The 113,587-nt window shown below is 64.7% G+C and carries 103 protein-coding genes, 4 tRNA genes and 3 pseudogenes (2 of these 110 only partly in view); 54 read left to right on the forward strand and 56 right to left on the reverse strand.

Annotation, left to right across the window (positions count from 1 at the left end):
* Positions 1-1,254, forward strand: partial view of a glutamate synthase large subunit gene (gene gltB / locus HUK72_RS10785; RefSeq protein ID WP_176596771.1) — the end only. Its footprint begins 3,285 nt before the window's first position; 1,254 of the gene's 4,539 nt are visible here — the last part of the coding sequence; its start codon lies beyond the left edge, outside the window; the stop codon is at positions 1,252-1,254.
* A 9-nt stretch (positions 1,255-1,263) separates the two neighbouring features.
* Here the strand turns inward: gltB and HUK72_RS10790 are convergent, their stop codons facing one another.
* Complete coding sequence (locus HUK72_RS10790) at positions 1,264-1,734, reverse strand: hypothetical protein (protein ID WP_176596772.1); 471 nt, start codon at positions 1,732-1,734, stop codon at positions 1,264-1,266.
* Between the two features lie 148 nt (positions 1,735-1,882).
* Here HUK72_RS10790 and HUK72_RS10795 point away from each other — a divergent pair.
* From HUK72_RS10795 to HUK72_RS10820, 6 genes are all read left to right on the forward strand, one after another.
* Positions 1,883-1,969: transfer RNA gene (locus HUK72_RS10795), tRNA-Leu, on the forward strand.
* Positions 1,970-2,198: 229 nt separating this feature from the next.
* A complete protein-coding gene (gene lptB, locus HUK72_RS10800; RefSeq protein ID WP_176596773.1) occupies positions 2,199-2,984 on the forward strand; it encodes an LPS export ABC transporter ATP-binding protein in 786 nt (261 codons plus the stop codon).
* Between the two features lie 48 nt (positions 2,985-3,032).
* Complete coding sequence (gene rpoN, locus HUK72_RS10805; protein ID WP_176596774.1) at positions 3,033-4,547, forward strand: RNA polymerase factor sigma-54; 1,515 nt, start codon at positions 3,033-3,035, stop codon at positions 4,545-4,547.
* A 109-nt stretch (positions 4,548-4,656) separates the two neighbouring features.
* Positions 4,657-5,508, forward strand: a complete 852-nt coding sequence (locus HUK72_RS10810; protein WP_176596775.1) for a D-amino-acid transaminase — start codon at positions 4,657-4,659, stop codon at positions 5,506-5,508.
* A 257-nt stretch (positions 5,509-5,765) separates the two neighbouring features.
* Positions 5,766-6,770, forward strand: a complete 1,005-nt coding sequence (locus HUK72_RS10815) for a MarR family transcriptional regulator (RefSeq protein WP_176596776.1) — start codon at positions 5,766-5,768, stop codon at positions 6,768-6,770.
* An 85-nt stretch (positions 6,771-6,855) separates the two neighbouring features.
* Positions 6,856-6,931, forward strand: a tRNA-Val gene (locus tag HUK72_RS10820).
* Between the two features lie 469 nt (positions 6,932-7,400).
* Here HUK72_RS10820 and istB read toward each other — a convergent pair.
* The 3 genes from istB to HUK72_RS10835 form a co-directional block, all read right to left on the reverse strand.
* Entirely contained in the window at positions 7,401-8,129 is a 729-nt protein-coding gene (istB, locus tag HUK72_RS10825; protein WP_176595381.1) for an IS21-like element helper ATPase IstB, read from the reverse strand.
* Positions 8,116-9,630, reverse strand: coding sequence for an IS21 family transposase (istA, locus tag HUK72_RS10830; RefSeq protein ID WP_176597709.1), 1,515 nt, complete (start codon positions 9,628-9,630; stop codon positions 8,116-8,118). The genes istB and istA overlap by 14 nt, the downstream gene beginning before the upstream one ends.
* 118 nt (positions 9,631-9,748) lie before the next feature.
* Positions 9,749-11,332 (reverse strand): fatty acyl-CoA synthetase, encoded by a 1,584-nt coding sequence (locus tag HUK72_RS10835; protein WP_176596777.1) that lies wholly within the window; start codon positions 11,330-11,332, stop codon positions 9,749-9,751.
* 212 nt (positions 11,333-11,544) lie between these two features.
* Between HUK72_RS10835 and HUK72_RS10840 the strand changes: the two genes are divergently transcribed.
* The 9 genes and pseudogenes from HUK72_RS10840 to HUK72_RS27230 all read left to right on the forward strand — a co-directional run bounded on the left by HUK72_RS10840 (position 11,545) and on the right by HUK72_RS27230 (position 17,833).
* The gene (locus HUK72_RS10840; RefSeq protein ID WP_176596778.1) at positions 11,545-12,162 is read left to right on the forward strand and encodes an RraA family protein; all 618 of its coding nucleotides are present in this window, start codon (positions 11,545-11,547) and stop codon (positions 12,160-12,162) included.
* Positions 12,163-12,181: 19 nt separating this feature from the next.
* Positions 12,182-13,204, forward strand: a complete 1,023-nt coding sequence (locus tag HUK72_RS10845; protein WP_176596779.1) for an amidohydrolase family protein — start codon at positions 12,182-12,184, stop codon at positions 13,202-13,204.
* 3 nt (positions 13,205-13,207) lie between these two features.
* Positions 13,208-14,215 (forward strand): hypothetical protein, encoded by a 1,008-nt coding sequence (locus HUK72_RS10850; protein ID WP_176596780.1) that lies wholly within the window; start codon positions 13,208-13,210, stop codon positions 14,213-14,215.
* Positions 14,215-14,613: a RidA family protein gene (locus HUK72_RS10855; protein ID WP_255325669.1), complete on the forward strand. Its 399-nt coding sequence runs from the start codon at positions 14,215-14,217 to the stop codon at positions 14,611-14,613. The genes HUK72_RS10850 and HUK72_RS10855 overlap by 1 nt, the downstream gene beginning before the upstream one ends.
* Complete coding sequence (locus tag HUK72_RS10860) at positions 14,606-15,274, forward strand: RraA family protein (protein WP_176596782.1); 669 nt, start codon at positions 14,606-14,608, stop codon at positions 15,272-15,274. Before HUK72_RS10855 ends, HUK72_RS10860 begins: the two co-directional genes overlap by 8 nt.
* Complete coding sequence (locus tag HUK72_RS10865) at positions 15,271-15,927, forward strand: RraA family protein (protein ID WP_176596783.1); 657 nt, start codon at positions 15,271-15,273, stop codon at positions 15,925-15,927. Before HUK72_RS10860 ends, HUK72_RS10865 begins: the two co-directional genes overlap by 4 nt.
* A 56-nt stretch (positions 15,928-15,983) precedes the next feature.
* Entirely contained in the window at positions 15,984-16,694 is a 711-nt protein-coding gene (locus HUK72_RS10870) for a TetR/AcrR family transcriptional regulator (RefSeq protein WP_176596784.1), read from the forward strand.
* Positions 16,695-16,848: 154 nt separating this feature from the next.
* Positions 16,849-17,538: pseudogene (locus tag HUK72_RS27620) on the forward strand (NAD-dependent epimerase/dehydratase family protein); the annotation flags it as partial.
* Positions 17,539-17,578: 40 nt separating this feature from the next.
* Positions 17,579-17,833: a hypothetical protein gene (locus HUK72_RS27230; protein ID WP_255325670.1), complete on the forward strand. Its 255-nt coding sequence runs from the start codon at positions 17,579-17,581 to the stop codon at positions 17,831-17,833.
* 9 nt (positions 17,834-17,842) lie between these two features.
* On the opposite strand, the gene HUK72_RS10880 is transcribed toward HUK72_RS27230, so the two are convergent.
* From HUK72_RS10880 to HUK72_RS10925, 10 genes and pseudogenes are all read right to left on the reverse strand, one after another.
* Entirely contained in the window at positions 17,843-19,009 is a 1,167-nt protein-coding gene (locus tag HUK72_RS10880; protein ID WP_176596786.1) for an acetyl-CoA C-acetyltransferase, read from the reverse strand.
* Between the two features lie 3 nt (positions 19,010-19,012).
* Positions 19,013-19,560 (reverse strand): annotated as a pseudogene (locus tag HUK72_RS10885) (enoyl-CoA hydratase-related protein).
* The gene (locus HUK72_RS10890; RefSeq protein ID WP_176597823.1) at positions 19,532-20,293 is read right to left on the reverse strand and encodes an SDR family NAD(P)-dependent oxidoreductase; all 762 of its coding nucleotides are present in this window, start codon (positions 20,291-20,293) and stop codon (positions 19,532-19,534) included. Before HUK72_RS10890 ends, HUK72_RS10885 begins: the two are co-directional and overlap by 29 nt.
* Before the next feature lie 52 nt (positions 20,294-20,345).
* Positions 20,346-21,470, reverse strand: coding sequence for an NAD(P)-dependent alcohol dehydrogenase (locus HUK72_RS10895; protein WP_176596787.1), 1,125 nt, complete (start codon positions 21,468-21,470; stop codon positions 20,346-20,348).
* A gap of 51 nt (positions 21,471-21,521) precedes the next feature.
* Positions 21,522-23,009: an aldehyde dehydrogenase family protein gene (locus HUK72_RS10900; RefSeq protein ID WP_255325671.1), complete on the reverse strand. Its 1,488-nt coding sequence runs from the start codon at positions 23,007-23,009 to the stop codon at positions 21,522-21,524.
* Entirely contained in the window at positions 23,006-24,433 is a 1,428-nt protein-coding gene (locus HUK72_RS10905; protein ID WP_176596788.1) for an FAD-dependent oxidoreductase, read from the reverse strand. The genes HUK72_RS10900 and HUK72_RS10905 overlap by 4 nt, the downstream gene beginning before the upstream one ends.
* 2 nt (positions 24,434-24,435) lie before the next feature.
* Positions 24,436-25,824, reverse strand: coding sequence for an MFS transporter (locus tag HUK72_RS10910; RefSeq protein WP_176596789.1), 1,389 nt, complete (start codon positions 25,822-25,824; stop codon positions 24,436-24,438).
* Entirely contained in the window at positions 25,821-27,014 is a 1,194-nt protein-coding gene (locus HUK72_RS10915; protein ID WP_176596790.1) for a mandelate racemase/muconate lactonizing enzyme family protein, read from the reverse strand. The genes HUK72_RS10910 and HUK72_RS10915 overlap by 4 nt, the downstream gene beginning before the upstream one ends.
* Positions 27,015-27,017: 3 nt before the next feature.
* Positions 27,018-27,983, reverse strand: a complete 966-nt coding sequence (locus HUK72_RS10920; RefSeq protein ID WP_176596791.1) for an NAD(P)-dependent oxidoreductase — start codon at positions 27,981-27,983, stop codon at positions 27,018-27,020.
* 80 nt (positions 27,984-28,063) lie between these two features.
* On the reverse strand, positions 28,064-30,226 hold the full coding sequence (locus HUK72_RS10925; protein ID WP_255325804.1) for a TonB-dependent receptor: 2,163 nt from the start codon (positions 30,224-30,226) through the stop codon (positions 28,064-28,066).
* Positions 30,227-31,238: 1,012 nt separating this feature from the next.
* On the opposite strand from HUK72_RS10925, the gene HUK72_RS27235 reads away from it, so the two are divergent.
* From HUK72_RS27235 to HUK72_RS10955, 6 genes are all read left to right on the forward strand, one after another.
* Positions 31,239-31,373, forward strand: a complete 135-nt coding sequence (locus HUK72_RS27235; protein ID WP_255325672.1) for a hypothetical protein — start codon at positions 31,239-31,241, stop codon at positions 31,371-31,373.
* A 56-nt stretch (positions 31,374-31,429) separates the two neighbouring features.
* Positions 31,430-31,657, forward strand: a complete 228-nt coding sequence (locus tag HUK72_RS10935) for a zinc-finger domain-containing protein (RefSeq protein WP_176596794.1) — start codon at positions 31,430-31,432, stop codon at positions 31,655-31,657.
* 99 nt (positions 31,658-31,756) lie between these two features.
* Positions 31,757-33,199, forward strand: a complete 1,443-nt coding sequence (gene tldD, locus HUK72_RS10940; protein WP_176597825.1) for a metalloprotease TldD — start codon at positions 31,757-31,759, stop codon at positions 33,197-33,199.
* A 54-nt stretch (positions 33,200-33,253) separates the two neighbouring features.
* Positions 33,254-33,829, forward strand: a complete 576-nt coding sequence (locus tag HUK72_RS10945) for a DUF924 family protein (protein WP_176596795.1) — start codon at positions 33,254-33,256, stop codon at positions 33,827-33,829.
* 349 nt (positions 33,830-34,178) lie between these two features.
* Positions 34,179-34,517, forward strand: coding sequence for a P-II family nitrogen regulator (locus tag HUK72_RS10950; RefSeq protein ID WP_013847864.1), 339 nt, complete (start codon positions 34,179-34,181; stop codon positions 34,515-34,517).
* 13 nt (positions 34,518-34,530) lie between these two features.
* Positions 34,531-35,955 (forward strand): ammonium transporter, encoded by a 1,425-nt coding sequence (locus HUK72_RS10955; RefSeq protein WP_176596796.1) that lies wholly within the window; start codon positions 34,531-34,533, stop codon positions 35,953-35,955.
* 102 nt (positions 35,956-36,057) lie between these two features.
* On the opposite strand, the gene HUK72_RS10960 is transcribed toward HUK72_RS10955, so the two are convergent.
* The 4 genes from HUK72_RS10960 to crtY all read right to left on the reverse strand — a co-directional run bounded on the left by HUK72_RS10960 (position 36,058) and on the right by crtY (position 40,316).
* Entirely contained in the window at positions 36,058-36,984 is a 927-nt protein-coding gene (locus HUK72_RS10960; RefSeq protein WP_176596797.1) for a phytoene/squalene synthase family protein, read from the reverse strand.
* A gap of 88 nt (positions 36,985-37,072) precedes the next feature.
* A complete protein-coding gene (locus HUK72_RS10965) occupies positions 37,073-37,654 on the reverse strand; it encodes a TIGR00730 family Rossman fold protein (protein WP_176596798.1) in 582 nt (193 codons plus the stop codon).
* A 6-nt stretch (positions 37,655-37,660) separates the two neighbouring features.
* A complete protein-coding gene (locus HUK72_RS10970; RefSeq protein ID WP_176596799.1) occupies positions 37,661-39,142 on the reverse strand; it encodes a phytoene desaturase in 1,482 nt (493 codons plus the stop codon).
* 13 nt (positions 39,143-39,155) lie between these two features.
* Positions 39,156-40,316 carry a lycopene beta-cyclase CrtY gene (crtY, locus tag HUK72_RS10975; RefSeq protein ID WP_176596800.1) on the reverse strand — a complete coding sequence of 387 codons (1,161 nt, stop codon included), beginning with the start codon at positions 40,314-40,316 and terminating at the stop codon, positions 39,156-39,158.
* A gap of 75 nt (positions 40,317-40,391) precedes the next feature.
* On the opposite strand from crtY, the gene HUK72_RS10980 reads away from it, so the two are divergent.
* The 3 genes from HUK72_RS10980 to HUK72_RS10990 all read left to right on the forward strand — a co-directional run bounded on the left by HUK72_RS10980 (position 40,392) and on the right by HUK72_RS10990 (position 42,078).
* Positions 40,392-40,664 (forward strand): metal/formaldehyde-sensitive transcriptional repressor, encoded by a 273-nt coding sequence (locus HUK72_RS10980; RefSeq protein WP_176596801.1) that lies wholly within the window; start codon positions 40,392-40,394, stop codon positions 40,662-40,664.
* Complete coding sequence (gene dmeF / locus HUK72_RS10985; RefSeq protein ID WP_176596802.1) at positions 40,661-41,650, forward strand: CDF family Co(II)/Ni(II) efflux transporter DmeF; 990 nt, start codon at positions 40,661-40,663, stop codon at positions 41,648-41,650. The genes HUK72_RS10980 and dmeF overlap by 4 nt, the downstream gene beginning before the upstream one ends.
* Positions 41,651-41,823: 173 nt before the next feature.
* Positions 41,824-42,078 carry a hypothetical protein gene (locus HUK72_RS10990; protein ID WP_176596803.1) on the forward strand — a complete coding sequence of 85 codons (255 nt, stop codon included), beginning with the start codon at positions 41,824-41,826 and terminating at the stop codon, positions 42,076-42,078.
* A gap of 436 nt (positions 42,079-42,514) precedes the next feature.
* Here HUK72_RS10990 and HUK72_RS10995 read toward each other — a convergent pair whose 3' ends face one another.
* From HUK72_RS10995 to HUK72_RS11010, 4 genes are all read right to left on the reverse strand, one after another.
* Positions 42,515-43,699, reverse strand: coding sequence for an NAD(P)/FAD-dependent oxidoreductase (locus tag HUK72_RS10995; protein ID WP_176596804.1), 1,185 nt, complete (start codon positions 43,697-43,699; stop codon positions 42,515-42,517).
* Positions 43,699-44,127, reverse strand: coding sequence for a TIGR01244 family sulfur transferase (locus HUK72_RS11000; protein ID WP_176596805.1), 429 nt, complete (start codon positions 44,125-44,127; stop codon positions 43,699-43,701). Before HUK72_RS11000 ends, HUK72_RS10995 begins: the two co-directional genes overlap by 1 nt.
* Positions 44,128-44,291: 164 nt before the next feature.
* The gene (recQ, locus tag HUK72_RS11005; protein ID WP_176596806.1) at positions 44,292-46,064 is read right to left on the reverse strand and encodes a DNA helicase RecQ; all 1,773 of its coding nucleotides are present in this window, start codon (positions 46,062-46,064) and stop codon (positions 44,292-44,294) included.
* A 223-nt stretch (positions 46,065-46,287) separates the two neighbouring features.
* On the reverse strand, positions 46,288-46,602 hold the full coding sequence (locus HUK72_RS11010) for a hypothetical protein (RefSeq protein ID WP_176596807.1): 315 nt from the start codon (positions 46,600-46,602) through the stop codon (positions 46,288-46,290).
* Positions 46,603-46,640: 38 nt separating this feature from the next.
* Here HUK72_RS11010 and HUK72_RS11015 point away from each other — a divergent pair, with 38 nt between their 5' ends.
* The gene (locus HUK72_RS11015) at positions 46,641-47,762 is read left to right on the forward strand and encodes a serine hydrolase (RefSeq protein ID WP_176596808.1); all 1,122 of its coding nucleotides are present in this window, start codon (positions 46,641-46,643) and stop codon (positions 47,760-47,762) included.
* Positions 47,763-47,936: 174 nt separating this feature from the next.
* Here HUK72_RS11015 and HUK72_RS11020 read toward each other — a convergent pair whose 3' ends face one another.
* From HUK72_RS11020 to HUK72_RS11040, 5 genes are all read right to left on the reverse strand, one after another.
* Entirely contained in the window at positions 47,937-48,725 is a 789-nt protein-coding gene (locus HUK72_RS11020; RefSeq protein ID WP_176596809.1) for a PhzF family phenazine biosynthesis protein, read from the reverse strand.
* Between the two features lie 478 nt (positions 48,726-49,203).
* Positions 49,204-50,274 (reverse strand): chorismate synthase, encoded by a 1,071-nt coding sequence (gene aroC / locus HUK72_RS11025; RefSeq protein WP_176596810.1) that lies wholly within the window; start codon positions 50,272-50,274, stop codon positions 49,204-49,206.
* A gap of 89 nt (positions 50,275-50,363) precedes the next feature.
* Positions 50,364-51,170, reverse strand: coding sequence for an enoyl-ACP reductase FabI (gene fabI, locus HUK72_RS11030; protein WP_176596811.1), 807 nt, complete (start codon positions 51,168-51,170; stop codon positions 50,364-50,366).
* Positions 51,167-52,138, reverse strand: a complete 972-nt coding sequence (locus tag HUK72_RS11035; protein WP_176596812.1) for a YihY/virulence factor BrkB family protein — start codon at positions 52,136-52,138, stop codon at positions 51,167-51,169. Before HUK72_RS11035 ends, fabI begins: the two co-directional genes overlap by 4 nt.
* A 27-nt stretch (positions 52,139-52,165) precedes the next feature.
* On the reverse strand, positions 52,166-53,095 hold the full coding sequence (locus HUK72_RS11040) for a DnaJ C-terminal domain-containing protein (protein ID WP_176596813.1): 930 nt from the start codon (positions 53,093-53,095) through the stop codon (positions 52,166-52,168).
* 125 nt (positions 53,096-53,220) lie between these two features.
* Between HUK72_RS11040 and pdxH the strand changes: the two genes are divergently transcribed.
* The 3 genes and pseudogenes from pdxH (at position 53,221) to HUK72_RS11055 (ending at position 56,734) form a co-directional block, all read left to right on the forward strand.
* Entirely contained in the window at positions 53,221-53,796 is a 576-nt protein-coding gene (pdxH, locus tag HUK72_RS11045) for a pyridoxamine 5'-phosphate oxidase (RefSeq protein WP_176596814.1), read from the forward strand.
* A 171-nt stretch (positions 53,797-53,967) separates the two neighbouring features.
* A complete protein-coding gene (locus HUK72_RS11050; RefSeq protein ID WP_176596815.1) occupies positions 53,968-55,299 on the forward strand; it encodes a dicarboxylate/amino acid:cation symporter in 1,332 nt (443 codons plus the stop codon).
* 133 nt (positions 55,300-55,432) lie between these two features.
* Positions 55,433-56,734: pseudogene (locus HUK72_RS11055) on the forward strand (dicarboxylate/amino acid:cation symporter).
* Between the two features lie 29 nt (positions 56,735-56,763).
* On the opposite strand, the gene HUK72_RS11060 reads toward HUK72_RS11055, so the two are convergent.
* The 7 genes from HUK72_RS11060 to HUK72_RS11090 form a co-directional block, all read right to left on the reverse strand.
* Entirely contained in the window at positions 56,764-57,330 is a 567-nt protein-coding gene (locus HUK72_RS11060) for an NADPH-dependent FMN reductase (RefSeq protein WP_176596816.1), read from the reverse strand.
* A 177-nt stretch (positions 57,331-57,507) separates the two neighbouring features.
* A complete protein-coding gene (locus HUK72_RS11065) occupies positions 57,508-57,690 on the reverse strand; it encodes a hypothetical protein (RefSeq protein ID WP_007685461.1) in 183 nt (60 codons plus the stop codon).
* 133 nt (positions 57,691-57,823) lie between these two features.
* Positions 57,824-59,113: an adenylosuccinate synthase gene (locus HUK72_RS11070; protein WP_176596817.1), complete on the reverse strand. Its 1,290-nt coding sequence runs from the start codon at positions 59,111-59,113 to the stop codon at positions 57,824-57,826.
* Positions 59,114-59,243: 130 nt separating this feature from the next.
* A complete protein-coding gene (locus HUK72_RS11075; RefSeq protein ID WP_176596818.1) occupies positions 59,244-60,371 on the reverse strand; it encodes an ATP phosphoribosyltransferase regulatory subunit in 1,128 nt (375 codons plus the stop codon).
* Positions 60,368-60,775 carry an endonuclease domain-containing protein gene (locus tag HUK72_RS11080; protein WP_336951762.1) on the reverse strand — a complete coding sequence of 136 codons (408 nt, stop codon included), beginning with the start codon at positions 60,773-60,775 and terminating at the stop codon, positions 60,368-60,370. The genes HUK72_RS11075 and HUK72_RS11080 overlap by 4 nt, the downstream gene beginning before the upstream one ends.
* A 34-nt stretch (positions 60,776-60,809) precedes the next feature.
* Positions 60,810-62,390, reverse strand: coding sequence for a phosphoglycerate dehydrogenase (serA, locus tag HUK72_RS11085; protein WP_176596819.1), 1,581 nt, complete (start codon positions 62,388-62,390; stop codon positions 60,810-60,812).
* 121 nt (positions 62,391-62,511) lie between these two features.
* Positions 62,512-63,672: a phosphoserine transaminase gene (locus tag HUK72_RS11090; protein WP_176596820.1), complete on the reverse strand. Its 1,161-nt coding sequence runs from the start codon at positions 63,670-63,672 to the stop codon at positions 62,512-62,514.
* A gap of 161 nt (positions 63,673-63,833) precedes the next feature.
* On the opposite strand from HUK72_RS11090, the gene HUK72_RS11095 reads away from it, so the two are divergent.
* From HUK72_RS11095 to HUK72_RS11120, 6 genes are all read left to right on the forward strand, one after another.
* Positions 63,834-64,529, forward strand: coding sequence for an extensin family protein (locus HUK72_RS11095; RefSeq protein ID WP_176596821.1), 696 nt, complete (start codon positions 63,834-63,836; stop codon positions 64,527-64,529).
* 41 nt (positions 64,530-64,570) lie between these two features.
* Positions 64,571-65,449, forward strand: a complete 879-nt coding sequence (locus tag HUK72_RS11100) for an LOG family protein (RefSeq protein WP_176596822.1) — start codon at positions 64,571-64,573, stop codon at positions 65,447-65,449.
* 209 nt (positions 65,450-65,658) lie between these two features.
* On the forward strand, positions 65,659-66,330 hold the full coding sequence (locus tag HUK72_RS11105; RefSeq protein WP_176596823.1) for a pyrimidine 5'-nucleotidase: 672 nt from the start codon (positions 65,659-65,661) through the stop codon (positions 66,328-66,330).
* On the forward strand, positions 66,327-67,178 hold the full coding sequence (gene dapD / locus HUK72_RS11110; protein WP_176596824.1) for a 2,3,4,5-tetrahydropyridine-2,6-dicarboxylate N-succinyltransferase: 852 nt from the start codon (positions 66,327-66,329) through the stop codon (positions 67,176-67,178). The genes HUK72_RS11105 and dapD overlap by 4 nt, the downstream gene beginning before the upstream one ends.
* Before the next feature lie 192 nt (positions 67,179-67,370).
* Positions 67,371-69,242: an ABC transporter ATP-binding protein/permease gene (locus HUK72_RS11115; RefSeq protein ID WP_176596825.1), complete on the forward strand. Its 1,872-nt coding sequence runs from the start codon at positions 67,371-67,373 to the stop codon at positions 69,240-69,242.
* Between the two features lie 392 nt (positions 69,243-69,634).
* Entirely contained in the window at positions 69,635-70,618 is a 984-nt protein-coding gene (locus HUK72_RS11120) for a TerC family protein (RefSeq protein WP_176596826.1), read from the forward strand.
* Between the two features lie 85 nt (positions 70,619-70,703).
* Here the strand turns inward: HUK72_RS11120 and HUK72_RS11125 are convergent, their stop codons facing one another.
* Together HUK72_RS11125 and HUK72_RS11130 are read right to left on the reverse strand one after the other, a co-directional pair.
* Positions 70,704-71,102: a thioesterase family protein gene (locus HUK72_RS11125; RefSeq protein ID WP_176596827.1), complete on the reverse strand. Its 399-nt coding sequence runs from the start codon at positions 71,100-71,102 to the stop codon at positions 70,704-70,706.
* A gap of 65 nt (positions 71,103-71,167) precedes the next feature.
* Positions 71,168-73,240, reverse strand: coding sequence for a S9 family peptidase (locus tag HUK72_RS11130; RefSeq protein WP_176596828.1), 2,073 nt, complete (start codon positions 73,238-73,240; stop codon positions 71,168-71,170).
* A 93-nt stretch (positions 73,241-73,333) separates the two neighbouring features.
* Here HUK72_RS11130 and HUK72_RS11135 point away from each other — a divergent pair, with 93 nt between their 5' ends.
* Positions 73,334-75,115: an aminopeptidase P family protein gene (locus HUK72_RS11135; protein WP_176596829.1), complete on the forward strand. Its 1,782-nt coding sequence runs from the start codon at positions 73,334-73,336 to the stop codon at positions 75,113-75,115.
* 307 nt (positions 75,116-75,422) lie between these two features.
* Positions 75,423-75,497: transfer RNA gene (locus tag HUK72_RS11140), tRNA-Thr, on the forward strand.
* A 209-nt stretch (positions 75,498-75,706) separates the two neighbouring features.
* Here the strand turns inward: HUK72_RS11140 and HUK72_RS11145 are convergent.
* From HUK72_RS11145 to mnmA, 18 genes are all read right to left on the reverse strand, one after another.
* Positions 75,707-75,782: transfer RNA gene (locus HUK72_RS11145), tRNA-Phe, on the reverse strand.
* 51 nt (positions 75,783-75,833) lie between these two features.
* Positions 75,834-76,028: a DNA gyrase inhibitor YacG gene (locus HUK72_RS11150; RefSeq protein ID WP_176596830.1), complete on the reverse strand. Its 195-nt coding sequence runs from the start codon at positions 76,026-76,028 to the stop codon at positions 75,834-75,836.
* Positions 76,018-77,007 (reverse strand): ribonuclease, encoded by a 990-nt coding sequence (locus tag HUK72_RS11155; RefSeq protein WP_176596831.1) that lies wholly within the window; start codon positions 77,005-77,007, stop codon positions 76,018-76,020. Before HUK72_RS11155 ends, HUK72_RS11150 begins: the two co-directional genes overlap by 11 nt.
* 64 nt (positions 77,008-77,071) lie before the next feature.
* Positions 77,072-77,644, reverse strand: a complete 573-nt coding sequence (locus tag HUK72_RS11160) for a nucleoside triphosphate pyrophosphatase (RefSeq protein WP_176596832.1) — start codon at positions 77,642-77,644, stop codon at positions 77,072-77,074.
* Positions 77,645-77,656: 12 nt separating this feature from the next.
* Positions 77,657-77,875, reverse strand: coding sequence for a translation initiation factor IF-1 (gene infA, locus HUK72_RS11165; protein ID WP_003049127.1), 219 nt, complete (start codon positions 77,873-77,875; stop codon positions 77,657-77,659).
* Positions 77,876-77,934: 59 nt separating this feature from the next.
* Positions 77,935-79,224, reverse strand: coding sequence for an adenosylmethionine--8-amino-7-oxononanoate transaminase (locus HUK72_RS11170; protein WP_176596833.1), 1,290 nt, complete (start codon positions 79,222-79,224; stop codon positions 77,935-77,937).
* A 281-nt stretch (positions 79,225-79,505) separates the two neighbouring features.
* On the reverse strand, positions 79,506-79,937 hold the full coding sequence (locus tag HUK72_RS11175) for a DUF4168 domain-containing protein (RefSeq protein ID WP_176596834.1): 432 nt from the start codon (positions 79,935-79,937) through the stop codon (positions 79,506-79,508).
* Between the two features lie 218 nt (positions 79,938-80,155).
* On the reverse strand, positions 80,156-82,216 hold the full coding sequence (locus HUK72_RS11180) for a M13 family metallopeptidase (protein ID WP_176596835.1): 2,061 nt from the start codon (positions 82,214-82,216) through the stop codon (positions 80,156-80,158).
* A gap of 236 nt (positions 82,217-82,452) precedes the next feature.
* A complete protein-coding gene (bioD, locus tag HUK72_RS11185) occupies positions 82,453-83,067 on the reverse strand; it encodes a dethiobiotin synthase (RefSeq protein ID WP_176596836.1) in 615 nt (204 codons plus the stop codon).
* Positions 83,064-84,188: an 8-amino-7-oxononanoate synthase gene (locus HUK72_RS11190; RefSeq protein WP_176596837.1), complete on the reverse strand. Its 1,125-nt coding sequence runs from the start codon at positions 84,186-84,188 to the stop codon at positions 83,064-83,066. The genes bioD and HUK72_RS11190 overlap by 4 nt, the downstream gene beginning before the upstream one ends.
* Positions 84,189-84,444: 256 nt before the next feature.
* The gene (locus HUK72_RS11195; RefSeq protein ID WP_100237835.1) at positions 84,445-85,125 is read right to left on the reverse strand and encodes a DUF2490 domain-containing protein; all 681 of its coding nucleotides are present in this window, start codon (positions 85,123-85,125) and stop codon (positions 84,445-84,447) included.
* Between the two features lie 123 nt (positions 85,126-85,248).
* Positions 85,249-87,171: a S9 family peptidase gene (locus tag HUK72_RS11200; RefSeq protein ID WP_176597826.1), complete on the reverse strand. Its 1,923-nt coding sequence runs from the start codon at positions 87,169-87,171 to the stop codon at positions 85,249-85,251.
* A gap of 106 nt (positions 87,172-87,277) precedes the next feature.
* Positions 87,278-89,401 (reverse strand): sodium-translocating pyrophosphatase, encoded by a 2,124-nt coding sequence (locus HUK72_RS11205; RefSeq protein ID WP_176596838.1) that lies wholly within the window; start codon positions 89,399-89,401, stop codon positions 87,278-87,280.
* A gap of 238 nt (positions 89,402-89,639) precedes the next feature.
* Entirely contained in the window at positions 89,640-90,554 is a 915-nt protein-coding gene (gene thiL / locus HUK72_RS11210) for a thiamine-phosphate kinase (protein WP_176596839.1), read from the reverse strand.
* Positions 90,555-90,701: 147 nt separating this feature from the next.
* Positions 90,702-91,148 (reverse strand): transcription antitermination factor NusB, encoded by a 447-nt coding sequence (gene nusB, locus HUK72_RS11215; RefSeq protein ID WP_025548292.1) that lies wholly within the window; start codon positions 91,146-91,148, stop codon positions 90,702-90,704.
* A gap of 65 nt (positions 91,149-91,213) precedes the next feature.
* Entirely contained in the window at positions 91,214-92,503 is a 1,290-nt protein-coding gene (gene hisD, locus HUK72_RS11220; RefSeq protein WP_176596840.1) for a histidinol dehydrogenase, read from the reverse strand.
* A 117-nt stretch (positions 92,504-92,620) separates the two neighbouring features.
* A complete protein-coding gene (gene hisG, locus HUK72_RS11225; protein ID WP_176596841.1) occupies positions 92,621-93,283 on the reverse strand; it encodes an ATP phosphoribosyltransferase in 663 nt (220 codons plus the stop codon).
* Positions 93,284-93,477: 194 nt separating this feature from the next.
* Entirely contained in the window at positions 93,478-94,599 is a 1,122-nt protein-coding gene (gene mnmA / locus HUK72_RS11230) for a tRNA 2-thiouridine(34) synthase MnmA (RefSeq protein ID WP_176596842.1), read from the reverse strand.
* A gap of 124 nt (positions 94,600-94,723) precedes the next feature.
* Between mnmA and HUK72_RS11235 the strand changes: the two genes are divergently transcribed.
* The 3 genes from HUK72_RS11235 to HUK72_RS11245 all read left to right on the forward strand — a co-directional run bounded on the left by HUK72_RS11235 (position 94,724) and on the right by HUK72_RS11245 (position 95,842).
* Positions 94,724-95,020 carry a hypothetical protein gene (locus HUK72_RS11235; RefSeq protein ID WP_176596843.1) on the forward strand — a complete coding sequence of 99 codons (297 nt, stop codon included), beginning with the start codon at positions 94,724-94,726 and terminating at the stop codon, positions 95,018-95,020.
* Positions 95,021-95,127: 107 nt separating this feature from the next.
* Positions 95,128-95,427, forward strand: a complete 300-nt coding sequence (locus HUK72_RS11240; RefSeq protein WP_007687284.1) for a DUF1153 domain-containing protein — start codon at positions 95,128-95,130, stop codon at positions 95,425-95,427.
* 160 nt (positions 95,428-95,587) lie between these two features.
* Positions 95,588-95,842, forward strand: coding sequence for a GlsB/YeaQ/YmgE family stress response membrane protein (locus HUK72_RS11245; protein ID WP_176596844.1), 255 nt, complete (start codon positions 95,588-95,590; stop codon positions 95,840-95,842).
* A gap of 57 nt (positions 95,843-95,899) precedes the next feature.
* Here HUK72_RS11245 and HUK72_RS11250 read toward each other — a convergent pair whose 3' ends face one another.
* Complete coding sequence (locus HUK72_RS11250; protein WP_176597827.1) at positions 95,900-96,148, reverse strand: GlsB/YeaQ/YmgE family stress response membrane protein; 249 nt, start codon at positions 96,146-96,148, stop codon at positions 95,900-95,902.
* Between the two features lie 176 nt (positions 96,149-96,324).
* Between HUK72_RS11250 and HUK72_RS11255 the strand changes: the two genes are divergently transcribed.
* From HUK72_RS11255 to ribH, 10 genes are all read left to right on the forward strand, one after another.
* Positions 96,325-97,497, forward strand: coding sequence for an efflux RND transporter periplasmic adaptor subunit (locus tag HUK72_RS11255; RefSeq protein WP_176596845.1), 1,173 nt, complete (start codon positions 96,325-96,327; stop codon positions 97,495-97,497).
* A gap of 109 nt (positions 97,498-97,606) precedes the next feature.
* Positions 97,607-100,765 (forward strand): efflux RND transporter permease subunit, encoded by a 3,159-nt coding sequence (locus HUK72_RS11260; RefSeq protein WP_176596846.1) that lies wholly within the window; start codon positions 97,607-97,609, stop codon positions 100,763-100,765.
* Positions 100,766-100,844: 79 nt separating this feature from the next.
* The gene (locus tag HUK72_RS11265) at positions 100,845-102,059 is read left to right on the forward strand and encodes an IS701 family transposase (protein WP_176597711.1); all 1,215 of its coding nucleotides are present in this window, start codon (positions 100,845-100,847) and stop codon (positions 102,057-102,059) included.
* 346 nt (positions 102,060-102,405) lie between these two features.
* Positions 102,406-103,671 (forward strand): DUF445 domain-containing protein, encoded by a 1,266-nt coding sequence (locus HUK72_RS11270; RefSeq protein ID WP_176596847.1) that lies wholly within the window; start codon positions 102,406-102,408, stop codon positions 103,669-103,671.
* Between the two features lie 356 nt (positions 103,672-104,027).
* Positions 104,028-104,717, forward strand: coding sequence for an energy transducer TonB (locus tag HUK72_RS11275; RefSeq protein ID WP_176596848.1), 690 nt, complete (start codon positions 104,028-104,030; stop codon positions 104,715-104,717).
* A gap of 25 nt (positions 104,718-104,742) precedes the next feature.
* Entirely contained in the window at positions 104,743-105,249 is a 507-nt protein-coding gene (locus tag HUK72_RS11280; protein WP_176596849.1) for a hypothetical protein, read from the forward strand.
* A 20-nt stretch (positions 105,250-105,269) separates the two neighbouring features.
* Positions 105,270-106,259, forward strand: coding sequence for a bifunctional diaminohydroxyphosphoribosylaminopyrimidine deaminase/5-amino-6-(5-phosphoribosylamino)uracil reductase RibD (gene ribD, locus HUK72_RS11285; RefSeq protein ID WP_255325673.1), 990 nt, complete (start codon positions 105,270-105,272; stop codon positions 106,257-106,259).
* A 30-nt stretch (positions 106,260-106,289) separates the two neighbouring features.
* Entirely contained in the window at positions 106,290-106,904 is a 615-nt protein-coding gene (locus tag HUK72_RS11290) for a riboflavin synthase (protein ID WP_176596851.1), read from the forward strand.
* Between the two features lie 83 nt (positions 106,905-106,987).
* On the forward strand, positions 106,988-108,271 hold the full coding sequence (gene ribB / locus HUK72_RS11295; RefSeq protein WP_176596852.1) for a 3,4-dihydroxy-2-butanone-4-phosphate synthase: 1,284 nt from the start codon (positions 106,988-106,990) through the stop codon (positions 108,269-108,271).
* Between the two features lie 11 nt (positions 108,272-108,282).
* Positions 108,283-108,705 (forward strand): 6,7-dimethyl-8-ribityllumazine synthase, encoded by a 423-nt coding sequence (gene ribH, locus HUK72_RS11300; protein ID WP_176596853.1) that lies wholly within the window; start codon positions 108,283-108,285, stop codon positions 108,703-108,705.
* Positions 108,706-108,962: 257 nt separating this feature from the next.
* Here the strand turns inward: ribH and HUK72_RS11305 are convergent, their stop codons facing one another.
* Positions 108,963-110,045, reverse strand: coding sequence for an alkene reductase (locus tag HUK72_RS11305; RefSeq protein WP_176596854.1), 1,083 nt, complete (start codon positions 110,043-110,045; stop codon positions 108,963-108,965).
* A gap of 70 nt (positions 110,046-110,115) precedes the next feature.
* On the opposite strand from HUK72_RS11305, the gene HUK72_RS11310 reads away from it, so the two are divergent.
* The 4 genes from HUK72_RS11310 to HUK72_RS11325 form a co-directional block, all read left to right on the forward strand.
* Positions 110,116-110,997 (forward strand): DMT family transporter, encoded by an 882-nt coding sequence (locus HUK72_RS11310; protein ID WP_176596855.1) that lies wholly within the window; start codon positions 110,116-110,118, stop codon positions 110,995-110,997.
* Positions 110,998-111,006: 9 nt separating this feature from the next.
* Positions 111,007-111,672: a COQ9 family protein gene (locus HUK72_RS11315; RefSeq protein ID WP_176596856.1), complete on the forward strand. Its 666-nt coding sequence runs from the start codon at positions 111,007-111,009 to the stop codon at positions 111,670-111,672.
* 88 nt (positions 111,673-111,760) lie between these two features.
* On the forward strand, positions 111,761-112,018 hold the full coding sequence (locus HUK72_RS11320; protein ID WP_176597828.1) for a FeoA family protein: 258 nt from the start codon (positions 111,761-111,763) through the stop codon (positions 112,016-112,018).
* Positions 112,015-113,587 carry the 5' portion of a ferrous iron transporter B gene (locus HUK72_RS11325; protein ID WP_176596857.1) on the forward strand. The gene runs 290 nt beyond the window's last position, so the window shows 1,573 of its 1,863 coding nt (coding positions 1-1,573); it begins with the start codon at positions 112,015-112,017; its stop codon lies off the right edge, out of view. Before HUK72_RS11320 ends, HUK72_RS11325 begins: the two co-directional genes overlap by 4 nt.

Here is a 113,587-nt window from a genome sequence, read left to right on the forward strand (position 1 = left end):
AAGCTGCGCACCGACGGCGGGCTCAAGACCGGCCGCGACATCGTGATCGCGGCGATCCTGGGCGCGGAAGAGTTCGGCATCGGCACGCTGTCGCTGGTCGCCATGGGCTGCATCATGGTGCGCCAGTGCCACAGCAACACCTGCCCGGTCGGCGTCTGCGTGCAGGATGAACGCCTGCGCGAGAAGTTCACCGGCACGCCGGAGAAGGTCATCAACCTCATGACCTTCATCGCGGAAGAGGTTCGCGAGATTCTGGCGCGTCTGGGCTATCGCAGCCTGGACGAAGTGATCGGCCGCACCGAACTGCTGAAGCAGGTCAATCGCGGCGCCGAGCATCTGGACGATCTCGACCTCAACCCGATCTTGGCGAAGGTGGATGCGCCCGACGATCAGCGCCGCTTCAGCCTGACCGAATGGCGCAACGCCGTCCCGGACAGCTTGGACGCGCAGATGATGCGCGACGCCAAGGCGGTGTTCGAACGCGGCGAGAAGATGCAGCTCACCTATACGGTGCGCAACACGCATCGCGCCGTGGGCACGCGCCTGTCCGCTGCCGTCACCGAGCGGTTCGGCATGTCGAGCCTTGCGGACGGCCATCTGACCGTGCGTCTGCGTGGGAGCGCGGGGCAATCGCTGGGCGCCTTCCTCTGCAAGGGCATCAAGCTGGAAGTCTTTGGCGACGCCAACGACTATGTCGGCAAGGGCCTGTCGGGCGGCATCATCACGGTGCGCACGACCGTCTCCTCGCCGCTGTCGAGCAAGGACAACACCATCATCGGCAACACCGTCCTCTACGGCGCGACCAGCGGCAAGCTATTCGCGGCGGGTCAGGCCGGGGAACGCTTCGCCGTCCGCAATTCGGGCGCGCAGGTGGTGGTCGAGGGCTGCGGCGCCAATGGCTGCGAATATATGACCGGCGGCACGGCGGTGATCCTGGGCAAGACCGGCGCCAACTTCGGCGCGGGCATGACCGGCGGCATGGCCTTCATCCTCGACGAGGATGGCAGCTTCCCGACGCGCGCCAATCCGGAAAGCATCGTCTGGCAGCGTCTGGAAAGCGCCCATTGGGAGGCGGAACTGAAGTCGCTGATCGCCCAGCATGCGGTGGCGACCGACAGCAAATGGTCGAACACCATCCTGGACGATTGGGACCGCTGGCGCCGTTATTTCTGGCAGGTCTGCCCGAAGGAGATGGTCAACCGCCTCGCCCATCCGCTGAGCGACGCTCCGGCGGAAGTGGTCGCCGCCGAATAAGCGGCCGGCTCAGTAGGAAAAAGCAGCGTCCGCCGGGCTATCCTCGGCGGGCGTTTTGCTATTGGGAGCCTGGGCGATCTTCACGGGTTGCAGACTGGCTTCGCTTCCCCCAGCAGCGAATCTTTCGATCGATGCAGGCAAGGTTCGCGCTGCCGGAGGCGGCTCGACATCATCGACCTCGCTCACGACATCCTGCGCGGCGTAATCGCGCACCACGGGATCGTTCATCCCGTCCCAGCCCGCCATGTCCGCAGCCATTTGCCGGTCGGCCAAGGTCGGGCCGCAGCCCTTGCAGTCAATGATCGCAGGGCCGGTCAGCTTTGCCGGATCATAAGCGGCATCCTCCGGCAGGACCGCCTCCGGCAACGGCGTTTCGGTTGCGGCCTTGGGCGGTGTCGTGGCGTAAACGCCAAGCCCATATCCTCCGGTCAGGGCAACCCCTGCACTCACACATGAAAACAACCAGAAGCGCGCGGACATGATCGTCTCCTCCTCCATTCTTCGCCCGCTCCCGACTTTCTCTCTCCAAAATAACGCAGATGCAGATAGGTTGTTGCATGGCCCGAAAGCCTTTGCTAAGGGCCGCCTCCTACCAAGGCACCGGCACCGCCGGTTTCCCTTCAGATGTGCGGTCGTGGCGGAATTGGTAGACGCGCAACGTTGAGGTCGTTGTGGCCGAAAGGCCGTGGAAGTTCGAGTCTTCTCGACCGCACCATTTCTTTTGATCTGGGATGATCCCCGCCTTTGGACGCCCCAGCGCTTTTGCGCAAACCTGCATTGAAAGCGCCACCGCCAGTCCCAATCTTGCGGCCTTTCATGGCCCTAAAGGCCCATGAAACCATTTTCCCCTTGCCCCGGCGGCGATCCCATGCACAAAGCTTGCCAATTGCCGCGCGGGTCATGGATTCAACCCGCAAGAAGCATGCGGCAGCAAGGATGACGTGATGGACGACGTGATGATGCAGGACCGGTCAGCCCCGGCATCGCCCCTTCCCCCGCAGGAAGTGGGAGAGGGCCTGTCCGTCATCTCTATCGCCAAAAGCTATGACAAGCGCGTCGTACTGGCCGATGTGTCGCTGACCGTCGGCAAGGGCGAGGTGGTCGGCCTGCTCGGCCCCAATGGCGCGGGCAAGACGACCTGCTTCTATTCGGTGATGGGGCTGGTGCGGCCGGACCATGGCCGCATCGTGCTGGACGGGCAGGACATCACCGGCCTGCCCATGTATCGGCGGTCGATATTGGGGCTGGGCTATCTGCCGCAGGAAACCTCGATCTTCCGGGGCCTGACCGTCGCGCAGAATATCGGCGCGGTGCTGGAACTGGCGGAACCGGACAAGGCGGCGCGGCAGGCGCGGCTGGAACAGTTGCTGGAGGAATTCGGCCTCGTCCGGCTGCGCGATTCCTCCGCCATGGCGTTGTCGGGCGGCGAGCGGCGGCGTTGCGAGATCGCCCGCGCTTTGGCGGCCAATCCGTCGATCGTGCTGCTGGACGAGCCGTTTGCGGGCATCGATCCGCTGTCCATCGCGGATATTCGCGATCTGGTGAAGCAGTTGAAGACCCGCGGCATCGGCGTGCTGATCACCGACCATAATGTCCGCGAGACGCTGGAGATCGTGGACCGCGCCTGCATCATCTATGACGGCAAGATGCTGTTCGCGGGCAGCCCGACGGAGCTGGTCGCCAATGCCGATGTGCGGCGGCTCTATCTGGGCGAGAATTTCTCGCTCTGACATGAGCGGCGGGCCGGCCCTTCCTGACAGCGGCGAGGGGAAGGGCTGATGGCGCTCGCGCCCCGTCTCGATCTGCGGCAGAGCCAGTCGCTGGTGATGACGCCGCAGCTCCAGCAGGCGATCAAGCTGCTGGCGCTGTCCAATCTGGAGATCGAGGCGTTCGTCGCGGGCGAGCTGGAAAAGAACCCGTTATTGGAGTCCGGCGGACCGAATGATTTTGCGCCGCCCGCCGACGGCGTGGACCGGGCGGCGGAACAGCATGACCTGCGCGCCGAGACCGGCGATGCCGACCAGTTGATCGGCCAGGGCCTGGGCGGCGCGGATTCGCCGCTGGACGTCGATTATGGCGCGGAGACCTTCATCGACGATGGGCCAGGCGACCGGATGGCGACGGCGGCCATTGGCTCCGGCGGCATGGACCTGCTGTCCGGCGGCAGCGGCGAAGCGCCCGATTTCGACAGTTTCGCCAATCCGGAGCAGGGCCTTCAGGAACATCTGATGGATCAGGCCCGCAGCGCGCTGTCGGGCATGGACCTGATGATCGCCGCGCAATTGATCGGGCAGATCGACGAGGCCGGCTATCTGGAGGCCAATCTGCTGGAGACCGCCCATGGCATGGGCGTGCCGCTCTTTCAGGTCGAACAGGTGCTGGCGGTGATCCAGGGCTTCGATCCGACCGGCGTCGGGGCGCGGTCGCTGTCGGAATGTCTGGCGTTGCAGGCCAAAGAGGTCGATCGCTACGATCCCTGCATGGCGAAGCTGCTCGCCAATCTGGACCTGCTCGCCAGGGGCGCGCTGCCCCAGTTGCGCCGGATCTGCGGCGTGGATGAGGAGGATATGGCGGACATGATCCGCGAGCTGCGCGGCTATGACCCCAAGCCCGGGCTGCGCTTTTCCACCGAGAGCGCCGCGCCCGTGACGCCCGACCTGTTCGTGCGGCCGACGCGGGAGGGCTGGGCGATCGAGGTCAACAGCGCCACCCTGCCCCGCGTGCTGATCAACCGGACCTATTATGTCGAGCTGGCGTCCGGTCCGCAGGACAAGACGTCCAAGGCCTGGCTGGCCGACTGCCTCGCCAGCGCCAACTGGCTGGTCAAGGCGCTCGACCAGCGGCAGAAGACCATCATCAAGGTCGCGAGCGAGATCGTCCGCCAGCAGGAGGATTTCTTCCGCAAGGGCGTGGAGCATCTGAAGCCGCTGACGCTGAAAGCCGTGGCGGATGCGATCCAGATGCATGAATCGACCGTCAGCCGGGTGACGTCGAACAAATATCTGTCCTGCCCGCGTGGGCTTTATGAGCTCAAATATTTCTTCACCAGCGGCGTTTCTGCGGCGGGCGGCGACGGCGCGGTGTCGGCCGAAGCGGTCAAGAGCCACATCAAGGCGCTGATCGCGGCGGAGACGGCAGACGCCATATTGTCCGACGACACGCTGGTCGACCTGCTGCGCGCCAAGGGCATGGACATCGCCCGCCGCACCGTCGCCAAATATCGCGAGGCGATGGGGATCGGGTCATCGGTGCAGCGACGGCGGCAGAAGGCGTTGCGGGGGCAGGCGGCTTAAGGCGGGTTGGCTTGGGGAGAGGGCAGAAATCCGCTCATAAGCTTGACGCCGCCGGGACGAGCGGCGACATCGGGTGTCTCTTCTCCCTCAAGGATTTCATCGTCATCCCATGTCCATCGCCTATCTGAACGGCCGCTTCCTGCCGCTGGAACAAGCCCAGGTGTCCGTGCTGGATCGCGGTTTCCTGTTCGCGGACGGCATCTATGAGGTCGCGGCGGTGATCGATGGCAAGCTGGTCGACAGCGCGTCCCATCTTGCCCGGCTGGAGCGGTCTACCCAAGCGATCGGCATCGCCCTGCCCCTTTCCCTCGCGGAGATCGAGGCGGCGCAGAAGGAATTGGTGGCGCGCAATGCGCTGACCGAGGGACTGGTTTATCTCCAGATCACGCGCGGCGCCGACGCGACCCGCGATTTCCTGCCATCGCCCGGCATCCGGCCCACGCTGGTCATGTTCGTCCAGGCCAAGCCTTTCCTCGACGTGCCCGCCGCGCGCAACGGCATCGCGGTGGCGACCATGCCCGACCTGCGCTGGGCGCGGCGCGACATCAAGAGCGTCGGCCTGCTCGCCCAGGCCATGGCCAAGCGCGCCGCCGTCGAAGCCGGCGCGCAGGAGGCGTGGATGGTCGAGGACGGCTTCGTCACCGAAGGCGCGTCGTCCACCGCCTTCATCGTGACGGACGAGGGCATCGTTACCCGGCCCTACAGCCAGGCGGTGCTGGCGGGCTGCACCGGCGCAGCGCTGACCGCTCTGGCGGAGGAAAGCGGCATCGCCATCATCCGCCGCCCCTTCACCGTTGCCGAGGCATTGGCGGCGAAGGAAGCCTTCATCACCAGCGCCTCGACGCTCTGCCAGTCGGTGGTGCGGATCGACGGCCAGACCATCGGGGACGGCAAGCCCGGCCCGGTCGCGATGCGGCTGCGCGCCCTCTATATCGACTTTGCCCGGCGCACCGCTGTTTGAGCGAAGGGCCGTTTCAGCAAAAGAACGCGCAAAACTTGATCCATTCCGGATGAAGCAAGAGGACGCCGCGATTCCCGCCATTTCGGCGGGGATCAAGGCTCCATTTTGGTGGTCCGTTACGGGGAGACCGGAAAAGACCCGTTTACAGCGCCCGCGATGGGCGCAATGGGCGGCATTATCTCCATAGTGGAGAATGGTTTGGCTGCGTAACGACGGCGTTGCGATTAGCTGGAACAAACAGGATGGAGATTGGCGGCGTGGGTTTGGATCATGATGAGATCGGTTTCGGCACATCCCTTAACCATCCGTTCGGCGCGCGCGATGACCGGCCAGGCCTGCTGATCCTGGCGGACGACATCTATCTGGACGACGCCGCCCTGCTGAGCCAGGCGGCGGGCCTTCGCCTGCTGGGTACGGTGCCGCTGGACCAGGCGTCGACGCGGCTGGACGTGCAGATCGGCTGCGACATCATCCTGTGCTTCTGCCCGACGCCCGATCCGATGATCGAGCGGCTGCTGGTGCAGATCGAGACATTGGCGCTGCAGAACGACATGCCGGTCATATTGGTGGCCGATCTGGCAACGGTCGACCTGGCCTATGCCTGCCTGCGCAGCGACCGGACGCAATTGCTGTGCAGGCCAGGACATACGGACCTGGCCGCCGCCCTTCTGGCCGCCGCCCGTCAGACGCCCTCCGGCTCGCTGCATGAAGCGAACCGGGACAATGAGGGCCTGAGGCTCCAGCAATTGAGCGACGAGGTGAGCCGCCTCGCCCGCACGCTGGAGGCGCTGACGCTGCGCCCCCGCCATGCGACGCCATCCTTCGACCTGGGCCCGCGCATATCGGACGAGCCCAGCGACTATATCGGCATGCCATCGCTGGAGCCGATCGGCAGCGCCGACAAATCCGCCGACGCCGCCAGCGTCGATGCGGCGCAGGTGCGCGACCTGCTGCGGGCGCGGCGGCTGCGCGACGATTTCCTGCCCGCCGATCTGTTCGCTGACCCCGCCTGGGACATGCTGCTGGACTTGCTGGCGGCGCGGCTGGAGCATGAGCGCGTGTCCGTCTCCAGCCTGTGCATCGCATCGGCGGTGCCGCCGACCACCGCGCTGCGCTGGATCAGGACACTGACGGAAAAGGGCTTTGTCGACCGTCAGGCCGATCCGCATGACGGACGCCGCGTCTTCATCGCCCTGGCCGATCACACGGCGGAGGCGCTCATCCGCTGGTTCACCGCCAGCCGCCGTTTCCTGTGCGCATGACGAATATCCCGTCATCCCCGCTTGACCGGCGTCCGTATTGCCGTAGATAGGCGCGCACCGGACGCCCGCGGTCAATGCTGGCATCGGGCGATTAGCTCAGTTGGTAGAGCGTCTCGTTTACACCGAGAATGTCGGCGGTTCGAGCCCGTCATCGCCCACCATTTTCACCCCGGAAAAGCGGGGTTTTTGGCCATATCGTAGTGCAGGGCAGGTAGAGGCCGCAGAGCTGTGTATCCGCCGTGTATCCAGATATACCATGCAGCCTACCGCCCGCAGACTAAATCTGCTGCTCACACGAACTCGGCTCGTTGCGCTTCCGAATCGCACCGCCTAAGCTCTTGGGCGAGGTGAATAAATGCCAAAACGAAACAGCCACAAGACCGGCAGTGAGCTTTTTATCGTCGATAACAGCGATGTCAACCGGCGCGCAAAGTTGACCCCCTATCGGCGCCCAACATTGACCCCCTTTTTGTGAGTGCCGGCGGTTATCCCGGTAGTCCATAGGAGGGACCCGCGGACGCCGCCGCGCGCCGTCAGGAGCGCTGGCGGCGGCGTCCGCGGGAGGTGCCTGTGGACCCACCGGGGTAACCGCCGGGGATGGGGGTCCGGGGGAAGGGGTTTTTCCTCGTCTCAGCTTCGGTTTTTGAACCGCCAGCTATCGTTGCCGGTCTCGATAATGTCGCAGTGGTGGGTGACGCGGTCCAGCAGCGCCGTTGTCATTTTGGCATCCTGGAAGACGCTCGGCCATTCGCCGAAGGCGAGATTGGTGGTGATGATCACCGAGGTCTTTTCATAGAGTTTGCTGATCAGATGGAACAGCATCTGCCCTCCTGAACGGGCGAACGGCAGATACCCGAGTTCGTCCAGCACCACGACGTCCAGGCGGGCCATCTGGGCGGCCAGGTTGCCAGCCTTGGCCTGCCGGGTTTCCTCCTCCAGACGATTGACCAGGTCGACAGTATTGAAGAACCGTCCTCTCGACCCGGCACGAACCACGGCAGCGGCGATGGCAAGCGCGAGATGTGTCTTGCCGGTGCCGGTGCCACCAACCAGTACGATATTGCGCCTTTCCGGCAGGAATGAACCGGCATGGAGTGAACGCACCAGGCTTTCGTTGATCGGTGTATCGGCGAACACAAAGCCGTCGAGATCCTTGATGGCCGGCAGCCTGGCCGCAGTCATGCGGTATCGGATCGAAGCGGCTTCTCGATGCGCGCCTTCAGCGCGGAGCAGGTCGCCGAGCATCTCCATGGCGGTCCGGTCACGACGGACGCCGTTGGTAACGGCATCGTCGAACGCGGCGATCATGCCCTTTAGGCCCAGCCCCTTCAGGGCTGCCAACATCTCATGCCGCTGCATCGAGGCCTCGCACCATGTCATAACGCGCGCAGTCGGCGATGGGCGGATGCTTGAGCTTCAGATCGACCAGGACGCTGATGGCCTGGGTGGGCTGGGGTTCGCGTCGGCGCGACAGGATGTTGAGGATCACTTCGTCATTGGCCGTACCCGCCATCATAGCTTCGCGGACGGCAGCTTCGACCGCCTCCAGCCCATCTTCGGGCACTGCTGCCAGCACCCGGACGAAGCGCCGATCTGCGTCATCGCTTTTGCCCAGCTTGCGGCGCAGTTGGGCCAGGGCCGGCGGAAGATCCCAGTCCTGGAAGGGAGCGCCGTTGCGCAATGCTCCCGGCTTGCGGATCAGGACCGGCAGATAATGCCAAGGGTTGAACGCCGTCTGGTTGCGGCCGAACACGCGAGCATGCTCGGCAACCGCTTGGCCTGCACAACGGATGACGATCCTGTCGGCATAGGCGCGCAGTTGCACCGCCTCCCGGGCCGCACTCGCCATGACCGAGTATCGGTTGCGATCGAAGCTCACCAGGCAGGTTGCGCTCGCCACATGTTCGCTCTCGAAGAAGCCGTCAAAGGGCGTGGCCAATGACTGCAGCGAGGATCGTTCCATCTCCAGCGCCTGCGCAATGGTCATGTCTTCCAGATCTGGATGGGCATAACGCTCGGCCCACCGTCGGCACTCGGCCTCCAGCCAGGCGTTCAGCTCTTCGAGGCTGGCAAAGCGCAACCGGGGCTTGAACAGCCGCTCCCGGCTGGTCTGGACCTGGTTCTCGACCTGTCCCTTCTCCCAGCCTGCCGCCGGGCTGCAAGCCACAGGCTCGACGCCATAATGATCCGTCATGATCAGGAAGCGCCGGTTGAACACCCGCTCCTTGCCGGTGAACACGCTCGTCACCGCGGTCTTCATGTTGTCGTAAATGCCGCGCGTCGGCACCCCGCCAAAAAAGGCAAAGCCCCGGGCATGCGCGTCAAAGAGCATCTCCTGGGTCTCGCGCGGATAGGCCCGCACATACGGCGCCCGCGACCAGCACAACCGCATATGAGCTACCTTCACCCGCATCGGCTTGCCGGCGATCTCCACGTCCTCGTGGCTCCAGTCGAACTGATAGGCCTCACCCGGCCGGAACATGAGCGGGATGAACACCTTGCTCATATCGCCGCCGTCGGTCCGGCGTTCGCGCTTCCAGCGTGCCGCATAGCGCCGAACCGCATCGTAGGAGCCGGTGAAACCCTCACGCTCCAGAAGATCGTGTATCCGTGTCAGCCGTAGCCGATCACGCCGGGGCCGTTCCTCGTTCTGCACCAACAACTCGTCCAGCCGTTCGCGAAATGGCCCGGTCTGCGGTCGAGGCTGCTCCTTGCGTTCGTAGCTGAAATCCGCCTCCGGCGCACGGATCGCCTTGCGCACCGTGTTGCGCGACAACCGTAAATCACGCGCGATCTCTTTGATCGGCTTACCTTCCCTGTGCTCCCTGCGAATCTTGGCAATAGTCTCCACAATCAACATCCCCATCCTCGCCGCCTGGAAGTCCAAGCCGCGACGCCTCACACTCTGGAATGATGGGGGTCAATTTTAGACGCCGATCACCCCGCTAAGGGGGTCAATTTTGCACGCCGCTCCACACCTAGCTATTCATCAGCTGCAGCCGCAGTTCGCGCTTCAATATCTTGCCGCTGGCATTTCGCGGCAGGCTATCAAGGAAGACGACCCGCTTTGGCACTTTGAAACCCGCAAGCTTGGTCCGGCAGCCCATTATCACCTCTGCTTCGCCGAGGATGTGCCCTGATCGGGGCACGATAACGGCAGTCACCGCCTCGATCCATCGGGGATCGGGCAATCCTATCACCGCCGCTTCCGAAACGGCGGGCATGGCGTACAGCGCCTCCTCGACCTCACGCGACGATACATTCTCGCCGCCCGTCTTGATCATGTCCTTTTTGCGATCGACGATCGTGATATAGCCCTCATCGTCCTGCGTCGCGAGGTCGCCGCTGTGGAACCATCCGCCGGCGAACGCCTCGGCGGTTCGTTCCGGATCATTCCAATAGTGGCTCATCAATTGCGGGGAGCGATGAACGACCTCGCCAATTTCTCCAGGCGGCACATCCTGCATCAAGTCATCGACGATTCGCGTTTCGACATGTAGCGCCGGCCGCCCGGCCGAGCCGATCTTCCGCACCTGGTCCTCGGGCTGCAAAAGTGTCGCTATGCATGCCGTCTCGGTCTGACCATAGCAATTCCACAAGCGCAGTCCTGGCATCCGCTCGCCCAGTTCCCGCAGGACTTCGACGGGCATGATCGATGCGCCGTAATAACCATGCGTAAGCGTGGCCATGGCGTCCTCATCCCCCTCCCCTCGGCGCAAAAGATCGATCCATATGGTGGGGGGGCAAAATAATGAAGTCGCGCGATGCTGGCACACCGCCGCGATTATTTTGTCAGGCGCGGGACTATCGAGTATGACACTCGTCGCCCCGACGCTCAAGCCGGGCGCCATGAAACCGTCCAGTTGCGCGCAGTGAAATAGCGGCAAGGCATTGATGACGACGGCTTGCGAGTTCCAGTCGCAACCGTAGACAGCGCCCTGAACCTGCCAGAGAATGGCCTCGTGCGTCAGCACCGCGCCTTTCGGGCGAGACTCGGTTCCACTCGTATAAAGTATCTGGGCCGGATCGCGCCCGTTGATTGAGGGCAACGCGGCCAGGGATTTTTCGCCCGCCGCGATCAGTTGCGTCAGCCCATCCTCACCCGGCGGGCACGATCCAACGTCAGGCAGAGGCATGATCCGCGACGCCGTTGCGAGATCAACGGCATCTGTGGCGACGCCAATGCAGGCTTGGTCCGCAAAGAGCAGGACTGCGCCGCTATTTGTGAGGATGAAGGCCACTTCCTCGGCGGTCAGCATGAAATTGATCGGCACTAGGATCGCTCCGGCGCGGGCGACGCCAAAGCGCAGCCCGACGAACCAATGACTATTACGCGCGATAACCGCGACCCGGTCGCCTCGCGCTACGCCGGCCGCCAGCAAGCCGCGCGCAATGCGATCGGCCATCTCGTCCAGCGTCCTGTAAGTCCAGCATTCCTCATCGAATATGAGGGCGATCTTGTCCGGCATTCGTCCCGCCGTGCGCCGGAGCATGGCACCAAGCGATTGCTGGCGCGCAATCCCACTCGCTTCGGTCTGCATCGCAGCCTTCTCCTCTGCCATTATTTCCTCTCCTCGCTCCACCACTCGTCGCCCGCGCAAAAAAACGGAGTTGACGGACTATTTAATAGTCCATATTTGTCCACCTGGACAATATCAAATTTTGGGAGGGTTTTGGTGTCTTACATGCCCGTGACGATAAGTCTTTCACCCGCGTGCAGCGGTCGTCGGCTCAGCGGCGAGCCGGGGGGCAAGCTCCTCCCGGATGTCCGGACATGAAGAGCCGCGCCATCGCCCTGGATGATGTCCGCGCTCTATCGAGCGCTTCGCTTCACGAGGCGGCAGGACGGATCGGCGCGCTGCCGAGTAACATCAAGCCCATCGATCGCAGGATGGTGCTGCATGGCCATGCGCTGCCTGTGCGCTGTCCTGCCGGCGACAATCTCTGGATCCACCGCGCGATGGCGCAGGCGGCCGAAGGCGATGTCCTGGTTGTCGATTGCGGATTGGGGAGCGAGTTCGGATATTGGGGCGAGATCATGGGCACCTCCGCGAAAGCGCTCGGCATTGCAGGATTGGTCATCACCGGCGGCGTGCGCGATGTCTTGGCGTTGCGGGCTCTCGGTCTGCCGACCTTCAGCGCCAGCGTTTGTATCCAGGGAACCGCGAAGGATCCGGACGACGCGGGAGCGGTCGGCGAGGACATTTGCATCGGCGCGGTGACGATAAGGCGCGGCGATCTCGTCGTCGGCGACGCCGACGGTGTTTTGGTCCTCTCGCCCGATGCTGCGGCCCGCGCTGTTCCAATCGCGCACGAGCGCGATGCAGGCGAAGCCATCATCCTCGATCAGGTGCGCGCCGGCGCGCTGACGCTCGACGTCTACAATCTCTAGCTCCAACGGAGCCGTTCGCATGATCATCGACGTTCATTCGCATCTTTGGGCACCGCCCGAACTCAACGCCAACGGCATGAACCTACTCGGCAGTGATGGCAGCTATGCCGGAATGGAGCCGAAGATTCCCGATGACCGTTTCCTCGATCATCTACAGGTGTTGTTCAAGGCGCTCGATCTGGTCGGCACGGACTTCCAGATGGTGTCGCCTCGCCCCTTCACGATGCTCCATTCGCGCGGTGCGCGGCTGGTCGACGTATGGACTCGCTGGACAAACAACGCGATCGCGCAACAGGTCCGCCTCGCGCCCGATCGATTCCTCGGCATGGCAGGATTGCCGCAGGTTCCCGGCGAGCCGATCGCACGCGTCTTCCCGGAGATGGACCGCTGTATCGCCGAGCTCGGTTTCAACTCGATCCTGATCAACCCTGACCCATCCGAAGGCGCTGGCGGAGTGCCGCCGATGGGCGATCCTTATTGGTATCCGCTGTACGAGCGCATGTGCGAGCATGACGTGCCTGCTTTGATCCATGCGGCATCATGCTGCAACGGGCGCGAAACCTACGCCAATCACTTCATCACCGAACATTCGATCGCCTTGCTCTCGATGATCAAGGCAGGCGTCATGCAGCGTTTTCCCAAGCTCAAAATCATCGTCGCACATGGCGGAGGATCAGTGCCCTACCAGGTCGGCCGCTGGCGCGCCGAGCGCGGCGCATTCCCCAATTTCGGCAAGGGCAGCGTCGAAGGGAAGATGAACGAGCAGGAAGGCACGTTCGACGATGCTCTGCGCTGCTTCCATTTCGATACCTGCCTGCACTCGCCCCTTTCGGTCGAATTGCTGCTCAAGGTCGTCGGAACCGATGCCGTCTGCTTCGGGACCGAGCGGATCGGCAGCGGATCGCAGATCAACCCCGCGACCGGCCGCTCCTTCGACGATATGAAGCCGGACATCGAAGCCATGGGATTTCTCACCGCGGAGGACCGCCACAAGATTTTCGAGGGCAACGCGCGGCGGCTATTCGCGCGCCTGCCGGATTGAACGATGGCAGAGATCGTCCTTGGAATAGGCGCGGCGCATAGCCCGCTTCTCGCCATCGATTGGGAGGAGTGGCAGCGGCGCGCCGAGGCGGATTTCCATAATCCCGAACTCAATCTGTCGGACGGACGGTTCCTGAGCTATGAGGAACTGGCGAGCGAAAACGGCGCGCCTTACGCATCGCTCGCGACGGCACAGCAGTTCGAGCAATCGGCGGGCCGTTCGCAGGCCGGCCTCGACCGCTTGGCAGACGCTCTTGAAGCCAGTGCGCCCGACGTCGTTGTGGTAGTAGGTGACGACCAGGGCGAATTATTCTCGCTGGCGAACACGCCGGCCATGTCGATCTATTATGGGGATGATATCCTCACCAACGATCATTGGGGACGCGACGACAAGCCTGTGTGGATGCGTGAAATGGCGAAAGGCTATGCGATGGACCGGATTCATCGCTTCCCGGCGGCGCCAGACCTCGCGCGCCAGGTCATCGATGGGCTGATGGACCGCCATGTCGACGTCGGCGCGGCGGCGCATGTCGATGATCCAGCGAAGGCCGGCTTTGGTCACGCCTTTGGCTTCATCGCCGAGCGGCTGTTTCGCGGGCGGCAAATCCCGATCCTTCCGATCCTGCTCAATACCTATTTTCCGCCTAACGTCATGCGTGCGGATCGCGCATTCCGGATCGGCCGGAAATTGCGCGGCGCGATCGAAGGAGCGGCCGATGGAGTGCGCGTCGCTGTCGTGGCATCGGGCGGACTGAGCCATTTCGTGGTGGATGAGGCGCTGGACCGCAAGGTGCTCGCCGGACTTGAACCCGGCCAGGATCATTTGCTGCGCGATGTCCCGCCCGAGGCGCTGCATTCGGGTTCGTCGGAAATTCTAAACTGGATCATGACCGCCGGCGCGGTCGAGCATTTGCCGCTGTCCTGGACCGAATATGAGCCCGTCCGCCGAACCCCCGCAGGAACCGGGGTCGGGCTCGCCTTTGCCTGCTGGGGCGCCGTTTCGAAGGAGTGATGATGTCGCGCAAGAGCATAAGGGTGGATGGATTCGACCATGGCACCCAACCCATTCCGGTCGCCAGCCGCAAAGGCCCGTTGCTTGTGACAGGGGGCATATACGGCCTCGACCCCGCAACCGGCAAGTTGCCGGACGATCCCGCTGCGCAGACCAAATTGATGTTCTGGCAGCTCACGCGTGTCCTCGGGGCGGCTGGCGCCAGCCTCGACGATGTCCTGCGCATGACGATCTATGCGAAAGTCCCGGAGGTGCGCGAACATGTGAACGAACACTGGCTCACAGCCTTTCCTGATGCGGACTCGCGTCCGGCTCGCCACACCCTGGCCTATGACGGCTTGCCGGCCAACATGCTCGTTCAGTGCGACGCGATCGCGATGGTCGAAAGCGATGACTAAGCCCGACATCGCCGAGCGGCTGGTCACGTTCGACAGCTGCACCATTTCCGACACCCTCGATCAATTGGGCCTTCCCGGCGCAGTCGCAGGTCTACAGCCGATGACCCTTCCTGGACGACGGATCGCCGGCCGGGTGATGACGGTCAAGCTTGGTCCGCCGCTGGAAGGACTACCCAAACGGCATCTCGGCGCCGGCGCGGTCATGGCCGCCGCTGCCGGTGACGTCATCGTCGTGGAGCATGCCCGTACCGACGTATCCGGCTGGGGCGGCCTGCTCAGCCGCGGCGCGGTCCGCAAAGGCATCGCGGCGGTGATCGTCGATGGCGGTTGTCGTGATGTGGATGAAAGCCGGGAACTGGGATTGCCGGTATTTGCGCGATCCGCAGTACCCATCACCGCGCGGGGCCGGGTCGCCGAACATGATTTTGATTGTCCCATCACAATCAGCGGCGTCGCAGTGAACCCCGGGGACTTCGTCGTCGCTGACGGAAGCGGCGCGGTCTTTGTCGCAGCGACCGAAGTTGAACGGGTGTTGGCGGCGGCAAGCCGGATCGCTTCCCGCGAGGCCCTGATGGCCCGCGACATCGAGGCCGGCAGGCCGATCGGCGACGTGATGGGCGCCGATTATGAAGACATGCTTAAGACGGAGAAATCAGAATGACCTCGACCGGCCTTTCCGGGCAGCTGTTGACGTTGGGCGTCACTGCCCTTTCCGATGCGCTCGATCGCCTCGGCATCGAAGGCCAGGCGTGCGGCATCATGCCGGTCGCACGGACCATGCGCTTTGCCGGGCCCGCTTTCACCGTTCGCATGGTTCCGGTTGGTCTGACCGGCGGCGTGGTGGGCGACTATATCGACGATGTGCCGCCCGGCGCGGTGGTCGTGATCGATAATAACGGCATCATGGACCAGACTGTCTGGGGCGACATCCTGACCTTTGTCGCCCATGCGAAGGGCATCGCCGGCACGGTGATCGACGGCGTCTGCCGCGATAGCGACCGCTGCGTCGAACTCGAATATCCGGTGTTCGCGCGCGGCAACACAATGCGCACCGGTAAGGACCGCGCCACTGCCGACGCCTATAACGTGCCGGTCCAGATCGCCGGAGTCCGGATCGATGCCGGTGACTGGCTGATCGGCGACGCCGACGGCGTGGTCGCTATACCCGCCCATCGCTTGCAGGAGGTGCTGGCGATCGCTGGAGAAATCGAAGCAGCCGAGGATCGCATCCGACAGGCCGTCGGCAAAGGGAAGCGTCTGGACGAAGCGCGGCGCCAAACGGGCTATCATGCGCTTCAAACCCGTCAGGAATGAGCGCGGACAATTCTAATCTGCTAGTTGCGATCCAAAACGGCTGCTAGGGATTGGCGATGTCGACCGAAGAGCAGAGCCACGATGCAGCCGGGAAAAAGCGTCGCAAACCCCAGCAGCGTGCGGAGGACACCCGGGAAAGGATTTTAGTCGCGGCCATTCGCGAATTCGCATTAGGCGGGTTCGACGGTGTCAGCACGCGCACTGTCGCAGAAGCGGCCGGCGTCAGACATGCGCTGGTAACCTATCATTTCCAGGGTAAGGAAGGCCTGTGGCGGGCGGCGCTCGATCGAACGGTGCGGACCTTCGTCGAGCGCCAGCGCGCGCGGCGGGGCGGCTTGCGCGGGGTCGATGACGTCCAGAAATTGCGGCTATTGCTGGAAGATTTCATCCGCTATTCGGCGGAAAATACCGATCTTCACCGGTTGATGACGCACGCGGCCAGCGGCTCCAGTCCTCAACTGGAGGAGATGATCTCGGAATATCTGAGCGGCTATTTCGCGATGATCGCCGACCTGATTGTCAAGGCGCAGAAAGCCGGCGCTTTCGTGCAAGGGGATCCCAACCACCTCCATTATCTTTTCATCGGCGCGACCACGCGCGTGTTCATGCAATCTCCGGAGGTCGAAAAGATCATCGGCTGCTCGCCTCTGTCCGACGCTTTCGTGCGCAAACATATACGCGAATGTTTGGGTCTGTTTTTCCGAGATACTTCTCCGGGGGCGGAACGGAGCGAGGATGGGCAGTCGAGCCGGAAATCTTCCGTCTAAGCCTGCCGCTATTCGTCGGCCGATCCGGACGTGCGTCGCCAATGGCGGCAACACCATCCAAATTATCTCATTAAATTGTCCATTTGGACTAGTAATTTCGAACCATTTTTGGCAGTCGCTATAAAGACGTTCTTCGTCGGTTCGATGCAGAAAAATGGAGAGGCGAGATGCTGCTCATTCTCAGTGGCAAGGGTTTGTCGGCCAGCATGTCGCGGCGACTCTGGCGGCGGCGGGGGAGCGCGTCGTGGTGACCGGGCGATCGGAAGCCCCGCCCTCTCCGCTGCTTCAGCCCTTCATCGAATCTGGCGCCGTCAGATCGGAGACTGTCGATGTGACAGACCCATTCGGTGTCATGGCGCTTTTTTCGCACTACAAGCCGTCCGCCGTGCTCGATGTCACAGGGCATTCGCCCAAGGCACTGGCACCGGCGGCCGACGTCCGCTTTCGCACCACTGCTCAGTTGAACACCCTGGAGGCGGCCAAGCTGGCCGGGACCCGGCGCGTCGTCCTCATGAGTTCGATGGATGTCTATTGGGGCCTGCCCACAAGCCATGCGCCCTATGACGAGGACATGCCGGTGCCCATCTTCGAACATGACGATCATTTCATCGTCCAATCCTGGGTGAAGAAGACGCTGGAGGTGATTGCCAATCTGTACCGCCGGCAGGCGGGCATGGACATCGTGCTGGCAAGGGGCGCTGGCATTTACGGGCCGCTCTATCGCACACGCATGAATGTTCCCAGCCGCCTCGCCCATGCTGCCGCGGGACGTCTCGATCTTGCAGCGAGCGCGCTTCCGCCGGCCGATGATGGATATGACCAGCTCTATGTGAAAGACATGGCTCGCGGCCTGTCACTCCTGCTGCTGGCCGATCGGTTGCAGCATGCCGCCTACAATCTGGGCAGCGGGCAAGCCGGCCTATGGAAGGTTCGCGAAGGCCGCGATGGCGGCGAGGCCTGGACTGACGCTGGCGCTCCCGTCCCGCGATGCACAGGCGATGGACTTTCCGCCCGACCCGATGGCTGGCCGCTGGATGGACATAAGCCGCGCCCGGGACGAGCTGGGTTTTGCACCGCGCTTCACGCCCGAAGCGGCAATGGCCGACTATATCGAATGGCTGGTCGACCATCCGCTCTAGACAAACGGGTCAGATGCGTTCGACTATCGTCACATTCGCGACTCCGCCGCCTTCGCACATCGTCTGCAAACCATAGCGACCGCCGCGCGCCTTGAGCGCATGCACTAGCGTCGCCATCAATTTGGTGCCCGACGCCCCGAGCGGATGGCCGAGCGCGATCGCGCCGCCGTTGACGTTGAGCCTCGCAGGGTCCGCCCCAATTGCCCTGAGCCACGCCATCGGGATTGCGGCGAACGCCTCATTCACCTCAAACAGGTCGATATCCTCAAGCTTGATGCCGGATCGCGCGAGCGCCTTCCTCGTCGCAGGGATCGGCTCTTCCAGCATGATCACCGGATCGCCGGCGGTAACCGTGAGATTGGCGATCCGCGCCAGCGGCGTCAGATTGAAATGCTTGAGCGCAGCTTCGCTGACGATCAATGCGCCCGAAGCGCCATCTGTCATCTGGCTGGCATTGGCAGCGGTGATCGTGCCGCCCTCCGCCAGGCATTTCACGGCTGCCATTTGCTCCATCGTGCCGCCGCGGCGGACGCCATCATCGGTGTCGAATATCCGGCCGTCCGGAGCCACCACGGGTATGATTTCGTCCCGGAATGCGCCACAGTCGATCGCCGCCGCCGCCTTCGCGTGGGACTCGAGCGCAAAGGCATCCATTTCTTCGCGCGTGAAACCATATTTGTCGGCTATGGCCTGCGCGCCGTGAAACTGGCTGAATTCCGCTACACCGTACCGATCCAGGATCGCCCGCGACCAGGGCCCGGCGCCGATACCGGCGGCGCGGTGCAATTGCCAGCTCGAATTCATCGGTACGCGCGTCATACTCTCGCTGCCAGCAGCAATGACGACATCTTGCGTGCCTGACATCACGGCCTGCGCCGCGAAATGCAGCGCCTGCTGCGACGATCCGCACTGCCGATCGATGGTCACGGCCGGGACGCTGTCCGGCAAATTGGAGGCAAGGACCAGATTGCGGCCGAATGCGAAGGCTTGCTCGCCCCCTTGGGTTACGCAACCGACGATCACATCCTCGACAGCGGCGGGATCGATTCCGGTACGCTTCACCAATGCGTTGAGCACGGTCGCCCCGAGATCCGCTGGATGGACGCCGATCAGGCCGCCCTTGCGCGCACGCCCGCCGGGCGTCCGCAGCGCTTCGATGATAAAAGCCTCGGACATCGGTCAAACTCCTTGGAAATCAGGGGCGCGCTTGCCGAGCAAGGCGGCGATGCCTTCACGGCTCTCGGCGTCCGCGCCGGCGGCGGATATGGCGTGCGTCTCGGCTTCGAGCTGTGCTTTGTATGTGGCGGCCGCACCGTCCAGCAGCAAGGCGCGCGTAACACCCAGCGCCCGCGTTGCGCCCTCGGCGAGCTTCCGCGTGATCGCCTCGCCCTGCTGCGCCAGCTCTGCGTCATCGACGACACGCGTGACCATGCCTATCGACTCGGCTTCATCGGCCTTGACGCGGCGATTGTCAGGATGATTTCCTGCGCGCGCTTCGTGCCAATCAGGCGGGGCAACAGCCAGGTAAGACCGCCATCGGGCACCAGGCCGATCATGCCATAAGCGGGCGTGAAGTGCGCCGAGCGGCTCGCAAGTACGATATCGCCTGAAAGCGCAAGCCCAAGCCCTGCCCCCGCCGCTGGCCCGTTGACCAATGTCACGAATGGCTTGGGCAAAAGGACATCGTCGCGCATGCCGTCAGCGCGGCGCCATGCGGATCGCACCATCGAGGCGGATGACTTCGCCGTTCAGCATGGGGTTGCGAATGATGGCTTCGACCAGCTGCGCATATTCCGCCGGCTTGCCCAACCGGCTCGGATGCGGAACCTGCGTACCCAGTGCGTCCTGAATATTTTGCGGGAAAGATTGCAGCATCGGCGTCAGAAAAATGCCCGGCGCGATGGTCATCACGCGGATCTTGTGGTGGGCGAGGTCGCGCGCCAACGGCAGGGTCATGCCGACGACGCCGCCTTTGGACGCACTGTAGGCCGCTTGGCCGATTTGACCGTCATAGGCGGCGACGGAAGCCGTATTGACGATCACGCCACCTTCTCCGTCAATCTGTTCAGCCGTCGCGAGCCGCGCCGAGAATTTGCATATGGCGTTAAATGTCCCTGTCAGGTTGACCGCGATCGTCTTTCCAAAAATGTCGAGCGGGTGCGGCATATTATCCTTGCCGACGGTCTTCACAGCTGGCGCGATGCCCGCGCAATTGACCAGGATGCGGGCCACACCATGTGCCGTTTCGGCCGCGTCCAAGCCGTCGGCAACGCTGGCATCATCGGCAACGTTCACTCTTGCAAAAATGCCGCCAAGCTCGTCGGCCGCCCGCCGCCCCGCCCCTTCATCGAGATCGAAGATCGCGACTTTTGCTCCTGCGTCGGCGAGCATCTTGGCGGTGGCATAGCCGAGGCCCGACGCACCGCCGGTCACGATCGCGGCGGTCCTGTCAATCTTCATCAGCGTCTCCAATTTCGTCGATCGATCGGTCAAAACTCGTCGCCGCTGGGCATCAACTCCATCGAATCACTGGCTTGATCACCGCCCCCGACACGCTATCCGCGATCGCCTGCTCGAATTCGGCATAGGGATAAAATTTGATCAGCCGATCGAAGGGAAATTCGCCTTTCGCAAAATGCCCAAGTATGCGCTCGATATTCATCTGCGCCGACCGCCCGCCTTCGGCAACGCCGCGGATGCTCCGCGAACCCAGAATGAGATCGCGTATGTCGAGCTTTACGCCCTCCTCGGCATGGGCGGCGACGGCGAGCACCCCGCGCTGCGCAAGAGCGGTCACTGCGCTTTGCACTACGTCCGCCCGCCCGGTTGTTTCGAGGATCCGGTCGATCCCTGCCGGCGCGATGGTCCGCAAACCCTCGGTCACGTCCTCACGGCTGGCATCGATCACATGTGTCGCGCCCAGCGACCTCGCCAACTCGAGCCGTGACGCGACGCGGTCGATCGCGACGATCCTCGTCGCGCCCGCAATCCGTGCGGCGATCAGGGAGCTCAGGCCGACCGCGCCTGATCCGAACACGGCAAAGCTCATGCCCGTTTCGACCTCAAGGACGTTCCACGCCGCACCGGCGCCCGTCATGATCCCACATCCGAGCGGTCCCAATGTTTCGAGAGGCAGGTCTTTCGACACCTTCACCACATTGTTGCGGTTGGCGATGGAATATTGCGCGAATGACGACTGACCGAAGAAGCGGTCATTGAGCGCACTGCCATCGACGCTGGTCAGGGCATGCGAGCCGTCGGGGCGCGCGCCTGAGAAGCACAGACGCCCGGCCTGGCCGCAGCTCGATTGGTGGCCGGAAGCGCACTCGCCGCAATCACCGCAGGCAAGGTAGGACATGATGACATGATCGCCCGGCGCCAGCCCTTCGACTTCATCGCCGACGGCTTCGACGATAGCGCTGCCTTCGTGGCCAAGCACGATCGGCTGGGGGCTCGGCCTCGCCTGCATGGCGGCAATATCCGTGTGACAGATACCGGTCGCCACATTGCGGACCAGTAGCTCGTCGGGGCGTGGCGGCGCGATCAGTACCTCTTCCAAAGTCCCGGCGGCGCCGGGTGCGCGCGACACGATGGCGGTGATGGGGAAGGGCTTTCGGCTGCGCGAAGGGTCGTTCATTTCATATCTCGCATGATCTGACGGCGATGGGTGCCGCAGGCGTTCGGGCCGTCAATCGCGCACGTCCACGACCTGCGGCTCCATATATGTCCTGGCGCCGATCGCCGACATCACGCGACCGATGCCGGATTCCTTGGCGCCGCCAAAGGGTGCATCGACATTGAGTTCCTGATGTGTATTGACCCAGGCCGTCCCGACCTCGAGGCGGCGCGCAAGGGCAAGGCCACGCGCCGCGTCTCCGGTCCAGACCGAACCGCCGAGGCCGAACCGCGTATCGTTCGCGCGCGCGAGCGCATCTTCCACGTCGGTAAAGCGGATGATGGGAAGCACCGGGCCAAATTGCTCCTCATCCACGATGCGCATGCCGTCCGAGACGTTGCTGACGATGGTGGGCGGAATGAAATAACCGTCACAGGCCAGCGGCACGCCCCCCGTCTCAATCACGGCCCCATGCGTCCTGGCATCGTCGATCAGTTCGAGCACCCGGCGAAACTGCATCTCATTCTGAAGCGGCCCCATAGTGACGTCAGGTTCCGCCCCCCGGCCGAGCTTCGCACGCACTGCCAGATCGACGAGCGCATCGCGCATCTCCTCGAACTTGTCCGCATGCACATAGAGCCGCTTGATTCCCATGCAGATCTGGCCGGAATTATTGAAGGCGGCGCGAAAAATCCTCGGCGCTGCGCGGGCGACATCGACATCATCGAGGACGATGGCGGCATCGTTTCCGCCCAGCTCCAGCACGATCCGCTTCAATCCGCTGACGGACGCCGCGGCCCCGATATGCTTGCCGGTTGCCGTCGATCCGGTGAAAGTGATCATATCCACGTCGGGATGCTCGACGATCCATGCGCCCAGATCATTGCCGCCCGACAGGATGTTCAACACGCCCGGGGGCAATGACCGCGCGGCCACCTCGCCGAGCATCAGCGTGGCAAGCGGCGTGTAGGGCGAGGGCTTGAGCAGCATCGTGTTGCCGGCTTGCAAGGCTTCGGCGATCTTGCCGGCCGCCATCATGATCGGCACGTTCCAGGGGGTGATCGCACCCACGATGCCCAAGGGTCGGTAGTGGAGCTCGCGGCGAATCCCTGGCGCCTCGAACAACAGCTCGGGATGAACCTCTATGTGCGAAACCGCCTCGATCAGCCGCGCCGCGCCCAATATCTCCCTAGTGGCATGCGCCAGCGACTGCCCCTGCTCGCGCGTGAATATTTGGGCGATCCCAGCAGCGCGGTCGCGCATTCCCTGAGCAAACGCCGCCAGCCGCGCGCGCCGCTCGACATCGGACAGCCCTGCCCATCCCGGCTGCGCCCGCCGTGCCGCAGCAACCGCCGCATCCAACTGCGGCCGCGAGGCGTCGGGCGCGCGCGCAAAGACCCTTCCGCTGCCGGGATCGATGACGGCGAAGTCGCTGGCACCATCCAGCAGTTCGCCGTCGATCAGAAGCCGGAATTCATATCCCGCTACACCGTCGGCCGACGGCTCGGGGTGGTAATTTGCGGCTTTCGTCTCGCGCTGCATTCCGCTTGCCTCGCTCATGCCGCAGTCTCGCTCTTCACGGGCCGCGCTGCTTTATCGCGCAGGATCGCGCCCTGCCCGCGCAGAGCCTGCTGCACATCCGCGATTGAAAGCTCTCCCACCGGTACGCCCTGGTCGACCGCTTTCGCCGCCGCGACCCCGGCGGCATGCCCGGTGAGCCAGCATTGAGGGATTTCGCGCATGAACGATTGGGACGAGGCGTCGGCCGAGAGATGGCGGCCAGCGACGATCAACCGATCGGTCTTCTGCGGCAACAGGCTGCGGAACGGGACGGACACGCTGTCGAATTTGGGCGCGAGGCTGGGACTGATTCCCACTTCATCGTCGTGCACGACACCAATGCGCCAGTCGTCGCGCGTCATCCGCGCCCGTCCGACCAGCCGCCGCGTCTGCCGGATGCCGATCTGCGGCGCGCTGAGGGCAATCCATGCATTTTCGAATCCCGGCGCATGCTTGCGATACCAGGCAAGAAGCTCGACCATCTTGTCGCGCGAGCGAAGCTCGACCTCGGTCAGGTCACGGACATCAAGGCCGTCATAACCGGCCCAGCGCGGGCCCATGAAGACCGCAACGTCATTGCGCCAGGCCGGGCCGGGCGGCTCCAATTGGCCCACTGCCGCCCGGCCGGCCGCGACGAAATCATCATAGCCGTCCGAAGCTTTAAAGGCGAGCCAGCGCTCATTGTCCGTTCCGGCGAACAGCCAGGCGGTGTTAATGCATTGCTGGATGCTCGACTCCTCGATGTCCGACGCGCTCTGCTCTCCGGCGGCGGCGAAAATGTCGCCGTCTCCCGTTGTGTCAATGACGACCTTGGCTTTCGCGGCGAAGCGGCCCTGCTTGCTCTCGAAGATGATCCCCTCAAGCCCCGTCGCGCCGACGATCGGGGTCGAAGCCCAGGAGTGGAAGAGTATCTCTGCGCCGGCCTCGCGCACCATGTCGAGCGAGAGTTGCTTCAGCGCCTCGGGATCGATCATCGGCGCCCAAGTGACGATGTCATGGAAAGCGGAATGGCGTGGCCGCCATTTTCCGACTGCCGCCGCCTCCCGGCTTCCCCATTCGGTCGGCGACGGACCAAGGATGGCATCGGACGGCAATCGGTCCATCATCTCGCCGCCAATACCGCCAATCACGCGGTTTCCGGCCCAGTCGGTCATCCGGTCGATCCATATCACCAGTCCGCCGGTCGAAAGACCCCCGAGATGATTATAACGCTCGACCAGCAGCACCCGCGCCCCCGACCGTCCTGCGGCGACCGCAGCAGCCGTGCCGGCCGGCCCTCCGCCCACCACCAAGACATCGACATCGAACAGGACTGGCACCTCCCGTGCCGGCTCGACGACGAACGTGTCGGGCGCGCGCTTGCGACTTGCGCGATCCGCCGTGATCTCGCTCATGAAAAACTGCTCGCCATTCTGGCTTCCCATGATCAATCCTTCGATGCTGATAAGGTTGGAGCCGGGTAGCTCGGCAAAGTTTCCTGACCGACATTCATCATCGGTCCGCGCAACAACGCACGCAGGAGGAGAGCCGCGATCGCCACGACAAGCATCGGCAGCCCCGCCACGGCGTAAATCTCGATCGGGGCGAGGTGGGGCATGAGGCTGCCGCCAATGACCGGCGCTGCTATCGCGCCTGTCTTCGAGATGCCGCTTGCCCAACCCACTCCGGCGGCGCGTATTTCCGCAGGATAAACAGATCCAACGATGCCGTGGAGGCTCGATTGCGATCCCAGCATGGCGCCGCCGGTAAAGAGGCTGATGATGACAAGATCGTGGGGCGCGTGGGCCAAGCCCAGCGCAGTGATGGCCGCTGCGGCCAGGATAGCGAGAATGGTGATTGCGAGAAAGCCGAAGCGATCCGTCACAACCCCCCCGATGACGCTACCAACAGCACCGCCGGCGAACATGGCCGCGGTGGCGTAGGCTGCGACCCCGCCGTCGAAGCCCTGTCGCACCACCATGGTCGGCAGCCAGTTGCCGATGAAGAAAACCGATAGCGCACAGGCGAAATAGAGTGCCCAGACCCAGATCGTCGCCCCCCGCTGGGGGTGCGCAAAGAGTGCTTTAACGCCAAGCTTCTCGGCCTTCCGATGGCCAAGAACCAAGGTGGCGTCGTCAGGCAGTTTCACGTCCGGTCGCAAAGCCGAAGCAGCTTTGAGCACCGCAGACCGAGGCGCTGGCTTGCCAACGAGAAATGTCAGCGATTCGGGAAGGAGGAGGCTGACCGCCACCGCGCATAGCAAGGACAGGCTGCCCCCGATCCAGAAAATGGCCTGCCAGCCATATTCGGGAACGATTTCTGCTGCGACCAGCCCGGCAGCGATGCCACCGAGAAGGAAACCCGAAAATATGATGCCGATGGACGTGGCGCGGAGCCGCGACGGGATCATCTCGCTAGCCAAGGCAATGACGTTCGGAGTCACGCCGCCCAAGCCCAGCGCGGCGCCAAAACGGACCAGCGCCAATTGCAATGGAGAGCTGGTAAAGCCGGCAAGGATCGTAAAAGCAGCAAAGCAGAACGCCGCGCAGATGATGATCCGCCGCCTTCCGAACCGATCGCCCGCCTCACCAAGAATGAGCGATCCGGCAAGCATCCCTAGCATGGCCGCAGCAATGACGAAGCCCATCGTTATCGGAGCGATGCCCCATAGCTTCATGAGCGAAGGCGCGACATAAGCGAGTGCGCTGAGGTCATAGGCGTCACATGCCATCAACAAGCCGCAAATGCCGATCAGCCGGAAAAGCGGTGCGCCGACGCGCTGTTCATCGACCAACGTCTCGACGGCGATAGCAGGCGAGCCAGCAAGCGCGTTCATGGATATTCCTTCCGGTATCGTGCGAGAGCGGCTTCGTTCACAGTCACGCCCCAACCCGGGCGGTCGGGAAGAACCAGTGCGCCATTTTCGACCACGACCTCCTCGAGAAGAAGCTCGCTCTTCCAGGGAACATCGTCCTGCTCAAACTCCATGATCCGGAAATTGGGTACAGCCGCCGAAAAATGTGCACTGATCATGTTGCCGAGCGGACCATAGAAATTATGCGGCGCGACATTCACCTGAAATGTTTCCGCCAGCGCGGCGATCCGCACAGCTTCGGCAATCCCGTTCCACAAAATGTCGATGATCGCGACATCGACCGAGAATCGCTCGAAGAAGGGGCGGAATTGCCGCTGGCTATAGACGGCTTCGAGCGAGGCCACCGGCGTTGCAATGCGCCGGCGTGTCTCAGCCAGGACGTCAGGCTCATGCATGTCGATTTCGAGCCAGCCAAGCCGGCTCGCCTCGCACGCTTCGCTCAGGCGAACGATCGCTTCGGGCACCATGCCGAAGCTCAGGTCCAGCATGATCTCGCCGTCCGGTCCGATACCGGCACGAAGCGCTTCCATCTGCCGCGCGATCAGACCCACCGTCCTTTCGTCGCAATGACCGCCCCAGACCAGCGATTTGGCCGACAGGCCGGTGGACCACCAGCGGGGATCGCTGTCCCGATCGAACAGCAGCGCATTGGTTTTCAAGGCGCTCCATCCCGCGCCCGCCGCATCGGCAGCAAGCTGGCTCAGATCGTCAAGCGACTTCAGCGTGCGAGGATCGCCGAACTTTTCGAAATAACCAGGCGCTGCAACCCGGACGGTCCCGAAATGCGACCAATAAAGCGGGATACGGTGGCGGAACGCACCACCCAAAAGCGCATAGACAGGAATGCCCAGCGATTTCGCGCAAATGTCAATGCAGGCATTCTCGATCGCCCCCAGCGCCTGCTGCATCGTGCCGCCCGCGACCATGCGCGTGGTCGCCCAGAGCTTTGTGACCAAAACACGGTAGGATCGCGGATCGGCACCGAGGCATAGTTCGCCGACTTTACGGATCACCTCTGTCAGTCCGGGCGCCCAACCCATCTGGCTGAATTCCGACCATCCCTCATATCCATCGTCGGTCGTGATCTTCAAAAAGCTGAACGTGCGCCAACCGCCGTCGACATGAAAATCTTCGACTCTTACGACACGCATGGCTCAGCCTATCGCCTCGCGCTCGAGCAGCGCGTCCAGATTGCGCCGCGCCGCCTCCGCCAGGCGCCCCGCCCCGGCACGGCTTCCCGCCGCGGCAATGTGCGGGGTGAAGATCAGATTTGGCGCCGTCCACAAGGAATGGCCTGCAGGAAAGGGCTCGGGCGACACGACGTCCAAGGCCGCGCCGGCTAGCCGGCCGGACCTTAGCAGCGCTTCCAGCGCACCCAGGTCAACAATTTCGCCCCGCGCCACGTTCACAAAATAGCTTCCGGGCTGGAGCGCAGCCAAGAGATCGGCGTCGAACAGCCCTGCCGTCTCCGGAGCCAGGGCGATGGTCAGGATGAGGACGTCGCATTGCGACACCGCCTCCTCGAGCGCCGAGAGCGGCTTCACCAGTACGTCCCCATCCGAACCGCCAGCCGGCGGCGTGCGGGTTACTGCCGTGACGGCAGCGCCAAACGCCTTAAACAGCCGGGTGACGGCCTGTCCGATCGCACCATAGCCGACTACCAGGACCTTTCGATCCTCCAGCGAAGCTATATGGGGCACCATCTCATGCCGGCTCCACAGCTGACTTTCCGTCAGCTTGAGTGAGCGAGGCAGCGCGCGCAAGGAAGCGAGCGTCAAGGCCAGCGCATGTTCGGCGACGATCGTGGCGGTTGCCGCCCCCGGCCCCGTGACCTTGACGCGATCCGGCAGACCAGCAGCCTCGAAGCCGTCCCGGCCTGCGCTCACGAAATGGAGTATCTCGACACTATTGCCAGGAAGGTTGAGCTTCGCAACGACCTGGCGGGCGATCTCCTCTGGCTGATCATAGAGGACCAGTCCCTTGGCCCCGTCCATTGCCCGCAGCACTTCCTCGAGGCTGGAGCATATCTCGAAGTCGATTTCGGGCCGTCTCGCGAAGGCGCCGATAATCTGATCTTTGGCAAGCCCGTAGGCCGCCCAGTATACGATCTTGGTAGGCATCGGATCTCCTGCAATGGATCGCAGCCGTATGTCATCGCCTGGTGCGCGGCGCGCCGGTTGGGATGCGCCGCTCGCTGGCATCACATCTTGTAGCCCAAAGTGACTCCATAAGTGCGCGGCGCACCCGGGACGATGGAGTCGCCCAACGATTGGGACGTCCAAGACACATAATATTTAGTCTTCGTCAGATTCTTCCCCCAAAGACGCACCGACCATTTCTCGCCCGGTTCCGTATAGCTGATCTGGCCGGACAGGAGATCATAACCGCGCTGGACCGAATGGCCATCCGGATCGAAATTGAAGCGCGAGCTGTGAAAATATGTCGCACTGAGAGCAAATTCGCCGATCTGCGAAGGGATTTTGTAGTCAGCCGTCACGTTCGCCGAAAATTTCGGTGATCGGATCGTATCGAAACCAGATGCATCACCTCGCGTGACGATCAAGCCGCCGGCCGGATTGGGCGTGTAGAAGGGGGCATTCTGGAAACTGGTATAATGGCCGTCGAGAAAGCTGCCGGCCGCCCTGAGCGTGAACCGGTTATTGACGAAACGCGGAACCCAGGTCGACTCGAAATCCAGCCCCTTGATCTTGGCTCCCGCAGCATTGATGATGACCGGCGTACCCACCTGAACGATGATGAGTTGAATATCCCGATAATTATAGTGGAATGCGGACACGTTGAGTTGAAGCTGCCGGTCGAACAGGCTGGATTTCACGCCGACCTCGAAAGCATCCATTTTCTCGGGACGCACGGGAGGCGCCGTGAAGCTTTGCGACGCATATTGGGCTGACTTATATCCGCGGCTGTAGCTGCCATAGACCATGATGCCCTCCGTCAGATCTTGATCGAGGGCAAGCCTCCAGGTTGGGACTTTATAGGTGTCATCCTGAGTGGCGAAGCGGATGTTGGAGCCGGCAGGCACCGATGTGTTCCCGGCAGCCGCCACGTCCCGTCCGGCGACCGAAATCTTGTCGATCGTATAGCGGGCGCCGACGGTCAGCCGCGTCGAAGGCGTGAGCTTGGCCGTTCCCTGAGCGAAGACCGCATAGGAGGAAAGCCCTTGGTTGACGAAGCGATCCAGCCGTTGCGCGCCCAGGGTGGCACTGCGGATTTGGATAGGAAGGCTCTTGGCCGCCGAGTTCATATAGAAGACGCCGGCGGTGTAATCGAGCCAGTCCGAATGCCCTCCAACGGTAATTTCCTGCTGAAACGTATCGGTGGCTTCTGCGAAAACCGCGTCGATGACCGGCGCGGGCGTCACGTCCTGGTCGAAATTGGCGCGGCTCTTCACATAACGGAAGGCGCTGAGGCTGGTCAGGGTCAACGTCCCCAGATCCTGCTCGATCTTCAGCCCTACACCCCATTGCGGGGCGCGGACTTTCGTGGGCAAATTGATCTGCGTATCGTAAATCGAGCCACGCTGCGGCACGCCGCCAATCGCCAGGGTGCCCGGCGCAATTGTCTTCACCTGCCCAGCGTCATTATGGTTGTTACTATAGTCGCCGGTCAGCGTCACCTTCGTATCGTCGCCCGGGCGCCACATGAGCTTGCTGCGCAAGGCGACTTCGCGGCGAAAATAGGCGTCGGCGCCGGTCACGAGATTAGTCCCGAAGCCATCACCCTGATGCGTGCCATACAGGCTGAAATCCAGCGCCAGATTGTCCGTGAGGCCGGTGGAAGCATAAGCCGAGCCGGTGAATGTCTTATAATTCCCATAGCCAATATTGGCTTCCATCGTTGGTGTGAACGAAGGATCGCGCGTGATGATGTGGATGAGGCCGCCCGTCGCATTCCGGCCGAACAATGTTCCCTGCGGCCCCTTGATGACTTCGATCCGCTCGACATTGTTTAGAGCGAACAAGCCTGCGGCTGGCGCGGCATAGTTGACCCCATCGACATAGATGGCGACGGCGCCGGAGCCGCCGATGTCGCCGCTCTGGGTGCCGACCCCGCGCAGATAAGGCGTGACCGACGCACGTGACATGGTCATGATGAGCCCCGGCGCAACCGCAGGCAGTGATCCTACGTCCGCCACCCCGCTGCGCGCGAGGCTGGCCCCGCTTATTGCTGCAACGGCAATGGGCACCTTCTGAAGCGATTCGCCGCGACGCTGGGCCGTCACCACGATATCCTCTACACCCGCAGCCTGCTTCGCCGATGCGGCGCCGGATGGCGTCTGTGCGAGCGTATGGGCCGGCAACGCCGTCACAAGTGCAGTGGTGAAGACCAGCCGTTTCAGCATCACGTTCACATTCCCCTCCTTCTGTCCTTATCCTTTTTTTATCCCAATGGACGGCGTTTGCAAGCTTCTTTTGTCCTATTGGACAATATATTGTTCAATTGGCGGAAATGTGGGAATTGTGCATATGCATACGCTCGCTCCGCCTTCGCATATCGGCGCTTTTGGACAGTCAGCGCCGGAACGCTGCTGCTTAAAGAAGGTAAGGAAGGCGATCGTCGCCGGCATCTGGAGCCAACATGCTCCCGGACCGACCGACCGCTTGCTTAATAAATCAAGGGGTAGCCAGCCAAGGCCCGCAATTTCCGGCGGGTGCTACGGGAGCTGTTCGCCAGTCGCTGTTCATTAGAAGAAAACGAAGCCGAGCGGGCAATGTCGCGTCGCCCCCGGCGTCTCCCGGGGCTGGACGACCGGGCAGAGCGGCCACGACCGCTGGATCCGCTAAATGGGGCAATATCGGGCATATTTTCGCGAAACGATTGCGCTTAAGCAGCGCTGGGGGACCGGGAGGCGAAGAACGCCAGTTCCTTCCTGAAGCATCACCTGCTCCCGGAGGGGTACAGCGATCTTGCGGTATTGCTGATGACAGGTAGGCTTGCCTGAAAGAATGGCTCTCGGGGTGATGGAGATCCAATTTGTGCGGCCAAGAGGGCGCGAAGCTGCCGTTGAACTGAGACCTCTGCTTTCCGTGTATCCAGCCGTGTACACACAGAGCGCATATCGTGATGAAACGCCCTGTGTACACGTGAATAGTTCATTATCTCGCACACCGCAGCTAACCGCGATAGACCCTCTGCTCATGAAATTTTATGATATGTTTTGATAATTATATTACGCCGATTTACACCGAGAATGTCGGCGGTTCGAGCCCGTCATCGCCCACCACGCCCCCTCCCCTTTGAGAAATCTGTTCCCGCCAGGGTTGGAATGACGTAAGGTCCGGCGCAACGGAATGCTTTGGTGAGGCACTTGCATCATGTCTCTCACGCTTCTCTTCACTGCTGCGATAGCGCCTTTGCTGCTGATCCTGTCGCCGGTTTCGCTGGCGACCGCCCGCGATTGCTTGGATTGGGACGCGCCGGCCAAGGCCGTGGACATTGCGGTGGAAAAGCCCTGCCCGAAAAAGAAGCCGCCGCTTCTGTTGATGTAAGCGCCCTTCGCCACGGATATTGCGGCGCAACGCCAGCGCTGCTAATCGGTGGCGCCATGATCCAGCCGCCTGAAATCATCCGAGTCACCAAGTCCCGCGTCTCCTGCGACGGTTCGGGCGACATTCCCGCCGCGCTTGGCCATCCGCGCGTCTTCCTTGAGATTGACGAGCATGGCTATGTCGACTGCGGCTATTGCGACCGCCGCTTCGTGCTGGCCGGCAGCGTGGCCGACACGCCGGAAATCGCCGGGCTGCCGGATATTTCCTCGGGCGCCAGTCTTTAAGCACGACAATCCCATTTAAATCGTCATTCCCGCGAAGGCGGGCATGACGGAAATGCTTTTTTGATTGGGCTTAGTCTCTGCCGCTCCTATATCGGCGGCATGACCGAAGCTGCTCCCCAGTTCACCGACGCCCGCGGCCTGCTTTACCGGCCCGGCCTGCTCGATCCCGACGGCGCGCGCCGCCTGACCGCCGAGGCGCTGAAAAGCTGCGACGATGGCGAACTGTACCTGCAATATCGGGCGAGCGAGAGCTTCGGCTTCGATGACGGGCGGCTGAAGACTGCCGACTATTCGACCGATGCGGGCTTTGGCCTGCGCGGCGTGTCGGGCGAGATGACCGGTTTCGCCCATGCCAACGACATCAGCGAAGCCGCGATCCGCCGCGCCGCCGAGACGCTGACGCTGCTCGATCCGGCCAAAGGCCAGCCCGCGCCGCCGCCGCAGCACACCAACCGCCATCTCTATACCGACGTCAATCCGCTGGAGATCGTGCCCTTTGCCGAGAAGGTGACGCTCTGCGCCGCCATCGACGCCGCTGCCCGCGCCCGCGATCCGCGCGTCGCGCAGGTGTCGGTAAGCCTGGCGGGTAGCTGGTCGGTGGTCGAGATCGTGCGAGCGGATGGCTTCACCGCGACCGACATTCGGCCGCTCGTGCGGCTCAACGTCTCCGTCATCCTGGAGGAGAATGGCCGCCGCGAGACAGGCGTGTTCGGCATTGGCGGGCGCTACCTCTATGACGAGGTGATGGACCCCGCCATCTGGAACCGCGCCATTGACGAGGCGCTCGCGCAGGCGCGGGTCAATTTGCGCTCCGTGGCGGCGCCCGCCGGGGAGATGACCGTGCTGCTCGGACCGGGCTGGCCGGGCGTGCTGGTGCATGAAGCCATTGGGCACGGTCTGGAGGGCGACTTCAACCGCAAGGGCACCAGCGCCTTTTCCGGCCGCGTGGGCCAGCGGGTCGCGGCGCCCGGCGTCACCGTGGTCGACGACGGATCGATCATGAGCCGGCGCGGCTCCCTCTCCATCGATGACGAGGGCACGCCGACCCGCGAGAATGTGCTGATCGAGGACGGCATCCTCAAGGGCTATATGCAGGACCGGCTGAACGCCCGGCTGATGGGCGTGGAGCCGACCGGCAACGGCCGCCGCGAAAGCTATGCCCATGCGCCGATGCCGCGCATGACCAACACCTTCATCAAGGGCGGACAGGACGATCCGGAAGAACTGCTCAGCCGGATGAAGTCGGGCATTTTCGCGAAAAGCTTCGGCGGCGGGCAGGTCGACATCGTGTCGGGCAAGTTCGTCTTCTCCTGCACCGAGGCGTACAAGGTCGAGAATGGCAAGCTGGGCGAGCCGATCAAGGGCGCGACGCTGATCGGGGACGGGCCGACGGCGCTGACCAAGGTGATCGGCATCGGCAATGACTGGGCGCTGGACGAAGGCATCGGCATGTGCGGCAAGGCCGGGCAGAGCGTGCCTGCGGGCGTGGGCCAGCCGACGCTGCTGATGGAGGGCCTTACCGTCGGCGGCACGGCGACCTGAGCCGATAGCGCCGCGGGCGGAGGAACCAGCGTCAAGGTGCGTCTTTATCCTCTCATGAACATGTTGACCGACAGCCATGATGCGGTGACCGCCGATTGGGCGGCCGCCCTGTTGGATTTCTGGTTCAACCAGACCGGAGAGCGGGGCTGGTGGAGCCATGAACCCGCGTTCGACCGGACATGCCAGGCGCGGTTCCGCGATTTGTGGGAGGAGAAGCGCCAATTGCCCGCCGAGGAATTTCTGGAACGGGCCGACGACGCGCTGGCGGCGGTGCTGCTGTTCGACCAGTTGCCGCGCAACATGTTCCGCGGTTCGTGGGCCGCCTTTTCCACCGATCCCCTTGCGCGGGACGTGGCGCGCGGGGCCATCGCCCATGGGTACGACATCCAGATCGGCGGGGCCGGGCGGCTGTTCTTCTACATGCCGTTCCAGCATAGCGAAGCGCTGGAGGATCAGAAATTGTCGGTCAGCCTGTTCGAAGGAGCGGGCGACGAAAAATCGCTCCGGTTCGCGCGGGAGCATCTGGCCGTCATAGAGCGCTTCGGTCGCTTTCCCCATCGTAATGCGACGCTGGGTCGCGCGAACAGACCGGGCGAGGAAGAGGCGGCGAAGGAAGGTGGGGGTTGGTGAAGGCTTGGTAAGGCTTTACCCCACACCTCTGTCATGCTGAACTTGTTTCAGCATCCATTGCGCCCCATAAACCAAGGCTGAATCCGGAGAAATGGATGCTGAAACAAGTTCAGCATGACGGCTGGGGGATGACTTCGTTACGACTGGCGGATGGCTTCATCCCAATTGAGGGAGGGCCTGATCATATAGGCAACGGCCGTGCCTAAATTTTAAGCATCGCCCTGACGCTGCCCATTTTTTCAGCGCCCTATTTTGACGCACCGCATCAAAAGCCCGCATTAACGCGCCCTTTACGAATTGGCACGCCTCTTGCTGAGCATGTCCCCGCACACCAGTAACAGGGGGCGACATGAAACTTGTCATGGCTATCATCAAGCCGTTCAAGCTTGACGATGTCCGCGAGGCACTTTCCTCGCTTGGCATCGCCGGCATGACGGTGAGCGAAGTGAAGGGCTTCGGCCGCCAGAAGGGGCAGACCGAAATCTATCGCGGCGCCGAATATTCGACCAACATGGTTCCGAAGATCAAGATCGAGGTGGTCTGCGACGACGACCTCGCGCCGCGCGTCGTGGAAGCCACGCAGGCGGCCGCCAATTCGGGCGCCATCGGTGATGGCAAGATCTTCGTCCTCGATGTCGAGCAGGCGGTGCGCATCCGTACCGGCGAGACCGGCGAAACCGCACTGTAAGAAGGGGGAATTGATGACCTTTTCCAAGAAGCTTTGCGGCGTGATGGGGGCGGTTGGCCTGTCCCTGCTCGCAGCCGCACCGGCGCTGGCCGCGCCGATCAAGGCGCCAGACGCCGCCGCCATGGCCGCCATGGTCAACAAGGGCGACGTTGCCTGGATGCTCGTCTCGGCCGCTCTGGTCCTGATGATGTCGGTTCCCGGCCTCGCCCTGTTCTACGGCGGCCTGGTCCGCACCAAGAACATGCTGAGCATCCTGATGCAGGTGTTCATGATCGTCTCCGTCGCCGGCCTGGTCTGGTGCTGCTGGGGCTATTCGATCGCCTTCACCTCGGGCGGCGACAACCACTTCTTCGGCGGGCTGTCCAAGGCGTTCCTGATGGGCGTCGACGGCACGACCTATGGCGCGACGTTCAGCAACAACGTCTACCTGCCCGAATTCGTGTTCGTGGTCTTCCAGATGACCTTCGCCATGATCACCCCGGCGCTGATCGTCGGCGCCTTTGCGGAGCGCGTGAAATTCTCGTCGCTGATCGTGTTCGTCGTGCTGTGGCTGACCTTCATCTACTTCCCGATGGCGCACATGGTCTGGTACTGGGCCGGTCCGGACTTCCTGGCTGATGCACCGACCGACTATGGCATGCTGTGGGGCTGGGGCGCGCTCGACTTTGCGGGCGGCACCGTGGTCCACATCAATGCGGGTATCGCTGGCCTCGTCGGCGCCCTGATGATCGGCAAGCGCGTCGGCTTCCCCAAGGAACCCATGCCGCCGCACTCGCTGACCATGACCATGATCGGCGCCAGTCTGCTGTGGGTCGGCTGGTTCGGCTTCAACGCCGGCTCCAACCTGGAAGCCAATGCCGTCACCGGCGTCGCCTTCATCAACACCATGGTCGCCACCTGCGCCGCGGCGGTGAGCTGGTCGCTGGTCGAACAGGTCCACCATGGCAAGGCTTCGCTGCTCGGCGCCGTCACGGGTGCTGTCGCCGGCCTCGTCGCCATCACCCCGGCGGCTGGCTTCGCGGCTCCGATGACCTCGATCGCGCTCGGCTTCATCGTCTCCCCGATCTGCTACATCTTCGTGGCGTTCGTGAAGGGCAAGGTCGGCTATGACGACAGCCTGGACGTGTTCGGCGTGCACTGCATCGGCGGTATCGTCGGCGCCATCGGCACCGGCATCGTCGCGGCTCCCTCGCTGGGCGGTCAGGGCGTGTTCGACTACACCGTCTTCCCGGCGGCCTTCCATCCGGAAGCCTACAGCATCGCCGGTCAGGTCTGGATCCAGATCAAGGCGGTCGTGTTCACCCTGCTCTTCTCGGGCATCGGCAGCGCGATCCTCTACTTCATCATCGACAAGACGATGGGTCTGCGTCCGAACAAGGAAGCCGAAATGGAAGGTCTCGACCTCTCCAGCCACGGCGAGCGGGCCTACAACTACTGAGATTGGCAGGGCGGGCCGGAAAGAACGGCCCGCCCGCCTCACCTTGTTCCTCCTGCGAACATGCCTCGGGACCGGTACGCAAGTATCGGTCCCTTTTTTTGGTCAGGTCCGGGGGCGGGTCCAGAGTGTGGCCGGGCGCGGCGCTCCGGCATGCCAGCGGCGGGCACGACCCGGAACTTGGAGACCCGCCCGCAACACCCAGCCCAGCTTGCCGCTCTTTGCGGTGGCGACGCGATGGTCCCAGGCATGTTCGCCCCGGCGGGCGACTTGGCGGGCGATGTCGCCATAGATGCCGGCGGCGGCCAGGACCGCCCAGGCGCAGCGTGGCGGCAGCGCACCGGTGCCGTGGCGGGCGCTTTCCTCATAGTCGGCGGCCATGTCGGCCAGGCGGCGGGCGAGGATGGCGAGGCGCGGGCGGACCCAGGGCTTCATATGCTCGCCGGGCGGGATGTCCATCTCGACCAGCCATTCTTCCGGCAGGTAGCAGCGGTCGGCGGCTTCATCCTCGCTAATGTCGCGGGCGATATTGGCGAGCTGAAAGGCTAGGCCCAGGTCGCAGGCGCGGTCGAGAGTCGCTTCGTCGCCGGGATCGACGCCCATCAGGATCGCCATCATGCAGCCGACCGTGCCTGCGACATGGTAGCAATAGCGCAGCATGTCCGCCTCGCTGCGGGGGCGCCATCCGCGGGCGTCGAGGGCGAAGCCTTCGATCAGGTCATGGGCATAGCGTTCGGGGATCGCGCATTCCCGCATGACGATGCCGAAGCCGTCGAAGGCCGGGTCGCCGGTGGGTTCGCCGCGAAGCGCGGCGCTGGTGAGGACACGGATGGTGGAGAGACGCGCCTGCCCGTCCGCAACGCCGCGCATCGTGCCGCCATGGTCCTGGCCGTCCGCCATGTCATCGCATTTGCGGCACCAGGCGTAGAGCAGCCAGGCGCGCTCGCGGGTCGGGCGGTCGAAGAGTTTGGAGGCGAGCGCAAAGGATTTGGAGCCTCGGGCGATGCTGTCGCGGGCCTGGGCGATGAGCATGGGGCGGTCGGGAAAAGGAGAGGAAGAGGGCACATTCCTGACATGCCCTCCCCCGACCCCTCCCGCAAGCGGGAGGGGAGCGAAAAAGTCAGAGGCGATCCGCCTTCATCGCGAAGATGGTTTCATGGGGTTGATAGGCCGCCATCCTGTCGAGCAATGCCTCGATGGCGTTGGCATGGATCAGGATATTGGCGTGCTGGGCGCGGATAAAGCCAGCTTCGACCATATGCTGATTGAAGGCGATGAGCTGGTTGTAGAAGCCCGCGACGTTCAGCAACCCCACCGGCTTATGGTGATAGCCGAGTTGCGCCCAACTGATCGCTTCCCACAATTCGTCCATCGTGCCGACGCCGCCCGGCAGGGTGACGAAGCCGTCGGACAGGTCGGTGAACAGTTGCTTGCGCTGGTGCATGGTCTGGACGACGCGCAGTTCGGTGCAGCCGCGATGGGCGACTTCGGCGCCGACCAGCGCTTCGGGGATGACGCCGATCACCTCGCCGCCCGCTTCCAGCGCCGCGTCCGCGACCGCGCCCATCAGGCCAAGGCGCCCGCCGCCATAGACGACGCCGATGCCGCGCTCAGCCAGCACGCGCCCGACATGGCGGGCGGCCTCGACATAGGCGGGGTCGGCCGGGGTGGCCGAGCCGCAATAGACTGCCAGCCTCTTCATCTTTCCCTACACCAAATCTTCCAGCATCAGCGCGGCGGTCGCCTTGGCGCTGCCGACCACGCCGGGGATGCCCGCGCCGGGATGGGTGCCCGCCCCTACCAGATAGAGGTTGGGGATGACATCGTCGCGATTATGGGCGCGGAACCAGGCACTCTGGGTGAGCAGGGGTTCCAGGCTGAAAGCGCTGCCCAGATGCGCCGACAGGTCGTGGCGGAAATCGGGCGGCGCATAATGGAATTGCGTGACGATGCGCGAGCGTATGTCGGGGATCAGCCGATGCTGGATCTCGTCGAGGATGCGCTTGGCATAGACGGGCGCGAACTGCTCCCAGTCTATCGGCAGCTTGCCCAGATGCGGCACCGGGGCGAGCGCGTAGAAGGTCGAATGGCCGTCCGGCGCCATCGACGGATCGGTGACGGTCGGATGGTGCAGATAGAGCGAGAAATCCTGCGGCAGCACGCCATAGTCGTAAATGTCGGTCAGCAGCCCTTCATAACGCGGGCCGAACAGGATCATATGGTGCGGAATGCCCGGCCAGCTTCCCTTGATGCCGAAATGCAGCAGGAACAGGCTGGGCGACCAGCGTTTGCGGGCGAGCTTCTCCGCCTGTTTCTCGCCCCTGGGATGATGGCCGATCAGGTCGCGATAGCTGTGCATCAGGTCGGCGTTGGAGGCGACGGCGTCCGCCTCCCCCCGCCAGCCCGAGGCGGTGCGCACGGCGACGGCGCGGTCGCCATAGGTTTCGATCTGCACCACCGGATCGGCCAGCCGCAGCGTGCCGCCCAACCGCTCGAAATGGGTCGCCATCGCCTGGACGAGACGGTTGGTGCCGCCCTTCGCGAACCAGACGCCGCCATCCTTTTCCAGCTTGTGGATCAGGGCGTAGATGGCGCTGGTCTGCATCGGATTGCCGCCGACCAGCAGCGTGTGGAAGGAGAGCGCCTGGCGCAGCTTCTCATTCTTCACATGGGAGGAGACGACCGAATAGACCGAACGCCAGGCCTGATGCTTCATCAGCGCGGGGGCGGCGCGCACCATGGAGGCGAAGTCGAGGAAGGCGACCGAGCCGAGCTTGCGATACCCCTCCTGATAAACGCCGTCGGCATAGTCGAGGAAGCTTTCATAGCCCGCGACATCCTCCGGATTGAGCTTGGCGATCTGGGCGCGAAGGGCGGTTTCGTCGTTGGAATAGTCGAAATTGGTGCCGTCGCGCCAGTTGAGGCGGTAGAAGGGGGTGACGGGGATCAGGCTGACATCCTCCGCCATGTCATGGCCGGAGAGGCGCCACAGCTCGCCCAGGCAATCGGGGTCGGTGATGACGGTCGGCCCGGCGTCGAAGACGAAGCCGTCCTTCTCCCACATATAGGCGCGCCCGCCCGGCCGGTCCCGCGCCTCCACCAGCGTGGTTTCGATTCCGGCGGATTGCAGGCGGATGGCAAGCGCAAGGCCGCCAAAGCCCGCACCGATGACGATCGCTTTCCGGTTCATCGGGGTCGCTTCATCAGGCGGGAGGGCTCATCAATGCGCGCATGGCGTCCCTTATGGGCACCGGGGGCCGCCCGCACAAGATGCGGATGCGATCCCGCAGCGTCGAGCGGCCCGCATAGAAGCGGCCGATCAGGGCGGGGCTAAGACGATAGAAACGTTCAAAGATGCGCCAGCGCTGTTCGGGCCGGGCCGCGCCGAACAGCATGCGGCCCAGCAGCCGGTAATAGCGCCCTTGCCGCCAATGGACGGCGGCCCATTCGCGCGTCACATGCGCCAACAGATGCCCCTCCAGCGGCCAGTCATCTGTCAGGCAATGCGCGAAACGCACCGCATCGGGCAGGGAATAGCCGGTCATCGGCTGGAACAGGGCCGCCCCTGCCCCCAGCCGGGCGACCAGATCGTCCTGCGGCCAGAAGCGATCGAAATCGCCGCCATGGACGACTGGCAGGACGCCGCTCTCGCTATGGACGACCGCCTCGACCTGCCAGCCCTGCGCCTGTACATAGGCGGCGATCCTGGCGTTGAGCGTGGGCGCGTCCAGGTCCGGCGTGTCGCTGTAATAAGTATCCTCGACGAAGACGGTCCGCTCGTCCCAGGGCAGCAGATAGACGAAGCGATAGCCGTCCATCTGCTCGACGGTGGCGTCCATGATGACCGGGCGGGAAAGGCCGTGCGGGACATGCAGGCGCAGGGTCTGGCCGACGAATTTCTGCCAGCCGCAGCGCAGGGCGGAAAGATCGCCGCCCCCTCGGGCGTCGAGCACGGCCTTGGCGCGGATGACGCGGCCGTCGGACAGGGTGACGCTGGTGGGCGTCAGCCCGGTGGCCTGCGCGCCGGTCAGCACGGCATCGCCAAGCCGCTCCCGGACATGGGCGTCGAGCCGTTCCGAGGTGATGCTGTTATAAGGCACGGCAAGTTGGCGGCGGTGGCCGGGGAAGCGGACCTCATAACCCTCCGGCCAGCGATGGGCGATCAGCGGTTCGACCAGCCAGCGATCCCCGGCATCCACGTCGCTATCGAAAAAGGACCAGATATGATTGCCGCCCAGCCTGTCGCCGCTTTCCAGCAGGCACAGGGACACATCCGGACGGCGCGCCGCGAAGGCGAGCGCGGTCAGGCTGCCGGCAAGGCCGCCGCCCACTATCGCCAGGTCGCAATCGGTCATGGTCGCCATCGTCCCCTTGTTAGGCGGTGCGCGGGGAAATGCACGGATTGATTTCCGGTCGCCTATAGTATAGGGGGGTACCCTATGCATATCGTGGCGGATCGGGACAAGCTGTTGGCGCGGGTGCGGCGGATCGCCGGGCAGATCGGCGCCGTCGAGCGGCAATTGTCAGGCGATGCGGGCTGTTCGGAGACGCTGCAACTCGTCGCCTCCGTCCGGGGGGCGGTGGGCAGCCTGATGGAAGAATTGATCGAGCAGCATATGCGCGAACATGTCGCCCGGCCGGGCATCAGCGACGCAGCGCGACAGGCTGCGGCGGAGGAAATGCTGGCGCTGATCCGGCGCTACGGGAAATGAGCATGCACGACGATCACCACCATGGCGGCCACCACCATCCTGAGGGCCATGATCATGTGCATGGCATTCCGGTGGCCAATGCGGATGACGGCGAGGAAAGCCATTATTTCGACCATATCTACCTGACCCATGGGCATGACGAAAATGCCCGCAAGACGATCTGGGTGGTGTGGCTGACGGCGGCGACCATGGTGGTCGAGATCGTCTTCGGCTGGCTGACCGGATCGATGGCGCTGCTGGCCGACGGCTTTCACATGGCGACCCATGCGGGCGCGCTGGCGGTGGCGGCAGCGGCCTATGGCTATGCCCGGCGGCATGCGCGCAACCCGCGCTATACGTTCGGGACCGGCAAGGTGGGCGATCTGTCCGGCTTCGCCTCCGCGTTGATCCTGGCCTTCACCGCCCTGTTCATCGCCGTCGAGTCCGTGATGCGCTTATTCGAACCGGTGAAGGTGGCCTTTGGCGAGGCGACGCTGGTGGCGGTGATCGGCCTGGTCATCAACCTGATCAGCGCCCTGCTGCTGGGGCATGACCATAGCCATGATCACGGCCATAGCCACGATCATGACCACAAGCATGGCCATGCCGACAATAATCTGCGCGCCGCCTATGTGCATGTGCTGACTGACGCGCTGACGTCGGTGTTGGCGATCGTGGCGTTGTTGGCGGGGCGCTATATGGGCTGGTGGTGGCTGGACCCCGCCGTCGGCCTGCTGGGCGCGGTGGTGATCGCCCGCTGGGCCTGGGGGCTGATGAAGGATACCGCCGCGATCCTGCTCGACACCGCCGAACCGGCGCTGATGGCGCGGATCAAGGGACTGGCCGAGGCGGAAGGGGCGACCATCCGCGACCTGCATGTCTGGCGCATCGGGCCGCATGCCCATGCCGCGATCGTCAGCCTGGCCCCCGGCGCCGACGTCGCCGCCGTGCGCCGCCAGGTCCGCGCCCTGCCGCGCATGGAGCATGTGACGGTGGAGTGCGGATAGCCTGTCGCAGCCCGCTCTACCGAAGAGGTAATCCTTAAGAGTTAGAGCAGCGAAACCGCCGGGTTAAGGCGGAAATTTACCACGATAGCTGATCTGGATTACTTGACTCGACTCGGGCAACCATCCACTTTCCCTTACGGAAATCTATAAAATACCGTCGGAGAGGAGGCCTTATGCCTATTGCAAAGCCCTTTGCGGGAAGGATTTTTCACGCCCTCTTGATGGAATGCTTCGCTGAACAGCGAAGGCCCACCGACGATGAGGTGGACTCGGTCGCCTCCAAGATCTGGCAGGACAGCCATGGATCGATGACCGGGCAGGACTGGCGGGATGTCGCCAAGGGAAGCGACGCCCACCGGCAGATGATCAACGCGGCACTGATGGCGTTCGGGTCGGCTCCGGCGGAAATGCATATGGAGGTGTCCTGAGGCTCTGTCGATATTTCAGGCCGGCGCGGGGATGACTGGCGCTGGCTCCATCCTCATGCGTCATGCTGAACTTGTTTCAGCATCCATTTATCCCCGCGCGCCATAGTCTGCGGAGGCGCAATGGATGCTGAGCCAGAGTTAAACAAGTTCAGCATGACGGGGTTTGACGTGAACCGTGCGGCCTAAGCGGCGAGGCATGTTCGAGAAAATTCTCCGTAGCATCTTGAAACTGAAATAGACCTTCCTATTTCCCTCTTGTCCCGGCTTCCTCCCCCCTCCCGCCCGGACATCCCTCTTTGTAGCCCCGGCGTTCCCTTGCGCCGGGGCTGCTTTTTAAGAGCATCGTGCGCAAAAGTGGGAACCGGTTTTGCGCTTAAACGATGCGACAACAAAAGCTTAGAGCGCGCGGCCTGCGTCTGATTTAACGCAGCGCGCTCTAGAGATATTGGGCCGCCACCCAGCCGCTCGCCCAAGCCCATTGGAAATTATAGCCGCCCAGCCAACCGGTGACGTCGACCGCTTCGCCTATGGCGTAGAGGCCAGGGAGGTGGCGCGCCTCCATCGTCTGCGAGGAGAGTCCGGCGGTCGAGATGCCGCCGATCGCGACCTCCGCCTTGGCGAAGCCTTCGGTGCCGTTGGGGGTGAAGGACCAGGCCGAAAGGCGGCGTTCGGCGTCCTGCAGCTTGCGGTCCGGAATATTGCCGAGATCACCGGGCAAAGCGAGCCGCTCCGCCAGGGCATCGGCCAGACGGTCGGGCAGTTGGCCGCGCAGACATTGCGTCAGCGTGGCGCGGGGCTTGGCGCGCTTCGCCTCCGTCAGCCAGCCTTGCGGCTGGTCGGGCAGGAAGTCGAGGGTGATGGCATCGCCATGCCGCCAATAGGAGGAAATCTGGAGGATCGCCGGGCCGGACAGGCCCCGATGGGTGAGCAGCGCGGCTTCGCGGAAGGTCGTCTTGCCGTGGCGGGCGATGACCTCGGTCGAGACGCCGGAGAGCGAGCGGAAGAGCAGGTCTTCGCCGCCGAGGGTCAGGGGCACCAGCGCCGGGCGGGGCTCGACCACCTTCAGCCCGAACTGGCGGGCAAGGTCGTAGGCGATGCCGGTCGCGCCGATCTTCGGGATGGAGGGGCCGCCGGTGGCGATAACCAGCGCGGAGGCGGAGGCGGTCCTGTCGCCATGGGTGACGCTGTACCGGCCATCGGCATGGGTGACGGCGGTGATGGCGTGGTCGAGCCGGATCGCGACGCCGCCCGCCTCGCACTCGGCCAGCAGCATGGCCACGATCTGGCGGGCGCTCTGATCGCAGAAGAGCTGGCCCAGCGTCTTTTCGTGCCAGGCGATGCCGTGGCGTTGGACAAGCGCGAGGAAATCCTGCGCCGTGTAGCGGCCCAGCGCGGATTTGGCGAAATGGGGGTTGGCCGACAGATAACGATCGGGCGCAGTGTGGATATTGGTGAAATTGCAGCGGCCGCCGCCGGAGATCAGGATTTTCTTCCCCGGCTGGTCGGCATGGTCGATGACGAGGACGCGCCTGCCCCGCTGGCCCGCCATGGCTGCGCACATGAGCCCGGCGCCGCCAGCGCCCAGGACGATGGCGTCATAGGTTTCCGGTGTTGCGGGCATCAACCGGCGGCGAGCGCGTCCATGATCTGGCGGACGGGCGTGACGTCATAGCCGGCGGAAGCAGCCTGCTCGGTCAGTGCCGCCGGGTGGTCGCCCGCGCGGGCGCGGGTCAGCGCCCAGAGCAATGTGCTGCGCGTGCCGGAGCGGCAATAGGCGAGAATCTTGCCCTCGCCCGCCTGCTCCAGCGCAGCGGCCATGCCGTCGAGCTGCCAGGGCGCGAAGCCGCCATGGGCGACCGGGACGGCGGCATAGGCGATGCCGGCGACCTTGGCGGCGGCCTCGATCTCCGCGCCGTTGGTCTGGCCCGGTTCCTCGTCGTCGGGGCGGTTATTGATGATGACGGTGACGCCCAGCGCCTTGGCTTCCGCTACCTGATCAACGCTGATCTGCGGAGAGACGTAGAGGCTTTTGGTGAGCTGGCGGAACATGGGCGGAGACTCCTTTGCGGGTCTCCTTGCGCTTGTGGGACGTGGGATTCAAGAGGGCGACGGCAAATCCACCGTGCTCCTGCGAAGGCAGGAGCCCAGTCCTGCCGTCTGAACTGGGCTCCTGCCTTCGCAGGAGCACGTCAACGCTGATCTCTATTTTTCTGTCAAAGATAAGGCCGGATCGCCGCCAGAAACGCATCACCATAAGCGTCGAGCTTACGCTGGCCCACCCCACTGATATGGCCGAGTTCGGCAAGGCTCGTCGGGCGCTGCTCCGCCATTTCGCGCAGGGTCGAATCGTGGAAGATGACATAGGGCGGCACGCCCGCTTCCTGCGCCAGTTCGCGGCGGCAGGCGCGCAGCGCGTCGAACAGCGGATCGCCCACGGGATTTTCGGCGCTGCCGTTGCGGGCGCTCTTGCGGCGGCGTTCCTTGCGGGGCGGGAGGACCAGGCTGACCTCCTCCTCCCCGCGCAGGATCGGGCGGGCATTGGGGCCGAATTCCAGGCCGCCATGCTCGTTGGTCTGGAGCGCGTCGCGCACCAGCAAGGCGCGGGAAACGGGGCGCAGCAGCGCCGTCTCCTCGCCGTCGACAATGCCGTAGACCGAAATCTTGTCATGGCCGCGCTCACGGATCTTGTCGCTGACGGCGCCGGTCAGCACCTGCTCGATATGGCCGACGCCGAAGCTCTGGCCGGTGCGATAGACGGCGGACAGGAATTTGCGGGCGGTCTGGGTCGCGTCGATGCTGGGCGGGGGATTGAGGCAATTGTCGCAATTGCCGCAGCCCGGCGGGGGATTTTCCCCGAAATGGCGGAGCAATATGGCGCGGCGGCAGGTGCCGGTTTCGACCAGCCCACCCAGCGCCGTGATGCGGGCGCGCTCGCCCTGCTGGCGGAGGGGGTCGAGTTCCCCGATGCGTTGGCGCGCCCGGGCGAAATCGTCGGCGCCCCAGAAGAGATGCGCCTGCGCCGGTTCGCCGTCGCGGCCTGCGCGGCCGGATTCCTGATAATAGCCCTCGATCGACTTGGGCAGCGCCGCATGGGCGACGAAACGGACGTCGGGCTTGTCGATGCCCATCCCGAAGGCGATGGTGGCGACCATCACCATATCCTCACTGGCGATGAAGGCGGCCTGGTTGGCGGCGCGGAGCTGGGGCTCCAGCCCGGCATGATAGGCGCGGGTCGGGCGGCCGGTCTTGGCGAGGGTTTCGGCCAGTTTCTCGGTCGCGGCGCGGGTCGGGGCATAGACGATGCCGGGGCCGGTCTGGCTGGCGATCAGGTCGGAAAGCTGTCGCGGCAGGCCATCGCGAGGATGGACCACGTAGCGGATGTTCGGACGGTCGAATCCCGCGATGATCAAGCCGTCCCGCGGGATGCCGAGCTGGACGAGGATGTCGTCGCGGGTGTGATGATCGGCGGTGGCGGTCAGCGCAAGGCGCGGGACATCCGGAAATTCATCCAGCAGCGGCCGCAGCAGGCGATAGTCCGGGCGGAAATCATGTCCCCATTCGGAGACGCAATGGGCCTCGTCTATCGCGAAGAGGGCGATTTTCGTGGCGCGCAGGAGGTTGCGGAACCCCTCCCCGCTGGCGCGCTCGGGCGCGACATAGAGCAGATCGAGATCGCCATTGCGCAGCCGGTCCTGCGTCTCGCGCCAGTCGGCGTCGACGCTGGTGAGGCTGGCGGCGCGGATGCCGACCGCCTGCGCGGCGCGAAGCTGGTCATGCATCAGCGCGATCAAGGGGGAGACGACGACGCAGCAGCCGTCGAGCGCGACGGCGGGAAGCTGGTAGCAGAGCGACTTGCCCGCGCCGGTCGGCATGATCGCCAGCGTCGGCTGGCCCGCCATGATGCGGCTGACCACATGCTCCTGCACGCCCCTGAAGCCGGGAAAACCGAAAATATCGTGGAGGAGGGTCGGGATGTCGGGACGCATGCGGGATGGCTCTAGCGGCTCAATCGGCGGAGGACCAGCCTAAGGGTCGGAGCCTAGTCACCTGAATCCGAAGTTCGCCACATTGATTTTGTAACCCCGGGGGATTTCGTCACCCCGGGCTTGACCCGGGGTCCCGCCTCCTCTCGCGTATCGACGGAAGAAAAGCGAAATCCCGGGTCAAGCCCGGGATGACAGCAATGAAACGAACTTCGATTCCGCCATATTAGGGTTCCAGCAAACAACCCCAGCCCTTGCGATAGCGCGCCGTGCGCGAAGCAAGCAACGGAACCGCTGCGTTGACCGATTGCGATTCGGGCATGTCCTTCAGCGACACCGCCCACATGCCGGGCTCCTTGTCGCCCTTGCAGCTTGCCATCGAGCGGCCCTCGACATAGCGGCAGGAGCAGGTGACGCGCGCGCCGAAGCCCGCGCCGACCTGGGCATGGGCGCGCAGCGCGCTCCAGTTCCACGCCAGCAGCGCCAGCGGCAGCAGGGCCACCGCCAAAACCCCATAAATCCATTTCCGGCGACCGGACATGCTCCCCTTTCCCGCGCTCCATGCTAAGGCCGCGGCTTATGAGGCTTGAGCGGAACAGCGTAAAGCGCCTTGGCGCGATCGGCGGGATTTTGGCGATCCTGGCGGTGGCCGGCCTGTGGACCGTGCGCGCCGCCGGGCCGGAGCCGGTCGTCCACATCGCCGGCGATTCGGATGTGGATGCGGCGGCGCTGAGCGCGGCGATCGATCCACTGTTCGACGACGAGGCGGGCGAGACGCGGGCGCTGGTCGTCATGCATGACGGGAAGGTCGTGGCGGAGCGCTATGCGCCGGGCTATGGGCCGCAGACCCGGCTACCCTCCTGGTCCACCGCCAAGAGCGTGACGGCGGTGCTGATCGGGCTGATGGTGTCCGACGGGCGGCTGGCGCTCGGTTCGCCGGTGCCGGTGGCGGCCTGGGGCCAGCCGGGCGATCCAAGGGGACGGATCACCCTGCGGCAGTTGCTGGCCATGACCTCCGGCCTTGATCATGTCGAGGATGCGGAGCCGCTGGCCGAAGCCGACACGGTGCGCATGCTGTTCACCGACGGGGCGCAGGATATGGGCGCCTTTGCGGAGGCCAAGCCGCTCGCCCATGCGCCGGGGTCGGTCTTTTCCTATTCGACCGGCAGCACGATCATCCTCACCGACCTGATGGCGCGGATGCTGACCAACAGCGCCGACCCCGATGTTCGGCGGCGGGCGATGCAGATGTTCATCGACGGGCGGCTGAAGATTCCGGCGCGGCTCGACAGCCTGACCGTGGAATATGATGCGGCGGGCACGATGATCGGGGGCAGCTTCATGCATATGACGGCGCGGGATTATGCGCGCTTCGGGGAACTGCTGCGCAATCAGGGGCGCGGCGTGGTGGGGCACCAGATCGTGCCGGAAAAGTGGATCGACTATATGCGCGCGCCTTCGCCGCGCAATGCGGCCTATGGCGCGCATCTGTGGCTCAACCGGGACAGCGAGGAAAGCGCGCTGATGCCGGGGCGGGCGCCGCGGAGCCTGTTCGGCTGCGTCGGGCATGATGGGCAATATATATTGGTGTCGCCCTCGCAGCGGCTGACCGTGGTGCGGCTCGGCATGTCGCCGGACAAGGCGCAGCGCGAGGTCGTGAAGGAAGGACTGGCGAAGCTGGTGGGGCTTTATGCGCGTTGAGGGTGGTTGGCGGACGTTCTGCTTCGCGCTTCTTTCCTTGAAGCGTACCGTGCTCCTGCGCAGGCAGGAGCCCAGTTCGGACGGTCCGATAGCCCACAGAGGACAGGACTGGGTTCCTGCCTTCGCAGGAACACGGGGCGCTTAAGGGCGGGAACTGGCCAGAAGCAGTCCCGTCTAAAGCAGGAAATTACCCTCGATCACCGTCCGGCAAGCACCCGTCAGGATCACCCGGTTACCGGACAGGCGGCACAATAAGCGTCCTCCTCGCGAGGACGCCTGATAGGCTGTCAGCTTGGTCTTATCGAGCCGCTTGGCCCAATAGGGGGTGAGCAGGCAGTGCGCCGATCCGGTGACGGGGTCTTCGTCTATGCCCGCGCCGGGCACGAAGACGCGGCTGATCATGTCGCTGTCTTCGCCGGGCGCGGTCGCCATGAGGAGGATGCTTCCGGCCTTTTTGAGCGTCGCAAAATCGGGTTGCAGCGCACGGATTGCCGCAGCGTCGCGATAGACGAAGATCGCATAGCCGCCCTCCCGCCAATGGGTTTCGAGGACGTCGCCGCCCATGGCGGCGGCCAGATCGGGCAATGGCCGGGGCTCGGTCGTCCAGGCGGGGAGCGAGAGCGCATAGCCGTCCCGATCGCGCGAGACGGTGAGCACGCCCGCATGCGTCGTGCGGAAACGGACGGCGGTGCGACCGCCCATCAGCACATGACCGCTCGCCAGCGTGGCGTGGCCGCACAGCTTGACCTCCACGGCGGGGGTGAACCAGCGCAGCGCATAGTCCGCATCGGGATCGTCGGGCGTGGGCACGGTGAAGGCGGTTTCGGAGAGGTTGTTTTCCGCCGCGATCGCCTGAAGCGTGGCATCGTCCAGCCATTGGCCAAGCGGCATGACCGCGGCCGGATTGCCGGTGAAGGGGGCGTCAGCGAAAGCGTCGACCTGGATGAAGGGCAGGCTGGTCACGGGCGATCCTTTGGCATTTCCCGTCATGATGACGCGGCGACCGGCATCGGAACAGGGCCGCTCGGGCGGAATTGGTCATGGCGGGGAATCCCCGGCGGAGGGGAAACGAAATGGGCCAGCCATGATGACATGGCTGGCCCGTGTTCGCGGCTGAAGGGGACGCTTTGACCGTCAATCCATGGAGACCATGGTGACGCTCCCCAGGCTTACGCACTGCCGCTCGCCCTCCCGCGGGCGATCCGTGACGGCGATGTTACCGCAGATTGGCTGAGTCGTCTCGCGGGAATCATGTCTTTGCCGAAATTATGGCTCGATTCGACGCGTTGTGTTGCGGTGGTGGGCGCGATTCTCTTCCGTGCTCCTGCGACCCGAAGGGCGGCGAAGCTAACGCAGGAGCACGGTCCCGTACTTAGTGGATCATCGCACCGCCCGATCTGGGCTCCTGCCTTCGCAGGAGCACGGAGCGCCAAGGATTAAGTCACCCGCACTGGGCGCGGTGAAGCAGTTTCTGATCCGCCAGCACCAGCGCCATCATCGCTTCGACCACCGGCACGCCGCGAATGCCGACGCAGGGGTCATGGCGGCCCTTGGTGATGATGTCCGACGCCTCGCCTTCGCGGGTGACGGTTTCGACCGGGATCAGGATCGAGCTGGTCGGCTTGAAGGCGATGCGCACCTTGACCGGCTGCCCGGTCGAGATGCCGCCCGCGATCCCGCCTGCATGATTGGCGAGGAAAACGGGGTTGCCGTCATTGCCGGGCCGCATCGGATCGGCATTCTGCTCGCCGCGCAGGCGGGCGGCGGCGAAGCCGTCACCGATCTCCACGCCCTTGACCGCATTGATGCTCATCATCGCGGCGGCCAGTTCGCTGTCGAGCTTGGCATAGAGCGGCGCGCCCCAGCCTGCGGGCACGCCCGACGCCACGCATTCGACCACCGCGCCGAGCGACGAGCCATCCTTGCGGGCGTCATCGACCAGTTTCTCCCAGCGCTTGGCCGCTTCCGGATCGGGGCAGAAAAAGGGGTTGTTGTCGATCTCGCCCGCGTCGAAGCGGGCAAGGTCTATCGCGTCGCCGCCGATTTCGCTGACATAGGCGAAGATGTCGACATCGGGGATGACGAGCCGGGCGACCGCGCCCGCCGCCACGCGGCTGGCGGTTTCGCGCGCCGAGGAACGCCCGCCGCCGCGATAGTCGCGAAAGCCATATTTGGCGTCATAGGCATAGTCGGCATGGCCGGGGCGATAGGCCTTGGCGACTTCGCTATAATCCTTGGAGCGCTGGTCGGTATTTTCGATCATCAGGCTGATTGGGGTGCCGGTGGTCCGCCCCTCGAACACGCCGGAGAGGATGCGGACCTCATCCGGTTCGCGGCGCTGGGTGGTGAATTTCGACGTGCCGGGCTTGCGCTTGTCGAGGAAGGGCTGGATGTCGGCTTCGGACAGAGGCAAGCCCGGAGGGCAGCCGTCGACCACCGCGCCGATGGCGGGACCGTGGGACTCGCCCCAGGTCGAGAAGCGGAAGACGCGGCCGAAGGTGTTGAAGCTCATATCTGCCTTTCGTGGGGAGAGGTGGTTCCCCCTCTCCCTCCCACCGCTTTGCGGCGGGCCCCTCCCTCTCCCCGAAGGGAGAGGGGTTCTTACTTGTCGAGCGCGATGTCCGGCGCATCTTCGGCCTTCATGCCGATGACATTGTAGCCCGCATCGACATGGTGGACTTCGCCGGTCACGCCCGATGCCAGATCGGACAACAAATAGAGGCCAGCGCCGCCCACATCCTCGATCGTCACGTTGCGGCGGAGCGGGCTGTTCAGCTCGTTCCACTTCATGATGTAGCGGAAATCGCCAATGCCGCTCGCCGCCAGCGTCTTGATCGGACCGGCGGAAATGGCGTTGACGCGGATATTTTCCGGACCCAGGTCCATCGCCAGATATTTGACGCTGGTTTCCAGCGCCGCCTTGGCCACGCCCATGACGTTGTAATGCGGGATGACCTTTTCCGCACCATAATAGCTGAGCGTCAGCAGGCTGCCGCCCTCCGCCATCAGCGCCCGCGCCCGCTTGGCGACGGCGACGAAGCTGTAGGCGGAGATGTTCATCGTCAGCAGGAAATTTTCCAGGCTGGTGTCGACATATTTGCCGCGCAGCTCATTCTTGTCGGAAAAGCCGATGGCGTGAACCACGAAGTCGAGCTTGCCCCACTTCGCCTTGATCTCGTCAAAGGCGGCGTCGAGCTTTTCCATGTCCGACACGTCGCAATCGATCAGGAAATCGGAGCCGAGTTCCTCCGCCAGCGGCCTCACCCGCTTGGCCAGCGCCTCGCCCTGATAGGAGAAAGCCAGTTCCGCGCCCTGCGCGTGCAGCGCCTTCGATATGCCCCAGGCCAGCGACTTGTCGTTCGCCAACCCCATGATCAGACCGCGTTTTCCCGCCATCAAGCCTGTCATTTCGTCGTCCCATTCCCTTTGTCGACCTGCGCGGCAGCCGCGGCTTCCTCTTCCGGGAACTCCGCCAGCGCCGCATTCAATTCCGCGCCAATTACCACGCCAAGCCCGACAAGGAAGAAGAAAATGAGGGTGATCATCACGCCGGCCAGGCTACCATAGGTCATGTCATAGCCGCCCAGCAGCGAAAGCGTGGCCGGCAGCAGCAGGGTGACGCCATACCACCACAGCGCCGTGGCGAGGGCGCCGGGCCATTTGGGAAAGCGCGGGTCCTTGTAGAGACTGGGGGTCAGCGAGACGTAGAGATAATAGAGGGCGACGCACAATATCGCCATCGGCACCAGCTTGGTCAGGGCGACGATCTGGATCGCCTGGTCGGCAAAGGGCAATATCTGGTGCAGGAACTGGTCGATGCCGGTGATGATCACCTGCATCGAAAAGGCGAACATCACCGCGAAGACGCTAATCAGGGTGATGCCGATGGCGGTGAGCCGATAATGCCAGAAGGGGCGCGTGCTTTTTGTGCCATAGGCGCGGCGGAGGATGTCGCGGATCGTCTCGATCAGGCTGCCGACGGTCCACAGGCCGACCAGCCCGCCCAACCAGAGCAGCGGCCCGGTGCGGGCGTTCAGCACGTCGATGATCGGCTGGCGCACCACATCGGCCACCCCGGGCGGCACGGTTCCCAGAAAGGCGCCGACCGCCGCCAGCCCGTCCTGCGAATGGCCGAAGATGCTCGCCACCGCCGCCGCCACGATGAAGAAGGGAAACAGCGTCATCAGCGACAGATAGGCCAGGTTCCCGGCATGGATGAAACCGTCGCTATAGGTGCCGACGGCCACGCGCTTGGCGATTTCAAAGGCGTGGCTGCCCGGCCGTACCCGGTCGATATGGCGGTTGATACGGGCGCGGGCCTCTTCCGCGATATGTGCGCGCCGGGATTCGGGAGACAGGGGAGACGGTTGCGGCATGAAAGCTCCTTGGCCCCCCTTAACCCCCTAAACGCCCAGATGGGTCCGCACGGCGCGGCTGTCCTGCCAGCTTTCGACCAGCGCCTGGATCGCCGGATCGTCGGCGGGAACGTCGATCTGCAGGGTGACGAGCTGGTCCCCGCGCTGGCCGGTCTTGCCGGTGAAGCCCTTGCCGCGCAGGCGCAACGTCTTGCCGGAGGATGCGCCCGCGGGCACGCCCAGCATGACCGGACCGTCGACCGTGGGAACCTTGACCTTCGCGCCCTTCACCGCCTCGTCGAGCGTGATCGGCAGGTCCAGCAGCACATTGTCGCCGTCGCGGGTGAAGAAGGCGTGCGGCTTGACCTCGATCGTGACGATGGCGTCGCCCGCGCCGCCGGGGCCTTGCTGACCCTTGCCGGAAAGCCGCATCTGCGTGCCCGTCTCGACCCCGGCGGGCAGTTTCAGGTCGATGGTCTTGCCGTCCTGCAGCGTGATCCGCTGCGGGCTGAGCGTCGCGGCGTCGACGAACTGGACGGCCAGGCGATAGGTGACGTTCGCGCCCTTTTGCGGCGGCGCGCCCCGGCCGAAGCCGCCAAAGCCCCCGCCCCCTCCCGGCCGGCGACCCGCGCCGCCGCCGAACAGGCCTTCGAAAATATCCCCGAAATCCTGCCCGCCGCTATTGGATTCGAAGCCGCCCGGATGGCCGCGAAAACCGCCGCCTCCTCCACCAAAGCCGAAGGGAGAGGTCGGATTCCCCTCCCCGTCAATCTCTCCCCGGTCGAAGCGGGCGCGCTTGTCCTTGTCGGACAGCAGGTCATAGGCGCCGGTGATGGCGGAAAATTTCTCCGCCGCCTTCGGATTGTCCTTGTTCCGGTCGGGATGCAGTTCCTTGGCGAGCTTCCGATAGGCGGACTTGACCTCTGCCTCGCTCGCGCCGCGCGCGACGCCCAAAATAGAGTAGGGATCAGCAGCCATCGCCGTTCATGCATCCTTGTTCGAAGAAAAACCCGTTCGCATTCTATGTGGCGAAAGGCGCGGGATCGTTCAAGCGTGCTAAAGCCTTATCGACACGGCTTTATGAGGGGGGTACATCACCGCGCATGACCGATCCCTTCGACCTGTTCGATGCCTGGTATGTCGAGGCGCGCGAAACCGAGATCAACGACAGCAACGCCATGGCGCTCGCCACCGCCGACGCGCGCGGGCGGCCCTCGCTGCGGATGGTGCTGCTGAAGGGGCATGGACCCGACGGCTTCATCTTCTACACCAATTTCGAGGGGCGCAAGGCGGAGGAGCTGCACGCCAATCCCCATGCCGCGCTGCTGTTCCACTGGAAGTCGCTGCGGCGGCAGGTCCGTATCGAGGGACCGGTGGGCCCGGTGGACGACGCCACCGCCGACGCCTATTTCGCCACGCGCAGCCGCGACAGCCAATTGGGCGCCTGGGCGTCCGACCAGTCGCGCCCGCTGGAATCGCGCGATGTGTTCATGGCGCGGTATGAGGAAGTCAGCCTGCGGTTCGAAGGCGGGCCGGTGCCGCGTCCGCCGCATTGGTCGGGCTTCCGCGTTGCCCCTGAACGCATCGAATTCTGGCAGGATCGCGAACATCGCCTGCATGAGCGCCGCCTGTTCGAGCGGACCGCCGACGGGTGGTGCGAAGGGCTGCTCTACCCCTGAAGCCATGCGTTTCGGCGCAGGATGGGCGCGGAATATGATCCTTCATTCGTTTAATGCGATGACGGCTTGGGGCGCCTCCGATTGCGGGCGCTGCGGGCGCCTGTTAGGTGTGGCCGCCTTGCAGGGCAGACCATGAATGCGGCGCGCCCACGCGCCGGTTAAAGGAACGAGATGCGAAATCGACTGACGGCGTTCATCCTGACGGGTATGGTTCTGGGGGTGATCGTGGGCTTCGCCACCAATATCTGGGCGGGCGGCGACAAAAGCTTGGCCAAGGATGTGGCGGGCTATTATCATCTGCTGGCCGACATCTTCCTGCACCTCATCAAGATGATCATCGCGCCGCTGGTCTTTTCCACGCTGGTCGCGGGCATCGCCCATATGGGCGACAGCGCGGCGCTGGGCCGGATCGGTGGACGCGCCCTCGCCTGGTTCATCATCGCCAGCCTGATCTCGTTGACGCTGGGCCTTATCTTCGTCAATTTCTTCGCGCCGGGCGAAGGGCTGAACCTCGTCCGGTCGGGCGCGGAATCAGGCGTGAATACCGAAGCGCTCAACTTCCGCGATTTCATCCTGCATGTGTTCCCCACGTCCATGGTCGGGGCGATGGCGGAAAATTCGATCCTGCAGATCGTCGTCTTCTCCCTGTTCGTGGGCGTCGCGCTGACCGCCATCGGGGAAAAGGGCAAGCCGATCGTCACCGTGATCGAGGCGATGGTCGAGCTGATGCTGCAAGTGACCGGCTATGTCATGCGCGTCGCCCCCTTCGCCGTGTTCGGAGCGCTGGCGTCGGTGGTGACGACCGAGGGGCTGGGCGTGCTGAAGACCTTTGGCGAGCTGGTGGGTGAATTCTACCTGTCGCTGATCGCACTCTGGCTGCTGCTGTTCGCGGCGGGATCGATCTTCCTCGGCAAGCGGATGGTGAAGCTGATCCGCTATGTCCGCGAACCGATATTGATCGCCTTCTCAACCGCTTCGTCGGAGGCGGCTTATCCCAAGATGCTGGAGCAGCTCGACCGCTTTGGGGTGCCGCGCCGCATCTACAGCTTCGTGCTGCCATTGGGCTACAGCTTCAATCTGGACGGGTCGATGATGTATTCGACCTTCGCGACCATCTTCATCGCGCAGGCCTATGGCATCGACCTGCCGATCGCGACGCAGATCACGATCCTGCTGGTGCTGATGGTCACCAGCAAGGGCATCGCCGCCGTGCCCCGCGCTTCGCTGGTGGTGGTGGCGGCGACGCTGGGGCAGTTCGACCTGCCGGTAGAGGGCGTCGCCTTCATCCTGGCCGTCGATCATTTCATGGACATGGGCCGCACCGCGACCAACGTGCTGGGCAATGCCATCGCCACCTCCGTCATCACCAAATGGGAAGGCATGCTGGAGGTCGAGGAGCCCGAATATGTGCCCCATCCCAAGGCCCCGGCGCACACGCCTGCGCATGGCCGCGCCGGGCTGGAGCTCGCGTCCGACATGGTGGAGGAAGAAAGGCGGAGCTAAGCGCGCGCGCCAGCTCTGCTCGGGATTGCCCTGTCCCGCCGCCATTTGCGTCGGATAGATTGCATCGCGAGGGAAACTTTCCGAAACTCCCGGCAGTTGGCCCCAGGGGCAAGCAGGAAGCGGGAGCAGGGCGATGACCAGCGACGCGAAAAAGAGGGCCGGCAATCCGCTGTCCCTGCAATGGCGGATGCTGCTGGGTTTCGTCCTGGGGCTGCTGTCCGGGCTGGCCGTCTATGTCGCCGCGCCGGACGCGGGCTGGGTGGACATGCTGACCGCCTATGTGACCGGGCCGATCGGGCAGATTTTTCTGCGGCTGCTGTTCATGCTGGTCATCCCGCTGCTGGTTTCGGCGCTGATCGTCGGCATTGCCGAGATGGGCGAGATGCGGTCGCTGCGGCGCGTGGGCGCAAAGACCCTGGGCTATACGCTGATCGTGTCGGGCATCGCGGTCGTGATCAGCCTGGCGGCGGTCAATCTGTTGCGGCCCGGCGCCGGGGTCGATCCTGCGCAGGCGCGGGCAATGCTGGACAATGCGGGACAAGGCGCACAGGCGATATTGGCGCGCGGCGGCGAAGCGCCCAAGGGACTGGACGCGCTGATCGCCATCGTGCCCGACAATATCGTCCGCGCCATGGCCCAAAACGACATATTGGCCGTGATGGTCTTCGCCCTGTTCTTCGGCATCGGGCTGGTGCTGGTGCGGACCGAACAGACGAAATTGCTGCTCTCCGCCATGGAGGGGCTGTTCGAGGTGACGATGCGGCTGATGGGCCTGGTCATTCGCCTGGCCCCCATTGCGATCGCCTGTTTCATGTTCAATCTGGCGGCGCAGTTCGGCTAGGAATTGCTGGTGCGGCTGTCCGCCTATGTCGGCGTCGTGCTGCTGACGCTGTGCCTGCAGATGTTCGGCGTCTATTCGCTGCTGATCGCCCTGGTGGCGCGGCGATCGCCCTGGCGCTTCTTCCATGCCGTGCAGGAGGCCGCGCTGATGGCCTTCGCCACCGCCTCGTCCAATGCGACGCTGCCCACCGCGATCCGGGTCGCGGAGGAAAAATTGCGCCTTCCCCGGCGGATCGCCCGCTTCGTGCTGACCATCGGCGCGACCGCCAACCAGAACGGCACCGCCATGTTCGAGGGGATCACCGTCATCTTCCTCGCGCAATTTTTCGGGATCGAACTGGGGTGGACGCAGCAGGTCATGGTCATGCTGGTGTGTATATTGGGCGGCGTGGGCACGGCGGGGGTGCCCGCCGGGTCGCTGCCGGTGGTGGCGATGATATTGGGCATGGTGGGCGTGCCGCCGGACGGGATCGGGCTGGTGCTGGGGGTCGACCGCTTCCTCGACATGTGCCGCACGACGCTGAACGTGACCGGCGATCTGGTGGCGGCGACGGTCATCTCCGCCGGCGAGACGGACGAACGGCAGACAGCCTGACAGCAGGATGGGGCGGATAGACTCTGGCGCTACGGCTTCTTCACCGCTTCGCCCCAATAGGCCAGGCTCCGCGCAAAGCTGGCGAAGCCGCGTTCCAGCGCCGCGCCGCTTTCGCCGTGGGGGCGGGCTTCGGCGTCCAGCGTGTCCCCGATCTGGCCGACGCTGAGGCGCTCGGGGATCACCGTCATGCCCATGGCGTTCAGCGTCACCGTCCAGGCGGCATGGCTGTTGACCCCGGCAAAGCGGCCCATGGAATAGCTGGCGATGCCGGCCGGGCGACGGTCGAATTCCTTGAGGAAATGATCGGTCAGGTTCTTGAGGCCCGGCTGGACGCCGCGATTATATTCGCCCGCGACGAAGACGAAGGCGTCGGCCGCGGAAAGGCGTTCGGACAGGGCCGCCATGGCAGCAGGCGCCTCGCCGGGGGCATAGTCGCTGTAGCGCAGGTCCAGCATGGGAAGACCGACAGCCTTGGCGTCGATCAATTCCGCCGTGTGGCCAAGGGTGTGGAAACCCTGGATCAGATAATCGGCCAGACGGATGCCGAGACGGCCCCGGCGGTAGGAACCATAAAGAACGAGGATGTCGAGCGCCATGGGAGACTCCCTTGATGGGTTGCGGGAGTGTCGCACTGGCGGGGCAAGCCGTCCAGTGCCTCAAGCTACTCCGTGCTCCTGCGCAGGCAGGAACCCAGCTCCCCCGATCCCATGATTCACTGACATTGGAGCTGGGCTCCTGCCTGCGCAGGAGCACATTGGTTTATAGGGCTGAAGTCAGCGCAGCTTCGCGATGTTCAGCCCGTCCTGCTTGGCGCGGGCTTTCACTGATTCCTCGCTGCGGGTCAGGGCCTTGGCGATCGCTTTCAGCGCCATGCCCTTCTTCGCCAGCGTGTGGAGCTTTTGCAGCTCGTCCGCCGTCCAGGGTTGTTTGTGACGCTCGAAGCGGTCGCCGGCCATCGGGTTTCCTTCTAGGTGACCGCTCCGGCCCGCTCCCCCACCCGGCCACCCATATGATACTGCCGTTGGGTGGCCGGGTGAGGGAGCGGGCCGGAGCCGAACGGTTTCAGCCTCGCTGAAACCGCAAAGGACGTCAATCCGCGAAAGGATCGCGCACGAGGATGGTGTCCTCGCGCTCGGGGCTGGTGGAGACGAGCGTGACCGGACAGCCGATCAGTTCCTCGATCCGGCGGATATATTTGATCGCCTGCGCGGGCAGTTCGGCCCAGCTCCGGGCGCCTGCCGTCGTGTCCTGCCAGCCTTCGATGGTCTCACAGACCGGCTCCGCCTTGGCCTGGTCCTGCGCGTGGGCGGGGAGATAGTCGAAGCTCTGCTCCCCGATCTTGTAGCCGACGCAGATTTTCAGTTCCTCGAAACCGTCCAGCACGTCGAGCTTGGTGAGCGCGATGCCGGTGACGCCCGACACGGCAACTGACTGGCGTACCAGCACGGCGTCGAACCAGCCGCAGCGGCGCTTGCGGCCCGTGACGGTGCCGAATTCATGCCCACGTTCGCCCAGCCGCTGGCCGACGTCATTCTCCTGCTCGGTCGGGAAGGGACCGGAGCCGACGCGCGTGGTGTAGGCCTTGACGATGCCCAGCACGAAACCCGCGCCCGAGGGGCCAAGGCCGGTGCCGCTCGCCGCCGTGCCCGCGACCGTGTTGGACGAGGTGACAAAAGGATAGGTGCCGTGGTCGATGTCGAGCAGAGTCCCCTGCGCGCCTTCGAACAGGATGCGCTTGCCTTCCGCCTTCGCCTTGTTGAGCGTCAGCCAGACGGGCTTGACGAAGGGCAGGATGAAGCTGGCAATGTCGCGCAGTTCCGCCATCAGCGCATCGCGGTCGATCGGCGCTTCGTTGAACCCGGCGCGCAGCGCGTCATGGTGCGCGGTCAGGCGGTCAAGCTGCGGGCCGAGGTCGTCCAGATGGGCGAGATCGCAGACGCGGATGGCGCGGCGGCCGACCTTGTCCTCATAGGCCGGGCCGATGCCGCGGCGGGTGGTGCCAATCTTGCCCGCGCCCGAAGCGTCCTCGCGCAAGCCGTCAAGGTCGCGGTGGAAAGGCAGAATCAGCGGGCAGGTTTCCGCGATCTGGAGGTTTTCGGGGGTGATGGCGACGCCTTGCCCTTTGAGCTTGGCGACCTCATCGCGGAAGTGCCAGGGGTCCAGCACCACGCCATTGCCGATCACCGACAGCGTGCCGCGCACGATGCCCGACGGGAGCAGCGAGAGCTTGTAGACATTCTCGCCCACCACCAGCGTGTGGCCGGCATTGTGGCCGCCCTGGAAACGGGCGACGACGTCGGCGCGCTCCGACAGCCAGTCGACGATCTTGCCCTTGCCTTCGTCGCCCCATTGGGCGCCGATCACCGTAACATTTGCCATGGATACAGTCCTCCGCCCGCCGCGCGGACCGGCCATGCCCTTCGACGGGACTCGGCATGCCGGTGGGATCAAATGGGCATGTCGCCCTGTTGCGGGGGCGCGTTAGCGGCGCTGCCCCCTCTTCGTCAAGTCAGTAGGCGCGCGGCTCGTCGCCATCGAGCCAATGGGTGCAACGCAGCGTCTCGCCATTTTCCTGCCCCGTCAGCGCGGCAATGGTCTGCCAGCCTTCCGCCCGCAGCTCAGCCGCACGCGCTGCGTCATGGTGCAGCGGCAGGAACAGGCGCTTGGGGGATTCGCCGCCAAAGCCCGCGTCGATCAGCGGATCGGGATATAGCGAGAAGCCCATGGCGGGTTCTTCCGAGCCATCGGCGCGGATGATAGCATAGCTGCCGCCCCGGCCGATCTCGCCGGTAAAGCCCTCGGCAAAAATCGAGAAGCCGAACCAGTTCTGATATTCGAAGCCATGGCGTTCGGTCGGGTCGAGCGTCAGCGTGATGTCCCAGCCGATGGGCTTGGCGATGGCGCGCAGGCCCGCGATGCGGCTGTCGATGGCGCCACCGAGGTCGGCATTGAGCGCTTCCAGACGTTCCATCGCCGCATGAAAGGGGCCCGTGCCCTCGATCAGCGGCAGATAGGCGGCGGCGGCCGGGCTGATCGCCGCGAGCGCGCCCGCATCCTTGGCGTCGAGTTCGATGCGGACGGCTTCGATCTCCTCCAGTGCCAGCGGCAACGGACCGGCGGCGAGCGTATCGATCAGGTCCGGCAGGGTGAAGTCGATGGTGATGCCGGTGACTCCAGCGGCCTGCAGCGCTTCGATGGCGACGTTCACGATCTCCACCGCGGCGGCGACGCTGTCGCTGCCAATGAGTTCGGCGCCGACCTGGAAGCGCTCCCGCTCCGGGCGAAGCTGATTGGCGCGCAGGCGGATGACGGGGCCGGCATAGGACAGGCGCAGCGGGCGCGGTGCGGAGGCCAGGCGGGTGGCGGCGATGCGGCCGACCTGCGCGGTCATGTCGGGGCGCAGGGCCAGGCTGCGCTGGGAAACCGGGTCGATGGCGCGGACGAGGTCCTGCGCTTTCATCGATTTCAGGCGGCCGACCAGCGTGTCCTCAAACTCCGCGATGGGCGGCATGACGCGCTCATAGCCATGGGCAGCGACGGTATCGAGCACGCGGCGCGCAAGGCGCGCGGACGCCTCTGCCTGCGGCGGCAGGCGGTCGGAAAGTCCTTCGGGAAGGAGGCCGGGCGGGATGCTCATTGCTCCCTCCCCCCTGGGGGGGAGAGTTGGGGAGACGGGGAATGGCGCAACGCCTGCGCAATCACGCTCAATACGCCCTCAATATTCCCCACCACATCCGGGTTGCCAAAACGGATCACACGATACCCCAGCGATTCCAGAAACTCTGTCCGTCGCGCGTCATAGCGATCTTTGGCGGAATGTGTATCCCCATCGATCTCGATGATCAGTTTGGCCGCCTTGGAGGCGAAGTCGACGATATAGGGCGCGATGATCGTCTGACGGGTGAATTGTTGGTTTTCGAAGCGGTTGGCTCTTAGGCGAGCCAGAGCTTTTGTTCGGCCGGAGTGGGGTTCGCACGCATTGATCTGGCGCGTTCCTTTAAGGTTGCGTCCACACGCAAGGTCGCTTCCCCCCTCTCCCAACCCTCCCCCCGAGGGGGGAGGGCTTTTTTAGGGCTTATGCGAAGCGGAGGAGCTTCACCGTCTTGACGCCTGCCAGCTTGGTGATGTCGGCCAGTACGGTTTCGGTCACCGCGCCGTCGAGCGACAGCAGCAGCACGGCTTCGCCACCCTGATTGCGGCGGCCGAGATGGAAGGTGCCGATGTTGACATTCGCCTCGCCCAGCGTCGAACCCAGGCGGCCGATGAAGCCCGGCGCGTCCTGATTGACGATGTAGAGCATGTCCCCTTCAAGGTCGGCTTCGACCTTGATGCCGAACAGTTCGACCAGACGCGGCTGCGAATGACCGAACAGCGTGCCCGCGACCGACTTGTCGCCATTTTCGGTCTTCACCGTGACGCGAACAAGGGTCTGGTAATCGCCTTCGCGGTCATGACGGACCTCGCGGACATCCAGGCCGCGTTCCTTCGCGAGGAAGGGCGCGTTGACCATGTTCACCGTGTCCGAATAGACGCGCATCAGACCAGCCAGCACAGCCGCGGTGATCGGCTTCTGGTTGAGTTCGGCGGCGTGGCCCTCGACCTCGACCGAGACGCTCTGGATGCGGTCGCCTTCGAGCTGGCCGACGAGGCTGCCCAATTCTTCCGCCAGCGCCATATAGGGCTTGAGCTTCGGGGCTTCCTCAGCCGACAGCGACGGCACGTTCAGCGCATTGGTGATACCGCCGTCGAGCAGATAGTCGGAAAGCTGTTCCGCAACCTGAAGCGCGACATTGACCTGCGCTTCGTCGGTCGATGCGCCGAGGTGCGGGGTGCAGATGAAGTTGGGCGTGCCGAACAGCGGCGATTCCTTCGCCGGTTCCTGCACGAACACGTCAAGCGCGGCGCCAGCGACATGGCCCGCATCCATCGCTTCCTTGAGCGCGGCTTCGTCGATCAGACCGCCACGGGCGCAGTTGATGATGCGCACGCCCTTCTTGGTCTTGGCGAGATTTTCCTTGCTCAGAATGTTGCGGGTCTGGTCGGTCAGCGGCGTGTGCAGCGTGATGAAGTCCGCCTTCGCCAGCAGCGTGTCGAGATCGGCCTTTTCCACGCCCATTTCCACGGCGCGTTCCGGGGTCAGGAAGGGGTCGAAGGCGACGACCTTCATCTTCAGACCCAGCGCGCGGCTGGCGACGATGGAACCGATATTGCCCGCGCCGATCAAGCCCAGCGTCTTGCCGGTGACTTCCACGCCCATGAAGCCGTTCTTCGGCCACAGGCCCTGCTGCGTCTGGGCATTGGCTTCGGGCAACTGGCGGGCCAGCGCGAACATCAACGCGATGGCGTGCTCGGCGGTGGTGATCGAGTTGCCGAACGGGGTGTTCATCACGATCACGCCCTTGGACGAGGCGGCTGGGATGTCGACATTGTCGACGCCGATGCCGGCGCGGCCGATGACCTTCAGGTTGGTGGCATGGTCGAGAATATCCTTCGTGACCTTGGTCGAGCTGCGGATGGCGAGGCCGTCATAGTCGCCAATGATCGCCTTCAGCTCGTCCGGGGTCTTGCCGGTGATTTCGTCGACTTCGACGCCCCGCTCACGGAAGATCGCGGCGGCGCGGGGGTCCATTTTGTCGGAAATAAGGACTTTGGGCATATTTCGATTCCTAAGTTTCACCGTCACCCCGGACTTGATCCGGGGTCCCGCTTTTACGCGGGCGGACGGAGGAAGAAGCGGGACCCCGGGTCAAGCCCGGGGTGACGTAATGGAGAAGAAGTCAGGCAGCCTTGACGGTGGCGTAGGCCCAGTCGAGCCACGGACCCAGCGCTTCGATGTCGGCGGTCTCGACCGTAGCGCCGCACCAGATGCGCAGGCCCGCCGGGGCGTCGCGATAGCCCGCGACGTCATAGGCGGCGCCTTCCTTCTCCAACAGAGCCGCGAAGCTCTTGATGAAGGCTTCGTCCGCGCCCTCGACGGTCAGGCAGACGCTGGTGGTCGAGCGCGACGCTTCGTCGGCGGCGAGATGACCGAGCCAATCGCGTTCCGCGACGATCTTGCCGAGCGCCGCCGCATTGGCGTTGCTGCGCGCGATCAGGCCTGCGGAACCGCCGATCGACTTGCCCCATTCCAGCGCGAAGATCGCGTCCTCGACCGCCAGCATGGAAGGGGTGTTGATCGTCTCGCCCTTGAACACGCCCTCGGCCAGCTTGCCCTTCGAGACAAGGCGGAAGACCTTGGGCAGCGGCCAGGCGGGGGTGTAGGTTTCGAGGCGCTCGACCGCGCGAGGGCCGAGGATCAGCACGCCATGGCCGCCCTCGCCGCCCAGCACCTTCTGCCAGGAGAAGGTGGCGACGTCGATCTTGGTCCAGTCGATGTCATAGGCGAAAACCGCGCTGGTGGCGTCAGCGAAGGTCAGCCCCTCGCGGTCGGCCGGAATCCAGTCGGCGTTCGGCACGCGCACGCCGGAGGTGGTGCCGTTCCAGGTGAACAGCACGTCATGGGCGAAGTTCACACCGTTCAAGTCGGGCAATTGACCATAATCGGCGCGGATGATCGTCGGATCGAGCTTGAGCTGCTTGGCGGCGTCCGTCACCCAGCCCTCACCGAAGCTTTCCCAGGCCAGCGTCGTTACCGGGCGGGCGCCCAGCATGGTCCACATCGCCATTTCGAAGGCGCCGGTATCGGAGCCCGGCACGATGCCGATGCGGTGGGTTTCGGGCAGGTTGAGCAGCTCGCGCATCAGGTCGATGCAATAAGCGAGGCGGGTCTTGCCGATCTTGGCGCGGTGCGAGCGGCCCAGCGATTCGGCGCTCAGCTTGTCGGCGCTCCAACCCGGAGGCTTGGCGCAGGGACCGGAAGAGAAATAGGGGCGGGCCGGACGGTTGGCGGGCTTTTCAGCAGGCGCAAGGGTGGCGTCAACGGCAGTCAGATCAGTCATGTAATGCTTCTCCTTACAGAGAGCACGCGCGGCGTTGGGACCGCGTGGCCCGCTGGCCGCCCTAAAGATTCAGGAAGAAGAGTCAAGCTGAATGTCTGGATGCGATGAACCGAGTCGGCCGTTAACCCTTGAGCCAGCCGGACGTGGTAAATGACGACGTCATGATCGAGCGGGTTAGGGGGAAAGCAGTCCTTCGCGGCATGGGTCTTGCGGCCGTGGCGACGGCTGTGCTGACGCTGGCGGGCTGCGGCGGCGACCTGGTGCCTCGCGGGCGCGTGGAACGACCTTCGAAGCCGGTGAAGACCGCCCGCCCTGCCGCGCCGCCGCCGATGGAGCTGCGCCAGTGCATGGCGAAGCTGAGTTCCCAGTCGGTCCTCTTCACCCCCGTGCCCGACCAGAATTTCGGCGGCGGATGCAGCGCGACGGGCAGCGTCAAGCTGATCGACATCGGCGTGCCCGCGACCAATCTGGGCGCGATGACCTGCGGCCTTGCCGCCAATTTCGCGGCCTGGGCACGCTATGGCGTGCAGCCCGCCGCGCGGTTGATCCTGGGGGCGGAGATCGAGCGGATCGAGACGTTCGGCACCTATAATTGCCGGCCGATCGCGGGCAGCGGCAAGCTGTCCGAACATGCGCACAGCAATGCGGTCGACGTGTCCGCCTTCGTCCTGAGCGACGGGCGGCGCATTTCGATCGAAAAGGACTGGAACGGCGACAAGCGGACGCGCCAGTTTCTGGAGATCGTCCATGCCAGCGCCTGCAAGCGCTTCCGCACCGTGCTCAGCCCCGACTATAACGCCGCGCATCACGACCATTTTCATTTCGACATGGGTGGAAAAGGCGGGTTTTGCCGATAAGCGGCTTGGCTTTGCCGCCGCGGCATCTTACCTTTCCGGCAATGACCAGAAAAGAAATCGAAGAACGCAAATTCCGCCCCGCCCGACAGGAAGCAGCCGACGCCCGGCTGAGGACGGAAACCCCGCAGACCAACAGCACCGCCTATCGCCTGGCCTTTCAGGACACCGAATTCCTGTTGCGGGAGGATTTGCGGCCGGTACGGTTCCAGTTGGAACTGCTGAAACCCCAATTGCTGATGGACGAGGCGAAGATCGAATCGACCTTCGTCTTCTACGGATCGGCCCGCATTCCCGAGCCGGAACAGGCGCAGGCGCGGATCGACGCCGCGACGACGCCGGAGCAGCGGCGGATCGCGGAAAATCTGGGCAAGAAGGCGCGCTATTATGACGAGGCGCGCAAGCTGGCGCGGATCGCGGCGCAATATCCGGTGAATGCCGCCGGATGCCGCCATTTCGTCGTCTGTTCGGGCGGCGGCCCCGCGATCATGGAGGCGGCTAATCGCGGCGCGGCGGATGTCGGCCAGACCACCATCGGCATGAACATCGTCCTGCCGCACGAACAATCGCCCAACCGCTTCGTCACGCCGGAGCTGAGCTTCCAGTTCCACTATTTCGCGCTGCGCAAGATGCACTTCCTTCTGCGGGCGCGGGCGCTGGCGGTGTTTCCGGGCGGCTTCGGCACGTTCGACGAGATGTTCGAGCTGCTTACGCTGATCCAGACCGGCAAGATGAAGCCGATCCCCGTACTGCTGTTCGGGCGAGAGTTCTGGACGCGGGTGGTGGATTTCGAGGCGCTGGCCGACGAAGGGGTGATCTCGCCGTCGGACCTCAACCTGCTGACCTGGGTGGAGACGGCGGAAGAGGCGTGGGAAGCGGTGCAGACCTTTTATGAGGATTCGGAAACGCCGGACTGCGGTTGATCTATGCTCGCCCCATCGGGGAGAGGATGCGGAGACTTGGCAGCTTGCTGCCTAGTCGGAGCTGGAGAGGGGGGCGAGGGTCGCGCCAAGCCCCTCCCCCTCTTCCAACTCCGCCTAGGCCCTTGCGGGCCAAGGCTGCGTATCCTTCTCCCTCAGGGGAGAAGGCTTAGTAGCTTGCCCTTGGGGGCGCACGGGACTAGGGCCCGGCCATGCGCGCCGATCTCGCCCATGTCGACACCTGGATCTTTGATCTGGACAACACGCTCTACCCGGCGAAGGCGGACCTGTTTGCCCTGATCGACGTGAAGATGGGCGAGTTCATCCAGGGTCTGCTCGGCTGCGATCCGGTCGTCGCCAGGGAAACGCAGAAGCGCTATTTCCTGGAGCATGGCACCACCCTCTCCGGCCTGATGCACCATCATGGGATCGAGCCGCAGGCTTTCCTCGACTATGTTCACGACATTTCGATGGATCGGCTGGAGGTGGATGAGGCGCTCAACGCGCATATCGCCGCGCTGCCGGGGCGGCGGCTGATCTTCACCAATGGCGACGGGGCCTATGCGACGCGGGTGCTCGACAAGCTGGGCCTGACCGGCGCGTTCGAGCTGATCCACGACATCCACGCCTGCCAATATGTGCCCAAGCCCGATCCGTCCGGCTATGCGGAACTGTGCCGCGTCCACCATGTCGATGCCAGCCGCGCCGCCTTTTTCGAGGATATGGCGCGCAACCTGCGCCCCGCCAAGGCGATCGGCATGACCACCATCTGGGTCAATAACGGGTCCGAGGCGGGCAATCACGAGCATCATCCCGATTTCATCGACTTCGAAACCGACCATCTGACGCCGTTTCTGGCGGATATTTTTGGGGAACAGCCATGAGCAACGAACTGATCGCGACCATCGACGCCGCCTGGGAGGACCGGGCCAATGTGAACCTGTCGACGCAGGGGCCGGTGCGCCAAGCGGTCGACAAGGCGCTGTCGATGCTGGACAGCGGCGAATTGCGCGTGGCCGAACCGACCGGCGCCGAGGGTTCGGGGGGCTGGCAGGTCAATCAATGGGCGAAGAAGGCGGTGCTGCTGTCCTTCCGCCTCAACGACAATGCGATGATCGACAATGGTCCGGGCGCGGGCCACTGGTGGGACAAGGTGCCGAGCAAGTTCGCGGGTTGGGATGAAGCCGCCTTCCGCGCCGCCGGTTTCCGCGCGGTGCCGGGGTCGTTCGCTCGCGCAGGTTCGCATATCGCCAAGAATGTGATCCTGATGCCGAGCTTCGTGAACATCGGCGCCTTCGTCGATGAGGGCACGATGGTCGATACCTGGGTGACGGTGGGAAGCTGCGCGCAGATCGGCAAGAATGTCCATCTGTCGGGCGGCGTCGGCATTGGCGGCGTGCTGGAACCGCTCCAGGCCGATCCGGTGATCATCGAGGATGACTGCTTCATCGGCGCGCGGTCGGAAGTCGTGGAGGGCGTGCGCATCGGCAAGGGATCGGTGCTGTCGATGGGCGTGTTCATCGGCATGTCGACCAAGATCGTCGATCGCACCACCGGTGAAGTGTTCATCGGTGAAGTGCCGCCTTATTCGGTGGTGGTGCCCGGCAACCTGCCCGGCAAGCCGCTGCCCGACGGCACGCCGGGGCCGAGCCTCTATTGCGCGGTGATCGTGAAGCGCGTCGACGCGCAGACGCGGTCGAAGACCGGGATCAACGAGCTGCTGCGGGATTAACTCGCTCCCAAATCACTCCCCTCGCTCCAGGGAGTGTTGGCCAGAGTCACGCGCCTCTGGCCAAGTGGAGGGGCGAGCATAGCGAGCGCTGTGCAGCCCGAGAGGTTGAACGCGGCCGCCCCCTCCCCTTCCCCCTCCCGCAAGCGGGAGGGGCTTATTGTGAGGCGAGGGCTTCCCCACTACATAGCTCCCATGCCGCCATCCACGCCCGACAATAGCCCGCTTCCGCCCATCTGGGCGACGATGCGGCGTTTCTTTCCCTATCTCTGGCCCGCCGACGCCCCGGCGCTGCGGCGGCGCGTCGCCATCGCCATGGCTCTTGTGCTGGTGGCGAAGGTCGTCAGCCTCGCCATGCCCTTCGCCTATAAGGGCGCCATTGACCGCATGGCGCCGGGCATGGAAACCGGCGCGGGCCTCGCCATCGCTTTGGTCGTCGCCTATGCGGGCGCGCGCTTCGGCAGCGTGCTGTTCGACAATCTGCGCAACGCCATTTTCGAACGCGTCGGCCAGGAAGCCGGGCGGCGGCTGGCCGACGATGTGTTCGTGCACCTGCACCGGCTGTCGCTGCGCTTCCATCTCGACCGGCGCACCGGCGCCGTCACCAAGATCGTGGAGCGCGGCACCAAGAGCATCGATACGATGCTCTACTTCCTGCTGTTCAACATCGCGCCGACGGTGCTGGAACTGGCGGCGGTCTGCGTCATTTTCTTCGTGAAGTTCGGCGCTGGTCTGGTCGCGGCGACGCTGGCGATGGTGGCGCTCTATATCTGGTTCACCCGGACCATCACCGAATGGCGCAACCAGCTCCGCCGCGACATGGTGGACATGGACACCAATGCGGTCGCCCATGCCGTTGACAGCCTGCTCAATTTCGAGACGGTCAAATATTTCGGCGCCGAGCAACGCGAAGCCAATCGCTATGGCAAGGCGATGCGACGCTATGCCGATGCGGCGGTGAAGTCGGAAAATTCGCTGGCCTGGCTCAATATCGGCCAGTCGCTGATCACCAATCTGATGATGGCGGGGGCGATGGGCTATACCGTCTGGGGGTGGAGCCACGGGCAATTCTCGACCGGCGACGTGGTGCTGGTGAACACGCTGCTGAGCCAGCTTTTCCGGCCGCTCGACCTGCTGGGCATGGTGTATCGCACCATCCGGCAGGGGCTGATCGACATGGAGGCGATGTACAAGCTGATCGACACGCAGGCGGAGATCAGCGACGCGCCCGGCGCGCCGATGCTGCATGTCGAGGCGGGCGAAGTGCGCTTCGACCATGTGCATTTCGGCTATGATCCGGAGCGGGAGATATTGCATGGCGTCAGCTTCACGGTTCCGGCGGGCAGGACGCTGGCGATCGTGGGGCCTTCGGGCGCGGGCAAGTCGACCATCGCGCGGCTGCTGTTCCGCTTTTACGACATTCAGGGCGGGCGGATCAGCATCGACGGGCAGGATATTGCCGGGGTGACGCAGCAATCCCTGCGCGCCGCCATCGGCATCGTGCCGCAGGACATGGTGCTGTTCAACGATACGGTCGGCTATAATATCGGCTATGGCCGCGAGGGCGCGACCCAGGACGAGATCGAGGCGGCGGCCAGGGCGGCGTCGATCCATGATTTCATCATGGGGCTGCCGCAAGGCTACAGCACGCGGGTCGGGGAGCGGGGATTGAAGCTCTCCGGCGGCGAGAAGCAGCGGGTGGCGATTGCGCGGACGTTGCTGAAAGACCCGCCGGTGCTGGTGCTGGACGAGGCGACCAGCGCGCTCGACAGCCGGACCGAGACGGAAATCCAGGACGTGCTGCGCAGCATCGCGCGCAAGCGGACGACGCTGATCGTCGCGCATCGGCTGTCCACCGTGGTCGATGCCGATGAGATCATCGTCATGGAGAACGGCCGCGTGGTCGAGCGCGGGCGGCATGGCGATCTGGTGCGGGCGGACGGGCTTTATGCGGCGATGTGGGCGCGGCAGGCGACCGAGCGGGACGATATGCCGGGCGAATCGGGGATCGAGCCGAAGATCGAGGATGTGTTCGAGGTGGTGGAAGCGCCCCGGGGAAGAGCGTGACGGCTGAGTTGGGTGGATGGCGGACAGTCCGCTTTCCTTGAAGTACACCGTCCTTGAGCGCGCCGTGCTCCTGCGAAGGCAGGAGCCCAGTCCTGCCCTTATTGGATCATCGCACCGTCTGAACTGGGTTCCTGCCTTCGCAGGAACACGATGCGCTTAACGTCCGCTATTGGCCAAAACCCGCCGGAACACCCCAGCCCGGTTGATTTTTGCCGCCTCATCCCCTATCCTCCCCCTCGCGGACCGGGCCCCTCTGGCGCGCTTTTCCCAGCGCGTGATGTCGGACCGCATCGGATCATCCGATGCGACTGACGGCTTGGCTCATACCCTCCCCATCCATCGCAGCGGATTCTCCGATCGACCTTTGTCGTTGAACGAGAGGAGCATATCCCATGGAATTTCTCGTCACGGACTGGCTGGGGACGCCCGCCTGGTTCTGGCTCGCCTTTTTCGCCATCGTCGTCGCGCTGACCGCCTTCGACCTCGGTTTCCTGCACAAAGAGAATAAGGAAATCGGCATCAGGGAAAGCCTGAAGCTTTCCGTCTTCTACATCAGCATCGCCTGCGCTTTCGGCGGCTGGGTCTGGTTCGTGCGCGGGCCGGAGCCGGGGATGCAATATTTCACCGGCTTCTTCATCGAGAAGGCGCTGTCGATCGACAACGTCTTCGTCATCAGCCTGATCTTCTCCTATTTCGCGATTCCGGCGAAATATCAGTATCGCGCGCTGCTCTGGGGCATCATCGGTGTGATCGTGCTGCGCGGGCTGATGATCGCGGGCGGGGCGATGCTGCTGCATCAGGCCTATTGGGTGTTGTACCTGTTTGCCGCCTTCCTGATCTTCACCGGCATCAGGATGATGTTCGCGGGCGACGAGCCGATGGACGTGGGCAGGAATCCGCTGATCCGCTTCATTTCGAAGCATATGCGCGTGACGCCGGAACTGCATAGCGAGCATTTCCTGGCGCGCATGGCCGATCCGAAGACGGGCAAGGTCGTCGTCGCCGCGACGCCGCTGCTGCTGGCGCTGGTGGTGATCAACTTTGCCGACCTGATATTCGCGGTGGACAGCGTGCCCGCGATCTTCGCGATCACGACGGACACATTCATCGTCTACACGTCGAACGTGATGGCGATATTGGGCCTGCGGGCGCTCTATTTCGCGCTGGCGGCGATGGTGCATCGCTTCCACTATCTGAAATATGCGCTGGCCGCGATCCTGGTGTTCATCGGGGCAAAGATCTTCGTGGCGGACTTCCTGCTGGATGAAGGGAAGTTCCCTCCGGCGCTGAGCCTGGGCGTGACCTTTGCGCTGATCGGCGCGGGGGTGGGCTGGTCGCTGTGGAAGACGCGGGCGGAGGAAAAGCGGATGGCCTAAGCGACATCTCGGCCTTGCGTCCGGACCTTATGCCGGGAGATGGATCCCCGCCTGCGCGGGGATAACGGACATGGGTTGGGGGCGGTCAGGAGGTTAGGAAACGGGCCGCGACTTCGGAGGGAACCCGGAGGATGCGGCCCGTTTCCTTGTCGATGATCGCCCAGGTGGACTTGGCCGCGACCTTCACCTTGCCGTCCGGGCCGGTGAATTCCATGTGCCGGTCGAAACGGGCGCCGCGCGGGCCTTCGGGAATCCAGGTGCGGGCGGTGACGGTTTCGCCTTCCCGGACATTGCCGCGATAGTCGATCTCATGCCGGGTCACGACCCAGACATAGGCGTCGAGATGCTCCGGCGCGGCGTCGCGGGTCCAATGTTCGGTGGCGACCTGCTCCATCCACTGGACCCAGATGGCGTTGTTCACATGGCCGAGTATGTCGATATGCTCGGGACCGGCGGTGAATTGGGTGGTGTAGGTGGAGGGCATTGTTGTTGGCTTCCTTTTCGCTCGCCCCTCCCCCGCCCCCTCCCGCAAGCGGGAGGGGAGCTATTTTATTGAGCGATGTTTAGCTGCCAGAGGATGAAGGCGAATTCCTCCGTCGTTTCATGGAGGCTCTCGAAGCGGCCGGATTTGCCGCCATGACCCGCGCCCATATTGGTCTTGAGCAGCAGGATATTGCCGTCCGTCTTAGTGGCGCGCAGTTTCGCCACCCATTTGGCGGGTTCCCAATAGGTCACGCGGGGGTCGTTGAGGCCCGCCGTCACCATCAGCGGCGGATAGGCCTGGGCGCTGACATTGCTGTAGGGGTCGTAGGATCGGATCGTTTCGAACGCCGTCTTGTCCTCGATCGGATTGCCCCATTCGGGCCATTCGCCCGGCGTCAGCGGCAGCGTCTCATCCAGCATGGTGTTGAGCACGTCCACGAAGGGCACATGCGCGACCACCGCGCCCCAAAGATCGGGGTCGCTGTTGATGACCGCGCCCATCAGCTCACCGCCCGCCGATCCGCCGGAGATGCTGATCCTGCCCTTTGACGTGTAACCGCGCTCGATCAGCCCCTTCGCCACGTCCACAAAGTCGGTGAACGTATTGGTGCGCTTGTCGAGCTTGCCGTCGAGATACCATTGCTGGCCCAGATCGTCGCCGCCGCGAATATGGGCGAGGGCGAAGGCGAAACCGCGATCCAGCAGCGATAAGCGGCTGGTGGAGAAACCCGGCTCCATCGCAATGCCATAAGCGCCATAGCCGTAAAGATGCAGCGGCGCGCTGCCGTCGCGGGGAAAGTCCTTGGGATAGACGATCGAGACCGGAATCGGCGTACCGTCGCGGGCCGGGATCATCAGCCGCTCGGTGGCATAGCGGGTCGCGTCATAGCCGGACGGGATTTCCTGCACCTTCAGCACTTCCAGCTCGCCCGTGGCGAGATGATAATCGTAGATGGTGTCGGGCGTGACCATCGATTCATAGCCGATGCGCAGCTTCGTCACGTCATATTCGGGATTGTCGTCGAGCGACGCCGAATAGCTGGCTTCCGGGAAGGGGATATGTTTGGGGCTGTGGGTGGCGTAGTCGCGCAGCGCAATCTGGTCGAGGCCGTCCAGCCGCCCTTCGGTGACGTAGAAGGTCTTGAACAGCGTGAAATCGGTCAGGTAGAAATGCGGGTCTGAGGCGATCACCTCTTCCCACTGGTCCGGCGTTTCCAGCGATGCCTTCACCAGCCGGAAATTGGGGTGGGTATCGTTGGTGCGGATGTAGAGCGTGCCCTCATGCTCATCCACCTCATATTCGCGGCCGGGCTGGCGCGGGGCGACAAGCAGCGGCGGTGCGGCGGGATTGTCGGCGGGAAGCAGCCAGACCTCGCTGGTCACATGGTCGCCGGTCGCGATCACGATCCACTTTTCCGAGGAGGTGAGGCCGACCGAGACGCGGAAGCCCTCATCATCCTCATGGAACAGTTCGGTGTCGCTTTCCACAGGCTGGCCTAGCCAGTGGAGGCGGGCATTGTCGGTGCGCCATTGCTCATTGGCGATGCCGTAGAGCAGCCCCTTGCTGTCGCTCGTCCACACCAGCGAGGACAGGGTGTCGGGGATCACTTCCGGCAGGATTTCGCCGGTGAACAAGTCCTTGATCCGCGCCTCGAACCGTTCGGAGCCATCATTGTCGATGGCATAAGCGAGATAGCGGCCGTCCGGGCTAACCGACAGGGCGCCCAGGCGGAAATAATCATGCCCCTCCGCCAGCGCGGGTTCGTCCAGGATCAACTGGTCCTCGCCGCCGTCGTCTTTGGCCGCGACGGGCTTGCGATACCATTTGCGATATTGGGCGCCGATCTCGAACGCGCGCCAGTAGATATAGTCGCCGTCCTTCTGCGGGACCGAGCTGTCATCTTCCTTGATGCGGCCCTTCATCTCCTCGAACAGCCGGTCGGTCAGCGCCTTGTGCGGCTGCATCGCGGCTTCGAAGAAGGCGTTCTCCTCCTCCAGATAGGACAGCACGTCCTTGTCCTTCACCTCCGGATAGCCGGGGTCGCGCAGCCAGGCATAGGGATCCTCCACCGTGATGCCGTGACGGGTGAAGCTGTGCGGGCGGCGGTCGGCTGTGGGGACTTGGGAGGAAGCGGTCATTCAATGTCCTGATCTGGCGAAACGGTGCTGGTCTGCTTATGTTGGCGGCCATAGGCCCTGCGCAAGAGGGGCGACAAGTCCAAGGGAAATTTGATGTCTACGCATGAAGATCGCCTCAAGGCCCTCCGCGCCCAACTGGTGCGCTTGCATCTGGATGGCTTTGTCGTGCCGCTGACCGATGAGCATATGAGCGAATATGTCGGCGCCTATGCGCAACGGCTGGCCTGGCTGACGGGATTTCAGGGCTCGGCGGGCAGCGCGGCGGTGCTGCCGGAGGAAGCGGCGATCTTCGTCGATGGCCGCTATACGCTCCAAGTGCGCGAGCAGGTGGACGGGGCGCACTGGCAATATGAGAGCGTGCCGCAGACGTCCGTCGCGGCGTGGCTGGGCGAGCATGCGCCGGCTGGCGGGCGGATCGGTTACGATCCCTGGCTGCATACCCGTGCCTGGGTGAAGGCGGCGAGCGAGGCGCTGGCCGAGCGCGGCGCGGAGCTGGTGGCGGTCGACATCAATCCCGTCGACGCCGTGTGGCCGGACCGCCCTGCCCCCAGCGACGCCAAGCTGGTGGTGCATGAGGAGCGCTATGCCGGTCAGTCGGCGGCGGAAAAGCGGGCGGCGATGGCGGACTGGCTGGTATCGAAACATGCCGATGCGGTGGTGCTGTCGGCGCTCGATTCGCTGGCCTGGACCTTCAACATCCGGGGCAAGGATGTGGAGCGGACGCCGGTCGCGCTCGCCTATGCCATCGTCCATGCCGATGCGACGGCCGACCTGTACGTCGCGCCGGAGAAGATCGACGAGGCGGTGGTGAAGCATCTGGGCAATGCGGTGCGGGTGCATGATCGCAGCCAGTTCGCCCATGCGCTGACGGAATTGGCGGGCAAGACCGTGGCGGCCGATCCTGAACGGGCGGTGGCGGCGATCTTCGAGGCGCTGGAGGCGGGCGGCGCGACCGTGCTGCCGCTGCGCGATCCGGCGGTGCTGCCCAAGGCGGTGAAGAACCCGGTCGAGATCGCCGGGCACAAGGCGGCGCAGGCGCGCGACGGCGCGGCTCTGTCGAAGTTCCTGCACTGGATCGCGACCGAGGCGCCCAAGGGTGGCGTCGACGAACTGGGCGCGGCGGCGAAGCTGGAGGCTTTCCGCAAGGAGACCGGGTTGCTGGAGGATCTGTCCTTCGACACCATCTCCGGCGCTGGGCCGAACGGCGCGGTGGTGCATTACCGGGTCGAGGAAAAGACGAACCGGCCGATCGAGACGGGCAGCCTCTATCTGGTCGATTCCGGCGGCCAATATCGCGACGGCACCACCGACGTGACCCGCACCATCGCCATCGGCACGCCGACCGAAGAAATGAAGCGCCGCTTTACCCTGGTGCTGAAGGGCCATATCGCGCTCGGCCGGGCACAGTTCCCGAAGGGCACGCGGGGCGGGCAGCTCGACGTGCTGGCGCGACAGTTCCTCTGGGCCGAAGGGCTGGATTATGCCCATGGCACCGGCCATGGCGTCGGCAGCTTCCTGTCGGTGCATGAGGGGCCTCAGCGGATCGCGACCTTCGGCGGCGGCGACGAGGCGCTTCAGGCGGGGATGATCCTTTCCAACGAGCCGGGTTATTACAAGACCGGCGAATATGGCATCCGCATCGAGAATCTGGTCCTGGTCGAACGCCGCGACGTGCCGGGCGCCGAGCGGGAGATGCTGGGGTTCGAGACGCTGACCTTCGCGCCGATCGACCGCCATGCGATTGCGGCGGACTTGCTGACCGGCGAGGAACGGGCGTGGCTGAACGCCTATCACGCCAAGGTGGTGGAGATTGTCGGGCCGCAACTGGAGGGCGATGCGCTCGATTGGCTGAAGACGGCCTGCGCACCCTTGTAAGCGGTTCGGCTTGTCACGCTCCCGCCCTGGCGGGAGGGAGCGCGGCGACCTGAGGCGGCTATTCCTTGACGTCTCCGGCGTTTCGGGGGCTGTCCCCATCGCGCGATTCCCGCGATTGCGCCTTGCGGCGACGCAGATTGTCCCGCAACGCCTGCGCCAAGCGCTCTTTTCGTTCGTCCTGACCGTTTGCCATGGCCTGCCCTTAATCAAATTGCATCTTCTGCCGCAAGCCGCCTTGACATGGACCGATGAGGCGGCCATAGGCCCGGCTCCGCTGGCGCGACACGCCGGATGGACCGAAAATAGTGCTGCCGTAGCTCAGTGGTAGAGCGCATCCTTGGTAAGGCTGAGGTCGTGAGTTCAATCCTCACCGGCAGCACCATTTTTCTTCCGCCGCGATTGGTGACTTGGCTTTCGACATGCCGCCACTCTCCTTCCGCGCTCTATCGACTACATACCGGGACGAGAGACGGCGAAATCGCTTGTTCGCGTTTTTCGTTGGAAATCTTGGCTTTTCGATCAAGCCCCGACAGTGCAGGGGCAGAAGACCGTGTTTGCGACGGTTTTCAATGCTTCCAGGATTCTAGAAAATGGTGCCCGGGGACGGAGTCGAACCGCCGACACTGCGATTTTCAGTCGCATGCTCTACCAACTGAGCTACCCGGGCACGGGCGACGGTGAGGACCACCTGTCGTTTGGTGAGGCGTGCCTATAGGCATCAGTCCGGGGTGCTGTCTACCCCATCATCGTCACTTTTTTTCATCTCGTCCGAAGCGGGTGTTCCGGGGACGCGATAGCCCTCGCCCAGCCATTGCAACAGGTCGCGGTCGCGGCAGGCCTTTCCGCAGAAAGGGCGGGTTTCGGGATGCGCGGGCTGGCCGCAGACCGGGCAGGAGGAAGCTTTAGGCGACATGGCCCGCCGATATGGCAAGGGTCGCGTCCGCCTTCAAGCCGATCGCGCCGCCGCGGCGTTTGGCGAGTTGTTCGATCCAATCATGCGCTTTGTGCAAGCGGTCGATGATCGCGGGGGCTGCCGTGATTGTCGCCGGGCCGCCATTGCCGTGGCGTTCGGCGCGGCGCAGCAGCGCCAGGGCCGCCGTCTCGACCGGGTCGGCGCGGAGCAGTTCCATGAGGTTCATGCGCTCGCGGCGGCGGATGATCTGGACGAAACCGAAGCCGTTGACCGCCGTGCGCTCGAAGGGGAGCGGCAGATATTTGTCGATCTGGGCCGACGCGACGGCGCGTTCGTCCTTGTTGTTCATCGTCGGCAGGTCGATGCCGATCGAGCCGGTGAGGCCCATGCGGCGGATCGCCTGCGCCGCCAGTTTCGCGCCCTTGGGGCCGAGCTTGGCGGGCGGGAGCGAGCCGTCGACGTCGATCAGAATCATCGCCGGGGTGGGGAAAATGCGCAGCGCCGCTTCCTCCGTGCCGATGTCGCCTGAGGTCGCCTCTTCCATCAATTCGCTCCAGCCATGGGCTTCGAAGCGGTCCTCTTCATGCGCGGGGCAGGGGACGATGGGCAGGCCGGTGGCGCGCAGGCGCTGGAGCAGGCTGGGGGCGGGATGCGCCTTGGAACCGGGCTGGGCGATGCGGGCCTTGGCGAGCTTGGCGCGGCCTTCCTCCGGGATGGCTTCGCGCAGGATTTCGAGGAGGACGGTGGCGCCCTCCGCGATCTTCGGCGGGATGGGTTCGACCAGCACTTCCTCGCCGGAGATGAGGCGGGCGATGCCGCGCTTCTTCGGGATGACGGTGCGGACGAGCTTGCCTTGCATCACCGATCCGGCGCGGGCGGCTTCGCCTTCCCGCTCGATCTGCGCTTCGACCAGGCGGCCCTTTTCGATCAGCGCGGCGCGGGCTTCGCCAATGCCTTCTTCATAGAGCCATTCGGCCATGGAATATTCCTGTTGGTCGTGATTGCCGAGCCGGGAAATGTACCATTTCCCTCGAAATCACTCGTCAGTCCAGTGGATAGCCCGCTGCCTTCAGCAGCGCGCGGGTTTCGTAGAGGGGCAGGCCCATGATCGCGCTGTGGCTGCCCTGGATGGCGCGGATGAGGCCGGCGGCGCGGCCCTGTATCGCGTAGCCGCCTGCCTTGCCGTGCCATTCCTCCGACGCGAGATAGGCGTCGATTTCGCCGCGGTCGAGCCGTTTGAAGATCACGATATTGGTCGAGAGGCGGTGGCGCGCCCTACCCTCCCCGTCGATCAGGGTGATTGCGCTCAGGACGCGGTGGCGGCGGCCGGAGAGGAGCTTAAGGCACTCGCGCGCTTCGGCTTCCGTTTCCGTCTTGGGCAGGATGCGGCGGCCTGCGGCGACCACCGTATCGCCGGAGAGGACCAGCGCGCCGGGATGGCGCTGCGCCACCAGCGCCCCCTTTTCGGCGGCGACGCGGGCGGCGTAGGCGGCGGGGAGTTCGCCCTTCCGGGGCGTTTCGTCGAGGTCAGCCGGGTCCACCGCGTCCGGAGACGCGCCGATCTGACCCAGAAGTTCACACCGTCTAGGGGAAGCAGAAGCGAGGATGAGCCGCATGCGTGAGGCGGCTTATTTGAAGCGGTAGGTGATCCGACCCTTGGTAAGGTCGTAAGGGGTGAGTTCGACCAGCACTTCGTCGCCCACCAGCACGCGGATGCGGTTCTTGCGCATCTTGCCGGCAGTGTGGCCGAGGATCTCGTGATCATTTTCAAGCCGCACGCGGAACATGGCGTTGGGGAGAAGCTCCACAACCTGTCCGCGCATTTCAAGCAGTTCTTCTTTTGCCATAATATCCTGGGAAACCGAAAAATCGCGCCGCCATAGCGCCAAAATGCTGAAAAAGAAAGTCAGGCTGAAACGCCGAATGCATCACCGGCTTTTTGGAGCACCGCGAAGACGTGATCGAGCTGATCTGCATCAAGGCAATAAGGCGGCATCAGATAGATGGTGTTGCCGAGCGGCCGCAGCAAGAGGCCCTTTTCCTGGGCAAAGGCGCGCAAGCGCGGGGCGAGGTCGGAAAGATAGCCGGCATCGGGCGTGATCAGGTCTATCGCCGCTATCACGCCCAACTGGCGCGGGTTGGCGAAGGCGGGATGCTGGGCGAGCTTTGCGAGTCGCTGCGCCATGCCGTCGCTGAGAGCGGCGATGCGGCCCAGCACATCCTCCTCGCGCCAGATGGCGAGATTGGCGGCGGCGGCAGCGCAGGCGATGGCGTTCGCGGTGTAGCTGCTCGAATGGTAGAAGAGGCGGGCGCGATCGGTGGATTTATGCGCCTCGAAGATGCGCTGCGTCGCGAGGGTCGCGGCGAGCGGGATCGCGCCGCCGGTGATGCCCTTCGCCACGGCCATGATGTCCGGCACCACGCCCGCCTGTTCGCAGGCGAAAAGCGTGCCGGTGCGGCCCCAGCCGGTCATCACCTCGTCCGCGATAAATAGGACGTCGTGGCGGGCGCAGATCGCCGCCATCTCGCGCAGGACGGAAGCGGGGTAGATCAGCATCCCCCCTGCCCCCAGGATCAGCGGCTCGACGATGAAGGCGGCGGGCTTTTGCGCGCAGGCCGCCTCCAGCGCGTCGAGCGTGGCCTGTTCCTGGCCCGCATGCGGGAAGGGAATCGTGTCCACGTCGAACAGCAAGGGCGACCAGGCGGCGTTGTAGACGCCGCGCTCGCCCACCGACATGGTGCCGATGGTGTCGCCATGATAGCTGTGCTGGAGGACGAGGATGCGATGGCGTGGTTCGGAGAGGCCGTCGAGCGCCAGATTATGCCAATAGCCGAGCGCCATTTTGAGCGCCACCTCGACCGCCGTGGAGCCGCTGTCGGAGAAGAAGACATGGGCGAGCGGGTCGCGATCCGCCGCGCGGGGGGCAAGGTCGACCAACCCTTGCGCCACCTCTTCCGCCGGGCCGTGGGTGTAGCCGGCGAAGATGAGCTGATCGAGCTTGCTTGCCTGTGCGGCGATAGCGGCAGCGATCCGGGGGTGGCAATGACCGTGGGTCGTGACCCACCAACTGGCGATGCAGTCTATGAGCGTGCCGCCATCGGCCAGATGCAGCAAAGCCCCCTCCGCCCGCTCGACGTGGGGAATCGGCTCGTTCAGGCCGTGCTGGAAAAAAGGGTGCCAGACAGGGGAGGTCATGGCCGCTGCCTAGAGCGATTTCCCGTCAGATGGAATATTGGCGACCTGGAAATCGCGGAAACCGGTCGGGACGTGGGTTTTGGCTTGGGGATGCAAATTGGATGAAGGTGGACATGCTGAGCCGAAACATACTCCGTGCTCCTGCGCAGGCAGGAGCCCAGATCCACCGTCTGAACTGGGCTCCTGCCTGCGCAGGAGCACGGAGCGCTTAATGGCTAGGAATGGCCATATTCAGCCATCCCCAAGCGCACTAGCCCGATGACCTCTCTACAATGCCGCCCTTATTGCGCGGGCGGGGTCGCCGGAGCGGCAGGCGCAGCGCCCGCGTCGGGAGCCGCGGGGGCTGCCGAAGAGGTCGGAGCGGCAGCCTGGATCTTCTGCTGGAGCGCCGGATCAGCGGCGGCGGCCTGACCGATCTGGTTGAACTTTTCCGGCGGAATGCCCGACGCCTGGAGCGCCGCCAGCATCTTGGGCTGCTTGTCGGCGGCGGCGATCGAGCTGTCCTGCTGAATCTTCGTCACCTCGACGGCGGCGGCGGCGAACTGCTTGATGTCAGCATCCGAGAAATTGCTGGCGCCAGCAGCCGGAGCGGCAGGCGCAGCCTGGGCCGGCGCGGCGGGGGCGGCAGCGCCCTGGGCCAGTGCCGGAGCGGCGGCGGCCAGCGCGATGGATGCGATACCGGCCTTCAGAAAGATGGTGTTCAGACCCGACAAATTGCTTCTCCTCAACTTTACGCGTGGTTTGAACGCCAAGCTGTGGAAGAGGTTGTCCGGTTGAAAGAGCGATCCGACAAAATGTTGCATTTAAGAGACGGTCAACCAAGAAAATGCAGTTGATCCCATGACTCAAACGGTTCGCCGTTGCGGAAACTCATTGCCTTTTCGAAATGAAGAAGGGGCCGGATTCGCATCGATCCGGCCCCTTTCGATTCTTACCAGATCTTGACCCGATCCTGCGGCGGGAGCGCGATCTTGCCGCCGGCCTCGGGCTTGAAGGCCGCATACCATTGATCGAAATTGCGCACCGTGTCGGTGCGATATTGCGACGGCGAATGCGGATCGGTGACGAGCCGCTGGCGCAGATTGGGTTCGCGATAATTGCGCCGCCATACCTGCGCCCAGCCCAGGAAAAAGCGCTGGTCGCCGGTCGTGCCGTCGATCACCGGCGCGGGCTTGCCGCCTAGGGATGCGTGATAGGCGTCCAGCGCCACCGCGACTCCGGCCAGATCCCCGATATTCTCGCCCAGGGTGAAGGCGCCCTTCACATGCGCGCCGGGGAAGGGTTCATAGGCGTCATATTGCTTGACCAGCTTGTCGGTCAGCGCCTTGAAATTGGCGACGTCCTGATCGCTCCACCATTGGTTGAGCTTGCCGGTCTCGTCATATTTCGCGCCCTGATCGTCGAAATGATGGCTGAGTTCATGCCCGATCACCGCGCCGATGCCGCCATAATTGACCGCCGGATCGGCATGGGGATCGAAGAAGGGCGGTTGCAGGATCGCGGCGGGGAAGACGATCTCTACCATGCCGAAATTGGCGTAGGCGTTGATCTCCATCGGGGTCATGCCCCATTCCCAGCGATAAATGGGCTTGCCGAGCTTGCCCATCTGATAGTCGAACTCATACTGGTTCGACCGCAGCGCATTGCCGAACAGGTCGGCGCGCTGCATCGTCAGGCCGCTATAGTCGCGCCATTTGTCGGGATAGCCGATCTTGGGCGTGAAGGCGGCCAGCTTCTTGTGGGCGCGGGCCTTGGCGGCGTCGCTCATCCAGGTGAGGCCGTCGATGCGGCGGCCCATGGCGGCGATCACATTCTTGACGAGCTGGTCCATCGCCGCCTTGGTTTCGGGCGGGAAATATTGGGCGACATAGGCTTTGCCCACTTCCTCGCCCATGGAGGATTTGAGGAAGTCCACGGCGCGTTTCCAGCGGGCCTCGCGCTCCGGCGTGCCGGACAGGGTGGTGCCGTAGAAGGCGAAATTCTCATTGGCGATGCTGTCGGGCAGGTCGTCGGCAAAGCCATGCAGCGTGCGCAGCAACAGCGCGTCCTTGAGGACGCCGACCGGGGCCTTGGCGATCAGCGCGGCTTCTCCGGCGACGGCGCTGGGCTGCGACACCAGCAGGTCCTTGGGGCTGAGCTTGTTGGCGGCGAAATAGGATGCGAAGTCGAAGCCCGGCGCGGCCTTCTGCAATTCCGCCAGGGTCATCTTGTTATAGGCCTTGTCGGCGTCGCGGCTGTCGACCTGGGTCCAGTGGACCTTGGCGACTTCCGTCTCGAAGGCCATGAGCGCGGCGGCGCGGGCCTTGGCGTCGGCTTCACCGGCCAGCGTCAGCATCTTTTCCAGATGCGCGACATAGGCGGTGCGGATCGCCGTCATCTTGGCATCGGGTTCCAGGTAGAAATCGCGGTCGGGCAGGCCGAGGCCCGACTGGTGCAGGACGAGGATGTAGGTTTCCGGGTCTTTGTCGTCCTGATTGACGTAGAAGCCGAAGGGGCCGTCGATGCCGGCGCGGGCGGCTTCGGCGGTGAGCTTGGCGTAGGATGCCTTGTCCTTCACCGCCTTGATCTTCGCGAGCCAGGGTTTGGCGGGGGCGAGGCCCTTTTTCTCCACCGTGGCGGCGTCGAGATAGCTGGCATAGGCATTGCCGATCTTGCTGTTCGGGTCGACCTGCGCGGCGTCGAGAATGGCCTTGGTCCGCTCCCGCGACAGGTCGTCCAGCGTGTTGAAGGCGCCATAATTGGACTTGTCGGCGGGGATCGGCGTGTTCTTCGCCCATGTGCCATTGGCGTAATCGTAGAAATCGTCGCCGGGTTTGACCGACTTGTCCATGCCGGCGCTGTCGAAGCCGTAGCTGCCGTAGGTGGGTTTCGCCGCCGGATCGGACTTTGCCGGATCGGCCGGTGTCTGATCAGTCTGTGCCTGATCTGCTTGGGCGACGGACGCGCCGGCAGCCAGCGCAACTGCCGCCGCGCCGAGGAGGAGATATTTCATCGAAGCATTTCCCTTGCTTTCTGGTCAGGGCGCTGGGGACGCCCATGATGGCCGGGAGTTGAGCGTCCGGAGAGCGGGATGTCCATGTCGTTTGTCGAAAAATGTGGGATGCTTGCGGCTTTGGTCTGGGGCACAATGTACTCCTGCGAAGGCAGGAGCCCAGTTCAGGCGGCAGGGCTGGGCTGAACGCGAGCCGCTTGTCTCGCTTCAGTGCCTTCGCAGGAGCACGATGCGGTTTAGGGCAGGCGAATCGATGCCTTGAAAGCGGCCTTCAGCGCTCCCGCATCCAACGGATCGAGAAACGGCAACCGCCCCAGGCTCCGCACTTTCCCCATCAGCGGAATGATCCGCTCATTCTCCGCATGCGGCTCACCGATGAAGGCGATCCCTGCGATTTCGATCCCCCGCGCCCGCAGCGCCTCTATGCTGAGCAGGCTGTGGTTGATCGTGCCCAGCCCCGTCCGCGCGCAGAGGATGACCGGCGCGCGCCAATGCGCGAACAGGTCGATCATCAGCAGCCTCTCGCTGACCGGCACCATCAGCCCGCCCGCGCCCTCGACCACCAGCGGGCCGTCGACCTTCGGCAAGGCGAGCCGGTCGAGCCCGATCTCCACCCCGTCGATCCGCGCCGCCAGATGGGGCGAGGCGGGCGTGGTCAGGCGATAGGCTTCGGGCAGGATATGCGACGCGGGAAGGCCCGAGAGCGTGGCCACCCGCTCCTTGTCGCCTTCGGGGTCGATGCCCGCCTGGACCGGCTTCCAATAATATGCCCCCAGCGCCCCGGCCAGGCCCGCCGCGAACACGGTCTTGCCGATGTCGGTGTCCGTGCCGGTGACGACGAAGACGCTCATGCCACCACCCGGCGCAATGCTTCGCCCAGCGCGGCGATGTCGGCCCGGCCGACATTCAGGGTCAGCGAGATGCGCAGGCGGCTGGTGCCCGGCGGCACGGTCGGCGGGCGGATGCCGCGCACGTCGAACCCCGCCTCCTGCAAGGCGGCGGCGGCGGCCATGGCGCGGCGGTCCTCGCCCAGGATCACGGGGATGATCTGGCTGCGCGGCGCGGGCAGGCCGAGCGGGGCGCAGATCGCTTCGGCGGCATCGACCTGCAGGGTCTTCAAGCGGGCGCGCAGGTCACTGGCCTGCTCGATCCGGTCGAGCGCGGCGGATGCCGCGACCGCCATCAACGGCGAGGGCGCGGTGGAGAAGATGAAGGCCCTTGCCCGGTTGACGAGATAGTCGATCAGCAGGCGCGGCCCGCAGATCAGCGCGCCTTCCACCCCCATCGCCTTGCCGCAGGTGTGCAGCGTCACGACATTGTGCAGCCCGTCGAGACCCGCCGACAGGCCGCGCCCGGACGGTCCGAAAACGCCCGTGCCATGCGCTTCGTCCAGGATCAGCATCGCTTCGTGCCGCGCCGCCAATGTCGCAAGCTCGCTGAGCGGCGCCATGTCGCCGTCCATCGAATAGAGCGTCTCGACGGCGATCCACACTCGCCCTTTGCCGCCCTCCTGCCGCCAGGCGGCGATCAGGTCGGCAAAGCTTTGCACATCATTGTGGCGGGCGAAGACGGCCGCCGCCTTCGACATGCGGATGCCGTCATGGACGCTGGCGTGGATCAGCTCGTCCGCGACGATCAGATCGCCCCGTTGCGGCAAGGTGGAAAACAGCGCGAGATTGGCGGCGAAGCCGTTCGCCAGGAACAGCGCGCCTTGCGTCTTGAAGAAATCGGCGGCCTTGACCTCCAGCCCCTCATGTTCGGGCGCATTGCCGCGCAGCAGCCGCGATCCGCCCGATCCGACCGGCACGCCCCGCGCCACTGCGTCGGCCACCGCCTGCGCGATGATCGGGTCGGAGGCGAGGCCGAGATAGTCGTTGGAAGCGAAGTCCCGTCCAGCCCGCGGGATCAGGTAACGCAGGCGGCCGCGCTTCTCAAGCGCCGCCAGTTGCGAGCGGAAGGGTTCGCTGGTCATGGCGCGGCCTATAGGCCCGCTGGGGCGGCGCGGGCAAGCCCGACCGCTGGGGCGGCGTCCGGATCGGGTTCGGGCGGAGGGGGTGGGAAAGGGGTTGGCTGCCCCCCCGCTTTCCCCGGAGTACACCGTGCTCCTGCGCAGGCAGGAGCCCAGTCCCGCCCTTAGTGGATCACCGCACCGTCTGAACTGGGCTCCTGCCTGCGCAGGAGCACGGTGCGCTTAACGGCAGCAACTGGCCACATCCCGATGCGGCCGGTCAGAAGGAAAAGCTCAGCGAGAAGGAAGCGACATTGTCGTTGGGATCATCGGCATGCGGACGGAAGCCGTGCTGGTGGAGATAGCCGATCTCCGCGTTCACATTCTTCGCGATCGGGGTGGTGATGGCGATCAGGTTGCGCATCCGCTCCTCGCCCTCGACCCGCTGGAAATTGGTGGTGTTGAGATCGATGAAGCTCTCATGGCTCAGCAGCAGCGCGGTCTTGCCGCCTTCCCGGAACGGCAGCACATATTTGACATAGGGACGCAGCCGCCAGGCGGTGCCGTCCACGCCCTCGCGCCAGCGTTCCTCCAGCCGCAGGCGGGCGCTGAGCTGGCCGGGGCCGATCTTGACGATATTGTCGAACGTCACCTGCTGGCGGCCGCGATGCTCCATCACCGCGAAGTCGCCGCCATTATAATTGGGGTCATGGGTGTAGCCGGCCCAGACCGTGACCTTCTTGCTGACCTTGTAGCCGATCAGCGAATTCATCTCGACCTCGTACAGCCCGTCGCGATCGTCGCTGAACCGGGCGACGACCTCTTGCGAAAAGCGCCAATGATCGCTCAGCTTCACCGTCGCGCTGGCGGTGGTCCAGAGCTGTTCGTCCTCGCTGGCATGCGCCACGGCCGGAGCGGCCAGCAGGGCGAGCGCGGGCAGCAGCTTGCAGGTCAGTCGCATGATCAATTCTCCCCTCCGCCGTAGTGGCGAACGGGGGGCCATTATGACCGTTACGTTACAATCTTGTGACTGGATCATTTCTAATTTGTGACATTGATGACCCATGCGGAACCGCCTGCCCGGTCAGGCCGGATTATGCTCCTTCAGAAAAGCGTCCATGCGCTGGAGAAAATCCAGCCGGTCCGCCTGGCGGGAAAAGAAATGATCGGCCAGCGGCTGTTCGACATAGATATAGTCGCGCCCGGCGACCTTGCCCGCGGCCTTCAGCTTTTCCGCCATCTCGCGCGACTGGTTCACCTGCACACGCCGGTCCTTCCGGCCGTGCATCAGCAGAATGGGCGTGGAAAATTGCGCGGCGAAGTTGACGGGAGAGACGGAGGCGAAATCTGGCGCCTGCTCCTTCATCCAGTCCTTGCGCGTGCCGTGATTCAGGAAGCGGCTGTCGTAGCGCATCATGGCCGAAAGGTCCGACACCCCGGCATAGGAGATGGCGCAGCGATAACGGCCGCCGTCGCGCTGGGCGCCGCGCATCGCCGCATAGCCGCCATAGGAAGCGCCGACGATGCAGACCCGCTTCGCATCGGCCATCCCCTCCTTCACCGCCCAGTCGACCGCGTCGTTGAGGTCATCCTGCATCGCAAGGCCCCATTGCCCCTCGCCCTTCGCCGCAAAGGCGATACCATAGCCGGAGGAACCGCGATAATTGGGTTGCAGCACTGCATAGCCGCGATAGGCCAGGAACTGCACCCACCAGTCCCATTCCTCGCTGTCGCGGGCGAAGGGGCCGCCATGCGGCATCAGGATCAGCGGCAGATTCTTCGGCTCCCTGTCCGCGGGCAGGGTCAGCACGGCGGCGATCTCCAGCCCGTCGCGCGCCTTGTAGCGGATCGTCCTGACCGGCGAGAGATGGACGCCGGGGCCGAAATTCTGGCTGATCTTCGACAGGATGCTCATCGCGCCGGCCGACGTGTCGTAATAATAATAGGTGCCCGGCTGGTCGGCGCTGCCGACATGCACGATCATGCGCTGATGATCGCGGCTGGTGGACACGATCCGGGCGCGGCGGTGCGCGCCCACCGCCTTGTCGATGTCAGCCTGGATCTTCGCCAGCCCCTCGTCGAACCAGTGCACCCCCGGCCCGTCGGCGGTAAAGCGCACGCCAGCCAGACCGGTGCCGGCGGTATCGCGCTCAATCCCGTCGATGTCGAAGCCGGGCGCGGCGAAGACCTTCTTGCCCAGTTCCAGCCGGGTCAGGTCATATTCGTACAGGGCGTCGGTGCCCTCATGATCGTCGCTGGCGATCGCCCTGCCCGGATCGGCGGTGAACAGCATCGGCACGACCATGGATTCGTCGCGGCGGCGATTGGCCCGGTCGATCGTGCGGAAGCTGGACCGGCCGTCGGCGCGGTAGAGCAGCTTCGACGTGCGCGTCGAGTCGTCATAGCCCACGCCCATGCGCACCGCCCCGGTCGCATCGGCATACCAGGACATGACATTCTGGTGCGAGGTCACGACCGGGCGCATCTTGCCGGTGGCGACGTCCACCTCGTCCACCTGCGGCCAGAAGCCAAGCTCATTGCCATAGATGGACGACTGATAGGCAAGCAGGATGCGCGGCGTGCCGTCGCGGGCGACCCAGATGACGTCGTCGCCATTCTGCGCCGCCACATTCCTGGCCAGCAGGTTGATCTTCGTCCCGTCGCGCTTGATGCTGGCGACGCGGCTGATCGACCAGGGCATGCCCTGGACGTTGGTTTCACTGCCTATGCCCGCGATCAGCCAGTCGTCATTGACCCAGCGCCACCAGTTGAGGTCGTTTTCCCCCAGTTGCAGGGTGCGGATGCGGTTGGGCTCATCGGCAATGGCGGCGATCATCAGCAGCAGCTCGCCATTGCGCGACACCCTGGCGGCCAGGCGCATGCCGTCCGGGGAAAGCTCCGGCCGCTCCATCATCGGCAGTTCGGCAAAGGCCTCGATCGGCCATTGCTTGCGCGGCGCGGGCGCGGTCTCGGCGCTGGCGGACACGCAAAGCTGCGCGAGCAGCATGCCCGCGACGACAGAAAACCCCCTCAATCTTTCCCCCATAACATAATGGCCCCGCCTCTTTATAAGGCGGGGCCATTTTCCTGTCTTTCCCTTTTTTAACGGGGCGTTACGCGCCGTGCGCCAAGGCGGCCAGCAGCAGCAGGGCGACGATGTTGGTGATCTTGATCATCGGATTGACCGCAGGGCCAGCCGTGTCCTTATAGGGATCGCCCACCGTGTCGCCCGTCACTGCGGCCTTATGGGCTTCGCTGCCCTTGCCGCCATGATTGCCGTCCTCGATATATTTTTTGGCATTGTCCCAGGCGCCGCCGCCCGAGGTCATGGAGAGCGCCACGAACAGGCCGGAGACGATCACGCCCAGCAGCAACGCGCCCAAAGCCGCAAAGCCGTTGGGCGTCCCCGCCACCGCCGAAATCGCGAAATAGACGAAGATCGGGGCCAGCACCGGCAGCAGGCTGGGGATGATCATCTCCTTGATCGCGGCGCGGGTGACGAGGTCCACCGTGCGGGCATAGTCGGGCCGCGACGTGCCCTCCATAATGCCCTTGTTGGTGGCGAACTGGTCGCGCACGTCCTTCACCACGTCACCGGCTGCTCGACCCACGGCGGTCATGCCCATCGCGCCGAACAGATAGGGCAGCAGCGCGCCCAGCAGCAGGCCGACGATGACATAGGGGTTGGAGAGGCTGAAATCGACCGGCTCGGTCAGGCCGAGAGCCGAATTGTAGAATTTCAGATCCTCCGTATAGGCGCCGAACAGCACCAGCGCGGCCAGGCCCGCCGATCCGATGGCATAGCCCTTGGTCACGGCCTTGGTGGTGTTGCCCACGGCGTCGAGCGCGTCGGTCTTCACCCGAACGCTGTCATCCATGTGCGACATTTCCGCGATGCCGCCCGCATTGTCGGTGACGGGACCATAGGCGTCCAGCGCCACCACCATGCCCGCCAGCGCCAGCATGGCGGTCGCGGCGAAGGCGATGCCGATCAGGCCCGCCAGTTGATAGGCGACGATGATGCCGACCACGATCACCAGCGTCGGCAGTGCGGTCGCTTCCAGGCTGACGGCCAGCCCCTGGATGACGTTGGTGCCATGGCCGGTCTCCGAAGCGCGGGCGATGCTGCGCACCGGGCGATAGTTGGTGCCGGTATAATATTCGGTGATCCAGACGATCAGGCCCGTGACTGCGAGACCGACCATCATCGACCAGAACAGCGCCATGCCGGTATAGCCGCCCGACCCGTCCAGATCGGTGCCGAAGCGGGCATTGAGATCGCCCAGCGTATATTGGGTGACTGCGTAGAGCGCCGGGATTGACAGGATCGCCGTCGTCCAGAAACCCTTGTAGAGCGCGCCCATGATCGACTGGCTCGCGCCCAGCCGCACCATATAGGTGCCGATGATCGAGGTGATGATGCACACGCCGCCGACGATCAGCGGCAGCGACATGAGCTGCATCAGGAAAGCGTTGTCGACGCCCTTCACCAGCAATGCCGTCAGCACCATGGTCGCGCCGACCGTCACCACATAGGTTTCGAACAGGTCGGCGGCCATGCCCGCGCAGTCACCGACATTGTCGCCCACATTGTCCGCGATCACGGCGGGGTTGCGTGGATCGTCCTCCGGGATGCCCGCCTCGACCTTGCCGACCAGGTCCGCGCCGACGTCCGCCGCCTTGGTGAAGATGCCGCCGCCCAGACGCGCGAAGATGGAGATGAGGCTGGCGCCGAAGGCCAGCGCGACGAGGGAGTCGATCACCAGCCGGTCATCGGGCGCATGGCCTGCGGGGCCGGTCAGATACCAGAAGAAGACGGAAATCGCGAGCAGGGCCAGCCCCGCCACCAGCATGCCGGTGATGGCGCCCGCACGGAAAGCGACCGTCAGGCCGCTTTGCAGCGTGTCGCGAGCGGCTTCGGCGGTGCGGACATTGGCGCGCACCGAGATGTTCATGCCGATGAAGCCCGCCGCGCCCGACAGGATCGCGCCGATCAAAAATCCTATCGCGGACGTCCCGCCAAGGAAGAAGAAGACCAGCGCCGCGACGACGACGCCGACCATGCCGATCGTCATATATTGACGGCTGAGATAGGCCTTCGCGCCTTCCTGAATGGCGCCCGCAATCTGTTGCATGGTTTCATTGCCGGCGGAGGCCGCCAGCACCTGTCGACTGGTGAACAGGCCGTAGAGCACGGCCAGCAGGCCGCACCCTATGGCAATCGAGACAATCTGCATGAATGTTCCTCTCCCCCTGTTATGCCTGTCATCGGCCGCTCCGCAGGGAATGACGGGCGAGCGAAGGGCGTAAGGGCGGGCGGCCGGAACATGCGCTTCCGGCATCGGGCACCGCGTCAATCAGCAACAGGCTCACGCACATCATGCGGTCCTACCGGGCTGAGAAAGGTCGGGGGTGAAGCTACAGGGCGGACGGCCCGCGTCAACCCGTTACGAAATTAAGGCAAATCGACGCGGATCAGCCATGTTCCCAGCCGAGCCGGCCGGGCAGCGGCAGGGCCACGCCGTCGATCGTCAGCGTCAGCCCCTTGCCCTCGGCAAAGCGCCCGACCGGGATGGCGCGCACCGGCGGCTTGATCGCGGCGGGAAGGGCGAAGAGCAGCTCATAATCATCGCCCGCCCGGGCGGCGGCGATCTGGACCGCGTTGCTGGCTCCACGCGCCGCCTCCAGCGCCGGGGAGAGCGGGATATGGTCTATGGTGACGGCAAGGCCGCTCGCCTCCGCCATGCGGGCGGCGTCGATCAGTAGGCCGTCCGATAGGTCCATCATCGCATGGACATGCCGGGCGAGCAGCGCCCCTTCGGCAAGGCGCGGGCGCGGACGGCGATAGGCTTCCACCAGCGGCCCCGATGCGCCCGGCATGGTTTTGAGCAGGTCGAGACCTACGCCCGCATCCCCCACCGGGCCGGTCAGGTAGAGCCGGTCGCCCGCCTGCGCGCCGCTCCGCAGCGGGACCGGGCCGGTCGCTTCGCCCAAGGCCGTCAGGCTGTAGCTGCGCGGCGCGCCCCTGGGCATCTGCACCGTGTCGCCGCCCAGCAAGGGCATGGCGTGACGCGCCAGAGCCTCCCCCAACCCTTCGAGGAAAGCCGCGTCCCACGCATCGTCGCCGGACAGCGCATAGTTGAGCAGGCAGCCGACCGGCTTCGCGCCCTTGGCGGCGAGGTCGGACAGGTTCACCGCCGCCAGTTTCCAGCCGATGTCGGCGGGCGGATCGGCGGGGAGATAATGCACCCCCTCCACCATCGTGTCGCTGGTGAGGATCAGGCGGGCGTTGCCGATTTCGAGGACCGCCACATCGTCCCGCAAGCCCTGGGCGGCGGGGTCGTTCGCCAGCAGGCGGAGCAGGGTCAGGAAACGGGATTCAGCGGACATGGATGGCGACCCCGATCCTTTTTAGCGCACCTTTTAGCGCACCGTGCTCCTGCGAAGGCACTCGAACGAGACCGGCGGCTCGTGAGAGCCCAGTCCCACCGTTTGAACTGGGCTCCTGCCTTCGCAGGAGCACGGCATATGGAAATCTTATTTCCGCACATCCTTGGCCACGGCATCCAACAGCCCGTTCACGAAACCCGCTTCCCGCTTGTCGTAAAAGGCATGGGCGACGTCGACATATTCGCTGATCACCGTGCCGGTCGCGACATCCTTGCGGGCGAGCAGTTCATACGTCCCCGCGCGCAAAATCTGCCGCATCGGCTTGTCGAGCCGCTCCAGGCTCCAGCCCTTGGAGAGCCGCGCCACGATCAGCCCGTCGATTTCCTCGCGCCGCCGGTCGACGCCCTGCACGACATCGTCGAAGAAGCTTTCCTCCGCCTGCGCATAGGTCACGTCCTCGATGGTCGCGCCCAGGCGGTGCTGGTGGAATTCATGCAGCAGCAGGTGGAGCGGCGTGCCCTCCATCTCAAGCTGGTAGAGCGCCTGGACCGCGGCAAGGCGCGCGGCGGAGCGGGATTTGGAGCGGTCGTTCATAGTCTTTCCATAACCGTTCGGGCTGAGCCTGTCGAAGCCCTTTGCCGAACGCAGTGAAGGGGAAATTATTTCAAACGCAGCGCCACCGAAGCCGCATGGGCCGGAAGCCCCTCCGCCTCCGCCAGCGCGACGGCGGCGGGGCCGATGGCGTCGATGCTGCTCTGGTTGAGGCTTAGGAAGCTGGTGCGCTTCATGAAATCCAGCACCGACAGCCCGGAGGAGAAGCGCGCACGGCGTCCGGTCGGCAGCACATGGTTCGGTCCGGCGACATAATCGCCCACCGCTTCCGGCGTCATGCGGCCCAGGAAAACCGATCCGGCATGGCGGACCTGAGCGAACAGCGCGTCGGGATCGTCGACCGCCAGTTCCAGATGCTCGGCGGCGAGGCGGTCGACCAGCGGCATGGCTTCTTCGAAGTCGCGCACGACGATGATCGCGCCATTGGCGGTCCAGCTCGTGGTTGCCACGACCTCCGTCGTAAGCTTGGAAAGCTTCCGATGCACGGCTTCCTCAACCGCATCGGCAAAGGCCGCGTCGTCGGTGAAGAGGATCGACTGGCTGGTCGGGTCATGCTCCGACTGGCTGAGCAGATCGGCGGCGATCCAGTCGGGATCATTCTTCCCATCGGCCACCACGACGATCTCGGACGGGCCCGCGACCATGTCGATGCCGACCACGCCGTAAAGCTGGCGCTTCGCCTCCGCCACCCAGGCATTGCCGGGGCCGGTGATGACGTCGACCGGCCTGATCCGGTTCGTGCCATAGGCGAGCGCCGCCACCGCCTGCGCCCCGCCGACGCGCCAGATCTCCTCGATCCCGGCGATCTGCGCGGCGGCGAGAACCAGCGGATTGATCTCGCCATGGGGGGTGGGCGTCACCATCGCGATGCGCTGGACGCCCGCGACCTTGGCCGGGATCGCGTTCATCAGCAGGGAACTGGGATAGGCGGCGCGGCCGCCCGGCACATAGAGGCCCGCCGCGTCCACCGCGTTCCAGCGCGCGCCCAGGCGCACGCCCGCCGCATCGATGCTGTCGCTGTCCTGCGGCTTCTGCTTGTCATGATAGGCCGCGATGCGCGCCGCCGCGAGTTCTAGCGCATCGCGCAGCTCGGTCGAAAGGCCGTCCAGCGCCTTGCGGCATTCGGCAGGCTCCACCGCCCAGCCGCTGACGTCCAGGTCGTGGCGGTCGAAACGGCTGGTATAATCGGCCAGCGCCGCATCGCCCTCGGCCCGGACGCGTTTGAGGATGGCGGCGACGTCGCGGGACACGTCCTCGTCGGCTTCGCGCCGGGCATCGACCAGGGCGGTGAAGGCGGCGGCGAAATCGCTGTCGGTGGTGGAAAGGCGGAAGGTCATCGGCCCCATCCTCCTTCCGTCATCCCCGCGGAGGCGGGGATCAATTTCCCATAAGACGCATCAAGCGCAACGTGCGGGAGACGGGTTCCCGCCTGCGCGGGAATGACGGTGAGGGGATCACGCCGCATCCTTCGCCCCCACGGCCTTGCGGAACGCCTCCACCAGCGGCACCAGTTCGGCCGAGCGCATCTTGTAAGCGGCGCGGTTGACGATCAGACGCGCCGACACCTGCATGATGATATTGGTCTCGACCAGGCCATTGGCCTTGAGCGTCGCGCCCGAGGACACCAGGTCGACGATGCGGCGGGACAGGCCCAGCGAGGGCGCCAATTCCATCGCACCGTTCAGCTTCACGCACTCCGCCTGGATGCCCCGCGCCTCATAATATTTGCGCGTGAGATAAGGATATTTGGTTGCGACCCGCACATGGCTGAGCGCTGCCTCATCCTCGTCCGCCAGGCCGACGGGTTCGGCCACCGACAGGCGGCAATGCCCCATGTCGAGGTCGACCGGCGCGTAAATCTCCGAATAATCAAACTCTTCCAGCACGTCAGACCCGACGATGCCGATCTGCGCCGCGCCATGCGCGACGAAGGTCGCCACGTCGAAGGCGCGCACCCGGATGATCGACACGTCCGGCCGGTTGGTGGCGAAGCGAAGGGCGCGGCTCTTCTTGTCATGGAACTCCGCCTCCGGCTCGATACCGGCCTGGGCGAGCAGGGGCAGCGCCTCATCGAGAATGCGGCCCTTGGGGATGGCGAAGGTGAGCGGACGAGTCATGACGCGCGGGCCTTACTGGGAGGGGCGGGAAAGGGCAAGGTCGGGCTGGTCCGACCACGTTTGACTATCTTCAGCCTGATCCCCCGTACTTCAGCGTGTTCCTGCGAAGGCAGGAACCCAGTCCCGCCGTCCGAACTGGGTTCCTGCCTTCGCAGGAACACGCTGTCTTATAGCGACGTCTTATAGCGAGGGGCTTACGCCGCCTCCGCCAGCGCCGCTTCCGTCGCGGCGATCCAGCCGCCGCCCAGCACCCGGTCGCCGGCATAGAGCACCGCCGCCTGCCCCGGCGCGACGCCATATTCGGGCGCGTCGAAGACCAGCCGCTCGCCCTCCAGCCGCGCCGGAACCGGCTTCGCCATGGAGCGCACCTTGGCCGTCAAAGGCCCGGAGAAATCGCCGCCCAGCCAATTGATGTCGCTCAGCCTTGCCGCCGACACCGCCAGCGCCGCCTTCGGCCCGACGATCACGCGCCGCGCTTCCGCATCCAGCCGCACGACATAGAGCGGTTCGGCCTGACCGCCGATCTCCAGCCCTTTGCGCTGGCCGACGGTATAGTGGATCATCCCCTTGTGCGTGCCCATCAGGCGGCCGTCGATATGGACGATGTCGCCGCCCTCATCGGCATCGGGCCGCAGCTTGCGCACGATCTTCGCATAGTCGCCGTCCGGCACGAAGCAGATGTCCTGGCTATCCGGCTTCATCGCCACCGACAGGCCCAGTTCCGCCGCGATCTCTCGCACCTGCGGCTTGGGCAGGCCGCCCAGGGGGAAGCGCAGATAGTCGAGCTGCGCCTGAGTCGTGGCGAAGAGGAAATAGCTCTGGTCCCGCGCCGGATCGGCGGCGCGATGCAGTTCGGCGCCCTGCGCTCCCTCGACCCGGCGCACATAATGGCCGGTGGCGAGGCAGTCGGCGCCCAGGTCGCGGGCGATCTGGAATAGATCGGTGAACTTCACCCCCATATTGCACTTGACGCAGGGGATGGGCGTGCGCCCGGCCATATATTCGTCGGCAAAATCAGCGATCACCGAATCCCGGAACCGGCTTTCATAATCAAAGACATAATGGGCGATGCCGATGCGGTCCGCGACCGCCCGCGCATCGCGTATGTCCTGCCCGGCGCAGCAGCTTCCGGTGCGCCCGACCGCCGCGCCATGATCGTAAAGCTGGAGCGTCACGCCGATGGTTTCCGCGCCGGTGCGCGCAGCGAGCGCGGCGACGACGCTGGAATCCACGCCGCCGGACATGGCGACGACGATGCGCCGCACGCTCTGCGGGTCTTTCAGATTGAATTGGGCAAGCTGGAACTGGGGCTGCATGGGCGCGCATATAGTCGCCCCACCGTCCGCATTCCAGCCGGATTCCGTTTGCCCGGTCGCAATATCACCAAAATTGAGGACAAGTTTACCGGACCTTATCCTTTAGCTCCTAAACCCCTCTCCCATGGATCTGGGATTCCTTCGGACAGGCGGGCTCAAGCCCAGCTTCGTCAAGCCTTCGGGCCGGCGGCGCGTGCCGGTCTGGCCGTCCTTGCGGGCCGCTTCGGCGGCGGCGCAGGCGGCCAGCCCCACCGCGCAGGCGGTCGCGGGCGTCCTGCGGGGGCAGGAGATCGAAGGCGACTGGGTCCAGGAACTGGCCGATATTCTCGCGCCACGTTCCGACGGCAATATCGAGGCCGTGGGGCTCGCGGGCAGCTTTAACCCGTTGATCGCGAACCTTTTAAGGGTGGGGCAAGGATGATGAAGGGGGCGTTTACCGTGGCGCTTTAGGGCCTGTTCAGGGCTTGAAGGCAAACAGGCAAACACTGCTGAAATCGGCAACGCCAGTGCCGCTTATTGAGGGTGATAATGATCGAGAACCAGAAAATCAGACCTGCACAGGTCGTCGGGCCGCTAGGAGAACCCCTGACTCTGGAGAGCCTGCCGCCCGTGGACACGACTCGCTGGGTCGTGCGCCGCAAGGCTGAGGTCGTGGCGGCCGTCAACGGCGGTCTGCTGACCGTGGATGAAGCCTGCGCCCGCTATTCGCTGACGCTGGAGGAATTTGCGAGCTGGCAGCGCGCCGTCGACCGTTCCGGCATGCACGGCCTGCGCGTGACGCGCATCCAATATTACAAGTCCCTCTACGAACGGCAGCAGAAATACTGATCATCCGTTTCTAGAAAAAAGGGTCGCATTACAGCAAGGCCGCCGGATCTGGCATCCGGCGGCCTTCTGCTTTGTCAAGGTGAAATGGAACGTAAAGCCGACTTCTCCGTTGAACAGATCAGCCCACCCGAAAGGGGCTGTGGACCAAGGAGAGTGAGAAATGGGCATCATTTTGTGGCTCGTTGTCGGCGGCGTCATCGGCTGGCTTGCCAGCATGGTCATGCGGACCGACGCGCAACAGGGCATCCTGCTGAACATCGTCGTCGGCATCGTCGGCGCGTTCGTAGGCGGCCTGATCTTCAGCGGCGGTTCGATCAATGACGGCCTGACGCTTTACAGCTTCCTCGTGTCGCTGGTCGGCGCCATCATCCTGCTCGCGATCGTCAATCTGGTGCGCCGCGGTTCCGTCCGCTAAACGCCGCGCCAGGAACAAAGAGGCCGTGTCCGCAGGGGCGCGGCCTCTTTTCATGCCTCAACCCCGGCCCGCGAAAAAGCGGTAGAGCGCCAGCACGCCGATCGAACCCAGCACGGCGGCGATGAAGCTCGCCCGCTCGCCCGGTTCGTAAATGCCCAGCAGCCGCCCGACATAGCCCGCCAGCAGCGCGCCGGCGATGCCCAGCAAGATGGTGACGACGCAGCCGCCGGGATCGCGGCCGGGCATGACCAGCCGGGCGATGGCGCCCGCGAACAGCCCGACAATGATCCATCCCAGCAATTCCATCGCCGCCTCCCGCCGCCATGCGGCTATAGCGCCATAGTCCTCCGGCTTTGGCAAGGCCCGGCCGAACGGCTTTGCGATCCGCCCCGCAGCCATGATAATGGGGGCTTGAGCCGGGTGATGTATTCATATAATACAGCAATCCGAACGGCGCCCCTATGCCGAAAGATGGATTCAGGATGAATTACGAAACCCCATTGGTCGGTGACATGCCGGCAGATGTCCTTGACGATCGGGACGAGCGCTCGGTCTGGCGCCGCAGGCTGGTAATCGGCGCGGTCGTCGCCATCGTCCTGATCGCCGTCGCCACCTGGATCAGCATGCACGGCAAGGGCGCGGAAACCCCCGCCAACGCCGCGCAGGCGCCGGTCGTCACGGTGATCAGCCCCGGCCAGTCGACAGTGTCGCACACCATCAGCGCCACCGGATCGCTGGCTGCGCGAGTGGAGATGCCGGTCGGCGTCGTGGGCGAAGGCGGCGCGGTGACGCGGGTGCTGGTGCAGCCGGGCGACTGGGTCGGCGCGGGCCAGGTGCTGGCGACCGTCGAACGTTCCGTCCAGACCGAGCAGATCCGCTCGCTCGCCGCGCAGGTGGAGGTCAACCGCGCCGACGCCAAGCTGGCGCAGGCGCAGCTCGACCGCGCCAAGGCGCTGGTGTCGCGGGGCTTCATCAGCCAGGCCGACATCGACCAGCGCACCGCGACCCGCGACGCCGCCAATGCCCGCGTCAACGTCGCCATCGCGCAACTGGCCGAACAGCGCGCCCGCACCGGCCGCCTCGACATCCGCGCGCCCGCTGCCGGGCTGGTGCTGACCCGCGCCGTGGAGCCGGGCCAGATCGTCGGATCGGGCAGCGCCACATTGTTCCGCATGGCGAAGGGCGGGGAGATGGAAATGCTGGCCCAGGTGAGCGAGGGCGATCTGGCGGCGGTGCGCCCCGGCAACGGCGCAACGGTCACGCCGGTCGGCGGCACGGCGCAATTTGCCGGGCGCGTCTGGCAGGTGTCGCCGGTCGTCGACAATCAGAGCCGCCAGGGCATCGCCCGCATCGCCATCCCCTATAATCCGGCGATCCGTCCGGGCGGCTTCGCCTCCGCCGCGATCGTCAGCGGCACTGGTTCTGCGCCGATGCTGCCGGAATCGGCGGTGCAGAGCGATGAGAAGGGCAATTTCGTCTATGTCGTCAATGGCCGGGACGAAGTGCAGCGGCGCGACGTCAAGATCGGCCAGGTGACGGATGCGGGCGTGTCGATCCTGAACGGCCTTAACGGCGACGAACGCATCGTGGCTTCGGCCGGCGCCTTCCTGACGCCGGGGCAGAAGGTGAAGCCGGAAATCGGCAAGTCGAAATGAAGCGGCGTGGCGCGCCAAAGCATCGTGCGGAAAAGTGGGAACCGGTTTTCCGCTTGAAACGATGCGACAACAAGAATGTGCGCGTCCACTGGCAGGCGAGGAAGCCGTCATGAGTTTTCGCAATATTTCCGCCTGGGCGATCCGCAACCCGGTGTCCCCGATCGTGCTGTTCGTGGCGCTGCTGCTGGCGGGCATCGTCAGCTTCAGCCGGATGGACGTCAATCAGAATCCCGACATCAGCTTCCCCATGGCCAGCGTCGTCGTGCGCCAGCCCGGCGCGGCGCCGACCGAACTGGAAACGCAGGTGACGCAACGCGTCGAGGCGGCGGTGCGCGGCATCAGCGGCGTGGACGAGATCACGTCCTGGGTGACGGAGGGCCAGTCCAACACCAATGTGCAGTTCCAGATCGGCACGCCGGTTGACCGCGCCGTCAACGATGTGAAGAACGCCGTCGACCAGATTCGCAGCGACCTGCCCGAAGGGATTTTGGAGCCGCAGGTCAGCCGCGTCGACATTGACGGCGGGCCGATCGCCTATTTCAGCGCCGAAGCCACCGACATGACGCTGGAGGAGCTGTCCTGGTATGTCGACAACACCGTCGCCAAGCGTCTGCTGGCGGTGCCGGGCATGGCGGCGGTCAAGCGCGGCGGCGGCGTGTCCCGCGAAATCCGCGTCATCCTGAACCCCGCCAAGCTGCAATCGCATGGCATCACCGCCAGCCAGGTCAACCAGCAGCTTCAGCAGGTCAATCTGAACGCGGCGGGCGGCCGCACCGAAATCGCCGGCGCCGAACAGGCGATCCGCGTGCTGGGCAACGCCCGCGACGCCTATGCGCTGGGCCAGACCCAGATCGCCATTAGCGGCGGCCGCACCGTCAAGCTGGCCGACCTGGCCGATGTGCGCGACATGTATGCCGAACAGCGCACGCTGTCCCTGATGAACGGGCGGCAAGTGACCAGCTTCAGCATGGAAAAGGCCAAGGGATCGTCCGACGTCACCGTCTTCGATGACGCGATGAAGGTGCTGGAGCAGCTTCGGAAGGAAAATCCGAAGGTCCAGTACAAGCAGCTTTATACCAGCGTCGAATATACCAAGGGCCAATATCACAGCGCCATGCAGGCGATGATCGAGGGCGCGGTGCTGGCCGTGGTGATCGTCTTCCTGTTCCTGCGCGACTGGCGGGCAACCATGATCTCGGCGCTCGCCATTCCGCTGTCCGCGATCCCGGCCTTCTGGTTCATGGACATGATGGGCTTCACGCTGAACGGCATTTCGCTGCTGGCGCTCAGTCTGGTGGCGGGCGTGCTGGTCGACGACGCGATCGTGGAGATCGAGAATATCGTACGCCACATGCGCATGGGCAAAAGCGCCTATCAGGCCTCCATCGACGCCGCCGACGAAATCGGCCTGGCGGTGCTGGCGACGACCATGGCGATCGTCGCGGTGTTCCTGCCGGTGGCGCTGATGCCGGGCATTTCGGGCCAGTTCTTCATCCAGTTCGGCATGACCGTGGTGGTCGCCGTGCTGCTGAGCCTGGCGGTGGCGCGCCTGATCACGCCGATGATCGCCGCCTATTTCCTGAAGGCGCATGGCCAGGAAAGCCATGGCGAAGGCTGGCTGATGGACGTCTATATGGCCGTGCTGCGCTGGTCGCTGGACGAGCGCCGCGCCATCGCCCATCGCGCGCGGGGCGGCGCGGCGCGCTTCACCGCCTGGATTCGCGACCATCGCATCTGGACGATGGGCCTGGGCTTCCTGGCGTTCGCCGCGACGATCCTGGCCTTCGGCACGCTGCCCATGTCGTTCCAGCCGACCATCGACACCGATTTCAGCCAGGTGAAGGTCGAAACCGTGCCCGGCAGCACGTTGCAGCAGACCACGGCCATCACCCGCAAGGTGGCGGACATGCTCGCATCCGACAAGGACATGGTCGAAGCCGCCTTTGCCGACATCCAGACGACGGGCGCCGACATCTTCCTGACGCTCAGGAAGGACCGGCCCATCTCCTCGGTCGAATGGGAACGCAAGATCGCGCCCAAATTCCAGCAGGTCGCGGACGCCCGCGTCAATTTCCAGTCGCAATCGGGCGGCGGCTTCGGCCGCGACATCATCTTCATGTTCGGCAGCGACGATCCGGTGAAGCTGGAAGCCACCGCCAACAAGCTGGTGGCGGAAATGGCGGGCATCCATGAACTGCGTGCGCCCCGGGTCGCGGGCGACATGAACCGGCCGGAAATCGTCATCAAGCCGCGCTTCGACCTGGCCGCCAGCCTGGGCGTCACCACCGCCGCGCTCAGCCAGACGATCCGCGTCGCGACGATTGGCGACATCGACCAGAACAGCGCCAAATTCTCCCTGTCCGACCGGCAGATACCGATCCGCGTGTCGGTCGCTGAAAACAGCCGCCGCGACATCGCGACGATCGAGAATATGCCGGTGCCCACGGTCAGCGGCGGCTCCGTGCCGCTGAAGGTCGTGGCCGACATCGAATTCGGCGCGGGACCGACGCAGATTCGCCGCTACAACCAGATCCGCCGCATCGTCGTGGGCGCGGACCTGGCGCCGGGCATCGTCACCAGCCAGGCGATGGTCAAGATCAACGCCTTGCCGACGATGCAGGCGATCACAGCCGGCAAGATCGCAGGCGTGCAGAAGCTGAATACCGGCGACAGCAAATGGCAGGCGGAGATGATCCAGAATTTCGTCATCGCGGTCATTTCCGGCATCATGCTGGTGCTGGCGGTGCTGACCCTGCTCTACAAGCGGCTGATGCCTCCGTTCGTCAATCTGGGGTCGCTGCTGCTGGCGCCGCTGGGCGGGGCGGTGGCGCTGCACCTGACCGGCAATCCGGTGTCCATGCCGGTGCTGATCGGCCTGCTGATGCTGCTGGGCATCGTCGCCAAAAACTCGATCCTGGTCATCGACTTCGCGCTGGAGGAGATGGGCAAGGGCGTGCCCAAGCTGGAAGCGATCATCGATGCCGGGCACAAACGCGCCCAGCCGATCGTCATGACCACCGTGGCGATGGTGGCGGGCATGGTGCCGACCGCCGCCTCGCTGAGCGGCGACGGCGCGTGGCGCGCGCCGATGGGCATCACCGTGATCGGCGGCCTGATCCTGTCGACCGTGCTGACGCTGGTGATCGTGCCCGCGACCTTCAGCCTGGCGCTGGGGATCGAGGAATGGGTCGGCCCGCGCCTGGGCCGCCGCCTGCTCACCTACAAGCCGGGCGACAATCGCGCGGGGGCGACGCAGCCGGCGGAATAGGGTGGGGAGCGGTGTGGCTGGCGCCGCTTCCTAGCATTACAGTTGCATATTGATTGAAACTCTGAATCAATGGGTCTCCATGGTAAGGAGGCCGTGGATGACGGGTACATCGATTGAGACCACGCTGGAGCTATGGGCATCGTCGCTTCGCGACGTGAAGGCTCGTATGCGCGGCTTGTTCACGCAGGAACGAGTTGCAGCGTCAGCGAACCTTTTCCTGGATGGTGTGCTGGGCGACGAGCGTCGTAAGACGGGTTGGATGCGCGCTGAGGCGGCGGGTGATCCGGGCCCCTGGCGACAGCAAGCTATTTTGGGCCGGGGGCGCTGGGACGCGGACGGGCTTCGCGACATTGTGCGGGAGTATGTTGTCGAGAACCTCGCCACACAGGAGGCAGTTCTGGTCATTGATGAGACCGGATTTCTCAAGCAGGGCAAGGCGTCCTGTGGTGTTGCGCGTCAATATACCGGCTCGGCGGGCAAGATTACGAACTGCCAGATTGGTGTGTTCGCTGCCTATGTGTCGGCGCGGGGTCACGCCTTTATCGATCGGGCGCTCTATTTGCCCAAGAGTTGGACGAGCGACCCGGCAAGGCTGGCCGCCACCCACGTTCCCGAGACGGTCGCCTTCGCCACCAAGCCAGCTTTGGCTGTCGATATGATACAGCGCGCGCTGGCAGTGGATGTGCCCTTTTCATGGGTAGCTGCAGATGCGGTGTACGGCGTCGGAGACATTGAAGGCGCGCTGCGCCGAGCCTGCAAAGGCTATGTCCTCGGGGTTAAATCCGATCACCATTTCGGCTCATGGGCAGGAAAGCCCCCGGTTGCAGGCACGGCGGAAGAAATCGCGCGTGACCTTGCGCCTCATGCGTGGCAGCGCTTGTCCGCTGGCGAGGGGACCAAGGGCGCACGGCTTCATGACTGGGCTTACTGTGAACTCGCCGATCTCGAAGCCGATGAATATGATGAGACGAAATCGGGCCTTTGGACCCGCGGTCTTCTGATCCGCCGCAATATCAGCGACGGCGATCTCGCTTTCTTCACAACCTGGTGTCCCGCCGGGACAGACATCCAGGCGCTTGTGTCCGTCGAAGGCCATCGCTGGGCAATCGAAGACGGCTTCGAAACCGCCAAGAACGAACTCGGCCTTGACCACAACGAAACGCGATCATGGCATGGCTGGCACCGCCACGTCTCGCTCGTGATGCTCGCCTTCGCCATGATGGCGGTGATCCGGTATCGCGCAAACGACGCAACGCCCCCAAAAAGACTGAGGATGCCGACCATCAGGATCTGATCCGATGGTCGATCCAGGAAGTCCGACGGATCGCCAACAAGCTTGCTCAGCGCCGTATCCGGCCCGCCTACATCATCGCTTGGTCATGCTGGAGACGAGCGCATCAGGCTGCAGCACGGCGCGCTCATATCAAATCAAAAATGCAACTGTAAAGCTAGGAATACATCGTGCTCCTGCGGAGGCAGGAGCCCAGTCCTGCCCTCTGTGTATCATCGCACCGCAGGAACTGGGCTCCTGCCTCCGCAGGAGCACGATGCGTTTAATGGCTATAACCGGTTTCGCAGCCCTCTCCCCCCGAAAAGAAGCCCTTGCCTGAACGAAACGGCGGCGTAACCGTTGGCTGGTCATGAAGATGCTCCCCCCGCCCCGCCCCATCGCCGCCAGCCCTGTCCATCCGGCGCGGCGCATGCGGATGGTGGCGACGGGCATGCTGCTCGCCATGGCGGCGCTGTTCCTGGCGGCGCGGGCGACTGTCCACCTCCACCCCGCCATCGGCTTCGTCCAGGCCTTTGCCGAGGCGGCGATGGTCGGCGGGCTGGCCGACTGGTTCGCCGTCACCGCCCTGTTCCGCCATCCGCTGGGCCTGCCCATCCCGCACACCGCGATCATTCCGCGCAACAAGGACCGGATCGGGGACACGCTGGCCCTGTTCCTGCGCGACAATTTCCTGACCCCCGCCGTGGTGGCGCGGCGGATGCAGCGGCTGGACATCGCAGGCGCGGCGGGGCGCTTCCTCTCCAGCCCGTCCAGCGGCGACGGCAGGCTGCGCGAGGGCGCGTCGCGTCTGGCCGCCGACATATTGGAAGCGCTGGACCAGGAACGGCTCGGCGGCATGGTGAAGGGTGCCATCGCCCAGCGGCTGCGCGCGATGAACCTCGCCCCGCTGATCGGTCAGGCGCTGGAGGCGGCGATGCGCGACGGCCGCCATGCCCCGGTGATGGACGGCATCATCCTCTGGGCGGATCGCACGCTGGAGGCCAATGACCATCTCATCCGCCAGATGGTGCATGACCGATCGGGCAAGATATTGCGCTGGACCGGCCTGGACGAGAATCTGTCCAACGCGATCATCGACGGGCTGCGCAAGCTGCTGGCCGACATGGCGCAGGACCCCGGCCACAGCCTGCGCCTAAAGGCAGAAGAGGGCCTGACGAAGCTTGCCGCCGACCTGCAATTCGATCTGGAGATGCAGGCCCGCGTCGCCCGCATCCGGGACGAGATCGTCGACAATCCGGCAATGCAGCGCTGGATCGACGGCTTGTGGGAACAGGCGCGCGGCGGACTGCTGCGCGCGGTGCGCGACCCCGGCAAGGCGATGGCGGGGCGTCTGGGCGAAGCGCTTCATCAACTGGGCGGCACCTTGCAGGAGGACGCCCGGCTGCGGCTGCTGATCAACCGCTTCATGCGCCGGGCGGCGGTGGGCGCGACCGCGGCCTATGGCGATTCCATCGTCAAGCTGGTCAGCGAGACGGTGCGCGGTTGGGATGCGGGCACCGTCACCAGCCGGCTCGAACATGCGGTCGGGCGCGACCTGCAATATATCCGGGTTAACGGCACGCTGGTGGGCGGGCTGGTGGGGCTTGCGATCCATGCCGTTGATACGTTGCTGTAGGATAGGTGGGGATTTGGCGGGGAATGGCCATTTCCAGCCATTAAGCACGTCGTGCTCCTGCGCAGGCAGGAGCCTAGTTCAAACGGTGCGATCATCCACTTGAGGGCGGGACTGGGCTCCTGCCTGCGCAGGAGCACGTGCACCCTAAGGAGAGGGCAGCACTCAGACTGTCCGAACCACCCAATTCGCCTCGGCTCGCCAATTCCCAAATATCCTACGACATTCTCCGCAACATGGCCCAGCATCTTCCCCCCTGCCATCGCAAACGCCCAAATTTAATGTTGCAACATATCATAAAATAATGTTGTAACGTTACATAACGATCCAGCAAGGATCGCGTGACAGGAGGGTGCGATATGCGACTGATGACGTTGCGGACAGCAAGCGGTGCAACACAGGTTTCCGGCTATAACGGCGGCAACCGGTCCCCCTTCGGCGTAGGCGGGGCGATTGCCGTCCATGCGCTGGTGGTCGGGGCCTATCTGCTGATGCCCAAGGAAATGATCGATGTCTTCCGCGATCCTCCGCCGCTGCTGACCTATCCGGTCGACGACACGCCGCCGCCGCCGGAACAGCCTCAGCCGGAAAGCGATTCCAAGCCCCTGCCCCAGACCGATTCCCATCCGACCGTAGTGAAAGATCCGGTCATTCCCCCGCCCCCGACCGGCTTCACGGCGAAGACCGACGATCGTCCAACCGGTGAGCCCGGCACGGGCACGATCACGCCGCCCATCACCCCGCCGCCGCCCGAACCGGTGCTGGCCGACGCCACCATCGATCCGCGCGCGCTGGCCGCTTTCCAGCCCGACTATCCCGGCACGATGATCCGGCAGGGGATGGAGGGCAAGGTCGTGGTCCGCGTCACCATCGGCCCCGACGGGCGCGTCGTCGACATAGAGCGGCTGTCGGCCGCCGACGAAGCCTTCTGGCTCGCCACCCAGCGCCATGCGCTGCGCAAATGGCGCTTCCGCCCGGCGACTCGGGATGGGGTGGCGATCAGTTCGACCAAGGTGCTGACCGTCCATTTCCGCCTGGCAGACGTCTGAAATCAAAGGAAAGGGGCCGGAAGCCATGGCGACGGACAACAGCGCTTTTGCATCCGGTCCCGCCTTACCCTATATCGGCGCCATGGCGATCTTCCCCCGTCCGGTGTCTCCCAAGAGCGCGATGAGCGACCTGTGGAGCTATTTTCGTGAGAACCGGCCTCATAAATGGCCGTTGCTCGGCCTGTCCGTCGCGTTCACCTGGGTCATCATCTGGGCCTTCATCGTCGACGCCAACACCAACACCATGCCGACGCGCAACCAGATTTTCTATGTGCAGAGCTGGGACACCAACCGCTCCGACGCGGCGATCATCCTCCAGCAGAAGATCGACCTCGCCAAGCGCGAGGCGGCGATCCAGAAGAAGCAGAAGGAAATGCAGGGCGTGGCCGATATTTTCGGCATCGACTGGAAGAAGGATGAAGCCCGCAACACCGCCCGCCGCAAGGAAGCGCTGAAGCAGATCAACGCCCAGCTCGACGCCCGGCTGGCCAAGGCCGAAGCCGTGGAGAAATCCGGAGCGGCCCAGCCCTGAGCGCGCGATCCAAAAGCATATTGCCCCCCGCCGATCCCGCGCAGGACCGGCGCTTCATGGCCGCCGCCATCGCCCTGTCGGAACGCGGGCGGGGCCTTTCCACCCCCAATCCCAATGTCGGCTGCCTGATCGTGCGCGACGGCCATGTCGTTGGCCGGGGCTGGACGCAGAAGGGTGGCCGCCCCCATGCCGAGGCGCAGGCGCTGGACGAGGCGCTGGACCGCGCCCGCGGCGCCACCGCCTATGTGACGCTGGAGCCTTGCTTCCATCTCTCCCCGCGTGGTCCCCGCTGCGCCGACCTGATGGCCCGCGCCGGGGTGCGGCGCGTGGTGATCGCCCTGCGCGATCCCGATCCGCGCACCGACGGGCAGGGCGCCGCCTGGCTGCGCAAGCGCGGCATCGCCGTCGACATGGGTCTGATGGCGGAGGAAGCCGTCGCCGCGATGCGCGGTTTCGTGCTGCGCCAGACATTGGGCCGCCCGGCCGTGACGCTCAAGCTCGGCCTGTCGCTCGACGGCCGGATCGCGCTGGCCGATGGGTCCAGCTGCTGGATCACCGGCCCGGACGCCCGCGCCCATGCCCATATGGAACGGGCGCGGCATGACGCCATATTGGTGGGCGGCGGCACGCTGCGCGCCGATGCGCCCCGGCTGGACGTGCGTCTGGCGGGTCTGGAGGATCGCTCCCCCCGGCGCGTGCTGCTCAGCCAGGGCGAGACGCCCGAAGGCTGGGAAGGCATCGCCGCGCCGGAGGACATCGCCGCTCTGCCGCATGTCGACCATCTGCTGGTCGAGGGCGGCGCACAGACTGCCGCCGCCTTCCTGCGCGCCGATCTGGTCGATCGGCTGCTGCTCTATCGCGCGCCGATCCTGATCGGCGCGGGGCTGGCCGGCATAGGCGACATCGGCCTGACCGATCTGGCCGACGCGCATGGCCGCTGGCGGCTCGACGACGAACGGCGGCTGGGCGATGATCGGCTGGAGGTTTACGTGCGGAGCCGCAGCGCCTAGGACGAGCCGCGAAAGAGGATTCCAAGCACCATGTTCACCGGCATCATAACCGACATCGGCACCATCCGCACCCATGAGCAGCGCGGCGACCTGCGACTGGTGATCGGCAGCGCCTATGACATGGACACGGTCGCCATCGGCGCGTCCATCGCCTGTTCGGGCGCCTGCCTGACGGTGGTGGAGAAGGGCGCGGACTGGTTCGCGGTCGACCTGTCGGCCGAAACCGTCGCGCGCACGGCGCCGGGCCTGTGGGACCAGGGCGGCCGCCTCAACCTGGAACGGGCGCTCAAGGTCGGGGACGAGCTGGGCGGCCATATCGTCACCGGCCATGTCGACGGCATCGGCACTTTGGCGTCCGCCGCGCATGAGGGCGATTCGACCCGCCTTATCATCGCCGCGCCCGCAGCATTGGCCCCCGCATTGGCGGCCAAGGGTTCGATCACCGTCGACGGCATCTCGCTGACCGTGAACACGGTGGAGGATCAGGCGGACGGCTCCGTCCATTTCGGCCTGAACATCATCCCGCATACCGCCGCCGCGACGACGCTGGACAGCCTGACGCCGGGCCGGACCTTCAATCTGGAGATCGACGTGCTGGCGCGCTATCTCGACCGGATGCAGAGCCTTCGCACGCGCCCAATGTGATTATCGCTTGCCATAATCACATCATGATGTGATATGCGGCACCATTCCGTTTCGGACCCCGCTTCGGGGAAGGAGTCGTTCTCATGTCGTCAGCCCTTATCGATACCGTCCGCTCGCTCGTCACCGACGGCGGCATGTCGCGATCCGGCCTCGCCCGCGCGGCGGGCCTTCACGCCAATTCCCTGCGCAAGCTGGGCGAGGCGGACTGGAACCCGACCGCCGAAACGCTGGGCAAGCTGGAAAGCTATCTCATCAAGCGCGAGGGCGGCACCGCGCTCGCTTCCCCCGAAGAGATCATCAACGAAGCCCGCAACGGCCGCATGTTCATCCTGGTCGATGACGAGGACCGGGAAAATGAGGGCGACCTGGTCATCCCCGCGCAGATGGCGACGCCCGACGCGATCAATTTCATGGCGACCCACGGCCGCGGTCTCATCTGCCTGGCGCTCAGCAAGGAGCGGGTCGACCATCTGGGCCTGGGCCTGATGAGCCGCAACAACGGCACCCGCCACGAAACCGCCTTCACCGTGTCGATCGAGGCGCGCGAGGGCGTGACCACCGGCATCAGCGCCGCCGACCGCGCCCGCACCATATCCGTCGCGATCGACGGGTCGAAGGGGCGCGACGACATCGTGACGCCGGGCCATGTCTTCCCGCTGGTGGCGAAGGACGGCGGTGTGCTGGTCCGCACCGGCCATACCGAGGCGGCGGTGGACGTCGCCCGCCTGGCCGGGCTCAATCCCTCCGGCGTCATCTGCGAGGTGATGAAGGACGACGGCACCATGGCGCGGCTGGACGACCTCATCCCCTTCGCCCAGAAGCACAAGATGAAGATCGGCACGATCCGCGACCTCATCGCCTATCGCCGCCGCCACGATCATATGGTGGAGCGCCGCGCCGAAACCACCTTCAACAGCCAATGGGGCGGCGACTGGAAAGCGATCAGCTTCTACAACAAGGCGACCCAGACCGAGCAGCTCGTGCTGCAGAAGGGCCATGTCTCCCCCGACGAACCGACGCTGGTCCGCATGCACCAGCTTTCGCTGCTCGACGATGTTTACGGATCGACCGGGCCGCGCAACGGCCTGCTCGCCAAGTCGATGGAGATCATCGCCCAGGAAGGGGCGGGCATCATCGTCGTCCTCACCGCCCAGGCGCCGGGCGATTTCGTGAGCCGCATCCTGCGCCATCATGCGGGCCAGCCCGACTCGGGCATGGACGAATTGCGCGACTATGGCGTGGGCGCGCAGATCCTGGCCGAACTGGGCGTGCACGACATGATCCTGATCAGCAACACCCATCACAGCCTGATCGCGCTTGACGGCTATGACCTGGCCGTGGTTGGGCAGCGGTCGATCGAGCTTTAAGGAAGAGCAACATGGCAAAATTCCTGATCGTCGAAGCGCGCTTCTACGAGCATCTGAACGACCTGCTGATCGAAGGCGCCGTCGCCGCGCTGGAGGATGAGGGGCATAAATATGAGGTGGTGACGGTCCCCGGCGCGCTGGAAATCCCCGGCGCGGTGGCGCTGGCGGCGGAGACCGGCCGCTATGACGGCTTCATCGCCATCGGCGTGGTGATCCGCGGCGAAACCTATCATTTCGAAGTGGTGTCGAACGAAAGCGCGCGCGGCCTGATGGCGCTCAGCATGGACGGCATTCCGATCGGCAACGGCATATTGACGGTCGAGAACGAAGCCCAGGCGCTGACCCGCGCCAAGAAGGATGAGAAGGACAAGGGCGGCGAAGCGGCCAAGGCGGCCATCGCCATGCTCGCCCTGCGGGAGAGATTCGGCGCCTGAGACGCTGGATTTAGGGTTAGAAAAAGGGGCCGCTTTTACAGGGCGGCCCCTTTTTCATGCGTTTTGGGCGGGGATTGGACCATGGCTGGAAGCGGGAGTGGGCCATTTCCAGTCATTAGTTCTCCGTCACCCCGGGCTTGACCCGGGGTCCCGCTGCCTTGGGCTAGGTGCGGACGAGAGAAGAAAGCGGGACCCCGGGTCAAGCCCGGGGTGACGAAGGGTGGAATGTCTTGGCACCGCCCAAAGCAGACCCCGACTCAGGCCGCTTCCTCCAGCGCCGGATAATCGACATAGCCCTCGGTGCCCTGGCTATAGAGGGTCGCCATATTCAGGCCATTGAGCGGCGCGTTGATCAGCAGGCGCTTGGGCAGATCCGGATTGGCCAGGAAAGCCCGGCCGAAACTCACGCCATCCGCCAGACCGCTGTTCAGATCCTGCTGCGCCCGCTCCAGGTCGTAATCGCTGTTGAGGATCAGCGGCCCGGAAAAATGGCGGCGGATGACCGGCGACTGGCGCGGCACGTCGGTCTGGCCAAATGACCCGTCCGGCCCCGGCTCCCGCAGTTCCAGAAAAGCGATGCCAATCTGCTGCAACGCATCCGCCGCGGCCGCGAACAGCGCGGAAGGATTGCTGTCGTCGACGCCCTGCGTCTCGCCATTGGGGGACAGGCGCACTGAAACGCGATCCGCGCCGATGGCGTCGGCCACCGCCTGCGTCACTTCCCGTAACAGGCGGACGCGATTCTCGATCGATCCGCCATATATGTCGTCGCGATGGTTGCTGCCGTCGCGCAGGAACTGGTCGATCAGATAGCCGTTCGCGGCATGGATCTGCACGCCGTCGAAACCGGCCGCGATGGCATTGTGCGCGGCGCGGACATAATCCGCGATCACGCCCGGAATCTCCTCGATGGCCAAGGGCCGCGCCTGTTCATAGGGCTGCTTGCCCTCATAGGTATGCGCATCGCCCGGCCCCGCGGTGGCGCTGGCCGAGACGGGCTGCTCGCCGGTCACGCTGCTGTGCACCACCCGCCCCATATGCCAAAGCTGCGCGACGATCCGTCCGCCCGCCTCATGCACCGCCGCCGTCACCGGCCGCCAGGCCGTCACCTGCTCGTCCGACCATAGTCCCGGCGCGAAGGGCCATCCTAGCCCCTGCCGCGAAATGCCCGTCGCCTCGCTGATGATCAGGCCCGCCGAGGCGCGCTGGCGATAATAGTCCGCCATGATCGGCGTCGGCACATGGTCGCGGGTCGCGCGGCCCCGGGTCAGCGGCGCCATCAGCACGCGGTTGGGCGCATGGATCGCCCCGAGCTGCACCGGTTCGAACAGATTGGCCATGAAAAAACTTCCTCTTCAAAGTTGCAGATTGCAACGGGACTTGCCTGCCGAAGCCAGCTAAGGAGCCGCCATGGCCGCTTCAACCCCTCTTACCCGCAGAACGACGCCAAGATTTGCTTTCCCCGCGCTGATTCTGGCTAATATCATCCTGCCGCTGGGGCCAGTGCTGGTGCGGTTGTCCGATGTCGGGCCGGTGGCCGCCGCCTTCTGGCGCCTGACCCTGGCCTTGCCTTTCCTCTTCCTGTTCGCGCTGCCGGGGCTGAAGGCGGCGCGGCCCGGCGCCCGCGACGTTGGCGCGATGCTGCTGGCCGGACTGTTCTTCGCCGCCGACCTTGCCGCCTGGCATCTGGGCATTCCGCTGACGAATGTCACCAACGCCACGATTTTCGGCAATATGAGCGCGCTGCTGCTTCCCCTTTGGGGCCTGCTGGTGCTGCGCCAGAGACCGCGCCCGATGCAGGCGGCGGCGCTGCTGCTGGCGGCGCTGGGCGCGGCGATCATGATGGGCGGCAGCTATGAACTTTCCCCCCGCTATCTGCGCGGCGACCTGCTCAGCCTGCTCGCCGGGGCGCTCTACACCGCCTATCTGCTGGTGGTGCAGGGGGCGCGGCGGCGGCTCGACAGTTGGTCGGTGCTGCTGGGCTCCAGCCTGGCCGGGGTGCTGCCGCTGCTGCTGTTCGCGCTCTGGCTGGGCGAGCGGGTGATGCCCGGCGACTGGACCCCGGTGATCGCCCTCGCCCTGTCCAGCCAGATTCTGGGCCAAGGCCTGCTGACCTATGCCATCGCCTGGTTCCCGCCGCTGGTGCTGGGGCTCAGCCTGTTGCTGCAACCAGCGGTCTCCGCATTGTTCGGCTGGCTCCTCTTCCACGAGCAGTTGACCGCCACCGACCTGGCCGGCGCGGCCGCGATCGCCGTGGCGCTGGTGCTTGTGCGCCTGCCCGGCCGGGCGTAATAGCCTGTCATGACCCCGACGCACCAGGACATGACGCTGGACGAAGTCCGCGCCGCGCTCGCCCCGATCCTGCCCCGCCACGCCGCCTTCGACGGCTGGCGCGCAGAGGCCGTGACCATGGCGGCGGAGCAATGCGGCATCGACGCCGATATTGCCGTGCTCGCCTATCCCGGCGGCGCGTTGGACATGATCGACGCCTGGTTCGCCAGTATCGATGCGCGGATGCTGGAGGCGCTGACGCCGGAAAAGCTCGCCGCCCTGTCGATTCGCCAGCGCATCACCTCGCTCGTCGAGACCCGGCTGACCCTGCTGGCCCGCGACCGGGAGGCGCTACGCCGCGCCCAGGCGATCATGGCCATGCCGCGCAACGCGGCTCGCGCCACGAAGCTCGGCTGGCGCGCCGCGGACGCCATCTGGCGCGCGGCGGGCGACGAGTCGACCGACCTCAACCATTATACGAAGCGGCTGACTCTGGCGGGGGTTTATGCCGCGACCCTGCTAGTTTTCGTCGATGACGAGAGCGAGGATTGGGCGGAGACCCGCGCTTTCCTGGCCCGCCGGATCGAGGGCGTGATGCGCTTCGAGCGCGCCAAGGCGCAGTGGAAGGGCATTGGCGGCGGCGAACGGCTGAGCTTCGCCCGCTTCATCGGACGGCTGCGCTACCCCGCCATATAATCTGCCGCGCCGCCGCGCCGATTCATGCTGGCCTTTTCCAATCGGTATTGATAGTCACTCGCAGAAGTAGATGACGAGTGCCTTACCCTTGCGCCTGACCGACCTGCCGTTGCGCCAACCCGCTTATGTGGACCTGATCGACTGGAACGCCCTGTCCGCGTCGGACGGCCAGCGGCTTCGCGAATTCGGCCTGTGCGAAGGCGCCAGCGTCGAGGCGCTGCACCATGGCGGGTTGCTGGGCCGTGGCCCGATCGCCTGCAAGGTCGGCCGCATGACCATCGCCATGCGCCGCAACCATGCCGCCGCCATCACCGTGCGCACCGGGCCGCAGGAAGACGACGCATGACCGGCCTGCCGCTGATCGCGCTGGTCGGCAATCCCAATGCCGGCAAGAGCGCCCTGTTCAACGCGCTCACCGGCGCCCGCCAGAAGCTGGGCAATTATCCCGGCGTCACCGTGGAGCGCAAGGCGGGCCGCCTTTCCCTGTCCGACGGCCGGCCGATCGAACTGGTCGATCTGCCCGGCACCTACAGCCTCAACCCCACCAGCCCCGACGAACAGGTGACGCGGGACGTCATATTGGGCAAGCAGGCGGGCGAACGCCTGCCCGACGCGCTGGTGGTGGTGGTCGACGCCTCCAATCTCGACAATCATCTCCGCTTCGCGCTGGAACTGATCGAGCTGGGGCTGCCGACCGTCGTCGCGCTCAACATGGTCGACCTCGCCACCCGCGACGGGCTGGAGCTGGACGCCCATATCCTGTCCCGCGAACTGGGCGTGCCGGTCATCTCCACCGTGGCGGTGCGCAAGCGCGGCCTCGATCATCTGCGCAGCGAACTGGAAACGATGCTCGACGGCAGCGCGGGCAAGGTCCGCGCTTCGGGCGAACAGCGCGATTTCGACGGCCTGCGCCGGGAAGCGCGCCGCATCGCCCGCGCCGCCATCGTGCGCGAAACGCCTTCCCGCCGCCTGACCAGCGCGGTCGACCGGGTGGCGCTGCATCCCGTGGCGGGGCTGATCCTGCTGCTCGCCCTGCTCTTCATCATGTTCCAGGCGGTCTATGCCTGGTCCGAAGCGCCGATCGCCATGATCGAGGGCTTTGTCGCCAGCGCCAGCGACGCCGTGACGGCGTCGCTGCCCGGCGGACTGCTGCGCTCCTTCCTGGTCGACGGGGTGCTGAACGGCGTCGGATCGGTCATCGTGTTCCTGCCGCAGATCCTGATCCTCTTCTTCTTCATCCTGATGCTGGAGGCGACCGGCTATATGGTCCGCGCCGCCTTCCTGATGGATGGGTTGATGGCCAAGGTTGGCCTGTCGGGCCGGGCCTTCATCCCGCTGCTCTCCTCCTTCGCCTGCGCCGTGCCGGGGATCATGGCGACCCGCACCATCGCGGACCCGAAGGACCGGCTCACCACCATATTGATCGCGCCGCTGATGACCTGCTCGGCGCGGTTGCCGGTCTATGCGGTGATCATCGGCGCCTTCATCCCGGCCCGCACGGTGGCGCTCGGCATCGGCTTGCAGGGGCTGGTGCTGTTCTGCCTCTATATCTCCGGCATCGTCGGCGCGATGCTGGCCGCGCTGGTGCTGCGCCGCACCGTCACCAAGGGCGCGAGCGGCGGCTTCCTGATGGAGATGCCCAAATATCAATGGCCGCGCCCACAGGACATCATCCTGGGCCTGTGGCAGCGCGCAGTGATCTTCCTGAAGCGCGCCGGCACGATCATCTTCACCTCGACCGTGATCCTCTGGGTGCTGCTCAGCTTCCCCAAGGCGCCGGAAAATGGTGGCGTCAGCCAGGTCAATTATTCGGTCGCGGGCCGCATCGCCAACGGGCTCAACCTCGTGCTGGAGCCGATCGGCTTCAACCGCGACATTTCGCTGGCGCTGATCCCGGCCATGGCGGCGCGAGAGG

This window comes from Sphingobium sp. 15-1 (genome assembly GCF_013375535.1).
Lineage (GTDB): Bacteria > Pseudomonadota > Alphaproteobacteria > Sphingomonadales > Sphingomonadaceae > Sphingobium > Sphingobium aromaticivastans.

Excerpts from the sequence above, each read along its gene's own strand:
- HUK72_RS11095 (WP_176596821.1), top strand. The coding sequence starts at position 63,834 with ATGATCGAGCGGGTTAGGGGGAAAGCAGTCCTTCGCGGCATGGGTCTT.
- HUK72_RS11100 (WP_176596822.1), top strand. The coding sequence starts at position 64,571 with ATGACCAGAAAAGAAATCGAAGAACGCAAATTCCGCCCCGCCCGACAG.
- lptB (WP_176596773.1), top strand. The coding sequence starts at position 2,199 with ATGGACGACGTGATGATGCAGGACCGGTCAGCCCCGGCATCGCCCCTT.
- HUK72_RS11270 (WP_176596847.1), top strand. The coding sequence starts at position 102,406 with ATGAAGATGCTCCCCCCGCCCCGCCCCATCGCCGCCAGCCCTGTCCAT.
- rpoN (WP_176596774.1), top strand. The coding sequence starts at position 3,033 with ATGGCGCTCGCGCCCCGTCTCGATCTGCGGCAGAGCCAGTCGCTGGTG.
- HUK72_RS10915 (WP_176596790.1), bottom strand. The coding sequence starts at position 27,014 with ATGCGTGTCGTAAGAGTCGAAGATTTTCATGTCGACGGCGGTTGGCGC.
- HUK72_RS11195 (WP_100237835.1), bottom strand. The coding sequence starts at position 85,125 with ATGCGACTGACCTGCAAGCTGCTGCCCGCGCTCGCCCTGCTGGCCGCT.
- HUK72_RS11155 (WP_176596831.1), bottom strand. The coding sequence starts at position 77,007 with ATGGCCGAATGGCTCTATGAAGAAGGCATTGGCGAAGCCCGCGCCGCG.
- HUK72_RS11130 (WP_176596828.1), bottom strand. The coding sequence starts at position 73,240 with ATGACCGCTTCCTCCCAAGTCCCCACAGCCGACCGCCGCCCGCACAGC.
- HUK72_RS11115 (WP_176596825.1), top strand. The coding sequence starts at position 67,371 with ATGCCGCCATCCACGCCCGACAATAGCCCGCTTCCGCCCATCTGGGCG.
- HUK72_RS10845 (WP_176596779.1), top strand. The coding sequence starts at position 12,182 with ATGATCATCGACGTTCATTCGCATCTTTGGGCACCGCCCGAACTCAAC.
- istB (WP_176595381.1), bottom strand. The coding sequence starts at position 8,129 with ATGCAGCGGCATGAGATGTTGGCAGCCCTGAAGGGGCTGGGCCTAAAG.
- HUK72_RS11280 (WP_176596849.1), top strand. The coding sequence starts at position 104,743 with ATGGCGACGGACAACAGCGCTTTTGCATCCGGTCCCGCCTTACCCTAT.
- HUK72_RS27230 (WP_255325670.1), top strand. The coding sequence starts at position 17,579 with ATGCCGCCTACAATCTGGGCAGCGGGCAAGCCGGCCTATGGAAGGTTC.
- ribH (WP_176596853.1), top strand. The coding sequence starts at position 108,283 with ATGGCAAAATTCCTGATCGTCGAAGCGCGCTTCTACGAGCATCTGAAC.
- HUK72_RS10990 (WP_176596803.1), top strand. The coding sequence starts at position 41,824 with ATGCCTATTGCAAAGCCCTTTGCGGGAAGGATTTTTCACGCCCTCTTG.
- dmeF (WP_176596802.1), top strand. The coding sequence starts at position 40,661 with ATGAGCATGCACGACGATCACCACCATGGCGGCCACCACCATCCTGAG.
- HUK72_RS11150 (WP_176596830.1), bottom strand. The coding sequence starts at position 76,028 with ATGTCGCCTAAAGCTTCCTCCTGCCCGGTCTGCGGCCAGCCCGCGCAT.
- HUK72_RS11015 (WP_176596808.1), top strand. The coding sequence starts at position 46,641 with ATGAGGCTTGAGCGGAACAGCGTAAAGCGCCTTGGCGCGATCGGCGGG.
- HUK72_RS10900 (WP_255325671.1), bottom strand. The coding sequence starts at position 23,009 with ATGAGCGAGGCAAGCGGAATGCAGCGCGAGACGAAAGCCGCAAATTAC.
- HUK72_RS11035 (WP_176596812.1), bottom strand. The coding sequence starts at position 52,138 with ATGCCGCAACCGTCTCCCCTGTCTCCCGAATCCCGGCGCGCACATATC.
- HUK72_RS10905 (WP_176596788.1), bottom strand. The coding sequence starts at position 24,433 with ATGGGAAGCCAGAATGGCGAGCAGTTTTTCATGAGCGAGATCACGGCG.
- HUK72_RS10855 (WP_255325669.1), top strand. The coding sequence starts at position 14,215 with ATGATGTCGCGCAAGAGCATAAGGGTGGATGGATTCGACCATGGCACC.
- HUK72_RS10925 (WP_255325804.1), bottom strand. The coding sequence starts at position 30,226 with ATGCTGAAACGGCTGGTCTTCACCACTGCACTTGTGACGGCGTTGCCG.
- HUK72_RS10960 (WP_176596797.1), bottom strand. The coding sequence starts at position 36,984 with ATGCTCATCGCCCAGGCCCGCGACAGCATCGCCCGAGGCTCCAAATCC.
- bioD (WP_176596836.1), bottom strand. The coding sequence starts at position 83,067 with ATGAGCGTCTTCGTCGTCACCGGCACGGACACCGACATCGGCAAGACC.
- HUK72_RS11010 (WP_176596807.1), bottom strand. The coding sequence starts at position 46,602 with ATGTCCGGTCGCCGGAAATGGATTTATGGGGTTTTGGCGGTGGCCCTG.
- HUK72_RS11315 (WP_176596856.1), top strand. The coding sequence starts at position 111,007 with ATGACCCCGACGCACCAGGACATGACGCTGGACGAAGTCCGCGCCGCG.
- HUK72_RS11250 (WP_176597827.1), bottom strand. The coding sequence starts at position 96,148 with ATGGAATTGCTGGGATGGATCATTGTCGGGCTGTTCGCGGGCGCCATC.
- HUK72_RS11235 (WP_176596843.1), top strand. The coding sequence starts at position 94,724 with ATGGATCTGGGATTCCTTCGGACAGGCGGGCTCAAGCCCAGCTTCGTC.
- HUK72_RS11075 (WP_176596818.1), bottom strand. The coding sequence starts at position 60,371 with ATGAGCATCCCGCCCGGCCTCCTTCCCGAAGGACTTTCCGACCGCCTG.
- HUK72_RS10955 (WP_176596796.1), top strand. The coding sequence starts at position 34,531 with ATGACCTTTTCCAAGAAGCTTTGCGGCGTGATGGGGGCGGTTGGCCTG.
- HUK72_RS11040 (WP_176596813.1), bottom strand. The coding sequence starts at position 53,095 with ATGGCTGCTGATCCCTACTCTATTTTGGGCGTCGCGCGCGGCGCGAGC.
- HUK72_RS10995 (WP_176596804.1), bottom strand. The coding sequence starts at position 43,699 with ATGCCCGCAACACCGGAAACCTATGACGCCATCGTCCTGGGCGCTGGC.
- HUK72_RS11240 (WP_007687284.1), top strand. The coding sequence starts at position 95,128 with ATGATCGAGAACCAGAAAATCAGACCTGCACAGGTCGTCGGGCCGCTA.
- tldD (WP_176597825.1), top strand. The coding sequence starts at position 31,757 with ATGACCGAAGCTGCTCCCCAGTTCACCGACGCCCGCGGCCTGCTTTAC.
- HUK72_RS11275 (WP_176596848.1), top strand. The coding sequence starts at position 104,028 with ATGCGACTGATGACGTTGCGGACAGCAAGCGGTGCAACACAGGTTTCC.
- HUK72_RS10890 (WP_176597823.1), bottom strand. The coding sequence starts at position 20,293 with ATGAAGATTGACAGGACCGCCGCGATCGTGACCGGCGGTGCGTCGGGC.
- HUK72_RS11260 (WP_176596846.1), top strand. The coding sequence starts at position 97,607 with ATGAGTTTTCGCAATATTTCCGCCTGGGCGATCCGCAACCCGGTGTCC.
- crtY (WP_176596800.1), bottom strand. The coding sequence starts at position 40,316 with ATGGCGACCATGACCGATTGCGACCTGGCGATAGTGGGCGGCGGCCTT.
- HUK72_RS11245 (WP_176596844.1), top strand. The coding sequence starts at position 95,588 with ATGGGCATCATTTTGTGGCTCGTTGTCGGCGGCGTCATCGGCTGGCTT.
- hisG (WP_176596841.1), bottom strand. The coding sequence starts at position 93,283 with ATGACTCGTCCGCTCACCTTCGCCATCCCCAAGGGCCGCATTCTCGAT.
- HUK72_RS10910 (WP_176596789.1), bottom strand. The coding sequence starts at position 25,824 with ATGAACGCGCTTGCTGGCTCGCCTGCTATCGCCGTCGAGACGTTGGTC.
- dapD (WP_176596824.1), top strand. The coding sequence starts at position 66,327 with ATGAGCAACGAACTGATCGCGACCATCGACGCCGCCTGGGAGGACCGG.
- fabI (WP_176596811.1), bottom strand. The coding sequence starts at position 51,170 with ATGACAGGCTTGATGGCGGGAAAACGCGGTCTGATCATGGGGTTGGCG.
- HUK72_RS10790 (WP_176596772.1), bottom strand. The coding sequence starts at position 1,734 with ATGTCCGCGCGCTTCTGGTTGTTTTCATGTGTGAGTGCAGGGGTTGCC.
- HUK72_RS10965 (WP_176596798.1), bottom strand. The coding sequence starts at position 37,654 with ATGAAGAGGCTGGCAGTCTATTGCGGCTCGGCCACCCCGGCCGACCCC.
- HUK72_RS11135 (WP_176596829.1), top strand. The coding sequence starts at position 73,334 with ATGTCTACGCATGAAGATCGCCTCAAGGCCCTCCGCGCCCAACTGGTG.
- HUK72_RS11050 (WP_176596815.1), top strand. The coding sequence starts at position 53,968 with ATGCGAAATCGACTGACGGCGTTCATCCTGACGGGTATGGTTCTGGGG.
- HUK72_RS11200 (WP_176597826.1), bottom strand. The coding sequence starts at position 87,171 with ATGCTGCTCGCGCAGCTTTGCGTGTCCGCCAGCGCCGAGACCGCGCCC.
- HUK72_RS11305 (WP_176596854.1), bottom strand. The coding sequence starts at position 110,045 with ATGGCCAATCTGTTCGAACCGGTGCAGCTCGGGGCGATCCATGCGCCC.
- HUK72_RS10920 (WP_176596791.1), bottom strand. The coding sequence starts at position 27,983 with ATGCCTACCAAGATCGTATACTGGGCGGCCTACGGGCTTGCCAAAGAT.
- HUK72_RS11160 (WP_176596832.1), bottom strand. The coding sequence starts at position 77,644 with ATGCGGCTCATCCTCGCTTCTGCTTCCCCTAGACGGTGTGAACTTCTG.
- HUK72_RS10895 (WP_176596787.1), bottom strand. The coding sequence starts at position 21,470 with ATGAACGACCCTTCGCGCAGCCGAAAGCCCTTCCCCATCACCGCCATC.
- ribB (WP_176596852.1), top strand. The coding sequence starts at position 106,988 with ATGTCGTCAGCCCTTATCGATACCGTCCGCTCGCTCGTCACCGACGGC.
- HUK72_RS10850 (WP_176596780.1), top strand. The coding sequence starts at position 13,208 with ATGGCAGAGATCGTCCTTGGAATAGGCGCGGCGCATAGCCCGCTTCTC.
- HUK72_RS10870 (WP_176596784.1), top strand. The coding sequence starts at position 15,984 with ATGTCGACCGAAGAGCAGAGCCACGATGCAGCCGGGAAAAAGCGTCGC.
- HUK72_RS11190 (WP_176596837.1), bottom strand. The coding sequence starts at position 84,188 with ATGACCAGCGAACCCTTCCGCTCGCAACTGGCGGCGCTTGAGAAGCGC.
- HUK72_RS10950 (WP_013847864.1), top strand. The coding sequence starts at position 34,179 with ATGAAACTTGTCATGGCTATCATCAAGCCGTTCAAGCTTGACGATGTC.
- HUK72_RS10980 (WP_176596801.1), top strand. The coding sequence starts at position 40,392 with ATGCATATCGTGGCGGATCGGGACAAGCTGTTGGCGCGGGTGCGGCGG.
- serA (WP_176596819.1), bottom strand. The coding sequence starts at position 62,390 with ATGCCCAAAGTCCTTATTTCCGACAAAATGGACCCCCGCGCCGCCGCG.
- HUK72_RS10935 (WP_176596794.1), top strand. The coding sequence starts at position 31,430 with ATGATCCAGCCGCCTGAAATCATCCGAGTCACCAAGTCCCGCGTCTCC.
- mnmA (WP_176596842.1), bottom strand. The coding sequence starts at position 94,599 with ATGCAGCCCCAGTTCCAGCTTGCCCAATTCAATCTGAAAGACCCGCAG.
- HUK72_RS11060 (WP_176596816.1), bottom strand. The coding sequence starts at position 57,330 with ATGGCGCTCGACATCCTCGTTCTTTATGGTTCCTACCGCCGGGGCCGT.
- HUK72_RS11000 (WP_176596805.1), bottom strand. The coding sequence starts at position 44,127 with ATGTTCCGCCAGCTCACCAAAAGCCTCTACGTCTCTCCGCAGATCAGC.
- HUK72_RS11265 (WP_176597711.1), top strand. The coding sequence starts at position 100,845 with ATGGTAAGGAGGCCGTGGATGACGGGTACATCGATTGAGACCACGCTG.
- HUK72_RS10860 (WP_176596782.1), top strand. The coding sequence starts at position 14,606 with ATGACTAAGCCCGACATCGCCGAGCGGCTGGTCACGTTCGACAGCTGC.
- HUK72_RS10970 (WP_176596799.1), bottom strand. The coding sequence starts at position 39,142 with ATGAACCGGAAAGCGATCGTCATCGGTGCGGGCTTTGGCGGCCTTGCG.
- HUK72_RS11255 (WP_176596845.1), top strand. The coding sequence starts at position 96,325 with ATGAATTACGAAACCCCATTGGTCGGTGACATGCCGGCAGATGTCCTT.
- HUK72_RS10840 (WP_176596778.1), top strand. The coding sequence starts at position 11,545 with ATGAAGAGCCGCGCCATCGCCCTGGATGATGTCCGCGCTCTATCGAGC.
- HUK72_RS11310 (WP_176596855.1), top strand. The coding sequence starts at position 110,116 with ATGGCCGCTTCAACCCCTCTTACCCGCAGAACGACGCCAAGATTTGCT.
- hisD (WP_176596840.1), bottom strand. The coding sequence starts at position 92,503 with ATGACCTTCCGCCTTTCCACCACCGACAGCGATTTCGCCGCCGCCTTC.
- HUK72_RS11065 (WP_007685461.1), bottom strand. The coding sequence starts at position 57,690 with ATGGCCGGCGACCGCTTCGAGCGTCACAAACAACCCTGGACGGCGGAC.
- infA (WP_003049127.1), bottom strand. The coding sequence starts at position 77,875 with ATGGCAAAAGAAGAACTGCTTGAAATGCGCGGACAGGTTGTGGAGCTT.
- HUK72_RS11070 (WP_176596817.1), bottom strand. The coding sequence starts at position 59,113 with ATGGCAAATGTTACGGTGATCGGCGCCCAATGGGGCGACGAAGGCAAG.
- HUK72_RS10865 (WP_176596783.1), top strand. The coding sequence starts at position 15,271 with ATGACCTCGACCGGCCTTTCCGGGCAGCTGTTGACGTTGGGCGTCACT.
- HUK72_RS11180 (WP_176596835.1), bottom strand. The coding sequence starts at position 82,216 with ATGAAATATCTCCTCCTCGGCGCGGCGGCAGTTGCGCTGGCTGCCGGC.
- HUK72_RS11170 (WP_176596833.1), bottom strand. The coding sequence starts at position 79,224 with ATGACCTCCCCTGTCTGGCACCCTTTTTTCCAGCACGGCCTGAACGAG.
- pdxH (WP_176596814.1), top strand. The coding sequence starts at position 53,221 with ATGACCGATCCCTTCGACCTGTTCGATGCCTGGTATGTCGAGGCGCGC.
- HUK72_RS10880 (WP_176596786.1), bottom strand. The coding sequence starts at position 19,009 with ATGTCCGAGGCTTTTATCATCGAAGCGCTGCGGACGCCCGGCGGGCGT.
- HUK72_RS11125 (WP_176596827.1), bottom strand. The coding sequence starts at position 71,102 with ATGCCCTCCACCTACACCACCCAATTCACCGCCGGTCCCGAGCATATC.
- HUK72_RS11290 (WP_176596851.1), top strand. The coding sequence starts at position 106,290 with ATGTTCACCGGCATCATAACCGACATCGGCACCATCCGCACCCATGAG.
- HUK72_RS11120 (WP_176596826.1), top strand. The coding sequence starts at position 69,635 with ATGGAATTTCTCGTCACGGACTGGCTGGGGACGCCCGCCTGGTTCTGG.
- HUK72_RS11090 (WP_176596820.1), bottom strand. The coding sequence starts at position 63,672 with ATGACTGATCTGACTGCCGTTGACGCCACCCTTGCGCCTGCTGAAAAG.
- HUK72_RS11205 (WP_176596838.1), bottom strand. The coding sequence starts at position 89,401 with ATGCAGATTGTCTCGATTGCCATAGGGTGCGGCCTGCTGGCCGTGCTC.
- HUK72_RS10945 (WP_176596795.1), top strand. The coding sequence starts at position 33,254 with ATGAACATGTTGACCGACAGCCATGATGCGGTGACCGCCGATTGGGCG.
- recQ (WP_176596806.1), bottom strand. The coding sequence starts at position 46,064 with ATGCGTCCCGACATCCCGACCCTCCTCCACGATATTTTCGGTTTTCCC.
- nusB (WP_025548292.1), bottom strand. The coding sequence starts at position 91,148 with ATGAACGACCGCTCCAAATCCCGCTCCGCCGCGCGCCTTGCCGCGGTC.
- HUK72_RS11105 (WP_176596823.1), top strand. The coding sequence starts at position 65,659 with ATGCGCGCCGATCTCGCCCATGTCGACACCTGGATCTTTGATCTGGAC.
- istA (WP_176597709.1), bottom strand. The coding sequence starts at position 9,630 with ATGTTGATTGTGGAGACTATTGCCAAGATTCGCAGGGAGCACAGGGAA.
- aroC (WP_176596810.1), bottom strand. The coding sequence starts at position 50,274 with ATGAGCTTCAACACCTTCGGCCGCGTCTTCCGCTTCTCGACCTGGGGC.
- thiL (WP_176596839.1), bottom strand. The coding sequence starts at position 90,554 with ATGTCCGCTGAATCCCGTTTCCTGACCCTGCTCCGCCTGCTGGCGAAC.
- HUK72_RS10810 (WP_176596775.1), top strand. The coding sequence starts at position 4,657 with ATGTCCATCGCCTATCTGAACGGCCGCTTCCTGCCGCTGGAACAAGCC.
- HUK72_RS10835 (WP_176596777.1), bottom strand. The coding sequence starts at position 11,332 with ATGGCAGAGGAGAAGGCTGCGATGCAGACCGAAGCGAGTGGGATTGCG.